The sequence below is a fragment of the Aeromonas enterica genome, assembly GCF_054052465.1.
Genome location: NZ_JBSTYL010000003.1, coordinates 110466 through 225808 on the forward strand (window position 1 = coordinate 110466; position 115343 = coordinate 225808).

Consider the following 115343-nt stretch of genomic DNA (forward strand, 5'->3'; position numbering starts at 1 on the left):
GCGGCGAGTGGTGCGCTGCACCAGCTGGGCACCCAGCTCGGTCTCAAGCTGGGCCAGCTGCTTGCTGATGTGGGACTTGGAGACGCCGAGCCGGCGCGCGGCCGCCGAGATGCCCTGTTCACGGACCAGAGCATCGAAGATCACCATTTGGGGCAGACGTTGCAGCACGGGATTACCAGATAGGAAAGCGGGCCTCCATTATTCCAGAGCCGCCCGCAGCGGGGTAGGCCTAAAGACCGAGCGCCCGTTTGACCTCTTTTTGCAGGGGATCGTCGGCCGGATTCTGGTTCGCGCCATAACTCGCGACCAGCTTGCCATCGCGTCCTATCAGATACTTGTGAAAGTTCCAGCCCGGCGCCTCGCCCGCCGCTGCGGCCAGCCCCTTGTAGAGCGGGCTGGCATCGTCACCGCGCACCGCCAGCCGGTTGAACATGGGGAAGGTCACCCCGTAGTCACGGCGACAGACGGCGGCGGTCTTGCCCTCATCCCCCGCCTCCTGCCAGAAGTCATTGGACGGAAAACCCAGCACTATCAACCCCTTCTCCTTGTAGGTTTGGTAGAGCTGCTCCAGATCCCGAAACTGGCCGCGATAGCCGCAGTAGGAGGCGGTGTTGACCACCAGCACCACCTTGCCTTCGGTCAGCTGGCAGAGGTTGTGGCGCTGGGTAGTGTTGAGCTCTCGCATCTCCACATTGAAGTAGTCGGGACAGGCGGCAGACACGGCTCCCGCACCGAGCAGCAATAACAAAGTGAACCATTTCATCGGGCAACTCCTTTTGAACAGATGAGCGTCATACGCACAGGCGGCGCAGCCGGTTCAACCCTTCCTCAGCGCAGCGGTATGCCGGTCAGCCAGCCATGACCCCAGAAGATCAGCAGCGCAGTGACCGCAAGCCCGGCCCCCACGCTGAGCCCGGTGCCAACCCAGTTCGCTGCGGGACGGGGATGACGCTGCCAGTCCCGGACCGAAATCCAGATGATGCTGACGAGCGCCCACAGACCTATGCCGCCGAACAGCACCAGGGAGCGAGCCTCGCTGTTGACCGCCAGATGGGCACCGGCCCAGAGCAGGGTGCCGAGCAGCTGGGGATGCACCAGCCAGCGCCGCAGGTGATTGGGCCCCTGGCCGGAGAAAAACAGGATCAGCGCGACCGGCATGGCGGCCATCATCAGGGTCGGCCCCCAGGTGGGCAGAAAGTAGAGCGGCATGGGGCTGGCACTGCGCCAGCCGGCAAGAATGCAGCCGATGGCGACAAATACCAGCAGCGAGAAGAGCCCCTTGTAACGATTCTCCCCCAGCCGGTCGCGCAGGCGGTCCCTGTGGGCAGCGGCGAAGCAGGGGTAGAGGTGGATAAGGGTAAACAGCAGTACCCCCAGGGTCAGCAAGATCATGGGTTGCTCCTTGTACTATGGGGGATCACTATGCCGCAAAGTACGCAACCGGAACACAGAAACCGCAGAAAAGTGGTGGGGATACAGCAGGATAATGAAAAAAGCCGATCGACAGATCGGCAAGGTGTTTCGGGCAGACCGGCAGTGGATGCCGGTCATCACCGCGACACGGGGCAGGGTTTGGCCGGTGCCAGGCACCAGCCAGAAAAGGATTAACTGCGCAGCATATAGAGCGCGGCCACGTTGCGGGCCGTGAGCTGCAGGTTGGTGGTGGCGGTGGCCAGCGCCTCCGGCAGCGACATGGCGCGGTTGACCACGGCGAACACCGCATCCAGTCCGTGTTCGTGCACCACACCGCAGTCGTCGGTGAGGCAGCCCGAAATACCGATCACCGGCTTGCCGAACTGCTTGGCGCAACGTGCGACACCGATTGGCGTCTTGCCATAAATGGTCTGGCTGTCGATGCGTCCCTCGCCGGTGATGACGAGATCCGCATCGGCCACCGCCTCGGCCAGCTTCAGCGCCGCTATGACGATCTGGATGCCGGGCTTGAGCTCGGCACCGAGCAAGCCCACCAGGGCCGCCCCCATTCCACCGGCGGCGCCGGCCCCCGGAATCGCCTTCACCTGTTTGCCGAGCGCCTGTTCGATGCAGTCGGCGTAGTGGGCCAGGTTGGCATCCAGCTTGGCCACCATCTCGGCGTTGGCCCCCTTCTGCGGGCCAAACACGGCGGAGGCACCTGTCGGGCCGCACAGCGGATTATCCACGTCACAGGCCACCTCTATGGTGGTCCTGGCCAACCGCGAATCCAGCCCGCCCAGATCTATGGTGGCAAGCTCCGCCAGCCCGGCGCCGCCCGGCGCGATGGGGGTGCCATCGCTTTTGAGCAGCTTGCCGCCGAGCGCCTGGATCATGCCGGCACCGCCATCGTTGGTGGCACTGCCGCCTATGCCGAGGATCAGGTGCTTCACCCCCATATCGAGGGCCGCCAGGATCAGCTCACCGGTACCGACGCTGGAGGTGTGCAGCGGATTGCGCAGCTCGGGGGGGACAAGGTGCAGGCCGGAGGCCGCCGCCATCTCGATGACGGCGCGTTCGCCATCCCCCAGCAGGCCGACAAAGCCCTGCACCTGGTTGCCAAGCGGCGCTGTCACATAAAACGGCAGTATGCTGCCACCGGTGGCATCCACCAGGGATTGCACTGTGCCCTCGCCGCCATCGGCCATGGGCAGCTTGATGTAGGTGGCATCTGGCAACACCTGCTTGAAACCCGCCTCGATGGCATCGGCCACCGCCATGGCGCTCAGGCTCTCCTTGAATGAATCCGGTGCGATAACAATTTTCATATCAATTCCTTAGGCGAGGCCAAACACGCCAAACATCAGGGTGGAGACGGCTGCAATGGTCAGACCGACGGCAGTTTCATAAGGGATGAGCTTGAGACGCTCCCCCACGCCCATGTGGACGCTGCCACCCGTGGCATGGAAGAAGGAGCCGTGGGGCATGTGGTCAAACACGGTGGCACCGGCATGGATCATGGCGGCCCCCGCCAGACTGCTGATGCCGAGCTCGATCAGAGTGGAGCTGAACACGTTGGAAGCCACCACAGTCCCGGCCGTGGTCGAGGCGGTCGCCAGCGACATCAGGGCACCCGAGATGGGGGCCAGCAGGTAGGAGGGCAGACCGGAGGCGGTCAGGCCACTGATCAGTACATCCTTCAGCCCGGAGTTGGCGATGATCCCGGCCAGAGTGCCGGTCCCCAGCAGCATGATGGCCACCGGCGCCATGCGGGCCAGGCCCGAGACCGCAAACTGGTTCACCTTGCTGAACTTGCCCATCATCAGGGCGCCGACCAGGCCGCCGAGGGGCAGGGCGATGAGCGGATCCACCACGATACCGGCCAGCGGGCGCAGAGCCAGCAGCAGGATGGCGACCAGCGGCGCACTGATGGCGGCGGCAAAGCCGGGCAGCTTGCTGCCACTGAAGTTCACCACCTCGTCGGCGGCGACCTTGCTGCCCTTGTTGTTCAGCCGTTTGGCCAGCCAGTAGGCCATCACCAGTCCGAACAGACCCGGGATGATGCCGGCCGCCATCACCGAGGTAAGCGGCAGGTGGAAGGCATCGGCTGCCGCGATGGCGTTCGGGTTGGGAGACATGACGTTGCCCGCCTTGCCGCCGCCGATCATGGCCAGCAGGATGGCCGCCTTGGAGAGGTCGGCACGGCGGGCGATGGCCAGCGCGATGGGGGCAACCGTGATGACGGCCACGTCCACGAACACGCCGACCGCGGTCAGGATCAGGGTGGCCAGTGCCAGCGCCAGCAGGGCGCGGGTCTCACCCAGCTTCTTGACGATAGTCTCGGCGATGGTAGTGGCGGCACCCGATTCGATCAGCACGCCCGCCAGCACGCCCGCCGCCAGGATCCGCATCACCGCCGTGGTGATCCCCTGGGCGCCGCCGATCATCAGGGCGACCGTCTGGGTCAGATCGGCGCCGCCGATCAGGCCGCCGGCCAGGGCGCCGACAATCATGCCGTAAGCGGGCGGCACCTTCTTCAGAATGAGGAAGATGGCGATGGAGAGCGCAGCGAGAGCGCCGAGCGCGGATACAGGGATCATGACGGGCACCTTTCAAATGAGTGAGTGGTGGCCATTATGGTGATCCGGGATCGGAATGCTTTGGCTGAAAAGCCAAATAAGGTCTCTTTAAAGAGAGACTTATTGTTCATTACAACAAATCAGTTGTCGAGGTTGAGCCCGAGGTAGAGCAGAAACTTGTCGTCTAACTTGTTGAAATTCAACCCGGTTATCTGCTCGATCCGGGTCAACCGATAGCGCAATGTATTGGGGTGGATGAACAGCGCTTCGGCACAGGGATGCAGATCACAATCCTGCAAGAAATATTGGCGCAGCGTCTTTTGCAGCGTTCCCTTTGTGTCCTCCTGCGCCAGCTTGAGCAAGGGGGCCCGCAGCTGATCCGCCTGCCAGGAGTCCGCCAGACTGCCGAGCAGCACCGGCAGCCGGTAATCCTCGAAGAAGTAGACCTGCTGGCGCGGTGCCTGCCGCATGCCCCGACGCAAGGTATCCCGCGCCGTCTGGTAGGAGCGTGCCAGCCCGTCTATGCCGCCGAAGTAATCACCCACCCCGATGCGCACCTTGAAGTGGGGAATACGGGCCAGCAGCTGCTTGATGCGGCTGCGCTCCTGCGCCGACTGCCAGATGCCGTCGCTGAGCTGGGCCGGCTTGAGCACCACTATCTCGTCCAGGCCGTTGATGGCCACCAGATTGTCCCGCTCCGGATTTTCCAGCAGGTGCACCAGCTCCCGCAGGCGGGCGGGATCCGCCTCCTCCAGCGCCAGCACGGCCACCACCCGAGGCTGGGCCAGATCCAGTTCGAGGAAACGGGCCGCCTGCTGCAGCTGATCGACCCGCCCCTCACCGCGAATGAGCTGCAGCACCAGCTCCTCCTTGTGGCGCTTGTCCCACTGCAACTGCTCGGTGAGCGCCGCCTGCTCCAGAATGAGCTCGGCGGTCATGCGCACCAGCTCGGCGTAAGCACGAACGATGTCCGGATCACCCGAGATGCCGATGACCCCCAGCAGTTCCCCCTGATAGGCAATGGGCAGGTTGATGCCGGGACGCACCCCCTTGAGCTGCTGGGCGGTCGCCTCGCTTATCTCCACCACCCGGTTCTCAGTCAGTGCCAGCACGGCCCCTTCGTGGCGCTGATGAAGGCGCTCGGGATTGCCGGAGGCGATGATCAAACCGTGTTCATCCATCACGTTGACCGAGAACGACAGTATCTTCATCGCCCTGCTCACTATCTGACGGGCCAGGGTATCGTTTAGCTGCATAACATCTCCGGACAACAAGCTGGCATGACGCCTGGGGGCCCACAATCGCACGGGCCGACGCGCAAAGATCCCACATCATCAAGACAAGCGCGGGGGGGATCGCTAGAATAGGCCACTTTACGCTATGTGTGCCCCACCATGGATCATGGATCTGGCGTTATGCCGCTGTGTGGCGTGGTGGCTTCATCCTTCCGATATGGACTCCGCTATGGACTATGAATTTCGCCGCGACCCGTTCGGTGGCTATCGCGCCCGGTTCTCCATGGGCCATGAGGCCATCGGTCAGTGGTTGATCGATGAAGTTGGCAAGGATGAGGAGAAGCTCGACGAGCTCTTCTCCATCATCGACCAGCTGTCCAGTCGCACTCGCACGGAATACCTGCTGCACGGCGGTGACTATTCACTGCTGCTCACCCATGAGGAGGCCGAAGTGAAGGCCAACGTCCTCAATATCGAGCTGGATGAGGATCTCGACGATCTCGCCTACTACGATGATGAACAGCTGGCCATGTGCGGACTGGAAGACTTTGCCCAGGTGCTCGGCTCCTGGCGCGCCTTTATCCGCAACGAGGATATGGGCTGAATACCCAACATTTCGGGCGAGCATGCCCCTTGCAACCCAACAGGATTGACTATGTCTATTTACGATTTTGACGGCGAACAACCAGAACAGCCGGAAGACGAGCAGGACCAAACCAAACAAGCCGTGCCTGCCAAGAAGAAAGGCAAGCAGGTGATGAACACTCAGGTCAACCTGAGCCCGCGCGATGCCAGCCGTCTGAACGGCCTGCACGTCGAAGCCATCACCACCCTGGACGACGTCAGCCTGCCGAAGAACGTCATCTTCAAGGCCGGCCTCATCGCCCTGGGCGAGCTGGAAGCCACCAAACGTGCCGACATCATAGCCCGCGTCATCGCCGAATCCGGTCGATAAATCCCGTGTCATTGCCGGGGCGGGTCGCCAACACGCCTGCCAACCGGCAATCCAGTATCAGAAAAGCCGGAGCCCAAGCTCCGGCTTTTTCATGGCTGCGCCCCGCCGCAGACTCGCCCTTGCAGGGATCCGACCACCCTATTGAGCCTTGTGTCATGATGTGACGACTTGTTAAGGTGCGGGACTTTTATCGGCCTTGGAGACTCAATGTTACCTCTACCTGACTCGCTCATCTGGGGAGCACTGGCGCTGGCCGTCTTGCTCTGTCTGGCTCGGCAGCGCCTGCCCGGTCTGATCCTGCTGGGGGTCGCCCTGCTGGCCGCCCTCTATCTCGACCGCCTCAGCCCTTTCGCCCTGCTGATCACGCTGGCGGGCCTGTTGCTTGCCTGGCGTACTCCCAGCCTGCCCCAGCCCTGGCGTGGTGTCGCCTTGACCCTGATGCTGCTGTGGGCCATAGCGCTGATGCTGCACCTCATCCCCGGCTTCAGCAATATGAAGGTGCTGGACCAGGTGCAGGCCGGTCCCGCCAGCGTGCCCTTCAACATGTACCTCAATCTGGACAAGCCGCTGGTCTTCTTCGGCCTGCTGCTGGCCTGGCCCGCCTTGCTCGGCCAGGGCGGTGCGATCCGCTGGCGAGCGCTGGCCCTGCTGCTGTTGCCGCTGGCGGCCCTGCTGATCACCGCCTGGCAGTTGGGAGCGCTCAAGCCCGAAGCGGGCCTTCCCTACTGGTGGTGGCTGTTTTCCCTCAACAATCTGCTGTTCACCTGCGTGGCGGAAGAGGCGCTGTTTCGCGGCTTCATCCAGCAAGGGGTGGCCGCTCGCAGCCGGCTCTGGCTCGGCATCCTGGTGGCCAGCCTGCTGTTCGGCGCAGCCCACCTGGCCGGCGGCCCGCTGCTGATGCTGTTTGCCGCCCTGGCGGGCGCCTGCTACGGCCTGGCGTTCCAGTTCAGTGGCCGCCTGAGCGTCGCCATCGCGATCCACTTCCTGTTCAACTTCGCCCATCTGGCCCTCTTTACCTACCCCCTGGCCAGCCACTGATCCCCGGCGCCCCGCCTGGGGCGCCCTTGTTTCCCCTCCTCTGCCAGCAGCCTGTCCGCTCGATATCGACTTTCTATTTGCACTTTTTTGCCAGGCTCGCGTGTCGATTAATTGACCCAAGCCAAGATAGCGTCATCTTCGCTCCATAAAATGGGCGGGTAACCATCACAAAAAATAAAAACAAAACTATCAGTTACTTGGCTCACTCAGGATGCTCACATGACCACAAACCAACGGGAGGGGGAGATACGCTTCCCCGACCACCTGTCATTGATCTCGACCACGGATCCCGCCAGCCACATCACCTATGCCAACCAGCACTTCTGCGAGGTGGCCGGTTACAACGCCGACGAGATGGAGGGGGTCCCCCACAATCTGGTGCGTCACCCCGACATGCCCAAGGCCGCCTTTGCCGACATGTGGCAACGACTGCGACAGGGCAAGAGCTGGATGGGGCTGGTAAAGAACCGCGCCAAGAGCGGCAAGTTTTACTGGGTCAACGCCTACGTCACCCCCATTCTCAACGAGCAGCGGCAGATCATCGAGTACCAGTCGGTGCGTACCCGCCCGAGCGAGCAGGACATCGCCTGGGCGGAGCAGCTTTACGCCCGCATCCGGGCGGGCAAGGCGCTGCCCTGGCTCAGCCGGCTCACCCTGGAGCCGGGCCAGCTCACACTGCTCCTCTCCGGCACGGCCCTGCTCTCCCTGCTGACGGCCATGATCACTGGCAGCCCCCAGTGGGGAGCGCCCGGCGCGGCGGCACTGCTGGCCCAGATGATCCACGGCGGGCGGCTGCAACAGCGGCTCAACCGGCTGGCCGTCACGGCTGGCGAGGAGATGGGCACCCCGCTCTGCCAGGTGCTCTACACCAAACGACGGGACACCCTGGCGGCCCTCGAGCTGGCCCTGTGCATGAAGCGGGCCGAGCTCAAGGCGGTGGTGGGGCGCAGCGCCGACACCAACCAGCAGATACTGCAGGCCGCCGAGGATGACAGGGGCAATATCCAGACCATAGATACCCACCTGCAACAGCAGCGGGCCCAGAGCGAGCAGCTGGCCGCCGCCATCACACAACTGAGCCACTCCATTCGCGACGTGGCGAGCAACGCCCATCAGGCCAATGCTCTGGTGGGCGAGGTGCAGCAGGTGTCGGCCGAGGGGCTGCAGGCGCTGACGACCACCCAGGCATCGGTCAACCAGCTCCATCAGGAGCTGGATGCCAACCATAGGGTACTGGCGCAGCTGACCGGCGACAGCCAGAAGATCAGCGGGATCCTGGAGGTGATCAGCCAGATCGCCGATCAGACCAACCTGCTCTCCCTCAATGCGGCCATCGAGGCGGCGCGGGCCGGTGAGCAGGGGCGCGGCTTTGCGGTGGTGGCCGACGAGATCCGGGCGCTGGCCCAGAAGACCCGCAGCTCCACCGGCGAGATCAACGAGATGATCCAGGCGCTGCAGCAGACCACCCGCCAGCTGGCCGATGGCATGACCCAGGGGGCCCAGACCTCGGATCGCTGCCAGCAGCATGTGAGCACCACAGCCGAGGTCCTCAACCAGATAAACCGCATGCTGGCTCAGGTCACCCACACCAGCGACGAGATAGCCCAGGCAGTCAGCCAGCAGGCGGATGTCACCAGCACCCTGGATCAGGGCATCCACCAGATCCACCAGCTGGCCAGCCACACAGCCGACAACAGCAGACAGGCCCTGGACGGCATCACGCTGCTGGTGGAGCGGCTGCATGCCCTCTCCCGCCTGATCAACCAGTTCCGCCACTGACCCGTCACAAGGGCGCGCATGCCGCCGGCACGCGCGCCCCTGATTGCCGAGCCTGCTCTGCTCTCCACGTGGGCAGGGCACAGATCCCTCCCCTCAATGCCCCCTCTCCCCATATGGGGCCTTTCATTTATTTGTAACAAAAATGTAAATGAAATGACCTCTGTGCCCGCCATAACAGTCACTTTCCATCGTGCCTCAACCAAAAGGACTTAATGATGCACAAGCCTCTCAGTTATGCCGCCCTGCTGTTGGCCGGCCAGTTTCCGTTGCAGGCGCTGGCCGATACCGATGTCTACCTCACCAACAACGGCCCCGAGCCCTTGCAACTGGAGATCCGCCAGAGCGGCAGCGGCCAGTTGCAGGCGGGCAGCCAGTGGATCCAGCACAGGACTGAGCTGGGCCCCTGGGAGAGCGCCATGGTGCTCAGCTTCAACCGCTACGAGGGGGTGAAGGCGGGCAAAAGCTATCTGTTCGAAACCCGGGTCACCACGGCCGGGGGCGACACCTATCGCCTCAACCAGCTGATGGAGGGCACCTGGTGGAACAGCACTCTGCAACACGGCGGCGAGACGCCGGCAGACAACTCCGGCTGGCAGAGTGACCGCGCCCTGCATCGTACCCAGGGCCCGCAGGAGCTGGCCTTCGCCGCCAAGTTCACCGGCCGTTACGACGATCTGCACTATATGCTCACTCCGCCACAACAGCGGGAGCAGCCCGAACCTGCCGAAGACAAGTTGAAGGTGGCCAGCTACAACGTCTGGGCCCTGCCGGTGATCGCCGCCAGCATAGGCGAGCGGATGACGCTGCTGCCCGACCATCTCAAGGGCTATGACGCCCTGCTGTTGCAGGAGGTGTTCGACGGCCGCCGCGAGGGTTTTCTGCAAGCGCTGGCGAAAGAGTATCCCTATCAGACCAGGGTGCTCGACAAGCCGGGGGTCAACATCCACGACGGCGGCGTGGTGATCGTCAGCCGCTACCCCATAGTGCGGGAGGCCCAGCTGGTCTATCCCCAGTGCACCGGCACCGACTGCTTCGCCGACAAAGGGGTCATGTACGCCGAGGTGATCAAGGGGGGCAAGGCCTGGCACCTGTTCGCCACCCACACCGCCAGTTTCGACACCGACGAGGCGAGACGGCTGCGCCAGATCCAGTTCGGCCAGATGCGCACCCTGGCCGCCAGCCTCAAGATCCCGGCTGGCGACACCGTTATCTACGGCGGCGACTTCAACGTCAACAAACGCAAGTTCGCCGACGACTACGCCAGCATGCTGAGCAACCTCAATGCCCATGAGCCCGCCTATGGCGGCTACACCGAGGCCACCTTCGACCCCAGGATCAATCCCTATGCCGGCGGGCCCCTCTCGGGTGGCGCCAACGTCGAGTACCTGGACTATCTGGTGGTGAGCCGGGAGTACGGCGCCGTGCGCCACAACCTCAACAGCGTCTGGATCCCGCGCAGCAGCGATGGCAGCCTCTGGCCCGCCAGCAACCTATCCGATCACTTCCCGGTCAAGGGAGAGATCAGCCGATGAAACGCCGCTACAGCTTGCTGGCCCTGGCGCTCCTCTCGCTCTTGCTGCTCAACCTCGGCTGGCAATATGAGCCACCGCAGACGCCGGCCGAGGCACAGGCCAGCCTGCGCGGAGCACATCAGCCGCAGCAGGCGCCAGCGACTCCGATGACGACCCTCATGACCCGGCTCACCCCGGCTGCCAGCGGGAGCCAGCCCACAGATCCGCACCCCAGCTGGCAGGAGATGCCGCAGGAGCTGAGCCAACAGCTCGCCAGCGAGGTAGGCGACAGCGAGCAGCCGCTCGCTGAGCGGCTCGCCAATCTGAGTGAACTGGAGTCGCAGTGGATGAGCGAGGGGGAGAGCCTGACCCGGTTGCAGGGGCGCTATGCCGAGGCGCTGGCACAGCTGGCCAGCGAGGGTGAGCAGCTGACCCTGGCGGAGCGGCTGGCCGCCCTGACCCGGCTGCAGGATGAGTGGGCGGTGGATCATCCTGATCTGGCGGCGGACCTGTTCAACCCGGACGCCCGCCTGCAGCAGGCGCGCCAGCTGTGGGGGGACGAGGAGCTGGAGACATTGGCCCGCCACTTCCTGCCCGCCGATCGGGCCGAGGCCAGCCTGGCCTTTGCCGCCACCCGCCAGCAACAGCTGGATCAGCGCGGCCACTACCAGCAGCAATTGGCCGAGCTGGAGCAGCAGCTGGCGGCCAGTCAGGGGAGCATGGATCCCGAGCGCTGGCAGCAGCACAGGGAGGAGGTGCTAGGCCAGTTTAGGCGCGATTTCTTCGCCCAGGCACAAGGCAAGCCCTGAGGGAGAAACGGCCCGGGGAGCCTGACGTTGAAAAGAAAAAGGGCCCGCCAGGGCCCTTTGCGTTTGCCAACCCCTCAGGCCAGCGGGTAGCTGGCGGCCAGCCCGTTCTCGCAATGCCAGTTGGCCCACAGCTTGTTGTCGCTGCCCATCAGCAGGGTGGCGAAGTTGCGGGTGCGCAGGTAGACGGGGGCGCCGAACGGCTTGATCAGCTCGGCGCGGATCGAGCGGTTCTCGTCGAGGTACTCGGGGTTGTCGTTGGTCATGGCGAGGATCCCCATCCACTGAAACTGGGTAGGACAGGGATGGACTATGCCGGAGGAGACCAGCTGGTGCACATTGGTGATCCCTTCACGCTTGTCCTGAATGACGCCAAGGCAGCCCACGTGCACGTCGCCGGAGAGGATCAGGGTCTTGTGCTGGCGCCGCACTCGGGCGTTGTCCAGCAGCCGCATGATGAGCCGGGCCCGCTCCCCTTGATGGGCCTTGGCCCGCCAGTGATCCTTGAGATCGTCGGTCAGCTCCTCCTCCCAAGGGGTGGCATCCAGCGCCGCCTCGGTGAAGGAGAAGTCCCGATAGACCACGGGCACCCCTGCCATCACCAGCAGGTGGCCCGTGTCGCAGCCGGCCAGCGCGCCGTTGACCTGATCCCACTGGGACTGGCTCATCACCTGGGCCTGGGTGCGGTTCGCCCGGTTGTCCAGCGCCAAGATCCGGTAGCCCCGAAAACTGAGCAGCCAGGAGTGGTGGGCCAAGTTGACCGGGTCCAGCAGGGAGGCATTGGCGCTGCTGCGCAGCTGGAACAGCCGGAAATAGCGGGACGCGGCGGCATAGATGACCCGATAGACATCGCAGCCCTGCAGATCCTCGGGATAGCTGCCCCAGCCATCGAAGATGTCGTGGTCATCCCACATCATGGCGCTTGGCACCCGGGACAGCCGGCGGGCCACCTCGGGCCGTCCCCACTGCTTGCAGTAGAGATCGCAATAGAAGCGATCGAGCTGCTCCTCCATGGTGCGGGTCGCCTTGCGCTTGACCTTTTCGGTCCTGTCCAGCTCGTTCCAGGCCTTGAGGCTGGGCACTGTGGTCCAGAGGGAGTCGGCATAGACCTGATCACCCCCCATCAGCAGCAGCGAGAAGGGATGTGCGGCGTGCTCGTCAGCAAGCCGATCCCACATGACATAGGGTTGGGGCATGGAGGTGAGCAGCTTGAAGTCGGAGAAACCGTTGCAGGAGGCATAACCTATACGCACCAGCTCCGTCAGTCCCGGCAGATGAAACTGCCAGTGGTCGTCCCCGGCCAGATCCCGGGCAGGTTCCCCGTCCAGCAGGACCTGGTACTCCACCGTAACACCCTCGGCAGCCGGGCTTGCCGTCCAGCTGGCCCGCCAGAAACCCCCTCTGGGGGTATCCGCCAGCTTGCCGGCAGGCAGCAAGGCACCGTTGATCCTGATGCTGGCGCCCTTGCAGCTGGGCCCCGCCAGAAAACAGATGCTGTATTGCGTCTCAGCTTCGAGCCCCAGCAGGGGCCCCATTACCAGACTCGCCATTGCCTATCCCTCCGTGGTTGAACCCATGGAGCATAGTGAAACCGGCGTCCTTTGGTACTGCCCAAGCGGGCAGCCCATCCTTGAATCAGGCCTTGCCCTTGAACTGCTTGACGCTGCGCTTGTTGGCGGTGCGGCGGTTCGCCTGCTTGTCGCGCGGGGGGCGCTTGCCCTCCCCGCTGGCGGGCAGATCGGTCACCGGGAAACCGGCGAGTTCCGCCAGCGGCAGCTCACGGCCGGTGAGGGTGCGGATCGCCGCCAGGGTATCGCTCTCGCCGTGGCACACCAGCGAAATGGCCAGCCCCTTGCGCCCGGCGCGGGCGGTGCGGCCGATGCGGTGCACATAGACGGGGGCGCTGGCGGGCAGGTCCAGATTGATCACCAGCGGCAGCGCCTCCACGTGGATGCCCCGCGCCATCAGGTCGGTGGCCACCAGCACTCGCACCTTGCCGGCCTTGAAATCGTCGAGCGCCTGATCCCGCACCGCCTGCTCCTTCTCGCCATGCAGGGCGGCAACCGGGATCCCCACCCTGGCCAGCTTCTTGGCCACGCCGTCGGCATCGTCCCGCGCGCTGATGAACACCAGCACCTGCGGCCAGGCCTGCTCCTTGAGCAGGCTGATCAGCGCCGGCACCTTGCTGCTCTTGTTGACCAGATAGAGCCGCTCTTCTATCTCGTTCACCAGGCTGTTGAGGGGGTTGGCCTCGATGCGGGTCGGCTCTGTCAGCAGACCGGTCGCCAACTCATCCAACTCGGCAGGCAGGGTGGCGGAGAAGAGCAGAGTCTGACGCGGCGAGGGCATCTCATTCATCAGCCACTGGATATCGGGCCAGAAACCCATCTCCAGCAGGCGATCCGCCTCATCCAGCACCAACTGTTGCAGGCCATCCAGCCCCAACACTTGCTGAGTGAGCAGATCGCGCAGTCGCCCCGGCGTCGCCACCAGCAGCTGCGGCCCCAGCGCCAGTTCGGCCTGTTGCCGCTCCTGCGCCACGCCGCCGCACAGGGTCAAAACGCGCAACCCCAGCGCCTCGGCAGCCCCTTGCAAGGCGGCGCTCACCTGGGTGGCCAGCTCGCGGGTCGGCACCAGCACCAGCCCCTGCACCAGACGGGAGGCGGGATCCAGCCGTTGCAGCAGCGGCAGCCCGAACGCCAGCGTCTTGCCGCTGCCGGTCTGGGCCAGCGCCAGCAGATCCTGCCCCGCCAATATCACGGGTATCGCCAGCTGCTGGATGCGGGTCGGGGTGTGCAGGGTGGCCGGCAGGGCCGCCAGCAGGGCGGGATTGAGGTCGAGTTCGCTAAAGGTCATGGGGCTACGCGGCAAGGAAGTGGGAGGCGAAGTCTAGCCAGCCTGACCTGATAAGTAAAAGGCCGGTGAACTCAAGCGCGAGAAGATACGAGAGTGAGATTGTCCAGCCAGTCTGACCACCTCAACAATGAGGGTCACTGCGCCAACAATAAAAACGGCCTGCTGATGCAGGCCGTCGGGCAATCAGCGCAAGACGAAACTTACAGAGCGGCCAGGGCGGCGGCGTAGTTCGGCTCGTCGGCCACTTCGGCAACCAGCTCGCTGTGCAGCACCTTGTTGTCTGCATCCAGCACAACGATGGCACGAGCGGCCAGACCTACCAGCGGACCGGAGGAGAAGGCCACACCGTAGTCCTGCAGGAAGGCAGCACCACGCAGGGTGGAGAGGGTCACTACCTTGTCCAGCCCTTCGGCGCCGCAGAAGCGGGACTGGGCAAACGGCAGATCGGCGGAGATGCAAAGCACGACTGTGTTCTCCAGCGCGCTGGCCTGCTCGTTGAACTTGCGCACGGAAGTGGCGCAGGTCGGGGTATCGACGCTCGGGAAGATGTTCAGGATCTTGCGCTGACCGGCGTAGGCCGCCAGGGTCACATCAGACAGATCCTTGGCAACCAGGGAGAAAGGCTTGGCCTGCTCGCCGGCAACGGGGAAGTGACCGGCGACGGAGACGGGGTTGCCTTGCAGCGTAACGGAATTGCTCATGTTATGTCCTTGATTATCGAGGGAGGATAGGGCTCCCCAGTATAGGCGCGCCGGGCGGTGACAAACACCCGCCAACCGCAGGGATATAAAGGCGTTTTATCCTGGCCCGGACAGATAGTCCCAGCCGGATCAGACAGCAAGAGAAAGAGGCTTGACCTTGGACTTAACACCAAGGTTTACACTCGACTCAGTTATCCAAGATCTCGCACCGGCGGGATCCATCCAAGAGGGACTCATCATGAGCAAATCCTGCTGCAGCCATCAAGCTGCCGCCGCTCCCATCAAGGCCGTCAGCAAGTCAGCTACTGGTCAAAACGAGCATCTGCACGACAGTCACTGTTGTGACAATGCCACGCCGGTCAGCAGCTGTGCCAGCAAGGCCTCCCATGATCATCAGGATCAGGGGACGAGTGAATCACTGGGGGATGAAGAGCCCCCCAGAGGAGACTGTCACGGCCAGGCGTGCTGCAGCCCGCAGCCGCCCCATGACCATCATGAACACGAGCAAACCGTCGACATCACCGAGCCGTTAATCGCGCCGGAGCAGGAAAGTCGACGCCACAGCTGGCAGGTACTGGGAATGGATTGCCCCAGCTGTGCTCGCAAGATCGAGACCGCTGTCAGCCGGGTGAGCGGCGTGCAGCAGGCCCGCGTGCTGTTTGCCACCGAGAAGCTGGTGGTGGATCTGGCCCCGGGCCTCTCCCCCGATCCCGTCACTGCCGCCGTGCTGGCAGCAGGTTTCCGACTCAAGGGGGAAGGCGGTGGCAAGCAGAAGGCCAGCCGTGAGCGCGGGCCGCTGCTGACCCTGCTTGGCAAGTACTGGCAGCCCCTGTCGCTGGCCGGCCTGATGCTGGTCGCCGCCCTCCTGCCGAGCCAGATTGGTCAGCCGCTGTTTACCCTGGCTACCCTCTGGGGCCTGTGGCCCATCTCCCGCAAGGCGTGGGCGCTGACCAAGAGCGGCTCCCCCTTCGCCATCGAGACCCTGATGACGGTCGCCGCCGTGGGCGCCCTCTTCCTTGGCGAAACCGCCGAAGCGGCCATGGTGCTGCTGCTCTTTATGCTGGGTGAACACCTGGAAGCCTACGCCGCCGGCCGTGCTCGCGCCGGGGTCACGGCCCTGATGGCGCTGGTGCCCGACAAGGCGCTGCGCATCCGCACTGTGTTACAAGGTCAGGCACAGAGTGAACTCAGGGAAGAGGTGGCGGCCGACGAGCTGCGTCCCGGCGACATCATCGAAATCGCCCCCGGTGCCCGCTTGGCCGCAGATGCTCGCCTGCTCGACGCCCTCGGCGCCTTTGACGAGAGCGCCCTGACCGGTGAATCCATTCCGGTGGAGCGCCGCCAGGGTGACAAGGTACCCGCCGGCAGTCTGGCGGCAGATAGAGTGCTGCGCCTTGAAGTGGTGTCCGAGCCCGGCAACAACGCCATCGACCGTATACTGCATCTGATCGAGGAGGCCGAGAACCAGCGCGCCCCCATCGAGCGTTTCATCGATCGTTTCAGCCGCTGGTACACCCCGGCCATGATGCTGGTCGCCCTGCTGGTGGTCATTATCCCACCGCTGGCCTTCGGCCAGAGCTGGGATGAGTGGATCTATCGCGGGCTGGCGCTGCTGCTGATCGGTTGCCCCTGCGCCCTGGTCATCTCCACTCCGGCGGCGGTCACCTCCGCACTGGCGGCAGCGACCCGGCAAGGTGCCCTCATCAAGGGCGGCGCTGCGCTGGAGCGACTGGCCCATATCGATACAGTCGCCTTTGACAAGACCGGTACCCTGACTCTGGGCAAGCCACAACTGACCGAACTTGTCAGTCTCAATGGCAGGCCGGAGGCCGAACTGCTGGCACTGGCGGCGGCCATCGAGCAGGGTTCCCACCACCCGCTGGCCCGGGCAGTGGTGGCCAGAGCCCACGAACAGGGACTCTCTTTGGCACCCAGCAGCGACCTGCGCGCTCTGCCCGGCATGGGCGTCGAGGGACGCATCGATGGCGTTCTCTGGCAATTGCTGGCGCCAAGTCGGATTGCAACCTTGAACGACGCACTCAACCAGCAGATCGCCGTACTGGAACAGCAAGGCAAGACGGTGGTGCTACTCTGCCAGACTGGCGATTCGGCCACTGTGCCGGTCGCCCTGCTGGCCCTGCGAGATCAGATCCGGCCTGATGCAGCGGCGGCCCTGAAAGAGCTCAAGGCGCTGGGGCTGCAAAGCATCATGCTGACCGGGGACAACCCGCGCGCCGCCGAAGCGATCGCCGGTGAACTCGGCATGGGCTGGCGTGCCGGCCTGCTGCCGGAGGACAAGGTGCAGGAGATCGCCACACTGGCCAGCCAGCAGAGGGTCGCCATGATAGGGGATGGTATCAACGATGCCCCCGCCATGAAGCGGGCCAGCATCGGCATCGCCATGGGTGGCGGCACCGACGTGGCGCTGGAGACGGCTGACGCCGCCCTGACCCATAACCAGCTCGGCGGCATCGCCGCCATGATCCGCCTCTCCCGCTCGGCACTGGCCAACATCCACCAGAACATCGCCCTGTCATTGGGACTGAAGGCCATCTTTCTGGTCACCAGCCTGCTCGGCATCACCGGGCTGTGGATTGCGGTGCTGGCGGATACCGGCGCCACCGCGCTGGTCACCGCCAACGCCCTGCGCCTGCTGCGCAAGCGCTGATCCAGACCACCAGCGAGAGCGCCATATGCAAAGCCGTCCCCCGACAGGGACGGCTTTTCTCTTTCCTCTTCCCCCTGCATCCTCCTGACGCCTGCAAAGAAAAAGCGCGGCTGCCGGTTGGCAGTCGCGCTTTGCTTACTCTCTCGGGGTTATCCCACCCTTGGCAAGGTGGAATTCAACCCGGGGCTGCCGAGCCAGCCCCGGACTCGATGGGTGTGCTTACTTGGCGCTGCACTCCTGAATGACGGCGGTGCCGGCCTTGGTGCTGGCCGGATCAACCTTCACCAGCACACTCCACAGCCCTTGCGGCAGCGTGATGCTGTTGTTGGCACTGCCTGGTTCGGAGAAGGCAAACGGATAACCCGTCTCGGCCTTGACCGCGCCACCACCGTTGAGCAGATACTCCTTGCTCCAGTCCTCATTGGCCACCTTGAACTCACTGCTGCCCGTGTAGTTGAACGCAGCCTGATAGATGGCGAGCTCGCCGTCCATCCCCTTGTAGCTCAACTGGTACTGGGGCTGGGCTGCCCAGCCGGACAACTCACCCTTGACGAACAGGTTGTAGCCGAGCGGATTGCCCGCCACAGTGTCCAGTACCTTGCAGCTCTGTACCGGTTCGGTGAAGCTGACGCTCAGGGTGGGTTTGTCCTTGTTCATGGCGGTAAACACGAACTTGTAGCTGCCCGCCTTGGCCAGATCGAGTCCGACGTTGCCGGTATCTCCACCCTTGCAAAGGGTCAGCGGCGTGCCGACCACCAGCTTGTCGCCGGGGTTGCAACTGCCGTAGTTGATCGGGCCCCAGCTGGCGTCAGCAATCTTCACTTCTGTCGTACCCAGCTTGTCGGTCGCCACCTCGGTGGTGAACTCGTACATGAAGTTGTTGCTGAAGGTCATCTGATTGGCCTCACCCCATTCCCCGAGGAAGCCTTTCAGATAGACGGCGGTATCACCAAACGGCGGCACCGTGCTCAGATCAATCTTCTTGCTCACCGGCAGACCCGCCCCCTGGGCACCGGCCTGCGGCTTGACGAACACGGCAGCGGACCAGGCCCCCAACGTCAGGGTGCCACCATTGACGGCAGCATCACGGGCTATGCTCTCGCCGGCGTGGTGAGCCGGGCTCAGCTGCAGGCTGGTCAAGTCGATGGGCTGATCGTTGCCGTCACGGAAGTCGCCGATGCTCTGGCTGGCATTGCTGGCATTGATCATCACCACCAGGCCGTCGATGGCCGGATCCAGATCCGCCCCGGCGCTCGCACCGTCATCCACCGTCATCACGATGAGACCAGGCAGCTGATCCGGCCCGGTATTGCGGAAATCGACCCGCTTGATCACCTCGGCCCCGCTGCCCAGACGCAGCAAACGGGAAGAGTTGCGCAGCTCCGCAAGCTCCTGATAGAAGCCCATCATGGTCGCCATGTCGGCGCCACTCGGCTTGACGTGCTGGCCGAGCACCTGCTCGATCAACGGATAGTTGTCACCATCCTTGTCCTTGCGCGGCAGCCCCTTGTCGAAGTTGTTGTCGGCCAGGGTATAGTCGACCCTGTTGTACCAGTCACCCGAGTCGTAGCTGTCCCGTTCCATGGACTTGGAGCGCAGCAGCTCGACACCGGCGTGGGTAAACGGAATGCCCTGCCCCAGCATGGCGGTGGCCAGCGATACCCCCTGCATCCGCACCAGATCCGCCCCTTCCGGCGCCTTGTAGATCAGGTTGTCGAACAGGGTCTGGTTGTCGTGCTTGTCGACATAGTTCTGGATCTCGGTCGGATCCTGGGCATAGCCCGCAGGTTGACCGTTGTAGTCGATGTCGGCGCCCTTCTTCGGCATGCCGTCCTTGTCGGTCAGCACGAAATCCTTGAGGTTGCCGGCCATGCCGAGGCGCACCAGGTCGGACTGATGCAGCGCAGTGGCCAGCTCGACGCCGTCCATCTCGTTGGCATCCACCAGGGCACCGTTGCCGAAGCCCTGGGTTTTGCGAATGGTATCGCCGCCGTCAAACGGACTGCCGCCGCGCACCGCATCCCGCAGCCGGTCGGAGAAGGAGCCGATGCCAGTACCGCCCAGGTGCTTCTGGGTCGCCTGCACGAAGCGCTTGTCATCCTGCACCTCGCCGAAGTTCCAGCCCTCGCCGTAGAAGTACATCTCGGGGTTGACCTTCTTCACTGCTGCCAGCGCCTGCACCATCTGATCTTTCGGATGGTGGCCCATCAGGTCGAAGCGGAAGGCGTCGATCTTGTAGTCGCGGGCCCAGGTGACCAGAGAGTCATCCATCAGCTTGGCGAACATGGCATGTTCCGGCGCCGTGTTGGAGCAGCAGGTGGAGTTCTCCACCGAGCCGGTCTCCGGATTGAGGCGCTGATAGTACCAGGGCACTATCTTGTCGAGCACCGACTTGGGACCCAGGCCCGCCTCGTTGGTGTGGTTGTAGACCACGTCCATCACCACGTTCATGCCGATGTTCTGCTTGATGGACTTGACCATCTCGCGAAACTCCAGGATGCGCTGGCTGCCCTCGGCGTTGGTGGCGTAGGAGCCTTCCGGCGCCGTGTAGTGGTAGGGGTCATAGCCCCAGTTGAAGGAGTCGACGCCGCGCAGATAGCCATAAAGCTCCTGCACCTGCGGGTTCTCCTTGCTGTCGGCCCCTTGCAGATCGCCGAGCACGGCTGCAATGGTCTGGCCGCCGCCACAGTAGCCGCCAAACTTGGAGTTCTGCACCTCCGGGTTGACCTGACACAGCTTGCTGAAATCGTCGCTGATATTGGCGACCTTGGCCGGATCCTCGTTGACGGTGGCGATGTCGAACACCGGCAGCAGATGCAGGTGGCTCACGCCGCTCCTGGCCAGCGCCTGCAGGTGCTTGACCGGCACCGTATCGGTATCGGTCAGGCCGAGGAACTTGCCGCGGTGCTCCGGCGGGGTGGAGTCGTCGTTGCCGGTCAGATCGCGGACATGGGCCTCATAGATGGTGATGTCGGCGGGGTTCTGCTGGCTGTGGGGTGCTTTGAGGCTATCCCACCCTTCCGGCTTGAGGGCCGGATCGTTGAGATCCACCACCTGGCTGAACTCGGAGTTCATCGCCAGGCTCAGGGAGTAGGGGTCGGTCACCTGATAAGATTCCAGCTTGCGGCTGACCGGGTGATAGACCTGAATATCGTAGCGGTAGAACTTGCCCACCAGCTCGCTGCCGCCCTGCACGCTCCAGCTGCCGCTGGCCTCGTCCAGGGTCATGGTGCGCTCGCCGAGCGGCTTGTGTTGCGCATCGAACAGCGCCAGCTTGACCGACCTGGCGGTCGGCGCCCACAGCCGGAAGGTGACATTGCCCCCCTCGACCACGGCGCCATAGGTCAGCTTGGTAGCCGCTTCACTGTAGAGGGCATCGAGGGCGCCGGCACTCTGCACCAGAGTCGCCCCCTGCAGGATGCCGTCGGCATCGGTGCCGATGGCCACCAGCTCGCCCTTGAGCAGTGGCTTGAGATCGTTGCCGGATGGCAGGGCGAAGGCGGCAGCATCCTTGAGATGCGGATACTTGGCTTGCTGCTCGGCAGTGAGACTGGTAGCCGTCAGAGTGATGTAGGGGAAGTCGAATACCCCTTCCGCATTGGCCTTGATGGTGCCGGACTCGGTGTAATAGAGGCGCACATGGGGCTTGTCCTTGCCCCCTTGCCAGATCAGGGTGTTGCCGTCGATCAGGTGGGCACTGGCCCCCGCCACGCCAAAGGCGGCGGTGAAAGCGTCGGCACGGCTGCCGAAGACCTCGCTCTTGCCCGCGACTATAGCCACGGTGCGATCCGGGTGATCACTGAAGATCACCTTCATGTCGGCGCCGGTCAGGTTGGCCAGATCTCCGTTGCGGGCGATAAAGTTGATACAGCCTTCCAGCTTGGCCAGCGGCACCACCCAGCTGGGACCGAAGCCGTCGGCCGCCGCCGGGGTATTGATCTTGTCATCCCAACCCGCGTTGAGACCGCTCTCGGCGGTGGCATTGCAGGCGTCATTGTTCCACAGGTGCAGGCTGTAGTTGGCAAAGGGGCCATCCACCCCGCGCGCCGCGCTGGTCTGGGTATCCACCAGAGCGATCACCGCCTGATCGGGCCCGGCCACCAGTTGCTCGGCAGGGGGTTGCACATTGGGCAGACGGGCGACGGGACCGTCCGTGGGGTCAGGGGTGGAGGGAGAGGAGCTGTTGTCATTGCAGCCGGACAAAAGCGCGAGCAGTGAGGCTGTTACCAGCGCCACTTTGGTCTTTTTCATATCCATTTTTTTATAATTCCCGCTGTAGTTAGTCTCGATAGTCGAGTACCCGGTCATTGCCGAGCGGTGCCATATTAATCAGCGGCAATCGTTTCAAATGTGAGCAGCAGGGCAAAAAAACCAACCATTTTCAACAAGATAACGTTTTCATAACGAAAGTTGGATCGGGCTCACAGACCCGGCCTCACTTTCGGCCCATACCAACAAACAGACTAATCCATACCGGAAAAATCAATTTCCGATCAAGTGGATAGAGAGGGAGTCACGGCATATGAAGCGAATTGAGGAACAGGCCAGACGGCTGGATCAGGAGTATCAGGAGATTGCCCAGCTGTTTGACCAATTTTGTCAGCAGGCGGGTGGGCTCGCCGAACAGTATCACTTTTTCAACTGGCCGGACTATGAGGATACCCCACCCCTCTCCCGTGCCTTCACCCTGCTGGGGGAGCCACGCGAGCTGCGGCTGCGCTGTCAGCCGGAAGAGCGTGGCGCCTTGAGCGGGCTTATCCAGGTGTGCGGCGAAGAGGGGACCGTCCACGCCAGCCTCGGCTTTCGGGCCGACGGCCACCTGCTGCTGGAGTCGGGATCCTTGCTGGACAACCCGCCCCAGCTGCTGCTCAAGCTGCTGCTGGGGGCCATCTGGCAGCACAAGCCGGACGATGATCACGGCCAGCACCACTGATATGAATCACAAGAAGGGGCCAGAGCCCCTTCTTCGTGTCTCGTGCGGCCAATCGGAAATGATCAGGGCTGGGCAATCTCTACCGTGACGTGCACCAGCTCCTCGTGGATGGCGAGTCGCTCGCGGATCTCCCGGGCAGGCATGGGGGCAGCCATCAGCAGGGAGAGCACGCAGGCATACTGCTCCTGCCCCACCCGCCAGACGTGCAGATCGCGGATCTCGGCCTGCGGCAAGTCGGCTATCACCTCGCGGATCTCCGCCACCAGTGGAGTATCCATCTCGGCATCCAGCAGCACCCGGCCCGAGTCGCGCAGCAGGCCCCAGGCCCACACGGCCACCAGCACGGCACCCGCTATGCCCATCAGGGGATCCAGCCAGTCGGCCCCCCACAACATGCCCCCCACCAGCGCCAGGATGGCCAGTACCGAGGTGGCCGCATCCGCCAGCACATGGATGTAGGCGGCGCGCAGGTTCAGATCCTGATGACCCTGGTGATCAGCATGGTCATGATGATCGTGGCCGTGATGGTGGTCATGGCTGTGACCGTGATGATGGCCGTGATCGTCCTTGAGCAGCCAGGCACAGGCCAGGTTTACCAGCAGGCCGACGATGGCGATGGCGATGGCCTGCTGATAATGGATCGGGCTGGGATCCAGCAAGCGGGCAAACGACTCGAACAGCATAAGACCCGCCACCCCCACCAGCAGCAGGGCGCTGGTGAAGCCGCCAAGCACCTCTATTTTCCAGGTACCGAAGCTGAATCTGTGATCGCGGGCGAAGTGGCGGGCGGCGCGATAGGCCAGCACGGAGAGGCCGAGCGCCAGCGCGTGGGAGCTCATGTGCCAGCCGTCGGCCAGCAGCGCCATGGAGTTGTAGAACCAGCCGCCGCTGATCTCCGCCACCATCATGATGACGGTGAGCAGCACGGCCCAGCGGGTCTTCTGTTCGGCCAGCGGATTGCCCTGGTGTACGACGGGTTGATGGCAATGGGATGAGACGAGGGATGACATGAATTTCTCCTGAGGGCGACAATGCAATATACTATACCCCAGTATAGTTTTATTGATCGAGAGGATCCTGCATGTCACACACCATTCACGGCAAAAAGAAGCTGCTGGCGCGGGTACGCCGCATCAAGGGCCAGACTGGCGCACTGGAGAACGCGCTGGAGCAGGAGAGCGACTGCGCCGCTATCTTGCAGCAGATAGCCGCCATTCGCGGCGCCGTCAACGGCCTGATGCTGGAGGTGCTGGAGGGTCACATGCGCGAGCATCTGGGCGCCGAGGAGGCCACCCCGGCCGAGCGGCTGGAGGATCTGGATCAGGTGGTGCGGGTATTGCGATCCTATCTGAAGTAGGGCCGGTGGATGGGGCCATGCGTAGCCCCGCATCATCCCGTTTACGGCTGGGCGGCGTCGGCCCCACGGCACCCGCCCCTTTCAGACTTGAGCCCTCGCCAGCTTTACGCCATGATGACCGCCGATCATTGATCGCCATACTCTGGATTCCATTTCGCAAGGACCCCCCATGTTTGAACACGTCGATGCCTATGCTGGCGACCCCATACTGACCCTGGTCGAGACCTTCCACAAAGACACCCGCGAGCAGAAGGTGAACCTGGGGATCGGCCTCTATTACGACGAGCAGGGCCGCATTCCGCTGCTGGCCTCGGTGCAGCAGGCCGAAGCCCAGCGCGCCGCCGCCCCGGCACCGCGCCCCTACCAGCCGATGGAAGGCGCCGCCAACTACCGCACTGCGGTGCAGCACCTGCTGTTTGGCGCCGACCATGAAGCGGTCAAGTCCGGTCGCATCGCCACCATCCAGACCATCGGTGGCTCGGGCGCGCTCAAGATCGGTGCCGATCTGCTCAAGCGCTACTTCCCGACCTCGGAGGTATGGGTCAGCAATCCGACCTGGGACAACCACAAGGCGATGTTCGAGGGAGCCGGCATCAAGGTGCACGACTACCCCTACTACGATGCGGCCACCGGCGGCGTGCAGTTTGACGCCATGCTCGACTGCCTGGGCAGCCTGCCGGCCAAGAGCATAGTGCTGCTGCACCCCTGCTGCCACAACCCGACCGGCGTGGATCTCTCCTCTGCCCAGTGGGACAAGGTCATTGCGCTGGTGGTCGAGAAAAGTCTCATTCCTTTCATGGATATCGCCTATCAGGGCTTCGGTGACGGGCTGGAAGAGGATGCCTACGCCATCCGCGCCATGGTGGCCGCCGGTGTCAGCTTCTTCGTCAGCAACTCGTTTTCCAAGAACCTCTCTTTCTACGGCGAACGCTGCGGCGGCCTGTCGGTCATCTGCCAGGATGCCGAAGAGGCGGGTCGGGTGCTGGGCCAGATGAAGGCGACCGTGCGTCGCAACTACTCAAGCCCCCCCACCCACGGCGGCCAGATCACTGCGGCCGTGATGAACGATGCCAACCTGCACGCCCTCTGGGTCGACGAGGTGGGCGAGATGCGCACCCGCATCAAGGCCATGCGCCAGAAGCTGTTCGAGGTGCTGAGCGCCAAGGTGCCTGGCCGCGATTTTGGCTACTTCATCAGCCAGCGCGGCATGTTCAGCTACACCGGCTTCACCCCGGCACAGGTAGACCGCCTGCGCGAAGAGTTCGCCGTCTATCTGGTGCGCTCCGGTCGCATGTGCGTGGCTGGCCTCAACAGCCGCAACGTCGACTACGTGGCCGACGCCATGGCGGCGGTGCTCAAGGGCTAATCCGCTCAAGCCCCGCCTCGGCGGGGCTTGTTGTTTGTTTCATTCGCTTGTGGAGTCTCTATGGATCTGATCGCACTTTCCCGGCTGGGAGGTCGCCATCTGGTCACCCTGCACCTGCTGCTCGACAGCCAGAGCGTTACCCGCACCGCCGAGCGCCTCTGTACCACCCCCTCCACCGTCAGCAAGACCCTCAACCAGTTGCGGGATCTGCTCGGCGATCAGCTGCTCTACCGCCAGGGCAACCAGCTGTTGCTGACCCCGTTTGCCGAGCGACTCGGCCCCACCCTGCACCGGCTGCTGAGCGAGCTGAACAGCCTCACCAGCCAGGGTGGTTTCGACCCCGCCACCTGGCAGGGACAACTGAAATTCGCCCTGCGGGAAAGCGGCATGGTCTGGCCCATGGGCCCCATTCTTGGCCAGCTGATGCGGGAGGTGCCCGGCCTGGTGCCCGATATCTGGAACAAGGATGAACAGGGGCTGGCGGCGCTGGCGGCGGGCAAGCTCGACTTCGTGATCCTGCCCCACGACCAGAGCCAGCCCCTGCCCCGCCAACCGGGTCTGGTATGGGAGACGCTGCGGGAAGACAAGCTGGTCTGCCTGTTGCGCTCGGGCCACCCGGCGCTGGACAAGCCCTGGGATCTGGATGCCTACCTGAGCTGGCGCCATATCGCCATTCGCGATCAGGAACTGGCCAACCCCTTCTTCGAACAGAGCCTGGCCCAGTTGCAGGTGCGCCGGCAGATCAGCGCCACCCTGCCGGATTTTGGCAGCGCGGCAGCCCTGCTGCGCCAGAGCGATCTCATCCTCACCGCCGTCGAAGGCTGGGCCGAGCAAGCCATGAGCCGGGATCTGGTGACCCGCCCGGTCCCGTTCGACTATGGCGCCGTCACCCACAGCCTGGTGTGGTACGGCCCGGCTGGTGAAGAGCCCGCGCGGCGCTGGTTCCGCCAGCGGATCCTGCAACTGGCCCGGGAGCTGGGTTAGCGCACCCAGGCGGCACCCATTGCAGATCCTGCGGGTGCCATTGCCGACTCGAAAAGGAGAGAGCCCCGCCAGGGGATCCCATGGCAAGGCTCGCAGAGAGGAGAAAGCCTCAGGGCTTCTTGGTATAGATGGGGCTGGGAAAAGAAGCGACGTTGTTGCCCAGATCCGTGATGCGGGCAGCCCCCTGCTTGCGTACCTGATCGACCCGCAGCATATGGTGCATGGGGATCAGGGTGCGGTTGACGTCGGCAAATTCACTCTTCAATTTCTCGTGGCTGGGATCAACGATCAGCGCCGTGTGGGTGTCCCACACAAAGTTCGCGATCTCGATAAAGCCGAACAGCTGACCCTGGCTCACTTCCCTGACATAAACTTCGTAACGCTCGTTGTGACAAATGAACTGCACTCGATATAAGGCGTTGGATTCACTCATGTTAGTCTGTTGATTGTGGGCGAATGCCCCATTCTAGCCGCCCCTTCGCAGAGCTCAAATAGACAGCAATCACAGTTACGTCATCTTGAGACTCACTGCGCCAAAAACCCGGAGCCAGGCCACAAACTTGCCACCTGCTCGCCGGATACCGACCAAGAAATCGCACCAAATACCTTTGCGATCAATTGATTAGTCTCGAGGCTTACTCAACAGATCGCCGGCAGTGACACGGGCCCCAGCCCCCTTGCGCTCAGCGCGTCAGCAAGCCGGGTCAAGGCCTCCCTGTCCGCCTCCTGCCAGCTCGTTGCCACCCCGCGCACCCCGTGCTGGCGAAAGCCGTTGAGACGGATCGGCACGGGCCCAAGCCGCAGCAAGAAAGCGGCGAGAGCCGGTTCCAGCTCACCGTGCTCGTCCAGAAAATCGCTCTTGCCCGGCACATGGAGCAGCCGCAGTTCGGTCAGTTTGCCATGGCTTGCCAGCAGTTGCAGCGAGGCCAGCACCCGCTCGCGGCCATAGCCGGTCAGCGTGTGATGCACCGAATCGCGCCACCCCTTGAGATCGAGCATGGCGCCGTCGAGCACCGGCAGCAACCGCTGCCAGCCGGTCGCGACGAGCGAGCCATTGCTGTCGAGCAGACAGCTGAGATGAGCCAGATCCGGCGCCCCCTTGATGGCGCCAAACAGCGCAACCACGAAGGGGAGCTGGGTAGTCGCCTCGCCGCCGGAGACGGTAATGCCGCTGAGCAGCGGGCCGTAGCGGCGCAGCAGGGCCAGCACCTCGGCCACCGTCATGGTGGCGGTTTTCGGATTGGCGCTGCGGGGGCAGGCATCCAGACAAGCGTCGCAGTCGGTGCAGAGCGCCGCCTGCCAGCGCACTCTGCTCTCGCCAAGGCGGCCCTCATCCAGGGTGAGTGCGCCGCTCGGGCAGACCGCGAGGCAGTCGCCGCAATCGTCGCACAGCCCGATGGTGTGAGGGTTATGGCAGCCGGGGCAGCGAAAGTTGCACCCCTGCAGAAACAGCACCAGCCGGTTGCCCGGCCCGTCGACACAGGAGAACGGCAGCACCCGGCTCACCAGGGCGCTGCGTGTTGGCAAAGCATCAGCCATCAGGACAGCACTCAATACTCGCAGATGGTCGATTCGTGGGCGACCACCCGAGGTGCCCGCTGACGGATGGCGGTCACTTCACTCGCCTCGGCGCCGAGACAGGTGGTCTGCAACCGCGACCCTTCCTCTGCGAAGCGGGCCACGTCGCTCTTGCGGATCATGTAGCCGGTCACCCGCACCAGATCGCTGTCGGCCACGTTGGCGGTGAACTCGCGCATGCCGATGGCGAGCGCCCCCTTGCAGAGCTGCAACAGCGCCTGCGGGTTCTGGCGGATGGTGGGATCCAGTGTGAGGATCTCGCTGATACCCGAGTGGTAATAACTGTGGTGCGGCGCCAGCGCCAACACATGGCTGGCCGGATCCGGCTCATGACCGTAGGGAATACGCACCCCAGGAGTCACAGCTGCATCGATGCTGAGCCCCCCCTGCGAGTGCAGCAGCGCGCGGCCACCCCAGGCGTGGGTTTGCGGGGTTGTGGTCACAAAGTCGGAGAGCTGGGCCGAGATGCGATAGCCAAGCTGGTTCGCCTCCTCGTCACGGCCATAACGATCCGGCAAATTCTCTTTATTCATCAGGATATTGACCGCTTCCGCCATGCCGTAGATGCCGAACATGGGGACGAAGCGATCCTCATCCAGCAGCCCCTCCTTGACCAGGAAGCTGTCGAAGAAGCCGGACTCCTGATGCAGGAAGGCGGCGCGCACGGCGATCAGCTGGGAGGCCAGACGGCAGTAGTGAGGCAACAGGCAACCGAGGAAATCGTCGATCCCCTGGCACTGCTCGGCGACCCGCTTGAGGGAGATGCGCACCAGAGTATTGGCACCACCCGCCTGCGGCAGGGCATTGTAGCAGCTGACGATGCCAAAACCGCGATTGTCGAAGGTGTCTCGGTGGAGCGGGTAGTTGGCGATGTGCGGCTTGCTGCACTCGGCAATGTTCTTCACCGCTTGCAACAGCAGGCTGTCCGGGGTCTGCTCGGGATCGTGGAAGAAGGTGAGGTTGGGCGCTACCTGCTTGAGTTCATTGTCGATGCGCAGGATCAGGCGGCAGAGACGGTTGTCATCCGGCCCGATGTTGACGTGCATGAAGGCGTCCGGCAGCACCCGGTCCAGATAGACCCAGAACCCCTTCAGCTTGCGATAGAGGGTCTCGTCATCCAGATCCCTGACAAACGGCAGCAACAGATGATCGAGCCTCCCCAACCAGACCGGCATGCCGGTGACGGAGGGGACATGGTGATAGAGGATGCGCAGGGCATTGAGCGCCTCGTCGAAATCCTGCGGCGCCGCCAGCTCCAGCCAGGTGGAGCCCTGACTCAGGAATTTTTCATAGTCCGGCAGCACATAGCGCGGCTTGTAGGGAGCGTGCCCTTCGAACATGTCACAGAGAAACCCCTGTACCATCGCCTCGGCGACCGCCGGGGGCAGCTCGGGGTAAGGCAGCGCGTTTTCGGCGGCCAGCGCCAGGGCATGGCTCTTCTGGGCGGCAGAGAGGTGGTGATCACGCACGATGCGCTGACAGGTTTCGGTGAAAGACATGGGGGAGCTCCTTGGCGGATGGTCCCTAAATCCTCACACTTGCGAGGTGTTTTTTGAAGTGACATTCACAACATGGCGGATATCCATAAAAGACATCCACCATGCGGGATCACGGCTCAGCCGAGCCAGGGCAGCAGCGCTGCCAGTCCCCCCTGCCAGCGCAGCAGGAAGAAGCCCCCCATGCCCACCACAACCACCAGCAGGGTCGGCAGCCGCAACAGGGTCAGCGCCGTCACCAGCAGGGTGGCGGCCAGGTAGCCCGGATCCCACGTCAGTCCATTGCCCGGCTCATAGCTGAAGACGATGGGCAGCCAGATGGCGGTCAACACCGACTGGGCCGAGAAGCTGAGGAAGGCCCCCATTTCGGCGCCCGGCTGATAGCGGGTCAGCCGCGAGAAGAAGGCGAAGCGGTTGAAGAAGGTAATCAGGGCCAGCAGGCCTATCATCAGCCAGCTCATGGTCACCTCCTCATCCGGTGCAGCACGTAGCCCACCAGCATGCCGGCCAGCGCCGATATGATGATATGGATCTCCGCCAGCAGTGGCTTGGTGAGCAGCGCAGTGCCGCCGCTCACCAGGGTCGCCGCCACCATGGGCAGGTTCTTCATGGCAGGAATGGTCATGGCGATGAAGGTGGCGGCGATGGCGAAGTCCAGCCCCATCTTGTCCAGCCCGTCTATGTACTGACCGGCGGCGATACCGAGCAGGGTCGCCAGATTCCAGAACAGGTAGAAGACGAAGCCCGCGATCAGCGCGTAGGCAGGATTGAAGCTGCCGCTGCGTTCCCGATCCTTGAGCGCCACAGCGAACATCTCGTCGGTCAGGAAAAACGCCAGGCTGGCACGCCAGCGCAGGGCGAGCGGCAGCACATCGCGGCGAAAGGTGAAGCCATAAAGCAGGTGCTGGGAGGTGATGACGAAGGTGGAACCCATGATGGGCAGCAGGGGCGTGCCCGCCCCGAACAGGGTGGTGGCCGAGAGCTGGGCGGCGCCGGCATAGACCAGCAGCGACATCAGCTGGGCCTGCAACGGGCTCAAGCCCACCTGCAGCGCCAGGGCGCCACACAGGATCCCCCAGGGAATGACGGAGATGGAGAGCGGCAGAATGTCGATGGAGGCGCGCCACCAGAGTGCGCGGGTACTCTCGGCCCCGACGGGTTGGGAGCTTGTTGCTGACGGCATGGGATCATCCTTGTTGCATCCACGGCGAGCCGGAAAAACTAGCACAGCATGGGGACAGATACCAAGAGGTGCAGCGGGCAAAGAGAGGATAAGGAGACAGAACAGGGGAAGCCGCAAAGCAGCGCGCCACCCCTATGGTGGCGCGCGAGAAACAATCAGGGCTGAATGACGATGGGGGTGCCAGGTTCGATGGCGTTCCACACTTCGTCCAGATCCTTGTTGAGCATGGCGATGCAGCCATTGGTCCAGTTGGACGGCTGCAAGCGGGTGTTGCCTATGCTGTTGCGCTGACCATGGATCATGATCATGCCACCCGGTCGCACACCCAGCTCGTTGGCCGTCTTGATGTCGTCCAGGTTCGGGTAGTTGATGTGGATGGCCTTGTAATAGTTGGAGTTGGTCTTCTTGTAGTCGAGGATGTAGCGCCCTTCCGGCGTACGCTGATCCCCTTCCCGCTGCTTGTGACCCTTGGGGGCCGGCCCCAGGGCGATCCAGTAGCGTTTGACCTCCTTGCCATCCTTCATCAGGGTCAGGCTATAGGAAGACTTCTTCACCACTATCATGTCGGCAGACAAGGTGGCAAAACTCAGTGCGGGCCACAGCCCCAGCAAACACAGTAATACGGCTCTCATTCCATCCCTCGACAAGCCTCTGGTAAGGGCTTTTCTTGTTACCAAATCATCTGAACTGCACCGCCCCGAGTGGCGGGCGAGCGCCATCATATTGGATCGCCATCAATACTCAATATATCCAGAGAAACATATCCCGCGCCATCTTTTATAGATTGTTACAATTAACCGCCAAAACAACGGGATACCCCCCCTATCTCGGGATAGTCCCCCGCAGGGGATTGGGGGAAGATAAGGCGCTTTTCACCTCTCAGGAACCTCCACGATGCGATACCGACTCTCCTTGCTGATCCTGCTGATCTGCGCCCCCCTGCAGGCCGCCGAGCCGCGCTGGTTGCGCGAGCCTGCACTCTCCCCCGATGGCAAGCAGCTTGCGTTCACCTGGCAGGGTCGCATCTACCTGAGCGCGGGGGACGGTGGCCTCGCCACGCCGCTCACCGGCAGCGACTACCTGAGCCAGCGCCCGCTCTGGTCACCGGACGGCAAGCAGATTGCCTTCGCCGCCAACCTCTATGGCAACGAAGACGTGTTCGTGGTGCCGAGCGAGGGGGGCGACATGGTGCGGCTGACCCGGGATTCGCGCCCCGATCTGCCGCAGGCCTTCAGCGCCGATGGCAAACAGCTGCTGCTGAGCAGCCAGCGCCTGACCAATCCGGAGGTGGATCACTTCGTGGCAGAAGGGCTGCAGGCCAGCGCCCTCTATTGGACCCCCATAGATGGCGGCGCCCTGACTCCGGCTCAGCCCCTGCCTGCGACCCTGGCCCGCCCCCATGGCAGCCAGCTGGCTTATCAGATGCCAGGCATGGATCAGCCGTTTCGCAAGCACCAGCGCTCGTTTGCCGTCTCCCGCCTCTGGCTGTTCGATGGCAAACAACATCGCCAGCTGACCGAAGACAGGGTCGCCGCCAGCGATCCCGTCTGGGATGACAAGGGCGAGGCGCTCTATTACCTGAGCGAGCGCAGCGGCGATTTCAACGTCTGGCAACGGGATCTGGCCAGCGGTCAGGATCGCCAGCTCACCCACTATCAGGGGCATCCGGTGCGTGGACTCAGCGCCTCCCGCCACGGCGATCTGGTCTGGTCCTGGCAGGGTGAACTCTACCGGCTCGATGCCGGCAGCGAGACGCCGCGCAAGCTGACGATCCGGCCGCTCTCGGCCCAGGCTCCCGACGAGCAGAGCGATACCCCCGTCGTCATCGACGAGGCCCTCGCCCGCCAGGATGGAGAAGAGGTGATCCTGGCGAGTCAGGGGGATCTGTTTGCGATCGATACCCGCCGTGAGCGGGTGCGCCAGCTCACCCGCCACCCCAGCGAGCAGTCATCACCGCGCTACGTGGACAAGGAACAGGGACTCATTTATCTCTCCGAGCAGGATGGTCCGGCCGCCCTCTACCACCTGAAGAAGGCGCAACCCGGCCAGCTGTTCAGCGAACCCGGCCCCCTCATCGAAGAGAAGCTGCTGGCCATGCCGGGCGTTGCCATCAGCAAGCCGACCCTCTCCCCCGACGGCAAGCTGCTCGCCTTCGTGGTTGACGGTCAGGCCGTGCACCTGCTGGATCTGGCCAGCGGCAAGCAGCGACCGCTGGTCGCCGCCGAGTTCAACCCTTCCCGCCACGAGGTGGAGCTCGCCTTCGCCCCCGACTCCCGCCATCTGGCGCTGACCATACAGCCCGACTCGGCCCAGCAGGAGATCGCCGTCATTGACACCCGTGACGCCAAGGCCAGGCCGGTCAACGTCAGCCTCAACGGCTATCTGGATGGCAGCCCGGCCTGGAGTCAGGATGGCGGCATCCTCTACTGGCAATCCGCCAAGTATGGCAAGCTCGGCGCCGACGGCGAGCCGCTGGATGGCAGCCTGCTCGGCCTCTACAGCAGCCGCGCCGCCAAGAGCGACTTCCTCGCCGAACAGGCGCCTCCCAAGGCGGGCTACGGCTTCGAGAGCGACCGGCTTGCACACAGGGAGGCGCTGCAACTGCAACCACGCGGCCCCGTCCTCGCCAGCCGCATCGTCGATGATCACCTGATCTATCTGGTGGAAGAGACGGATGCCAATGGCGAGAGCGAGATCAAGGGCTACGCCCAGGAGTTGCGCAAGGGGGAGACCAAGCTGCTGTTCGCTGAACAGCCTGGCCCGGCGCTGGCCAGCCTCAATGACGACGCCAGCCTCGCCACTTTGGTGCGGGAGGGGGAAGTGACCCTGATCGACATGGCCTCCGGCGAGGCGACCCCTCACCCCGTCGCCCTGTTGCAGAACGGGCGCTGGCAGGCTCGGATGACCGCCGCTTATGACCAGCTGGCCAGGCTCACCCGGGACGAGTTCTACCGGACCGACATGAACGGAGTGGACTGGGATGGCTATGTGGCCGCCTATCGCCGCCAGCTGCCCGGCATCAGCAATGGTCGGGACTTTGGCAACCTGCTGGCGGAGCTGGCCGGCGAGCTGAACGTCTCCCACACCTGGGGCGATGGCCCGGCGCCCTTCCCCCGGCTGCCCGATGATACCGCCAGCCTCGGCGGCTACTGGCGCGAGAGCAAGGACAGTGTCGAACTGGCGGCCCTGCTGGCCGGCGGCCCGCTGGATCAGGAGACGGATCTGGTGCCGGGTGCCCGCCTGCTGGCCATCAACGGCGCAGAGCTGCACAGCCTGAACGAGCTGGATGCCCTGCTCAATCACCAGGCCGGCCAGCGACTGGCCCTCACCCTGCTGCCCAAGGGAAGCAAGGATCCGGTGCAGCTCGATGTCACCGCCATGGACTTGCCGCAGGAGTACCGTCTGCAACTGGATGGCTGGGTCGCCAAGCGCCGCGCCCAGGTGGCACAACAGAGTCAGGGTCAGGTCGGCTACGTCTATCTGCCTGAGATGAGCAGCGCCGTCTATGAGGAGATGGTTGCCGATGCCCTCGGCCGTCAGCGCAATCGCGAGGCATTGATAGTGGACGTGCGCTTCAACAAGGGGGGCTACCTGGCCAATACCCTGGTGGAGTTTCTGACCGGCAACGGCAGCGCCAAGGGGATGGCCCGCAGCTGGCCACGGCTCGGCAAGGGGGAGACGGACGCCGCCACCCGCCAGTGGACCAAGCCCTCCGTGGTGCTGGTCAACGCGGGCAGCTACTCGGAAGGCTCGGCCTTCCCCCAGTACTACCGAACCCTCAAAGTGGGCCCCATCGTCGGCGAACCAGTGCCGGGCACGGGCACCATGGTCTATGCCCACGAATCCAGACTGATCCCGGGACTCGCCTACGGCATTCCGACCCTGGGGCTGCGCAACCCGGATGACAGCTTCTACGAAAATCAGGAGCTGATCCCGGACGTGCAGGTATCACTCACCCCGACCGACATGGTTGGCGGGCGCGACCCCCAGCTGGAGGCCGCAGTACAGGCCGCCCTCGCCCAGTTGCCGGCAAAAGCGAAATAATGTCAGCGGGGTAACGAAACAAAAAATGGGGGCCACAAGGCCCCCATTTTCATTCCCGTTTGCGCAATGCCCGCCTGTGCATCAGGCAATAGCGCAGCCGATGGTAGTGAGCCCAGGAGTGGATCAGCAGGGCCAGGAACAGCTGCCCCGCACTCTTCGCATCCAGCGATGCCGATAACGCTCTCGCCTTCCTCGCTGTCCAGATAGTTGAGCACCGGCAGCCAGCCAATCCAGGTTACCTGGCAGGAGGATTACGGCCAAGAGCGCCCCAGGCGGCCAGGGTTAACAATCAGGAAAGTGCAAACGTGCTGGCTCAATCAAACAAAACAGTTACCGGCAATCCCTCGACCTGCAAATTGGGGGGCAGCTTTTCATCCAGTGACAAGGCAACCTTGAGCGTTGCCTTTTCCCCTTCAAACGGAGCAGCCAGTTGTGCAGGCAACTTGTCAGCCAGCTCCACCGGTCTGGCCACCCTGGCCGACAGACGTTCCCCGCTTGGCAATTTAACGATGGCCTTGTGGCCGGTCGCCATTGAGGACAAATACTTGGGCAGCACATAGGCAATAACCAAGGGATCCTCACGTTTGGAAATCAAGGCAAGCGGCGTCCCTGAAAAGACCCAGTCCCCCTCTTGCACCAGAACGTCAGACACCTTTCCCCTGGCTGGGGCCAAGGGCTGTTGCTGTCTGGAGATGGCTTCCATTTCCGTCAGCTCCTGTTCCAGCTGGTGACGCGCACTGGCCAGGGGCCCCGTCAGGTGATCCTCCCGGATCTGCAACTCCTGCTGGGTCTTTTCGGCCTTGGCCTTCTGCAGCGCAATGCGGGACTGAGTCCAGCTCAGCAGGGCACTGGCATACTCGGCACTGGATACCAGCTTTTCCTTCTTGTAACCCGCATACTCCTTGTAGATGCTCTCCTGCTCACGGGTACCCCGGTCAGCGATGCCGATCTGCTCGTCCAGATTGTGCAATATCTCCTGTTCTGAGCTCCCCTTGTCCAACTCGATTGCTTTCAGGCGCGCCTTGCGCCCTTCAATATTGGCCTTGAGTGTCGGGGACTCGAACCGCATCAGGGCATCCCCTTGCGACACGGATTGCCCGGGAGACATATAGATGCTTCGAATAAAACCATCGCCGTTGGCCACTACCAGCTGGGGTTCAGTGGTGATGATGGCGGGCGCCTGAGTCAGCCACCACTCTCGCCCCAGATACCAGAGCAGAATGATGACGGGACTGAATGCCAACAGCAGGATCAGATACCAGCGCGCCCGAAACGCGATACGCTTGGCGGGAGCATACAGAACGCGGATCCCCTCATCCGAGGTGGCATCTTGTTTTTTGGGGGGATTGAATGTCACTTTCATCAGAATTTGTTTCCTCGTTTTAATACCCACCACGGCGCCATGCTGCTCTCTTCATGGCCACGCCGGAATATTTCATTAAGCAACGCCACGGCACACCATAGACGCATCAACAGGGTATAAACCGGGTACAGGATCAACCATGGAAATAGCCGCATATCCGCCCTGGGTCGCTCAGAGATTGCGAGCAGAAATACCAGAAAATTGACCAGCGTAAGAAACAGGTACACCAGATAGAGACAGAACATCAGGGCAGTTACAAACTGACCTGGATAACTGAACACCAGCCACCAGCTGTAACCCATGACCAGCAGCGGCAACACCACGTTTTGTGCCACCCCGTAGACCAGAGTGAACAGGAAAGTCTTCCATCCCAAGATGCGGGGGGTCAGCGACAACTTGTGCTTGCGCAGATAGAGAAAAAGCAGATCACCATCCCAGCGCAGGCGCTGGTTTGCCAGGGTGACCAGATCTGCCGGGGCATCCGTGTGGCCAATGGCCTTGGGGGCAAACCCTATCTTCAGCTTGGGATGACGCTTGAGGTAGTGCTTGATCCGCACGGTTAGATCCAGATCTTCAGCCGTGTGAGTATCCCACCCCCCAATCTGGCGCAGAAAGTCGCGGCGAAATGCCCCGAATGCCCCCGAGATATTGTTGATAAGATTCCACTCGCTCAGGCCCGTCTTGCCGCCCTGCATGGAAATCATGTACTCAATCCCCTGCATTCTGGTCAACAGCCCATCCCGCAAGTTACGTACCCTTAGTGCACCACCGACGGCTGGCACATCGGGATCGTCAAAACAGGCAACAATTTCGTCAATCATGTTGTTGTCAAAGGAGGTATCGCCATCGGCATTCATCACGATTTCACCGGTTGCAGCCGACAAACCCGCGTTGAGGGTTGATACCCGTCCACCACGTTGCCATTTGGGCAGCAGCACCAGCGTTCTTGTCTCGCATCCCTCAAACTCGCTAACGCAGTTCAACGCCGCCTGATAGGTATGAGCATTGGCCTTGGCACCATCAATGACTGCAATGATCTCCATATGGCCGCGATACAGTTGTTCCTTGAGAGTCAGGATGGTGGAGCGAATCGCCTCTCCTTCGCCATAACAGGTAATGATGCAGGAGACTTTGGGACAGCGTCGTGATAACGGCAGAGTGGAGGCTTGGGGCATCTGACGGGCGTACCACTTGAGAATCCCGGTCAATGTCAGCGCCATCAGCGGCACTTCCATCAGCAAAAGCATGGGCAACAGCAGCAGGATCATCCTGGGAGAAAACTGCAGGCTCCCCAGTATCTCAACCAGGATGTAATGGACCGTACTCATCCAGTCGCCCATGCTAGATACCCTCGTCCAGCCAGCGGCTCAGCCACAAGCTTGTATCATCACCCAAGGTCGTGGGCAAAGGCTGTACTTTCACATCCAGCGCCAGAGAGTCCAGCCCCTCGACATGGTTCAGTGCCTGGATCCGCCCCTGCAAAATATTCCAGTCATCCACATCCGTATATGGCAGCAGCAAGAGCAGCAGGTCATCGGCATATTGGCAAACGACATCGGTATCGCGAAACAACGCCTGCAAACGGGTGAGCAAGGCCGCCAGCCGTTGCTGGGTTTTCAGTAATCCCAGCTCGGCACGAAGCTCGGCAAGGCGTTCAACCCGAATCGCCAGCAAGGTATGACTGCCGCCATGACGTTGCAGCAGGCTGTTATTCCATTGCAGTAACCAGGGGAAGTGATCCATGGCCATCGCAGCCCCCCAGGTCAGGGGAAGATGCAATTGCTGGGTGCCCTCACGGGCAATATGGCGCGCCAGCTTGCCAATACGGTATTCATAGATGGGAGCAACCACCAGATCATCTGGCTTGTGAGAGTGACCACACTCGTGACAACGCGCCTGGACGGCCGCCTCCATAAAACGGGCATGACAGGAGAGGCAGCGATACTTCTCCAGTGGCCGGTCATAATCCACCCCGATGTGGCGCAAGGTAGTCACACATTTGGGACAGCGCAACATGCCCTGCTGCATGAAAGCGTCCTGATCGTCCACATGCCCACAGGTAAAACAGTGCACGGCCGGTTTGGCCTGAATGGCGATATGAAAACATTCCGGACATACATCCACGAAATTGAGATGGGCGGAGTGACAGCTGTTACACAGCCGTACGCGATCCACCAGTTGTTCGCTCTGTAACAGACGTTCGGAAACCAGTTGAGGCAAGGAGTCGGCAGCATCGTTGCCCAGCAAACAGTCGAGCAGCGGATAGCTGTAGCCCTGACGACAACCCGCTTGCCAGCGAGGCAACAAACGGAAGTGACTGCGAGGCCAGCTATACCAAGCCAGTTTTTCCATTTCATCTGGATGCTCGCGCGGTGTCAGCAGTGCCAGGCGCTCCAGCATGTCGGGTACCCGCTCATCAAGCTGGGACAAGAGGCCATCCGCCAGCATGGGAGAAAGAGGGCTCTTCTCCACGCAAAAAACAGGGTACAGATAACGCAATGGATCACGGCGAACCGACTGCAAAACCCGGTCTTGCTCCTCGGCGGGCAAATTGAGCAATAACACAGGTTGCTGTTCTGATTTCCACTGGGACCAATCAGCAAGCGCCAGGGTGGCACGTTCTACATTGCCTCCCAGTAGGGCGATCGGGCAAGGTGTTTCGTTGGTGCTCATCATCAGAAAATGGCCTCTTTCCACTGACTGAAAAATAGGGCTAAGCCCGATAAAAATACCGGTGTCTCAATATCAACTATGGCAGAACAGGAGACTCGTGGATGCGCATCGCCCGGCAGTAAACGATACCAACGGCATAGTCGACTCAATCCGCAGGAGTCATGGATATGGCAAGCATAAGAGAAGGACGGTCAAGAGCCGGCGCCATAGTTTCCATGTGCGGCTAGCCATCTCGGGGGAGGGAGATCTGTAGCTTTCCGAACCTGATTCGCATCGGGAGTGGCAAGGTGGCCAATGCTGCCGAAGGATATTAATTAGTCAGTCGCATCCTCGCATCCGCTGACGGAGTGACCACGGCGATGATGGCATCACCGGATAAACCCAGAAACAATAATATATTGATTAATTAGCCCTTTCTTAGCCATTGCAGCACCAATGCACGCCGAATTTTAAATGTAACCAGATATTGCTGCACCCCTGGCAATGTACAGCCAGGGGCGCGGCTCATATCAGGCTGACAGCGTCTCGACCGGCTGACGGGCCAGCGCCAGCTGATATCTGTGCTCGGCCAGCTCCAGCTCGCGGCGCGCCTCTTCTACCTTGCCTTCGGCGCCCTTCACCGCCGCCGTCAGCTGGTTGTAGCGATCCCAGCTGCCGTTGTACTCGGCTACCTCAGCGTTAAAGTGCTGGCTGATCTCGTTGTACTGGCGGACCAGTGCATTGCTCTCGTCGCGCAACTGGTTGATCCGGGTCATCAGCCCTGCCTGAATGGTGCGGATCCGCTGATACTCGGCAGGACTGTAGCTGCCGCTGTAACTGTTGTACTGCTGCACCAGCCGGTTGCTCTCCCGAATAGCCAGGTTGTTGCGTTGATTGAGGGAGGTCTGCTCGCGCCGGTAGCGATCGAAATTGGCCAGCAGCACCTGCTGCCGATCCTGCAGCGCGGTACTGGCTGTCACTTGCTGGCTATAGTGGGTCTGGGCCGCCGCCAGATCCTGACGACGCGCCTCAAGCGAGCGTTCCAGCTCCCCCAGATCCGGCATCGCCTCCGTCACCATGGTGGGATAGAAGCTGGCTATCTGGGGCGTGGTGACCCGCAACGCCCGCACCGCATCAGCCCCATTGGCCTGATCCCGATGATCCACGCCGCAGGGCTGCCCCTTGCAAACCAGAGCCGGGCTGGAGAACTTGTACTCGTGGCTGTAAACCCCGAAGCTGGAGGGATAGGCCATCACGGTGGCGAAGGAGCCCTGCACCCCGTGTCCCAGTGCATAGTGGTAGGTGCCGCCCGTACCATCCTGCAGTCGGGAGTGGTTGAGCCCCATGTTGTGGCCCAGCTCGTGCGCCAGCACCACGTCGCCGCAACCGGTGGCGGTGACATGGCTGAACATGTTGCCGGCTTCCTTGGACACATCCCCGTCGGCATACGCCTTGCGACCATCGGCATAGGTGGCTGAACCACCCACCCAGGCCAACCCGCAACTGCCGTGGTCACCGGTGTTGGGCCGCATCAGTACCACCATGTCGGCGCCATAGCGGGTACGCAGGGTCGGCACCTCCTTGAAGACCGGCACACGCTGCTTGGTCACATCCTTGAGTGCCTTGTCATCCGTGCCGCCATCCGGATAGTTCACCTGCTGACTGTGCACGGCACGCACCGTCAGATCCAGACCGCTGGCGGCATAGATCTGGTTGGTGACATTGATCATGTGCTGGATCCGGGTCTGGGCATCCCCCTGATAACGGGCAGCCAGCCCAGGGCTGTGCAGCACCATCAGATCGATGGTTTCCGCCAGCACGGGCGTGGCGCCGAGCAGGCCCGCGATCATGATCCCCAAGGTCGTTTTCTGCATGTGATTTTCCTTCTTCTGTTGTTATTGATGTGTCGGGATCAGGGCGTCACTGCCGCCATGGCCCCGATCCAGTGGCGGGTTCTTGTAAACCCAGCCCTTGCCCCCCAAGGTCTCGACGGAGTAACTGCCTTGCGGCGTGCCGATGAACCCGAAGGTGGCTTGCTTGCCGACGGTGAAATTGACCGGATAGCTGTCACCGTCGACCCGTATTTCGCCCTGCCAGTTGCGTTCCCCGCCCCGCTGCAGCGCCACCTTGGTCACCCTGGCCTCCAGCGTGCTGCCATCCGGCAGCGGCAGGGTCACCCTGTCGCCGACCTGAGCCTGTCCCAGCTCGCCGCCCTGCAGGGCGATGGGCTGGGGCTGTTCGACCCCCTCGCCGGGCTCCGCCAGCGGAAAGTCGGCATCCACCTCGACCGCCTGCCAGGGAGCATCCAGCTGCTGGCTGCCATCCTCACGCAGCCGGCCAGGCTTGGCGGCCGCCGCTACCGGCGCCGGCTTGAGATCGGGAACCGGCATCACGGCAAGCTGCGCCGGTTCTACCAGCACGGGGAAGTCCACCAACGGCTCGCCACTGTGGCCAGCCTCCAGATCCGGCGCCGCCGGCTGCGGCCACAGACACCAGCTGATCACCCCGGCCAGCAGGGCGCACAGCCCCAGCCCCACACTCCATTTCGTCACCTTCATACTGATACTCCAGTCAAAAACAATCCTTATAAAACAATGTATTAAGCTCAAAGTGAGCGGGCATGCTAGAAACTGGCGGCAAGGCTGACACCCCCCTATATGGGGCGTCTTAAAAATGGGTAGCGGCAGATCTCGCCCCCTGTGTGGGTCGATGACGCCAGTGCTGGCGGGGGCTGAGGAGGGGTTCGAATGATGCTTTTTAGTCGAAGCGGAACGATTGAAAAAACGGCAGGCATGATGCCGTTCACCCCATATGGGTTAAGCAGATTTGGCTGTACCGGGGGGCGGGCAACGGCGTACCCTGATGGCATCAATCAGGTCAAGGATGTTGAATGAAGGCTTTACAGACAAAGGCGCCAGCACTGGGCTGGCTGCTGATTTCACTGCTGGCGGCGCCGCTGGCCGCCGCCCCCCTGACCCTGCAGGGTGAGACGCAAAGTTACCTCATAGATCCCGACACCCTGGCCATTTCGATCAACAAGATCCCGGTCAGCGCCGGCCAGCCCGCCCGCCAGGTCGATCAGTTGCAACAAGGCGAGCAGCAGGCCAGCTGGCACTGGCCCGCCCAGGACGCCAGGGTGGAGGTCAAGCTGGACGGCAATGACTTGCTGCTGACACTGGTCAGCGACAGTCCACGTCAGCTGGCCTGGTACAGCCTGCCGAAAAACCAGACCCACCTGTCGCTGGCCTTTGGCGAGGGCAGCCGCTTCTCGGTACGCGATAGTGACTGGCTCGGCTATGTCGGCGACGAGCTGGCCGAGCTCAACACCCACTACGACCTCAAACTGCCGCTCTGGAGCCAGGATGCGGGCAAGCAGACCTACAGCTGGATCCTGCAGACCCCCTATGACAACCAGCTCAGTTTCACCCGCAAGGGGGGACGTCTGCAGCTGAGCGCCCGCCATGAATTCAGTAGCTTCAACCAGCAGGCCCCCATGGTGGTGCGCCTGAGCGTGGGGGATGACTGGCTGGCCGGCGCCCGCCGCTACCGGGAGTGGCTGCAGGGCGAAGGAGCCTGGCAGTCCCTGGCCGACAAGTTTGCCCGCATTCCGGCCGGTCGGCGGCTGATCGGCGCCAGCCATGTCTATCTGTGGGGCGATACCCTGCTCGATCGGCAGGATGTGACCGATTGGCCCGCTCTGCAGGCCAAACTCCGGCAAAAGCCGGAGTGGCTGCAAGACTTTCACGCCGATGAGCGGGAAGCGCTGGCCGTCAAGGCGCCCGAACCCAGGCAGCAGACGCTGATCATAGCCGGCCTCAACCGGCTGATTGCCAGTCAGTTGCCCCTGCCCGCCCAGCAGGGTCCCCTGGTCCAGAGCAAGGTGCTGGCCCTGCGCCAGCAGTGGGTCAAGAGCCAGTTCGGCGAGCAGCTGGTGGCACAGAAGCGTTGGGGCCAGGGGCTGTCGCTGCCGGTGGTCGAGGCGCTGCAACAGGCGGGGCTGCGCAAGCTCTGGCTCGGCACACCGCAATGGACGGCCGCCCTGCAGCAGGGTTATGCCCTCACCGCCGCCCAGCGTCAGGGCTATCTGGTGGGCAGCTATGACTCCTACGATACCGCCATCCCGCCCGGCAGCAACGACAGCTGGCTCACCGCCCAGCTGCCGATCGAGATCGGCAAGCGCTGCGCCATCGTCGAGGCCAATGGCAAACCCAAGCCGGGCTTCGGCGGCGAGGGGGTCTACCTCAACCCGGGCTGCACCCTGCCGTTTGCCAAGAGCCGCATGAGCGAGCTGGCCAAAGCCAGCGGCATCAACAGCCTGTTCCTCGACGTGGACGGCACCGCCATGGCCTCCAACGATTACAACCCAGCCCACCAGCAGGGCAGCCAGGCCATGATCGCCGACCGCAACGCCCGCATGAGCTGGGTAGGGGAGCGGCTCGGACTGGTGCTGGGCTCGGAGGATGGCAACGCCCTCACCAGCAAGCCGCTGCTGTTTGCCCACGGCATCCAGAGCTGGGGCTTCGGCTGGGAGGATGCCGCCATGCGCACGCAGGCCAAGTCCCCCTACTACCTCGGCAAGTGGTGGCCGGACGAGGCGCCGCAGGTCTTCTTCCAGCCCGCCCGACTCAAGCCGCGCTACCTGAAAACCGTGTTCAACCCGGCGGACAGGCTGCCCCTCTATCAGGCCGTGTTCCACGACTCCGTGCTCAACAGCCACCACTGGCTGCTGGACAACCTGAAATTCCCGGGCATCAAGGAGGAGCGCGCCCTGCTCGGCCTGCTCTACAACACGCCGCCGCTGGTCAACCTGAGCCGCAGCACGCTGGACAGTCGCCTGCCGGATCTGGTGAAGCTCAACAGCCAGTTTGCCCCGCTGCACGAAGCGCTGTGGGACAAGGCGCTGGTGGGTTTTCGCTGGCGGGACGGGGTGGGCCGGGTGCAGGAGACCCGCTTCTCCGACGGCAGCCGGCTGGTGGCGAACTTCAGCCACAGCACCATGATGATCGATGGCCACAAGCTGCCGGGCAGGCAGCTGCTGGTCGCCCTCAAGGGCAAGCCGGTGAGCCTGCTGAAGATGTGACGAAGCCACTCGTCATATGTCATATAAAAAAGAGCCCTGCCAATTGGCAGGGCTCTTTTGCAGGCGGGGTTTTCTAACCCAGGGTAGCGGGCTCGACTTCGCCATGGCGCCGGATCCAGGCCTCGAAGTCGGCCAGCATGGCCGCCTCCGACTGGCTGTTGTCGGCGACCAGCAGATCCCCGTGCACCACCCGGATGCGGGCATTGAGCGGCGTACCCTCGCCTGCCGGCGGCCGCTGCTGCGCCGCCGTCATGCAGGCTTCGGCCTGCTGCCACGCCTCGGCCACGCTCTGGTTGCATGCCCGTGCCAGCGGCGCGGCACTGAAGCCCTCGCCGGTGAGGCTCTGCAGCGTCTGGTCGTGGGTCATGCCGTTGCCCGGTCCCCAGTAGTGGGCGGCCAGATCCGGCCCGATGCGCGGGTTGTCGGTGAGGTAGCCGTCGCGCCTGAGGAAGTAGGCGCGGGTCTGCTCCACCGCCATCAGCGCCAGCAGATAGCCGTGGTAGGCGCAGGCCGATTCCTGATTCAGGAGGTGCGGAATGGCCAGCAGCGGACGCGGGCTCTCCACCCCCAGGATCTTGCGCTCCCACTGGCGGGCCAGCGCCAGCACGGCGGCCGGGGTGCGATCCCCGTCGGCCATGGCGTAGAGATCACGCTCGAAGTAGGCCACCAGCGCTATCTGACGTTCGTTGAAGGCACGAAACGGCTGGCGCGCCTCTATCATGGCCTTGATGAGCGCATCGGGGATCGCCTCCCCCGCAGCGTTTCTGGCATAGCGCTTGAGCCAGTCGGCATCGTCCAGCAGGCTGTCGCAGAACATGGACTGGGTCTCGGCATAGGCCATTGAGGTGGGCGGAAACTCCTGGGAGAAGCAGGGGGCGTTGCCGGTCACATTGGCAAAGTGGGCGGCGTGGCCCCCCTCGTGGAACAGGGTGTTGAGGCCGCTCCAGCCGCTGCCCACCTGAGCAGGATCGGCCAGGCTGGTGAAGTTGACCACGGCGGGCACCCACTGGCCCTCCTGCCAGAAGCTGGGCACTGGGCCGTGGCAGAAGCCGTTCTCGTATTTCCCCTCACGGGTCAGCAGATCCAGGGTGAGGGTCGCGTCCCGATACTGGATGCCGAGCCGGCGGAAGCTCTCGACCCAATCCTTCAGCGCCCGTGAAAACGGCACATAGGGATCGAGCTGGCGGGTCACGTCGCCGCTGACGAAGTAACGCAAGTTGTGGGGCTGCAGCGCCGCCTCCCCCTTGGCCGTCTTGAGTTCCGTAAGGCTCTGGTGCACCCGCTGTTCGGTGCGGGCGATGAAGTCATCCAGCACGGCAAACAGCTGCGCCGGGCTCATCTGCTCGTTCTTGCGCACCTTGTAATCGAAATAGTCGCGATAGCCCATGGCGCGGGCGAAGCGGTTGCGAAGCCGAACTATCTCCAGATAGCCGTTGTCGACCACCCACTGCTCCAGGGTATGGAACATGGCGAGCGCACTCTGGCGCACCGCTTCATCGGTGCTGGCGGCCAGTGCCGTACTGGCGGCGGGCAGGCTGCCGGCCACCTGGCGCCCCTGCTCGTCCAGCAGGGTCAACTTCAGCCCCCGCCGGCGGGCGAACAGCGCCGCTTCGGCCGCCACCAGCTCGTCCATCAGGGCGGCGGCGGCCGGATCCTCGATGACGTTGCACTCGAAGAAAGCGATCCAGCCCCCCAAACCCCGCTTGAGTTCTGTCTCCTCGGCCAGAGCCTGCATCTCCCGCAGTACCGGCAGGCGCGCAGGATCGGCGCAGAACGCCTTGTAGGCCTGCTCGGCGGCGGTGAAGCCTGCCTGATCGTCGCTGGTGCCCATGTAGGTGGACCAGAACAGATCCTCCTTGCGCCTGTGTACCTGCAGGTAGTCGGCATTGAGCTGGTTCAAATAATTCCTGGCAATGGAACTCATAAATTCCCTCTTGTTATGGGGCAGACCTCTGGGGTGCCCACTCCTTTTTGGTGAAATGCCAACTTATTCACATTTCCTGCAAATAGAACGGCAAATGGTGCGCCGGGATGCGCACGACCACGCTACCAAAAGCGAGGGTTTCTGTCTGCTGGCTATACTGGTTGTCAAAACGCTCAATTAGCGTTCAGTAACCTCAAACCATTGAAAGTTAATTGAAAGTTAATTAAATGTTAATAATGAAATAATCAGGGCCATCGTCATGACTGGCCGCAACCAGACCCGCACGGGAAAGAAGGAAGAGATTATGTTCAAGCTCGGTGATATCGCCGTGAGCCGCAAATTGATGTTGCTGCTCTCACTGGCGCTGGTCGGCTTCATTGCACTGCTGCTCATCTCGGCCAGTGCCCTGAATCGCAATCTGATGAGTGAGCGGGAGGCACGGCTGCAGGCGGTGCTGGATCTCGCCATGAGCCGGATCCAGGCCCTCGCCACCACCCTGCCCGCCGCCCAGGCCCAGGCCGAAGCCAAGGCCATGCTCAACAGCATGCGCTTCGATGGCGACAACTATCTGTTCGTGATCGATGAGACCCGCCACGTGGTGGTGCACCCCACCAAACCTGAACTGGTCGGCCAGCAGATGGGGGAGAGCGGCACGGCAACCGCCGGAGCCCACTGGCAACACATGGTGGACCTCGGCAAGGGGGGGCGGCATGGCCGGCTGGAATATCAATGGATTACCCCTACGGGTGAGGCGGCCCAGAAGATGTCGCTGGTGGCGGGCTACCAGCCCTGGGGCTGGATCCTGGGATCCGGGGTGCTGCTGCAGGACATCGAGGCCACCATCTGGTCCCAGTACCAGCTGATGGGGGGCGCCACCCTGCTGGTGATCCTGCTGATGGGGCTGCTGGGGTTTGCCATCAGCCGCTCCATCGTCAATCCGCTGGCCGAGATCAAGCGCGCCATGCAGCAGGTAGCGGCCGGGGATCTGGTAGTCAGCATACCGATACACGGCAAGGATGAGCTGGGGGTCGTCGCCACCTGCACCAACCAGGGACTCGACGCCATTCGTCGCGCCCTGCTGGAGGCAAGCCAGGGTGCCCGCAACGTGGCGGATGCCGCCCTGCGCATCGCCGCCTCCGCCGAGCAGACCAACCAGGCGGTCAACAGCCAGCGGGATCAGCTGGCCCAGCTCGCCACCGCCATGAACGAGATGAGCGCGACCATCTCGGATGTGGCGGGCCACGCGGAAAATACCGCCCGTGATACCCAGGATGCTACCAACGAGGCCGGGCTTGGCAACCGGGACGTGCATGCCAGCGTGCATGGCATCCAGGCGTTGGCCACCGAGGTGGAGCAGGCCACACTGCAGGTCAATCAGCTCAAGGAGGGGGTGATGCAGATAAGCGAGGTGACCGCCGTCATCAGCGCCATCTCGGAGCAGACCAATCTGCTGGCCCTCAACGCCGCCATCGAGGCGGCACGCGCCGGCGAGCAGGGACGCGGGTTTGCGGTGGTGGCCGACGAGGTGCGTCAACTGGCCAGCCGCACCCGCCAGTCCACCGAGGAGATCCAGAGCACCATAGCCCAGCTGCAGCAACGGGCGGTGACCGCCGCCAGCGCCATGGACGCCAGCCGCAAGCTGGCGGAGAGCAGCGTCAGCCAGTCGGAGAAGGCGGGGCAGGATCTCTCTCTCATCGTCAACCATATCCAGCACGTCAGCGACATGGCGACCCAGATAGCCACCGCCGCCGAGCAGCAGAGCATGGTGGCCGAGGACATGAACCGCAACGTCAGCGGCATCAACGATTCGGCGCTGGAGATGTCCCAGTCCGCCTCGCAACTGGCTCAGGAGAGCGAGTTGCTGGCCGGCCTCTCCCGCAGCCTGGACGAGCGACTGGCGGTGTTCAAACTCGGCAATGCCATCGACCAGCAACTGGAACAGCGGTTGGCACCGCTGCATCAGCAGGCACGTCAGGCCGAACGTCCCCGCGCTCGCCACTGATCCGTCCTGCCCTGTCGCAGGCAATCCCCTGCCAGTCCGGCTGACAGGGGATTTTTTCATTGATAAAAAATGCCTTACTTTTGCATCTTATCGACATAATTGTCGGCACTCCGTACAGCAAGATTATTAAATATACATTTAAAAACATTACGTTAAGTGTTTTCTCTACTCCGATGAGGCCAAGCTGCAAACATTTATACTTAATTATTCAAGAAAAAATAGTCATGATACTGTCGTCGCCAAACGCGACACCATGATCGTTTATATAGTCATTTGGCAAACTGGTTGAAAAGCCAGGACGCAAAGCTTCCGGTCTAAAGACACGTCGTCCAGGATAGCGGGGTTGCCACACGCAAGTGTGTATCGGGGAACGCCCCAGCCAACTGACTGCCCATATCTGTCGAACAGAGGAATGTATGGCAGCAAAAATCCAACTCAATCACCTCGTCGCAGCGCTGGCGCTGCTGACCAGCGGCAGCGTGCTCGCTCACGGCTACATCACCCAGCCGGCCAGCCGCAACTACCAGTGCAACACGGGCGACAATAGCCAGTGTGGTGCGGTGCAATGGGAACCCCAGAGCGTGGAAGGCCCCTCCGGCTTCCCGCAGACCGGCCCCCAGGATGGCCAGATCGCCTCGGCTGGCAGTAGCCGCTGGAGAGAGCTGAACGTCCAGACCAGCGATCGCTGGGCCCGCAAGGAAGTGCAGGCCGGCCCCTTCGCCATCAGCTGGACCTTCACCGCCAACCACGTCACTCGCAACTGGCGTTACTACCTCACCAAACAGGACTGGAATCCGAACCAGCCGCTGACCCGCACCGCCTTCGATCTCACCCCCTTCTGCGTGGTGGATGGCAACATGGTACAACCGCCCAAGCAGGTCACTCATCAGTGCACACTGCCAGAGCGCACCGGTTATCAGCTGATCCTGGGTGTGTGGGAAGTGGGTGACACCAACAACAGCTTCTACAACCTGATCGACGCCAACTTCAAGGGCGGCACCCAGCCACCGCTGAGCTGGAGCCAGGGCGGTACCATCTACCCTTCCACCGATCTGGCGGCCGGTGACAAGGCCAGAACCCTGGTATTCGACGCCAATGGCGTGCGCCCCGATCTGCAGACCGAGCTGACCATCACCACCACGGAGCAGGGTCAGAAGAACAACTGGGCCCATGCCCTGGCCAGCAAGATCAATGCAGAGCAGAGCCAGATCCGCGCCGGTCAGCAGAATGCCGACGGTCAGTTCAACCCCGTCTACGGCCAGAACCCCGTCTATCTCAAGGCAGGCAGCGCGCTGGAGCGGGTCGAAATCCAGCTCGAACAGCTGCAACCGCCGGTGGGCAACGACATCAGCGTGAGCGGTCTGGAGAGCGAGTACCTGCTCGACAACGGCAAACTGACCCTCGACTTCACCGTCACGGCGCAAGGGGATCTCACCGTCACCAACACCCTGTATGACCACGGTGGTGTGGCTAAAGGCCAATCCTCTGCCGACATCAAGGACAGCAGCCAGAGCTTCACCATGCCGCTCACCGGGCTCAGCGCCGGCCACCACCAGCTGGTGATCGAGGCCAAGCCGAAGGCCGGTGGCGAAGCCCTGCAGCAGACGCTGGATCTGATGCTCAAGGATCCGTCCGGTGGTGACTACCAGTTCACCTTCCCGGAAGGACTCAAGTCCTACACGGATGGCACCAGGGTGCTGCAACCCAAGAATGGCAAGATCTACCAGTGCAAGCCCTTCCCCTACCGCGGCTGGTGCAGCCAATGGTCGGCCAGTGCCACCCAGTATGAACCCGGGGTCGGTACCAATTGGCAAGACGCCTGGATTGCGCTGAACTGAGCCAGTTCTAAAAGTTGAAACGCCATAACTAAAACGGGGAGCCACTGGCTCCCCGTTTTAGTTGGTGTCACCAGACTCAGATCTGGAAGTCGAGGGCGGGCTCGCCACCCATGGCGCGGGCCTGAATGTCTGCCAGCGCCAGCTCGGGGTTGCAGAGCTGGATGAACTGCCAGGCGAAGTTGTGCTGGAACTGCCCCTGCTTGAGACCGATCCAGGCGGTGTGGGGCGCAAACAGCCGGCTGCCATCAAGCTGCACCAGCCCCTTGTCGCGCTGGGTGTCGAACGCCATGTCCGCCAGTATGCCGACCCCCATCTCCAGTTCAACATAGGTCTTGATGACGTCGGAATCCTGCGCGGTCAGCAGGATCTGTGGCGCGATGCCCGCCTCGGCAAACGCCTCGTCCACCCGCGCCCGCCCGGTCAGCCCGGCCTGATAGGTGATGATGGGCCAGTGGGCCAGCGCCGCCAGCGTCAGATCCCGCTCGGCGGTGAGCGGATGCTGCTCCGGTACCACAATGTTGTGATGCCAGCGGTAGTAGGGAAACGCCACCACCCCTTCACTCTTGTCGAGCTGCTCGCTGCTGATGCCGATATCCACCTCGCCGGTCTGCACCAGCCGCACTATCTCCTCCGGGCTGCCCTGACGCAGCTCCAGCTGCACCAGCGGGAACTGCTCGCGAAACGCCTTCACTACCCGTGGCAGGGCATAGCGCGCCTGGGTGTGAGTGGTCGCCACCAGCAGCCGGCCCGACTCGCGGTTGGCGAAGGTGCTGGCCAGTTTGCGGATGTTGTTGGCGTCGCTCAGGATGCGCTCGGCGATCACCAGCAGCTCCTTGCCCGGCTCGGTCATGCCAAGCAGCCGCTTGCCATAGCGGATGAACAACTCGATCCCCAGCTCCTCTTCCAACTCGCGAATATGGCGGCTGACCCCGGACTGGGAGGTAAACAGGGCATTGGCGACCTCGGTCAGGTTGTAATCCCGCCGTGCCGCTTCCCGGATAATTCGCAACTGCTGAAAATTCACGTCATCGCCTCCTGCGCTGACTGGCCGGTCGGGGTTTGTCCCGCCGCCGCTTTCTTGTTATCTGCCTGGCCGGACTCCTCATCGAGTCCGGCAACGGCCTGACACCCTTGTATCCCAGGCGGGCTCACACCGCCATCCTATCTGTCCATTTCAAGCGGCGATGGCCGTCAGATCTGGTAGTCCGGATAGAGCTGAGCCTGTTTGGCAACCAGTCGCACCCCTTGCCCCGGCATGAAGGCTTTGGCCGCCTCCTTGCTCAGTTCGGCCTCGAAGTGTGCACCGTTTGTATCCCCATTGCCACGCAGTTCCACCCGAATGCGCGGCCCCATGGGCAGCAGTCGGGTGATGGTGGCGCTGATCCCGCCGGGCGCATCCGCCGGCAGTATCTCCAGCTCGTGGGGGCGCACATAGGCGATGGCGGCGCTGCCCTGAGCCAGCTGATGGGAACTGATGGGACCGCCCAGCAGCTGCTCGCCGATGCCAAAGCCCTGCTCCGCCACCCGGCCGCGAAACAGGTTCACACTGCCGAGGAAGCTGTGCACGAAGGAGCTGGCGGGCTGATCATAGACCTCGGCCGGGGTGCCGATCTGCTCGACCCGGCCGGCGTTCATCAGCACCACCCGATCCGCCACCTCCAGCGCCTCCTCCTGATCGTGAGTCACGAACAGGCTGGTAACGTGCAACTCGTCGTGCAATTCGCGCAGCCAGCGGCGCAGCTCCTTGCGCACCTGGGCATCGAGGGCGCCGAAAGGCTCGTCCAAGAGCAGCACCTTGGGCTGCACCGCCAAGGCGCGAGCCAAGGCAACCCGCTGGCGCTGGCCACCGGAGAGCTGGGTCGGATAACGCTCGGCCACGTGGCTGAGCTGCACCAGATCAAGCAGCTCCTTGACCCGCGCGCGGATGGTCGCCTCGGCCGGACGCTCGCTGCGCGGCTTGACCCGCAGGCCAAACGCCACGTTCTCGAACACCGTCATGTGGCGAAACAGGGCGTAGTGCTGGAATACGAAGCCGACGTTGCGCTCGCGCACGTGCAGATCCGAGGCATCTTCCCCGCGGATGATGACGCTGCCGCTGTCGGCCTGCTCCAGCCCGGCGATGATCCGCAGCAAGGTGGTCTTGCCGCAGCCGGAGGGGCCGAGCAAGGCAACCAGCTCGCCATCGTGAAAGTCGAGGTTGATGTCGGCCAGGGCCGCGTACTGATTGAAATGCTTGTTGAGTTGTTGAACCTGAATGCTCATGGCTGCCTCTCTGAACCGTTAAATCGGGATGGATGGAGTCTCCCAGCTGGCCAGCCCATACGGCCGGCCATGCTCGCCATCACACCCCAATCCATATCAATGGGGTATCCGGATCGGGCTGACCGCGCAGCCAGATCCCTGTCGCAATAACATCAATGGGACTTGGTGGGCTGCCCACGCAGCCGGGCCAGCAGGGTTTCTCCCAGCAGGGTGAAGATCCCGAACAGCGCCAAGAGGCTGGCCACCGCGAAGGCGGCGCCGGTCTGGTACTCGTTGTAGAGGATCTCTATGTGCAGCGGCAGGGTATTGGTCTGGCCGCGAATATGGCCGGAGACCACGGAGACGGCACCAAACTCCCCCACGGCCCGGGCGGTACAGAGCAGCAGGCCATACATCAGGCTCCAGCGGATGCCTGGCAAGGTGACCCGCCAGAACATCTGCAAACCGCTCGCCCCCAGCATGATGGCGGCTTCTTCCTCTTCCGGGCCGCGCGCCTCCATCTGGGGCAGCAGCTCGCGCACCACGAAGGGCACGGTAATGAAGGTGGTCGCCAAAATGATGCCAGGGGTGGCGAAGATGACCTTGATGTCGTGCTCGCTCAGCCAGTCGCCAAACCAGCCGCGGCTGCCGAACATCAGCACGAACATCAGCCCGGCGATCACGGGCGAGACCGAGAACGGCAGATCTATGATGGTGATGAGCAGTTGCCGGCCGGGGAAACGGAAGCGGGCGATGGCCCAGGCCGCCGCCATCCCGAACAGCAGGTTGAGAGGAACCGCGCAGAGCGTGACCAGGGCGGTGAGTCCGAGCGCACTCAGGGCATCCGGTTCACTGATGGCGTGCCAGAAGAAGGCCAGCCCGGGTCTCAGCGCCTGAATAAAGACGGTGGCCAGCGGCAGCAGCAGCAGGGCGGCAAACCAGCCCAGTCCGACCGTGATCAGTAACCACTTGACCCACACAGGTTCACGGGTCACCGGGAGATGGCGAATCGGGGTGGTCTGTGCCACGTCGAGGGCAAGGTCCAGGCTTGAATGTGAGGCGTTCATATCCGGCTCCCTCCGATACGGGCCCAGCTCCAGGCCTGCAACTTGTTGATCAGCAATAACAGAATGAAAGAAATGAGCAGCATAACCACGGCGATGGCGGAGGCACCGGCATAGTCGTACTCCTCCAGGTGACTCATGATCATCAGCGGTGCTATCTCGGAAACCATGGGCAGGTTGCCGGCGATGAAGATGACGGAACCGTACTCCCCCACTGCGCGGGCAAACGCCAGCGCAAAGCCGGTGATCAACGCAGGGACCAGAGTCGGCCACAGCACCCGCAGGAAGGTCTGCCAGCGGTCGGCCCCCAGGCTGGCGGCGGCCTCTTCCTGCTCCGTCTCGGCTTCCCGCAGCACCGGCTGCAGGGTGCGCACCACGAAGGGCAGACCGATGAAGGTGAGGGCAATCACCACCCCGATGGGGTTGTAGGCGAGCTCTATGCCAAACGGGGCGACCCACTGCCCGATCCAGCCGTTGGGGGCAAAGATGGCGCACAGGGCGATGCCGGAGACGGCGGTGGGCATGGCGAACGGCAGATCGATCAGCGCATCCACCAGCCGGCGACCGGGGAAGGTGTAACGCACCAGCACCCAGGCCAGGATCAGGCCGAACAGACTGTTGAGCAGTGCCGCGATAAAGGCTGCCCCGAAACTCAGGCGAAAGGAGGCGAGCACCCGCGGGGAGCCGATTACCTGCCAGAACTCGGCGAGGGTGAGGTTGTTCACCGCGAACAGCACCAGCGCCGAGATCGGCAGCAGCACCAGCACACCCAGGTAGAGCAGGCTGAAACCGAGGGTCGGGCCGAAGCCCGGCAGGACGGAGTAAGAACCAAATCGCATAACGCATCCGTTTGTTATGAAAAACATTCGATATAGCGATTCTGCGCATTCCTGTTTGGGGCAACAAACACCAATAACGCCTTTGCTAAGCACTTTTTTATCTAACAGCGGCGGACAAGGCTTTTAGAGTCATAAAATGAAAAAAAGGTCTTTTATATAAATAAAAGACCTAAAAATGGAGCGTCGTGCAATGTACCAAGCCATCAAAAATCAACTGTTGTGGTGTCGGGTGTTATCTCTCTCCTTGTCAGCGTATTGAACTGGATCAGCGAAAACATCAACGGAAACTAAGGGCTGCGCGCCGCTCCCACACGGCCGGCGCAGGTTCGACTACCATCTCGGCCCGCCGATAGAGGGTGCCGAGCAGGTTGAGCCCCTGATTCCACTCCCCATGGCCGGACTGGGCATTGATATGGCCCACCTCGCCGGCATCGAACAGCGGCACCTGCCACTGGCGACTCCAGTACTCGGCCCGCTCAAAGCTCATCCAGGGATCGTTGCGGCTGGGCACCAGCTGGGCCGAGAACTTGAGCGAGCCCGCCAGCAACTCATCCACCATGCCGAAGTGAGCCGGATCCGCCGGCGCCACGATAAACAGCGAGGCCACCTTGTCAGGCTGTTGGCGCGCCGCCGTGATGGCCGCCAGCGCACCGAAGGAGTGAGCCACCAAGTGGGCCCGGCCGCGCCGGCTGCGCAGCTTGCTCGCCAGCTTGGCGCTCCAGACCGTCAAGTCCGGTTTGTCCCATGGCAGGCCCACCATCCGCTGCCAGTGGGGGAAATATTGATGCCAGCGACTCTGCCAATGATCCGGCCCACTGTTGTGCAGACCGGGAACCAGGAGGATCTTGTTCATCTTGGTGCTCCTATCAGCTGGCACAGGGGCCAGTACGGGATAAACGTGCCACAAGGAAGCGGGGGGCCTTAGCCGCCCGGCTGGTAAATCTGGTCAAACAGGCCACCCTGGGCGAAATGTTTCTTCTGGGCCTTGTCCCAATCCCCTTCCAGATCCTTGACGGTAAACAGGGTCAGTTGCGGGAACTGGGCCGCGGTCTCCTTCAGGATCGCCGGATTGCTGGGGCGGTAGTGATACTTGGCGATGATGCGCTGCCCCTCGTCGGAGTAGAGGTACTCGAGGTACGCCTTGGCAACCGCTTCTGTGCCATGCTTTTTGGCCACCTTGTCCACCACGGCCACCGGCGGCTCGGCCAGGATGGAGACCGACGGCACCACCAGCTCGAACTTGTCGCGGTTATCGGGCTGATTGAGCACCAGCAGGGCTTCGTTTTCCCACGCCAGCAGCACGTCGCCGAGGCCGCGCTCGATGAAGCTGGTGGTGGCGCCACGGGCGCCGGAGTCCAGCACCTTCACGTTCTTGTAGAGATCGCCGACAAACTGCTTGGCCCCCTCCTCACTGCCGCTCTTCTTCAGGGCGTAGCCCCAGGCCGCCAGATAGTTCCAGCGCGCCCCGCCGGAGGTCTTGGGGTTGGGAGTGACTATGGCCACGTCCTTGCGCACCAGATCCCCCCAATCCTTGATCTGCTTGGGATTGCCCTTGCGCACCAGGAAAACGATGGTTGAGGTATAGGGAGATGCGTTGTTGGCCAGCCGGCCCTGCCAGTCGGCGGCGATCAAGCCCTGCTTGGCGACGGCATTGACGTCATAAGCCAGCGCCAGCGACACCAGGTCCGCTTCCAGTCCGTCCACCACGGCGCGTGCCTGCTTGCCGGAGCCGCCATGGGATTGGCTGACCACCACGTCATCACCGGTTTTCGCCTTCCACTCCTTGGCGAAGGCGCCGTTGTACTCGTGGAACAGCTCGCGAGTCGGGTCGTAGGAGACGTTGAGCAGATGGATCTCGGCGGCATTGGCTTGGCCGAGGGCCAGCAGAGAGAGCAGGGTGAGAGCGGTCATTCGCAGTTTCATGGTGATACTCCATATCGTTGGGTTGAATGCAGCATGCCGCGGGCTTGTTATGCCGAGAACCAAGAAATAACGCTTTGCTTATCTCATTTGCTCATATCAGGAGTGGAATGGCGCCATTCGCGCACTCTGTGAGCCAAGCCGCGCTGCCCTCCTGTTGGCTGTGCCATCATGAGATCAAGGCCATGACACAGCGAAGAGGAAGTCGTTATGTGGATCACCGCAGACCCCGTCAATGGTGCCCTGGTGTCGCTGGCCATCGGCCTCATCATAGGGCTGGAGCGTGGCTGGCAGGTGCGCCAGCTGGGGGATAACCAACGCATCGCCGGCATGCGAACCTACGGCCTAATCGGCCTGCTTGGCGGTGTCTGCGCCCTGCTGCTGCCGACCCTGGGGCCCTGGCTGCCGCTGCTCGGCCTGCTGGTAGTGGTGACGGGCTGCGGCCTCTCGGTCTGGCTGGCCCAGCGCTGGCAGGGGGAGTTCGGCCTCACCAGCTCGGTGGCCATGCTGCTCACCTACCTGCTGGGGCTGATGTCGGTGCTGCTGAGCCCGAGCGAGGCGGTGGCCTGCGCCGTGCTGGCGGCCCTCTTGATGGGGCTAAAGGGCAAGATCCAGCAGGGGATGCTGTTTCTGAGCGAGACCGAATTCCACGCCACTCTGCGCTTCCTGCTCATCTCCCTGGTGCTGCTGCCGGTGCTGCCCAACGAGGAGATGGGGCCCCTCGATGCCTTCAACCCCTTCAAAATCTGGCTGATGGTGGTGGTGATCGCCGGCATCTCCTTCTCGGGCCACTTCGCGGTGCGTCTGCTCGGCACCCGCTCGGGACTGGTGCTCACCAGCATATTGGCAGGGTTCGCCTCCTCCACCGCCCTCACCCTGCAGTTTGCCCGCCTCAACAAGGAGCAGGGCGGGCTGGAGCGGCTGCTGGCCACCGGCATACTGCTGGCAGGAGCCACCATGTGGCTGCGGCTGCTGGTGCTGGTGCTGCTCATTCACAACGAGCTGGCGATGCGCCTGGCGGCGCCATTATTGCTGCTGGCGGCCACCGTCTACGGCTTCGCCTTCTGGTTCTGGCGCCAGCGCGAGGAGCTGACCGATGGCCCGGTACAACCCCAGACCAGCAACCCGCTCGATCTGGCCACCGCCATCAAGTTCGGCCTGCTGCTGGCGCTCATCGGCTTCATGGCCACCCTGCTGCAGAGCAAGGTGGGCAACTCAGGTGTCTATCTGCTGTCGTTGGTGTCGGGGATCACCGACGTGGACGCCATTACCTTGTCGCTCTCCCAGCTCTCCCACAAGGAGCTGGCGCTTGAGGTGGCGGCGCGCGGCATCCTGCTGGCGGGGTTGGTCAACTCGCTGGTGAAGGGGCTGCTGGCCCTGGGGATCGGCGGCCGCCGGCTGGGGCTGCGGGTGCTGCTGCCCTACTTCGTCTCGGCCCTGCTGATCCTGCCGCTGATCTGGCCCGGCGCCTGAGGTTGTAGCAAGTGACAGCCTGACGCCGCCGGAGTGCTCGCGTATACTGGCTCCTCTTGGCACATGAGAGGAGCTGTAGCATGGCAAGCGATTGGGACAAGGTACTGGCGGGCGGCGCCCTGGACAGTCAGAGCGAGGAGATAGCGAACGACCGGATCCGCGGCCAGGCGCTGCTGGCACAACTCAACGCCTCTCCGGCCGGTGACGAAGCCCTGCGCCAGCGCCTGTGCGGCGAGCTGTTCGGCCACTGCCCCGCCTCCTGCTGGATCAGCACTCCCTTCACCTGCGAGTTCGGCCGCAACATCCACATCGGCGAGAAGACCTTTTTCAACTTCAACATCACCATTCTCGACGTGGGCGAGGTACACATCGGCAGCCATGTGCTGCTGGCCCCCAACGTGCAGATCTACACCGCCACCCACACCATGGACTATCTGGAGCGGCGCAACTGGACCGCCTACAACAAGCCGGTGCGGATCGGCGATGACTGCTGGATCGGCGGCGGCGCCATCATCTGCCCCGGCGTCACCATAGGGCCGCGCTCCATCATAGGTGCCGGCGCCGTGGTCACCCGCGACATCCCGGCCGACTCGGTGGCGGTGGGCAACCCGGCCAAAGTGATCCGCAGCCTGAGTCCGGACGCCCCCCGTGGCTGGGAGCTGGCCCTGTGATCTGGCTCGCCCTGCTTCCCCTGCTGTGGACGGCCTGGCTCGGCCTGGCCGACGCCAACTGGTGGCCGCTGGCCATAGTCACCACCATGAGCCTGCTGACGGTGCTGGCCTACGCCCACGACAAGCGGCAGGTCATTCGCGGTGGCTGGCGCATCCCCGAATCCCGCCTCCACCTGCTGGAGTTGTGCGGCGGCTGGCCCGGGGCCTTGGTGGCCCGCCACTGGCTGCGTCACAAGACCCAGAAGGGCAGCTACCGGTTGAGGTTCTGGGCTATCGTCTGGGGCCAGCTGTTGCTGCTCGGAGGCTGGGCAAGTCGTCCCTTCTGGCTGGCCTGAACCCGACTTTTCACCAAAAGAGATGGCCCCACCAGCGGTGGGGCCATCTCTTTGTTGCGGACGCGGCAATAGCGGCAGGTCAAACTGGCTATCTCTGCCTCGATGTGGCCGAAGCGACAACCCGCTACTGGCCTGGTCGCCACTTCCATGCTGCGGCGTCTAGACCGCCAGCGCCGCCGACATCTCTGTCTTGATGTTGTCGGATCGGGTGCCGAAGATGGCCTGCAGGTTGTTACCCACCACCAGCACATCGATGGCGCCGAGGGCCTTGATGCGCGGGATATCCGCCAACTTGATGTCGTGCAGGCTGACCCGCAGCCGAGTGATGCAGGCATCCAGATGAACTATGTTCGCCGCCCCGCCCATCGCCTCGACCAGATCCAGCGCCAACTCTTCTTTCTCCTTGATGTCCACCGCCTGCAGCGGCTGGCTCTCCCGCCCCGGGGTCTTGAGGTCGAATTTGCGGATGAGGAAGCTGAACAGGCTGAAATATAGCAGCGCCCAGAGCGGCCCTATGATCAGGAACCACCAGGTATTGTGGGTCTGGGGCAGATTCAAGTAGAGGAAGAACTGCAAGGCGCCGTGGGCGAAGTCGGTGCTGTGCACTATCCCCAGATAGTTGGTCAGGGCGAAGGCCACCCCGGTCAGCAGGGTGTGGATCACATAGAGCATGGGCGCCACGAACAGGAAGGCGAACTCCACCGGCTCGGTGATCCCGGTCAGCCAGGAGGTAAAGGCCGCAGACAGCATCAGGCCCCCCACCAGCTTGCGTTTTTCCGGGCTGGCGCAGCGATAGATGGCCAGGGCCGCGGCAGGCAGGGCCCACATGGAATACATGTATCCCCCGGCCAGACCACCGGCACTGGGGTCTCCCTTGAAGAAGCGCACCAGCTCCCCGGTCACCACCTCCCCGGTCTGGGGATTGGTCCAGCTACCCAGCTCGTTGAAGAAGAAGGCGTTCCAGATATGGTGCAGGCCGGTCGGGATCAGGGCCCGTTCCACCAGGCCATAGAGGCCGAAGGTGACGGACTTGTTCAAGGTGCCCAGGTAGGCGGTGAACTCGAAGATGGCGGAGCCCACCACGGGCCAGATGAAGCCGAGCAGCACCCCGAGGAAGATGCCGCTAAAACCGGTGATGATGGGCACGAAGCGCTTGCCGGCGAAGAAGCCCAGGTACTCGGGCAACTTGAGGGTATGGAAGCGATTGAAGAAGTAAGCCGCCAGGGATCCCATCAGGATGCTGCCGAGGATCCCCATGTTGAGGGTGGGAATGCTCAGCACCTCGGTGTTGGTCTCCAGGCCGCGCAACACCACCGTCTTGCCGAGGGCGGCATTCATGGTGATGAAGCCCACCACGGCGGCCAGGGCGGCGGTGCCGTCATTGTTGCGGGCAAGGCCGATGGCGATGCCGATCAGAAACAGCAGCGGCATGTTGCCGAAGATCCAGTCCCCTGACACCATGAGCACACTCCAGAAGGAGGGCGGCAGGAAGAGGTGCCCCTGGGCACCGAAGTTGCCTATCCCCAGCATCAGACCGGCGGCAGGCAGGGTCGCCACGGGGAGCATCAGGCTGCGCCCGACCCGCTGCGCCTGGGAAAAAAATGATCCGGACATGTCTCAATTCCTCTTTGATGGTTGTCCAGAACAGGGTATAGGGTCGGCGCCGGCCATGAGTATCAATAGGCTATGGGATTGTAATCAAACACTTACAAAAGGGATGCCTCATCCCTTGCTGGAGGCGCTGCGCGCCACTGTGCCGAGGCGGCGGATCACCCCCTCCCTGTCGAGCTCGGGCTGATTGAAGAAGCGATAGAGCTCGCTCTCCACCGCCTTCTGGTAGAGGGGATGCAAGGCCATGGAGTCTGCCACGCTCGGCATCAGGTTGCCCGCGGCTTCCGCCCTGTCATAGTCGATGCGCGACAGCTGGGCGCAGGGGTTGAAGTCAGCCAGGGAGAGATCCCGGCGCACCGGGATAGAGCCCTTAGCCCGATTGAAGGCGAGCTGAAAATCCGGGCTCGCCAGGGCCCGGGCAATGGTCAGATGAGCTTTGGGCAGGTTGGCGTTGAACATCACAAAGCTGTCCATGTTGTAGACATAGAGCCCCTGGGTGCCAGGGGCTGGCAGGCATTGCACCTGCTCGGGCACGGCCACGCCACGGGCCAGCAGATCCCCCAGCACCCAGTCCCCCATCAACTGGAAGGCCGCCCTGCCCTCGGCGAGATCGGCAGTGGCCTGATCCCAGCTCTGGCCGCTCAGGGTGGGCAGCACCAGTTCGCTCAGCTCGCGAAAGCGGTCCAGGATCTGGCGACTGGTGTTGCTGCCGAGCGCCACCGGGTCCAGCTCGACGAAGGCCTTCTGGTAATACTCCTTGCCTCCCATCCCCAGCGCCAGGCTCTCGAACAGCAGGGCAACCTGCCAGGGGTCGTTGCCGAGCGCCAACGGCTTGATGCCCTTGGCTCTGAGGGCGCGCACCGCATCGAGAAAGCCGGGCCAGTCGGTGGGGGGGGCCATGTCGAGGCGGGCCAGCAGGGCGCGGTTGACCCACATCCAGTTGAGGCGATGCACGTTGACCGGGATCCCCATGTAGTGTCCCTCGATCTTGTTGACCCTGGGGGCCACTCCCAGCAGTTGCCTATCCCACTCCTGTTCACCTGCCACCTCGTCCTGAGGCTGGATGAAGCCAAGCAGGGTCCAGGAGGCGATGGCCTGCCCCTCCAGCTGGGCCAGAGCCGGGGGATTGCCCGCGATGGCCCGGGCCTGCAGCACCTCCATGGCGCTGTTGCCCCCGCCGCCGAGGATGGCGGCATTCTTGAGTTCCACTCCGGCCCCTTGTAACTGCGCCGTCACAACGGCAAACGCGGCCTGCTCCCCGGGGGAAGTCCACCAGTGCAACATCTCCACCTCGCCGGCCAGGGCGTCATGGAGCGGCAGGGCCAGCAACCAGGCCAGGGCGCGCAGGGAATTAGTCAAGGTTGAGCTCCAGTACCAGGGTCAGACCATGGGGTGATGGTTGCGAAGATGAATATCGCCGCCGTGGATGCGGGCGATGGTGAGCGGCCGGGCAGGGTGCGCAGGAAATCAGTCAAGGTTGAGCTCCAGTACCAGGGTCAGACCATGGGGTTGATGGTTGTGAAGATGAATGTCGCCGCCGTGGATGCGGGCAATGTGGCGAGCTATGGTCAGGCCGAGCCCGCTGCCGGGCAGGGCCTTGGTCGACGCGACCCTAAAGTAGGGGTCAAATACCCGCTCCATCAGCGCCGGACTGATACCCGGCCCCTGGTCGCTGAATGCGATCCTCACCTTGTCCCCCTGATGCGTCACTTGCACCCTCAGGCGCTCTCCGTACTTGATGCCGTTGTCTATGATGTTTTGCAGACAGCGCTTGATGGCCAGCGGCTTGCCGACCAGCATCAGGCTGGGGGGCCCTTGCAACGTCATCCTGGGTTCATCATGGTTATGGAGCTCGCCACAGCGGCGCAGCATCTCCATCAGATCCAGCGCCTCTATCTCCTCGTGAATGTGGGTCTCCTTCATGCACTGCAGTGCCCCCTTCACCATCAGCTCCATCTCGTCCAGGTGGGCGGCAAACTTGCTCTGCTCCTCTGGGTCCGCCAGCATCTCGGTACGCAGCTTGAGACAGGCCAGCGGGGTCTTGAGATCATGGGACATGGCGCTGAACAGCAGATCCCGCTCGTGCAGATGACTGCGAATGCGCCGCTGCATCTTGTTGAAGGCATGGATGGCGGCCCGGGTCTCGCTGCTGCCTTCCTCCTGCACCTCGGGGACCTCCCGCTTGCTGTCGAGCAGGGTCGCGGCCCGGGCCAGATTGCGGATGGGCCTTATCTCCTTTCGCACCACCCACCAGGTGGCGATCAGAATGATCAATGCCGACCCCAACATGAAACCGAGCTGGCTCGGAGTGAAGAAACGGGGATCCAGGCTCTCGTAAGGGGCGGGCAAGGCCGCCGCCAGATAGAACCAGGCGCCGGGCGCGACGGCAATCTGGATCACCAGGATCGGTGGATTGAGTTCGCCCAGGGCCAGGCTGTAGTGGGCCCAGTTCAGGGGCAGATCGTCGATGGGGATCTCTGTGTTGAATACCCGCAGATCGGCTCGGCTGGTGAAGTCGACCCTGCTGGTCACCTCGTGACCCAGCTCCTGTTGCAGCACCCGCTCCACTTCTCCCACCATCTGGGTCCGGCGGTGCGAACCCGAGATGGGGGTCACCGGCAGCGGGTGGTTGTTGAGGGAGACGAAGAAGCGGGTGCCTCCCATGTTGCGCAGTTGCTCCAGCACCAGATGACGGTAATCCTGGGGCAGCTTGCGAAAGAAGGCGATGGTGGAGGAGGCGCTCAAGGCCATGCTGCGCACCGTGCTGATCAACCCCTGCTCCTGGGCCTGGTTACTGTGGCGATACCAGAAAAAACCGGCGCACAGCTCGGCCGCCAGTATGACGCACAGCAGAAACAGGCTGGTACGACTGGCCAGGGAGCGTGGCGCCCAGCCCCGACTAGGCCTCATAGACGGTCTCGGTCGCCAGCATGTAACCCTTGTTGCGCACCGTCATGATCAGGGTGCGATCCTTGTCATCCAGGGCCTGGCGCAGCCGGGATACCTGCACGTCTATGCCTCGCTCGAAGGGGTCGCTCTCCCGTCCCCAGATCTCCTGGGAGATGAGATCCCGACTGAGCAACTCGTTGGGGTGGCGAATAAAGAGACCGAGCAGGGTGTAGTCGGCCCCCGACAGCTGGCGTGGCGCCTCCCCCGCCCGGGAGAGCTGGCGGGTCACGCTGTCCAGGGTCCAGGAGCCGAAGCTGATGCGCCTGGCGGTTGCCGCCTGCTGGGTGAGGCGACTGCGCCGCAGCAGCGCCTTGATCCGGGCCAGCAGCTCGCGGGGATTGAAACTCTTGGTGAGGTAATCATCCGCCCCTATCTCGAGCCCGGCGATGCGATCGGCATCCTCGGTCACGGCGGTCAGCATCATGATGGGCACGTTGGAGAGGCGGCGCAGCTGGGAGCAGAGGGTGAAGCCGTCATCCCCTGGCAGCATCACATCCAGGATCACCAGATCCGGCATGCCCTGGCGCACCTGCTGCCACATGGCCTCGCCATCGCAGGCAGTGCGTACCTCGAAGCCGGCGCGGCCCAGATACTCGGTGAGGGTATCGGTCAGCGCCTGGCTGTCATCGACGATGAGAATGACTTTACTGTCCATGGCATTATCAATCTGGCTACGAAGATCGGCCCTAAGTTACCAGCACAGACGCGCCAGGGTCGAGGCAATTGGCGGGCTTTTTGTAACCAGACGCTTACAAATCGCCGTCACCCCGACCGGTCACTGGGCAAGGTTCCCCCAGGGTGACAGAATGGCTGTACTAGCCCCCGACGTGGAGCAGATGACAGGGAGGCAATATGAGTCTGTGGACAGGCATAGTCCTGATCGTCTTTATCAGCATGCTGTTCGGCTATCTCAGCAAACGCGCCCGCTACCAGCTGGGGGATATCCGCATCACGGATCGCCTCGGCAAACAGGATGTGCTCATCCAGGAGCTGCGGGAGCGGATCGCCAATCTGGAAGCCATCGTCATTGAAGAGGAGAAGCGCCGCCCGTTCAAGAATCTGTGAGCCGGCAGCCACGGCGGCAAACTGGCCAGCTTCCGGGCTGCAAGGGGTTGCCGCTTTCCCCCACACTTGCCCCTCCCCCTACGACCTTCAAAACTAAATTCACAACAGGATCAGCGGCCTGCCCACGACTGCCGCATTCTTCACCAAACTGGCCCAATCCCTGCTCCATCACTGTCATCAGCCGTACCGGAGAGTGACATCATGATCAGCACCCTGCTTCCCATCGCCTCGATCGCTCTCAAGCTGGGCAGCCAGCTGCTGAGCGGCAGTGCCAAAACGCAACAGACGCAGCAGCCTGCGCAGGAAGATCGCCTGGCCCCCACAGTCCAGAGCCTGTTCCAGCGGCTCGGAGTCAAGGATGCCGACAGCGAACAGAACCGATCTGCCATCAACCACTTTATGGGGGAGCTGATGCAGACCCTGGGGCAGGAGAATAGTGACCAATCCCTCCCAGCCGCCATCGATACCGCTCGCAACCAGCTGGCCAGCGGCACCCAAAGCACCCGTCTCGACGCGCTGCAAAGCGAACTCGACACCCTCAAGGGCTCCCTTGGCAACAGCGACCTGAACCTGGATCAGCTGCTCGGCGCCTTCAAACAGACCCTGCCCAATGGCAAGGGGGAAGGCGTTGGCAAGCTGCTCAATGCCAGCGCGTGAAGGGCTTCGATCAATAAAAAACGGCAACCGAGGTTGCCGTTTTGCTTTCTTATTCAAATGACAAGCCGGTTGAATCAACCCGCCCGTTTTGCCAGCCACTGTTCGGCGGCTGTGAGGGCCGCATCCACCAGCTCGCGGGCGACGCCGCCTTTGGCGACCCGCTTGGCCAGGGTCGCTTCGAGCTCCAGGTTGGGATAGACATCCTCGCCGATGACAGGGCTGAAGCGCTGGAACTCAGCCAAAGAGAGATCTTCCAGCGGCTTCTTCACCTCAAGCGCATAGACCACCGTCTCGCCGACGATATGGTGCGCCTCGCGGAAAGGAATGCCCTTGGCCACCAGATAGTCCGCCAGCTCGGTGGCGTTGGCGTAGCCGCCCTGGGCCGCCGCCATGGTACGCTCGACGTTCACCTTCAAGTCGATCAGCACCAGCGCCGCCATGTCGAGGCAGTCGTGCCAGGTGTCGAGGGCATCGAACAACCCCTCCTTGTCTTCCTGCATGTCTTTGTTGTAGGCCAGCGGCAGCGCCTTCAGGCTCATCAGCATGCCCATCTGGGCGCCCACCACCCGGCCTGTCTTACCACGGATCAGCTCAAGCGCATCGGGGTTCTTCTTCTGCGGCATCAGGGAGGAGCCGGAAGTGACCGCATCGGACAACTCCACGAAACCCGCCTCGCCCGTGTTGTAGAAGATAAGGTCTTCGGCAAAGCGCGACAGGTGAGTCATGGAGAGGGACGCGACGTGCATCAGCTCCACCACGTGATCCCGGTCGGAGACCGAATCCAGGCTGTTGCGGGTCGCACCACCAAAACCCATATCCAGTGCCAGCGCTTCGCGGTCGATGGCATAGGCAGTGCCCGCCAGCGCGCCGCAGCCGAGCGGGCTGGTATCGAGACGCTTGAGAGCATCCTGCAGCCGGGAGTAATCCCGCTCCAGCATCTCCACATAGGCCAGCGCCCAGTGGGCGTAGGTGACCGGCTGGGCCCGCTGCAGGTGGGTGTAGCCGGGCAGCACCGCAGCCTGATTTTCGCGGGCAGAGGCCACCAGCCCCTGTTGCAAGCCTGTGATGGAGGCGAGCAGCAGCTCCCCTTGGGCCTTGCACCAGAGTTTCAGATCGGTTGCGACCTGATCGTTGCGCGAGCGGCCGGTGTGCAGCTTCTTGCCGAGGGTCCCCACGGCGTCAATAAGCTTGCCTTCAACCCAGGAGTGGATGTCTTCGGCATCCGAGCTCAGGATCTGCTGGGGATCCTGCTGCACCGAGGCAAGCAACACCTCCATCGCCTGTTGCAACTTTCCCTGCTCGTCGGCGGTCAATACGCCTACTTTCACCAGCGCCTTGGCCCAGGCCATGGAGCCCTGGATATCCTGCTCCGCCAACCGGTAATCGAACCGCAGCGAATCGTTGAACTGCTTGAACCGGCTATCGGCTCCCTGACTGAAGCGTCCACCCCAAAGTGCCATACTGCTCTCCTTGAATGCGTTGTCGGCGGCGTCTTGGCCCCCGAGCTTGAAATCGTGCCCTGTTTTTCTGCGAGCCTGTTATCTCACAGAAGCGGCCGAGGCGCTGCCGCTCTTGTCACACCCGCCAATGATGGGTCAGGGGGCCATGCCCTCTGCCTATAAAAGAGGGGGCTATGCCCCCTCACTGGAATCAACGGGTCATAGCGCTTGCTTAGCCGTGAGTGTGGTCACCGCCGATCGCCTGATGCTGCTCCTTCATGGCGCGGATCCGGCTGGCCAGGGTGTAGAGACGGATGAAGCCTTCCGCGTGGCTCTGGTCGTACACTTCATCGGCGCCGAAGGTGGCGAAGTCTTCGGAGTAGAGGCTGTTCGGTGACTTCTTCTGCACTGCGGTGACCTGACCCTTGTACATCTTCAGCACCACTTCACCGTCGAGATCCTCGGCGATGGCGTTGGCGGAGGCGACAATGGCCTTGCACAGCGGGGTGAACCAGCGACCGTCATAGACCAGGTGGGAGAACTCGGCACCCAGCTTCTCCCGCCAGGCGCGGGTCGGGCGATCCAGTACCAGCTCTTCCACGGCGCGCAGTGCGGCGACCATCACGGTACCGCCCGGGGTCTCGTAGCAGCCACGGGACTTCATACCCACCATCCGGTTTTCGGTGATGTCGATGCGGCCCACGCCGTGCTTGCCGGCACGCTCGTTCAGGGTCATCAGGATCTGGTGCGGGCTCAGCGGCTGATCGTCAACGGCGACGACTTCACCCTGGGCAACTGTCAGCTTGACGTATTCTGGCTCGTTCGGTGCCTGCTCGGCGGAGACAGTCCACTGCCAGACCGCCTCGGACGGCTCGTTCCAGGTGCTCTCCAGCTCGCCACCTTCGGTGGAGATGTGCCAGGCGTTGGCGTCGCGGCTGTAGATCTTCTTTAGGGTCGCCTTGCAGGGGATGTTGCGGGTCTCCAGATAGGCCAGCAGATCTTCCCGGGAGCGCATGTCCCACAGACGCCAGGGGGCGATCACCTTCAGTTGCGGGGCCAGGGCCGCCACGGCGCCTTCGAAACGCACCTGATCGTTACCCTTGCCGGTGCAACCGTGGGAGATGGCGTCGGCGCCTTCCGCCAGCGCAGCTTCCACCATGGCCTTGGCAATGATGGGACGCGCCATTGAGGTGCCAAGCAGGTAGGTGCCTTCGTAGACGGCGCCGGTCTTCAGAGTCGGGTAGACATACTCCTTGACGAACTCTTCGCGCAGGTCCTTGACGATGCACTTGGTGGCGCCGGAGGCGATGGCTTTTTGCTCTATCCCTTCCAGATCGTCACGTTCCTGACCCACGTCGGCGACGAAGGCGATGATCTCCGCATCGTAGTTCTCTTTCAGCCAGGGAATGATGGCCGAGGTATCCAGTCCGCCCGAGTAAGCCAATACGATCTTGTTGATTCCGCTCATTTTACTTCTCTCCATGATGATTCGATAAAAGGTTGTTATTTGGGGTCGGTTGCCGCGTTACTTGTGCCCAAGCAGGGTCAGCAGCACGGCGTTCTGGATATGCATACGGTTCTCTGCCTCGTCCATGATGAGGGAGGCTGGGCCATCCATGACCTGGGAGGTGATCTCCAGCTCCCGGTGCGCCGGCTGGCAGTGCAGCACATGCTGGATGCCGGTGCGGTTGAGCAGGGCCTGGTTGATCTGATAAGGCATAAAGATATCTTTTACCTGCTCCATTGGCGTGTTGTCACCCATGGAGACCCAGGTATCCGTGTAAACCACGTCAAACCCTTCGATATCCCCCACGTCATCGCTGATGTGAATGGTGGCGCCGGAATCGGCCGCCAGCGCCTGGGCCTGCAGGAAGATCTGGGTATCCGGGCCGTGGCCCTTGGGGCAGATCAGGGTCACATCCGTACCCAAGGTGGCCCCCAGCAGCAGCAGAGAGTGGCTGACGTTGTTGCCATCGCCCAGATACGCCAGCTTCACCTTGGACAGATCCGCGTAGTGCTCGGCAATGGTCATAAAGTCGGCCAGCCCCTGGCAGGGGTGGTAGAGATTGCACAGGCTGTTAACCACGGGCACAGTGCCATGCTCAGCCAATCCAACAAGCGTCTGGTGGTCGAACACCCGCGCGACGATGGCGTCACACCAGCGCGACAGGTTGGCGGCAAAGTCCTGCACCGATTCGCGTTTGCCGAGCGCGCCGTTCTGTTGATCCAGATAGACGCTGTGGCCGCCGAGTCTGGCGATACCGATGTCAAAGGTGACCCGGGTACGCAGGGAGGGCTTCTCGAACAGGGTAACCACGCTTTTGCCCGCCAGCGCCTGGCTGTACTTTTTCGGGTCGGCCTTGACCGCTTTGCCCAGCGCAATCAGCGCCTCGATCTGGGCTTTGTTCAGATCGCTGTCTTTCAGAAGATGTTGCATCGGATGTTCCTTGTTCCGGTGGAGATCAAATGGCTACTTGGGTGCCGACGGCGCCGCCAGCCAGCAGCTTGAGCAGCTGATCCGGGTAGCGCCAGCTGGCGACACAGACCGGCTTGCCGAGCGTCTCTGCGGCATGTAGGGCCGCTTCGACCTTGACCGCCATACCATCGCGGATCACCCCTTTCTCCATCAGATCCAGTGCGGTCGCCTTGTCGAGCTGCGGCACCAGCTTGCCCTTGCCATCCAGGATGCCGCTCACGTCCGACAGCATCACCAGATCGGCGCCGAGCGCCTCGGCAATCGCCGTGGCTGCCTGATCCGCGTTGACGTTCATCAGCTGGCCGTCGGCGGTGATGCCGATGGAGCTCACCACCGGCAGGAAGCCTTGCCCCAGGATGCCGGTCACCAGCGCCGGGTTGCCCGGTTTGCAGTCGCCGACCGCACCGAGATCCGGGTCGAGCTGGGTCACCTGACACAGGCCGCCATCGGCGAGGCAGAGCCCCACCGCCGGAATGCCGGTGGCGATGGCCTTGGCCATCATCTGCTTGTTGGCGGTCCCCGCCAGGGCGCCGGCGATGAAGGGGATCTGCTCGAACGGGGTCACCCGCAGGCCGTTCTTCTTGGTGGAAGTCAGACCCAGCCCCTTGAGCAGGTCATCCACCAGACAGCCGCCGCCGTGCACCAGCACCAGAGGTCTGTGCTGATCGTCGAGAAAGGTTTTGAGGGTGGTGAACAGGGCGGTCAGCGCCTCGTCATTCTCGATAAGGGCACCACCCAACTTGATTACCAACGTCTGTTTGTCCATGTTCGAGATCCTTCCTTAAGTCCTTAAATCAGGCCGGTGGCCGGTTCAAATCCGAATTTGATATTTATGCATTGCATAGCCTGGGAGGCGGCGCCCTTGAGCAGATTGTCGATGGCGGAAACCACCACCAGCATGTTGCCCTGCTGTTGCCAGGCAATGTCGCAGTAAGGGGTGCCCGCCACGCCACGGATGGAGGGCATCTGGCCGGTGAGGCGCACCAGCGGCTTGCCTTCGTAAGCCTTGAGGAAAGCCTGATCCACCTGAGTCGGCGTCACGCCGTCCGCCAGTTGCACATAGATGGTGGCCAGAATGCCGCGCACATAGTTGCCGAGGTGGGGCTGGAACAGCACCTCGCAGCCCAGGTGGTGGCTGATCTCCGGCTGATGCCTGTGATTGAAGGTGCCGTAGGGGTTGAGGCTCACTTCGCAGAAGCTGGTGTTGATGGCAGCCTTGCGACCGGCGCCGGAGACCCCGGAGACGGCGTTGATGATGGGCTGCCACCCCTTGGCGATGAGGCCAGCCTGCTGCAGCGGCTTGAGGGCGCACAGGGAGGCGGTCGGGTAGCAACCCGGCACCGCAATCAGCTGGGCGGCGGCAATGGCATCGCTGTTCCATTCCGCCAGGCCGTAGGCGGCCTGATCCAGCCACTGCTCGCTGTCGTGGGTGAAGCCGTAGAAGTTGTCGTAGAAGCCTTGATCCTTGACCCTGAAGGCACCGGAGAGATCGAACACCGGCAGACCCTTGGCCAGAAACTTGGGCGCAAGCTCGGCACTTACCTCGTGGGCGGTGGCCAGCAGCACCAGATCGACCTGGGTCAGGATCCGGGTCATGCCATCCTCGTCCAGCGGCAGCAGCGGCTGATCCAGCGCGCCGACCCACTGGGGATGCAGGGAAGAGAAACGCTTGTGCGCATCCTGGCTGCCGGCCGACACATAGAGGCCGAACAGCTTGAGTTGTGGATGGTTCTGGACCAGTGCGGCCAGTTCGGCTCCCGCGTAGCCACTGGCACCGACGATAACGGTGTTAAGCATTATTGAGTATTCCAAGTCAGGGTTCGAAATTCACAGCATGGTGCTGCAGAGGGTGCAAGGGGTGAGGAACCGCCCCCTTTGTCGCAACGCGTGCGGAGGGGCAATTCAGGCGGGTGTGTGTCGTCGGTTATAGATCAGGTGACAGAACATTAACTTTCCCTTACAACTAGAAGCCTTGTCGATGAGCCAGATATTCAGGCAAACTCACAGAATATTCATGCACTCACTTTGCATTTGTATTTTCTAACAGAAACATTCCGGGGACGCAAGGAGGAGCTGATGGCCAATCTGGATTTTTTTGCACTTTATAAGAATATTATTGCGATTCCCTCCATCAGCAGCACGGATCCCCGCTGGGATCAGAGCAACGAGGCGGTGATCCGGCTGCTGGCCGACTGGTTCGGCCAGCTCGGTTTTCAGTGCGAAGTGACGGCGCTGCCGGACCTGCCGGGCAAGTTCAATCTGGTGGCGACGATCGGTCAGGGCGAGGGCGGCCTGCTGCTGGCGGGCCATACCGATACTGTCCCGTTCGACGAGGGCGCCTGGAGCAAGGATCCCTTCAAGGTCACCGAAGAGGGCAACCGCCTGTACGGCCTCGGCACCATCGACATGAAGGGCTTCTTCGCCTTCATAGTGGAGGCGCTCAAAGAGATAGATCTGACCACCCTCAGCAAGCCGCTGCGCATCCTGGCCACCGCCGATGAGGAGACCACAATGGCGGGGGCCCGCGCCATCGCCGCGGCGGCCGAGCTGAAACCCGACTACGCGGTGATTGGCGAGCCCACCGGGCTGGTGCCCGTGGTGGCCCACAAGGGGCACATGTCAGAAGCCATCCGCATCACGGGCCGGAGCGGTCACAGCTCGGATCCCGCCAACGGCGTCAACGCGCTGGAGATAATGCACCAGGCCATGGGGCGGGTGCTCCGCTTGCAGCAGGATCTGAAAGATCGCTACGCCGACCACCGCTTTGCCGTGCCGCAACCGACCCTGAACCTTGGCTACATCCAGGGTGGCGACAGCCCGAACCGCATCTGCGGCTGCTGCGAGCTGCACATCGACATGCGCCCCACCCCGCAGGTGGGGCCGGACGAGCTGATGGGCATGCTGAAGGAGGCACTCACCCCCATCGAAGTCCACCAGCCGGGCTGCCTGCATCTGCAGCACCTGCACGAACCCATCCCCGCCTATGCCTGCGCGGACGACTCTGTGCTGGTGCGAGAGGCCGAGAAGGCGAGCGGCCGGGCGGCCGAATCCGTGAACTATTGCACCGAGGCACCCTTTATCCAGCAGCTGGGATGCCAGACAATCGTGCTGGGCCCGGGCCATATCACCCAGGCCCATCAGCCGGACGAATATCTCGATCTGTCGTTCGTCAAACCGACCACCAGCGTATTGCAACACCTGATACGCCGGTTTTGCCTCTGAATTGACGGGAATGTAAGTAAGTTACATAACATGCCGCCTCGGGACAGGTGAGGGAAATACATGTTCTGAATCGGCCTGTTATTTGACCTTGCGCAGACAATCTGGGTAGATTGTCACCCTAAGATGACGGAGCATATGTTGTAATCACACAACAATAAGTGAGGCTGTCTCTCACCTCGGATGGAGAGAGACACCAACCAGATAAGGATGTGGAATGAACGAAAAGTACGCCGCGCTACGCGCCAACGTAGGCATGCTGGGTCAACTGCTGGGCAAGTCCATCAAGGATCATCAGGGACAGGCCTTTCTCGACAAGATCGAAACCATTCGCCAGTTGGCCAAATCCTCCCGCAAAGGCAATGAGGCAGACCGGGAACGTCTGCTCGATACCCTGCGCACCCTGAGCGATGACGAGCTGCTGCCGGTGGCCCGCGCTTTCAGCCAATTCCTCAACCTGGCCAACGTGGCCGAACAGTTCCACACCATCTCCCGCCGCTGTGAAGAGCAGGTCTGCACCCCGGATCCGCTGGAGCAGATGTTCGCCAAGCTCAAGGCCTCCAACCTGTCACAGGAAGCCATCATCCAGGCCGTACGCGAGCTGGATATCGACCTGGTGCTGACCGCTCACCCGACCGAGGTGACCCGTCGCACCCTGATCCACAAGCACGTGCAGCTCAACGACTGCCTGGAAGCGCTGGAACTCTCCGATCTGCTGCCCCGCGAGCGGGACAAGATCCTCAATCGCATCGAGCAGCTGGTCAATCAGGCCTGGCACACCAACGAGATCCGCGAGCAACGTCCGACCCCGGTGGACGAAGCCAAGTGGGGTTTCGCCGTGGTGGAAAACAGCCTGTGGCCGGCCATTCCCGAATTCATGCGCAATCTGGACGAGCGGCTGCAACACCATCTGGGTGTGCGGCTGCCGCTGGATGCCGCGCCGGTCAAGTTCACCTCATGGATGGGCGGTGACCGTGACGGCAACCCCTTCGTCACCGCCAAGGTGACCGCCGAGGTGCTGGAGCTGGGCCGCTGGATGGCGGTCAACCTGTTCTACAAGGACATCAAGGAGCTCACCTCCGAGCTCTCCATGTCCGACTGCACAGACGCCGTGCGCGAGCGGGTGGGCGATCACCCCGAGCCTTACCGCGCCCTGGTGCGCGAGCTGCGTGAACAGCTGCGCGAGACCCAGGAATTTCTCACCGCCAAGGTGCAGGGTCAGGCGAGCGAGAGCCGGGATCTGGTCAAGACCACCGCCCAGCTGCGCGAGCCGCTGGAGCTCTGCTACCACTCGCTGCACGCCTGCGGCATGGGCAACATAGCCGACGGTATGCTGCTGGACGTGCTGCGCAAGCTGGCCTGTTTCGGCATCCATCTGGTCAAGCTGGACATCCGCCAGGATGGCGAGCGCCACGGTCAGGTCTTCTCCGAGCTGACCCGTTACCTCGGCATGGGCGACTACGCCGAGTGGAGCGAGGACGACAAGCAGGCTTTCCTGCTCAACGAGCTGAACTCCCGCCGCCCGCTGATCCCGACCGACTGGGAACCGAGCGACGAGACCCGCGAGACCATAGACACCTGTCGGGTGATCGCCGGTCACGATCCCGATGCGTTCGGCATCTACATCATCTCCATGGCCGGCGCACCGTCCGACGTGCTGGCGGTGCAGCTGCTGCTGAAGGAAGCCGGTTGCAAGTTCCGCATGCCGGTCGCTCCCCTGTTCGAGACCCAGGAAGACCTGATGGCGGGCACCGCCGTGATGGAGCGCCTGCTGTCGGTGGACTGGTATCGCGGTTACATCCAGGGTCGTCAGTACGTGATGATAGGCTACTCGGATTCCGCCAAGGATGCGGGCATGATGGCCGCCGGCTGGGCCCAGTACGCCGCCATGGAATCCCTGGTGGCACTGGCCGAGGCCAACAATCTGCGCCTGACCCTGTTCCATGGCCGTGGTGGCACCGTCGGTCGTGGCGGCGCCCCCGCCCATCAGGCGATCCTGTCACAACCGCCGGGATCCCTGCGCGGCGGCCTGCGGGTGACCGAACAGGGCGAGATGATCCGCTTCAAGTTCGGCCTGCCAAAAGTGGCCATCCACAGCCTGAATCTCTACACCAGCGCCGTGCTGGAAGGGAACCTGCTGCCACCACCCAAGCCCAAGGAGTGCTGGCGCGCCGTGATGGAGCAGTTGGCCACCGTCTCTTGTGATCACTACCGCAGTATCGTGCGCGGCCACCCGGACTTCGTGCCCTACTTCCGCGCCGCCACCCCCGAGATGGAGCTCGGCAAACTGCCGCTCGGCTCACGCCCCTCCAAGCGCAAGCCCAACGGCGGCGTCGAGAGCCTGCGCGCCATCCCCTGGATCTTCGCCTGGACCCAGAACCGGCTGATGCTGCCGGCCTGGCTCGGTGCCCACAAGGGGCTGCAACAGGCCATCGCCGACGGCCAGAAGAGCGTGCTGGAAGAGATGAGCCGCCAGTGGCCCTTCTTCCGCACCCGCCTCGAGATGCTGGAGATGGTGTTCCTCAAAGCCGACGTCTGGCTCGCCGAGTACTACGACACCCGTCTGGTACCGAAAGAGCTGTGGGGTCTGGGCAAACAGCTGCGCCAGGAGCTTGCCGACTCCATCCAGGTGGTGCTGGAGCTGCGCCCGCAGGGCGATCTGCTCGACGACCAGCCCTGGATCAAGGAGTCCATCAAGCTGCGCAACCCCTACACGGATCCCCTCAACGTGCTGCAGGTCGAGTTGCTGGGCCGCTCGCGCAACCATGCCGAGATCCTGCACCCCGAGCTGGATCAGGCACTGATGGTCACCATCGCCGGTATCGCCGCAGGTATGCGCAATACGGGTTGATGGCTGGCAGCAATACAAATAGACAAAGGGCGCCAGATTGGCGCCCTTTTCGTTATTTGTCGTGCACATGGCACTATGGGGAACTAGGTAATTCCATAGCGTTTTGCAAACAGCCTGGCACCCACCTCGTTAACCTCGATCACGCGGGAATCCGGACGGTGCCTGAACCAGCGCTGGGCCAGGGCATCGTCCAGAATCCACTGCCCCAGTGTGCCTGCGAGATGACTGCGGCGCTCGCTCCAATCGAGACAAGCCTTGCACATTGGGCGTCTACCCTGGCGTAGCAAGCAGAGATCAATCCCCAGCCCCGTGAAGAATGTCTCGCCAAGCTGGGTCAGCCTGGCGTCATCCCCTTGTATCTCCAGAAATTCCTGCTGCTGCAGAGCATCAAACAGCCGCACACCCAGCTCGCCGGCCAGGTGGTCATAGCAGACTCGGGCTTGACGCAGATGCGGATCCCTGGGACCCGTCCTGACCTTGGCGGGGGAGCTGGTCACGGACAGCGTCAGCATTCGCTCGATAACTTCAGCCACCGCAGGGTCGCTCAGTTGAAAGTACCTGTGACGGCCCTGCTTGCGCATGCTCAGCAAGCCTCCCTCTACCAGCTTGCCGAGGTGACTGCTGGCAGTCTGGGCCGTGATCTCCCCTTCCAGCGCCAGTTCAGTGGCTGTCAGCGCCTTGCCACCCATGAGTGCCGTCAGCATGCGCGAACGGGCTTTGTCACCTATCAGGCTCGCCACATAGGCAATATCGGGTTCCATACCATATTCCTTTGATAGTTCGGCCACCCTCGAAGCATGACCCTGATGACCAGGCTAAGTTGGCAACCTGTTCACCTCTGTTGAGACGCCAGGATGACAATTACCTGTTTTATTGAGTACCAGATTGACCCCCTCAAAGCAGATCTCTTTGAGCAATACGCCAACCAGTGGGCAGACATTATCCCCGCAGGCGGTGGTGACCTCATCGGCTATTTTGCTCCTCACGAAGGCACCAACTATCGGGCATTCGGCTTGATCGCCTTCGAATCCTTGGCTGACTACGAGCACTATCGCCAACGACTGCGGGAATCCGAGCTCGGGAGAGCCAACTTTGCGTTTGCCCAAGAGGGGCGCTTTATTCTGCAAGAGTCCCGATCCTTTTTGCGCCTGATCCCTGCAACAGATCGCCACCATGGGAGGTCCTTCTGATGTATGCCGTTATCTTCGAGGTCACCCCCTTTCCGCAAGGGGTTGAGGCTTATCTTGATGCCGCTGCCGTCTTGAAAGAAGAGCTGGAAAAGGTCGAGGGCTTTATCAGCGTCGAGCGCTTCCAGAATTTGAATGCCCCGCAAACCTATCTCTCCTTGTCGTACTGGGAGAGTGAAGCAGCCATTCAAGCATGGCGTACGCACCATGACCATAAGGTGGCCCAGGCTCGGGGGAAAAATGAGCTATTTCATGAGTACCGCATTCGAGTCTGTCACGTGATACGAGAATATGGTCCTGCTGCAAGCTGCAGCGATCCGCTGTCAGGCCCAACGATATGGAGGCATAGGTCATGACGCTAACGAGCTTTCTGGCCTTCCTGGCTGTTATCACCACCCTGCTGCTATCACCTGGACCATCCGTCTGGCTGGCGATCCACAATGGCCTGACTCATGGCGTTCGTGCTGCCGTTATCGGTGTCTTGGGCAATGTGGTGGCTTTTCAGGGGCTGATGGCTGTTAGTGCCCTGAGTCTGTCTGCCGCCATGCAAACTGCGACGCCCATTGTGTTGGTAATGAAATATGCGGGAGGTGCCTACTTGGGCTATCTCGGCATACGGTTACTGATCACTCCTGTCGACACGGTCACCAAGGGACCAGCAGAGCACGCCGGGCCAACGCAGGTTTGGAAACTGTTTCGCCAAGCATTTCTGGTCACGCTTTCTAACCCCAAGGCCCTGATGTTTGTGGTAGCGCTATTACCCCAGTTTGTCGACGCTGAACGTGCGCTCATGCCTCAGTGGGGTCTGATGGCACTGACCACCACCCTCATCCACCTCTGCGTTTACTGGGGATATGCAGTAGTGGGGCACAAGGCGAGCCGTTACTTGCTGGACACGCGTATTCGCCGTTTTTACAACGGTGCCAGCGGTGTCCTGTTTCTGGGGTTTGCAGCAGGCTGGATGTTGAGTTCCTGATAGCGAAGGGAGAATGTCTGACAGACTGCAACACACATAGAAAAAGGGCGCCAGATTGGCGCCCTTTTTTTGGAACGGATGGCAAAGAGCCGTCAATGACGAGAAGATTGAGATAACAGCGCGTGTGCACATTCCTTCAATATTATCTTCGACTACCTATCAGATGACTCCGATAGCTCTTCACCAAACAATAGGGACATGTCAGCATCGGAGCTCAAAAGCTGATATAGATAATTACGCCACGCCTCAAATGCTTTCAACATGGCTCTAAACGCTAGGCGGTTTTCTTCAATCTTCATGGATATATGAGCCAAGTGAATTAATGCACTCTCACAATTCTCGTCTGAATTAAGCGGAAACGTTTCAAGAAAATGGTGCACCAATTCATTACGCATCTCAAGCAGATTCTGTAAACGTAAACAATGCTCTTCAATATTACCTAATTCAAACTTAAAGTGGATATAAGGCTTATCAATTTTAGCATCCAGCTCAGGTTCATTTTTGCTTTCACCCATACGACTTACAAATTCGCCAATCAGCTGCCCCAGCATTTTTCGGCTAAGCGCCTGTGCATCCACCTTTCGATTATCTTCCAGCGTATCTATATTGCCTTCCATCTTCAGCGACGGAAGCACCCGCTTAAGCAAAAGCTCAAACTGCTGAAGATTGAGCAGACATCTCCCATAGAGCAATATCACTTGCTCTTTCTTCTCCTTATTTACATCTGTATTTGCATTACCGTCCATGGAAAAGATCCGTCCTTATGTCAGCAGATTAAGATATGGATAACGCATTATTACGGTATATATAAGAAAAAAGGCGCCACTATGGTGCCTTTTTATTCGGTTAGATAGGTGGATCACACTCCCCACCATGTGTCTTAGAGAGAGGCACAGATCTGCCAGAGATCGTACTGGATCGCCGCCGCCGTTACCTCGCGGCCTGCGCCCGGCCCCTGGATGACCAGCGGGTTGGTGCGGTAGCTGTCGCTTTCGATGGCGAAGATATTGTCGCACGGCAGCAGGTTGGCGAACGGGTGGTGGGGCTCCAGTGCCTCCAGCCCGACCCGCGCCTTGCCATCGTGCTCGAAGCGGGCGACGTAACGCAGCACCTTGCCGAGGCGCTTGGCTCCCTCGAAGGCGCTCTGGATCGGGCCGTCCAACTCTTTCAGCCTGTCCATGAACTGATCCGTACTCACCTTGCGCAGGGGCACGGGCACCAGGTTCTCCAGCTCGATGTCGGCAGAGTCGAGTTCAAAGCCTGCCTCTCGCGCCAGGATCAGCAGCTTGCGACGCACATCCTGGCCGGAGAGATCCTCGCGAGGATCCGGCTCGGTCAGGCCGTGCTGCCACGCCTCGTCCACCAGTTCGGAGAAGGGGCGGCTGCCGTCATACTGCTGGAACAGCCAGGAGAGGGTGCCGGAGAAAATGCCGGAGACCCCCTGAATGCGGTCGCCGCTCTGGCGCAGCATCTGGATGCTGGACTGGATCGGCAGCCCGGCGCCCACGGTAGCGTTGTAACGCCACTGCACCTGATGATCGCGGCAGCTCTGCTTGATGCGCTGGTAGAACTCGCTGTCGGCGGCACCGGCAAACTTGTTGGCCGCTATGATGTGGATGCCGAGCTGGGCGAAGTCCGGGTAGTAGCGGCTCACCGTCTCGCTGGCGGTCATGTCCAGCGCAATCAGGGTATCGAAACTGTGCTGCTCAAGCTGGGCCAGCAGCTCGGGCCAGATCAGCGGTTTGGGGTTGAACTTGTCCTGCACCTTGAGGGGATCCAGTCCCTCTTCGTCCAGCAGGCCCCCTTCCGAGCTGAACACCCCGTAGAGAGTCAGCGCCAGATTGAGTTCATGTTCGAGCCGCGCCTTCTCGCGGCCATAGAGGCTCAGCCAGTGGCCGCCTATGTTGCCCTTGCCGAACACCACCAGGCCGACCCGGGTCGGGCGGCTGAACAGGGCGCTGTGCAGAGCGATAAGTAGGGGCTCCAGCACCACCTGGCGCACGACGGCCACCAGACTCAGGCCATCTCTGGCCACCTGCACGAACTCCAGCGGCTGATCCGCCAGCAACTGATAGAAGCGGTGACACTGCTCGGCGTTGTCGGTCACCCCTGCACCCACCAAAGCCACCAGACTGAACCCCTCTTTCTGGATCAGGCCGGTGAAGCTGCCCTGCAGCTGGAAGTCGCGCAGCAGCTCGAACGCCCCTTCCGCCACTTCCAGGGTGTAGGCCAGACGCAGCACCCGCCGATCCGGCTGGCGCTGCAGGGTGAGCGGGTTGAGGCGGTGGCGGGCCAGATGGGCTTCGATGGCCGCCACCGTTTGCTCATAATGGGTCTGCGGCAGCACTTTCAGCTCGATCAGGGCAATCTGGTCCACCGAGGAGACGATGCGGGCGCCACCGGAGCGCGGCGCCCGGCGCAGAATATGGGTGCAGCCCTCATCCGGGTTGTAGCTGCAGCGCAGGGTAAGGCGCTGGCGGCTGTCGGCCACCGGCTGCAGGGTGCGCGAATGGAGCACCGAGGAGCCGAGGCGGGCCAGCTCGTTCGCTTCGGCCAGGCTCAGACGCTCCAGCAGGCGCGCCTCCTTGACCCGACGCGGGTCGGCGCTGTAGACCCCGGCCACGTCGCTCCAGATGGTGGTGGATTCGCCGTCCGCCAGCAGGGCCAGCAGGCTGGCGCTGTAGTCGGAGCCGTTGCGACCGAGCAGCAGGGAGCGCCCTTCCATGTCGGCGGCGATGAAACCTGTCACCACTATGCGACCGGCATGTTCGGCCAGCCGCGCCTTGAGCAGTTCGCTGGAAAGCGCAGTATCCACCTTGACCAGGGCGCCGTCCTCGGCGCGCAGGAAGCTGCGGGCATCGAGCCAGATGGCCTTGTCGCCGCGGCTGGTGAGCAGGGCCGCCAAGAGGCGCGCCGACCACACCTCGCCAAAGGCGAGCAGGCCGTTGCGGGCGAAGCGGTCAAACTGCCCCTCCAGGGTCTTGGCGATCAGTTGCATGTCGTCGGCCAGTTGCTGGCTCAAGTCGAGCTGCAGATCCCCCTCCAGCAGGCCGTCGATCAGGCTCTGCTGATAGGCGTGCAGGGCGGTGATGGCTTCACCGGCGGCCTCGTCCCCCGCCTCGGCCAGCTCCACCAGCTGGATCAACCGGTTGGTGGTCTTGCCGGCGGCAGAAACCACGATCAGTTCATCTCCGCCAACCTGCTGCTCGACGATAGCCGCGACCCGGCGATAGCAGACCGGATCCGCCAGACTGCTGCCACCAAACTTGTGCACATGGCGCCGCTTCAATCCTGCTTCTGTTGCCACCGCGATCTCTCCTTGTTGCTGCTGTTCCATTACTTCGCTACCTGCTCTGCCTGCTGCGCCTGTTCAAAAGCCTGAGCCAGATCGGCCACCAGGTCTTCACCGTGTTCAATGCCGACCGACAGCCGCAACAACTGGGCGCTGATGCCCGCCGCCTGCTGCGCCGCCGGTGTCATGGCCCTGTGGGTCATGCTGGCCGGATGGGCCACCAGACTCTCCACCCCGCCGAGGGACTCGGCCACCGAGAAGAGGGTGAGGGCCGCGAGGAAGGTGCGCAATCCGGCCTCGCTGCAATCGAGTTCAAAACTTAGCATGGCGCCGAAGCCGGACTGTTGACGGCGCGCAATATCGTGGCCCGGATGGGTCGGCAGGCTGGGGTGATAGATTTTTTTGACCAGCGGCTGTTGCTGCAGGAAGGTGAGGATGCGATCCGTGTTCTCCTGATGGGCGCGCAATCTGGGGGCCAGGGTGCGCAAGCCGCGCAGGGTGAGGTAAGAGTCGAACGCCCCGGAGGTGAGCCCCAGGCAGTTGGCCCACCACACCAGCGACTCGGCCAGCGCCTGCTCCTTGGCAATGGCCACGCCGCCCACCACGTCGGAGTGACCGTTGATGTACTTGGTGGTGGAGTGCACCACCAGGTCGGCACCGAGCGCCAGCGGCTGTTGCAACAGCGGCGAGAGGAAGGTGTTGTCCACCACCACCTGAGCCCCCACTTCATGGGAGGAGGCGGCGATGGCGGCAATGTCCACCACCCGCAACAGGGGGTTGGAGGGGGTCTCCACCCATACCAGCGCCGGCTTCTGTGCCAGCGCTTCGGCCAGCGCGGAGTCATCCCCTTGATCGACGAACTGCACCCGGTAGTGGCCCTTGGCTGCCAGATACTCGAACAGGCGCCAGGTGCCGCCGTAACAGTCGTGGGGGGCGATCAGCAGATCCCCCGTCTTGAGCAGGGCCGTCGTCACCAGATGGATGGCCCCCATGCCGGTGCCGGTCACCACGGCACCGGCCCCCCCTTCCAGCGCCGCCAGCGCGTCCGCCAGATTGGTGCGGGTCGGGTTGCCGGAACGGGCATAATCGTATTGACGGGGCTCGCCAAAGTCGGCAAAGGTGTAGTTGCTGGAGAGGTAGATGGGCGGCACCACGGCACCGTGCTGTGTGTCTGTCTCAATCCCGGTGCGTACCGCCTGGGTGGCCTTGTGGGTCATGTCACTCTCTCCTTGAACTGTCTCTGGGCGATGGCCGCTCTGCTTCTGCCACGGCTATCTTGCCATTGCTGGCCTATGGTGAACTACCTTACGCCAGCACAAAAAAGCCGTCAACACTTCCAGACGTCTAAATGGCTTTGCTGTTGGATTGCCATTAATTTCCACAAGGGTTAAAATCCGCGCTCACGGCCAAACGAGAACAGGTGGATCATGGGTACAGAGTGGAACGGCGACTACGTCAGCCCCTACGCGGAACACGGTAAGAAGAGCGAACAGGTCAAGAAGATTACCGTCTCGATCCCGCTCAAGGTGTTGAAGGTGTTGACCGATGAGCGCACCCGTCGCCAGGTGAACAACCTGCGTCATGCGACCAACAGTGAGCTGCTCTGTGAAGCCTTCCTGCACGCGTTCACCGGCCAGCCGCTGCCCTGCGACGACGATCTGCGCAAGGATCATCCAGACAGCGTCCCCGCCGAGGCGCGCGCCATCATGGAAGCGCTGGGCAAAGAGATCGAAGATTTCGACGCCGAGTAATCCTGCTGCAGATGCCAAACAGCAAACCCTTTTTGAAGATGACGCGGCCCCGGGCCGCGTCATTGCAATCCGCCGCCTCCCCCTTCAGCCTGCGTCGCTACCAGAGCGACATCCGCAGCCACAGCCACGACTTCGCCCAGCTGGTGATCCCCCTGGACGGCCCCATCGAGATCGAGGTGCAGGGTCAGGGGCGCCGCCTCGCCCCCGGTTTTGCCTGCGTGATAGCCCCCGGCGAGCGGCACGACTACGCCGCCGATCCCGCCCTCTCGTTTCTGGTGCAGGAGAGTGACTGGCTCCCCGGCGATCTGGCGGCTCGCCCCTTTATCGAGCTGGACGAGCCACAGCGCCACTACCTCGCCTTCCTGCACCACATGGTGGTAGCGGGTCGCCAGGTGGCGGGTATGGAGCAGGTGTGGCTCTCCCTGCTGGCACAAGGGCAAGGAGTGCACTCCTCTGTTCCCCCGCGTCTTGCTGCCCGTATCCTCAAGGTGCAGCGCCACATCGAGGCCCACCTCGCCGAGCCCCTCACCAATGAACGGCTCGCCGCCATCGCCTGCCTCGGTCAGAGCCAGTTCAAGCACGCCTTTCGTCAGCAGCTGGGGATGAGCGTCTCCCACTACATTCGGGGGCGGCGCATGACGCTGGCACGCACCCTGCTTGCCCACACCCAGCTACCCATAGGCGAGATCGCCAGTCGCTGCGGCTACCAGAATCAGGGAGCCTTCAGCGAGCGCTTCCTGATCGAGAGCGGGCTGCCCCCCTCCCTCTGGCGCCAGCAAAACGGCCTTTCGCCGTAACAGGGCGGCCAGTCACCGAAGACAGTCAGCACCGTTTCGAGGCATGCTGAGGCCAATGCAAGGTGTGTGAAAGGAGGAGCCAAGATGCAGACCATTAGCTGGCAGGATTTCGAGATGGTGGAACTGAGAGTGGGCACCCTGGTGCGGGTCGAGCCCTTCCCCGAGGCGCGCCGGCCCGCCTACAAGGTGTGGGCGGATTTCGGCCCCGAGCTCGGGGTGCGCAAGAGCAGCGCCCAGATAACGGATCTCTATCGCCCGGAGGATCTGGTGGGACGCCAGATAGTCGCCGTGGTCAACTTTCCCCCCAAACAGATAGGCCCAATCCAGTCGGAGTTTCTGCTGACCGGTTTCTATCGGGCCGACGGCGCCGTAGTGATGGCCATCCCGGAGCAGGCGGTGGAGAACGGCGCCAAGCTGGGCTGATGCCGTTGGCCCCATGAAATGAGAGAGGCGACCCCGGGGTCGCCTCTCTCATTTTTTGCCACAGCTCGCTGTTACTTCAACAGGCTGAAGATCAACGCCGAGACCGCCAGCGACCCGGTCAGCAGGATGAAGCCGTTGGTCCAGCCCTGGCGGAAGCGGGCCAGCGCCTCCACCTTGTAGATGGCCACCACCGGCATGATGAAGAGGATCATGGCGATGACCGGGCCAGAGAGGGTCTCCATCAGCCCCAGAATGCCCGGGTTGATGATGGCGGCGCCCCAGATAGCGAAGAACATCAGGGCGATGCCGAGCCGGTCCGCCTTGGCCAGCGACAGGCCGGTGGGCTTGGCAATCAGGCTTTTGAGGCTTTCGCGGGCACCGAGGAAGTGGCCGAGGAAGGAGGAGCTGATGGCGATGAAGGCAATAAGCGGCCCCAGCGTCACGATCACCGGGTTGTCGGTGATGTTGGCAAGATAGGAGAGCACGGAAACGTTCTGCGCCTTGGCCTCGGCCAGCTGGGCCGGGGAGAGGCTCAGCACGCAGGAGAAGACGAAGAACAGCACGAAGCCCACCAGCATGATGGTGGTATTGCGCAGGATCAGGCCGCTCTTGGCCTCCGCCTGCTCGCCATATTCCCGCCGCTGCACGTTGGCAAAGCCAGAGATGGCGGCGGCGTGGCTGAAAGCGAATACAGTGACCGGCAGCGCCAGCCAGACGGTATTGAGGAAGCTAACCCCTTCAAACGCGGTCACTTCCGGCCACTGCCACTGGGGAATGAGATAGCAGGAAAGCGCCGCCAGAATGGCCGCCAGCGGATAGACCATGAAGGCAAACGCCCGCAACATCGCCTTCTCCCCCGCCATCATCACGGCGATCATGGCGAACACCAGCAGGCCGGAGAGCATCACCCGGTTCGGGGTGGCCATGCCGAGCTGGTTGACCATGAAGCTCTCCACCGTGTTGGTCAGCCCCACCCCGTAGATGAGCAGGATCGGGAAGATGGAGAGGAAGTAGAGCGCCGAGATGAGGCGGCCGGCCATCTTGCCGAAGTGCTCCTCGGCTACCTCGGTGAAATCGGCGTGAGGGCGGGAGGAGGAGAGCACGAAGCGCGCCAACCCGCGGTGAGCCAGAAAAGTCATGGGACCGGCCAGCACGGCCACTATGACCAGGGGCCAGATCCCGCCCAGACCCAGGTTGATGGGCAGAAACAGGATGCCGGCGCCGACGGCGGTACCAAACAGGCTGATCGCCCAGTGGGTGTCATGACGCCGCCAGCGGCTGGTGCTGGCAACGGCGGGCTGGGAACCGGACAAATCCTTTACGACGTCTACAGATAAACTCATTACTAATCCACACTTTGTCAGTATTTTAATCTGAGCTTATTGTGGTTTATCAGGATTTAATTCTCAAAAAGCGGGACTGAAACATATCACTACCATAATGGGCTTCAACCAGTGAGATTGGGAATCCAATCGGGATCACATAATTGAGTAAAACTACAAAACTAAGCTTCAATGAAATATAAAACCAAATTCTTATTCATACTCATTTTTTTATTTTGCCCAGCGGATCGTTTTCAGCATTACATGAAATTCATGCCAATTACTCAGGAAGGATTGTGATCATCCACTGTCATTATCGTACTTTGCCAGCGGATATCCCTGCTCATCTGCGATAAAACCAGCGGATCACACCAAGCAAACAGGCGGCCCTGAGGCCGCCTGTTTGTGTCGTCTGGCGGCAGAGCATCAGCCAGCCTGATGGGCCAGGATCTTGCCCCAGGCGAGATCCGGATCCCCCATTACGATGAAGTCCGGGTTCTCCAGCGACTCGGTTTCGTTGTAACTGAGCGGCTGCAGCGCCAGGCTGAGGATGCGACCGCCAGCCGCCTCGACGATGCACTGGGCGGCGGCGGTATCCCACTCGCCGGTAGGACCGAGCCGCACGTAGCAGTCGGCCGCGCCTTCCGCCACCAAGCAGGACTTGAGGGAGCTGGAGCCGAGCGGGATCAGCTCGTAGTTGATGGCCGGATTGAGACGGCGGGTCAGGTTCTCCAGCTTCTGGCGACGGCTGATGGCCACCACCAGCGAATCGGGCTGATCGTGTTCGTGGTGCATGGCGCTGATGGGCAAGGTCTCGCCGTTCACCTCCTTGAAGGCGCCGTGGCCGCGCACCGCCCAGTAGAGCACGTCGGACTCGGGGGCGTAGATGACACCGAGCACGGGCACATTGTCCCGCACCAGGGCGATCAGGGTGGCGAAGTCACCGCTGCCGGCGATGAACTCACCGGTGCCGTCGAGGGGATCCACCAGCCAGTACTGCCGCCAGTTGGCTCGCAGACTGAAGGGCACATCGGCCGCCTCTTCGGTCAGCACGGGCACATGGGGGGTGAGCGCCGACAGCGCCTGTTTGAGGTAGGCATCGGCAGCAAGATCGGCACTGGTGACCGGGGTCGCATCCTCCTTCAGCTGACGCTCGAACTGACCGCCGTGATAGATTTCGTGAAGGATCCTGCCCGCTTCGCGGGCGATCTCCTTGACCCTAGGAACCCAGGCCAACAACTCCTGCATCTTGTTATCCTCTGTTTTTATTTATTGCCTTTGCCCACGCTTGGGCTAGTTTTCCTGCTCCGCCAGCCACTTCTGGGCCAGCAGCAGGGCACTGATGCTGCGCGACTCGCTGAAGTCGGGTCGTGCCAGCAATTCGTCGATACGGTTGAGGGGCCAGGGGATCACCTCGAGGGGCTCGGGCTCATCGCCGATCCGTTGCTCCGGGAAGAGATCCCGCGCCAGCAGTATGTCCATCCGGCTGGAGAAGTAACCGGGCGCCAGCGACACCTGCTTGAGGGGGATCAGGCTGTTGGCGCCGAAGCCCGCCTCCTCCATCAGCTCCCGGTTGCCCGCCTCGAAGGCGTTCTCGCCCGGATCTATCAGCCCCTTGGGGAAGCCCAGCTCGTAAGAGTGGGTGCCCGCCGCGTACTCGCGCACCAGCAGCAGGGTGTGGGCATCGAACAGCGGCACCACCATGACGGCGCCCCGGTTGCCGCCGCGCATCCGCTCGTAGACCCGCTCCTCCCCATTGCTGAATTTAAGATGCAGGGATTCCACCTTGAACAGCCGGCTCTCGGCCACTATTTCGGCCTTGAGGATCTCCGGCTTGCTCTTGTCATGCGCCATGGTGTCGACACTGAGGTATTCGGGCTTGCTATTGTGGTGGTCACTCATCGGGCGCTGGCTGCTCGTTAAAAAATCGTGCTTCAAGAGTAAACGACTCCCCGAACGAACACCACGGGGCAAAGCGGCGAAAGCAGACGGAAAAATCCGTTATAATGCCGCCCTGTTTTCCCCACCCTCATTGACCGCGAGAAGCCCCATGTCGACCCCCTTGCCCTGGCACCAGATAGATACAGTTCTGCTCGATATGGATGGCACTCTGATCGATCTCCATTTTGACAACCACCTTTGGCAGCAACTGGTGCCGAGCGTTATGCCGAGCGCCTCGGTTTGCCACTGGCGGAGGCCAAGGCGCAGATCGATCGGCACTATCACGCCGTCAGCGGCACCCTCGACTGGTACTGCGTGGATTACTGGAGCCAAACCCTGGGGCTGGACATACGCGCCCTCAAGCAGGAGCTGCTGGAGAAGATCCGGTGGCGGCCCAACGCCATCCCCTTTCTGGCCGAGCTGCGGGCAGCAGGCAAGCGGCTGGTGCTCTTCACCAACGCCCACCCCGCCAGCCTGTCGGTCAAGGATGCGCAGCTCTGTCTTGCTGATCATCTGGATCTGATGGTGAGCACCCACGAGCTGGGCTGGTCGAAGGAGAGCCAGCACTGCTGGCAGGCGCTGGCACAGCGGCTGGCGTTCGATCCGGCCCGCACCCTGTTTGTGGATGACAGCGAGCGGATCCTGCGGGCCGCCGCCGACTACGGCATCGGCTATCAGCTCGCCATCCAGAACCCTGACAGCTGCCAGCCCGAGCAGCACATCACCGCCTTCCCGGCGATCCGCGATTACGCCGAGTTATTGCCGCTGGCCGTGTAAGCCGAGGCAGGGGAGCATCTGGGCAACCAGGCACAGCCTCCCCCATCCCTTCCACGATGACGCCGGATGGCTGCCGCTGACCCAGCGGGCAGCGGATAAACAAAAGGGCTGCCCAGGCAGCCCTTGTCGATCCCGGTCGCCTCACCCCTGCCACGCCACCAGCTGGTACTGCTTCTTGCCCCGGCGCAGCAGCAGGTAGCGGCCAAACAGCCGATCCTTTGCACTCAGTTGCTCATCCTGCTTGATGACACCATTGAGGCTGATGGCTCCCGCCGCCAGCAGTTCGCGGGCGATGCGCTTGGAGTTCGCCAAACCGCAGCTGACCAGTAAAGTGACCAGATCCATCTCACCACTGACAGTGCAACTCGGCATGCCGTCTTGCGCCAGTTGGGCGAGATCGCTCTCGCCGAGGCGGGCCACCTCGCCGCAAAACAGCAGCTCGCTGATGCGCCGTACCGCCGCCAGCGCCGCCTTGCCGTGCACCAGTTCGGTCAGCTCGTCCGCCAGCACCTGCTGGGCCTGCTTGCGCCCTTGCCGCTCGGCATCTTCCGCCTCCAGGTCGGCAATCTCGCTCAGCGGCATAAAGCTGTAGTAGCGCAGGAAGCGGTAGACATCCTCGTCCGCCGTGCCGAGCCAGAACTGGTAGAAGGCATAGGGCGAGGTGAGCGCAGGATCGAGCCAGACAGCGCCACCCTCTGTTTTACCGAACTTGGTGCCATCCGCCTTGGTGATGAGCGGCAACGTCATGCCGTACACCTGGGCCTGATGGAGGCGGCGGGTGAGATCCATGCCGCTGGTGATGTTGCCCCACTGATCGTTGCCGCCGATTTGCAGGGTGCAGCCGAACCGCTGGTTGAGCACCGCAAAATCCTGGGATTGCAGCAGGGCGTAGGAGAACTCGGTAAAGGAGATGCCCTGATCCGGGCGGGCCAGCCGCTGGCGCACCGATTCTCGCGCCAGCATGGCGTTGACCGAAAAGTGTTTGCCGATGTCGCGCAGAAAATCGAGGGCCGACATCTGCCCCATCCAGTCGGCGTTGTTGACCAGCACAGGGGCCGACAGGGCGTCGGTGGCGGGCAGCAGCGCCTTGATCTGGGCCGACAGGCTGGCCACCCAACCCTGCACGGTGTCGGCGCTGTTGAGGCTGCGCTCGGTTGCCTTGAAGCTGGGATCGCCGATAAGGCCTGTGGCCCCGCCCACCAGTGCCACCGGGGTGTGGCCCGCCAGCTGGAAGCGCCGCAGCATCAAGAGCGGCACCAGATGACCGATATGCAGGCTGCCGGCGGTGGGATCGAACCCGCAGTAGAGGGTACGCGGCGTGGCGAGATGGTCGGCCAGCGCCGCCGGATCGGAATTCTGGGCCACAAGGCCGCGCTCGGTCAGCTCATCGAGCAGGTGGGGGTTGATCATGGGTGCTCCAGCAGCAGGGGAAAAGTGGCCATACTCGCCGCTCTGGCCCGTGGCGGATATGTCCCCTGGGGGACAGTTTTGTAACTCTCGTGCTAGCATTGCGGCCATCTTGGGGAGCCTGTCCCCGCAGCCCCGAGCCCAGCCGCCATGACCCAGCCCCTATCCCAGCAATGTGCCGCCGATCTGCTCACCACCACGCTGACCGAGGTCGTCGATGCCCTGCACGACAGCGCCTTTTCGGCAGCCCTGGTGCGCCTCATCCAGCAGCAGGTGGCGTTCGACTGCGCCCTGCTGCTCGGAGTGGGGCAAAGGCCCGTCTACCTCTACGACAACCTGAACCACCAGCGGGCCCTGCTGTTTGACCGCTACCTCACCAGCCACTTCAGTCAGGATCCTTTCATGCAGGCGTTGTCCGAGGGGCTGCCTGCCGGGGTCTGGACCCTGGCACAGGTGTCACAAGGGCGGCTGGATCCCGAGTATCGCCACCACTTCTATCAGGCCACCGGCTGGCAGGAGGAGGTGGGGCTTATTCTGCCGGTGCGGGACGGACTGACGCTCATGCTGTTTCTCGGACGCCTCGACAAACGCAGCTCCCTCAGCTGTGACGAGCTGGCGAGGCTGGAGCAGCTGTTTCCGCTGGTACATTCACTGTGTCGCCAACAGTGGCAGCAGAGCCAGCCGCTACTGGCCCAGAGCACTGCACTGCCAGACAGCGCCAGCCTCAGGAGTGCGGTAGAGCAGGCGATGGCGAGTGTGGGCGGGGATCGGCTCACCCGGCGCGAGCGGCAGGTGGCGGGCCTACTGTTGCAGGGGCTGGATACCGAAGCCATTGCCGCCGAGCTCGGCATTGGCAGCGGCACAGTGAAGAATCACCGCAAACACCTCTATGGCAAACTGCGGCTCGGCTCACGGGCCGAGCTATTCAGCTTCTTTCTGAACCACCTCATTACGGCACCGAGCGGCGAGACAGGGACCCCATAACGACAGGACCCCGCCGAAGCAGGGCCCTGTTCATCCTTTTTCCAGACCGGCAGACGATGTCGTCAGATGCGACCCTGATAGCGCAGCGGGAAGCGCCCCTGACCGTCGGGCTGACCGAGGAAGGGCAACCCCTGCTTCATCTGGTCCGGCAGTTCCGGGCCCGGTTTGAGGGTACCCTGGAACAGGTACTGGCGATTGGGTTGCAGCTCCAGCTTGCCCATCACCTGCACCGCCTCCGAGCCCTGCTTGAGCTCGGCCACCAGCCGGGAGTCGATGCAGGTCAACTTGAGCTCGGGATCCCCCAGCGGCAGCTTGCCGGCCGGGGTATCGGCATCGGCACCATACCAATGGAGGTTGCCGTAGAGGTTGTCACACCAGGGATTGCCCTGGGCAAACTGATCGACCTTGAGCTGCAGCTGGCCCGCCACCGTCAGCGGGAACGGCAACCGCATGGGCACCCTATCCAGCACCCAGGGTGCGGGCACGTTGAGGGTGATGTCGCGACCAAAGGCGGCGCCGTTCCAGCCGACCACGCCCTGGCCATTGAGGCCGCTGCGATCACCGAAACGCAGGGAGACCTCGGGGGCGAAGCGCAGCAGCGACCAGCCGTTGAGCTCCCAGCGCAGCTGGGTCAGCGACTCGCTGGCGTATTGCAGCCGGGCGACCTGGCCGCTCCAGAGGGTGCCGCTCACCCCTTCCAGCTGCACCAGGTTGGGCGGCAACGGCAGATGGCGCACCACCAGGGTGGCTGGCAGTTTCACCAGCAGAAAACCGAGATAGGCCACCAGAAACAGGATGGCGATCAGTACTTTTTGCTTCATAGAAAACGACTCGATTGCAAATATCTGGCCTTGGCCAGGCCCGAAATCATACCGGAGCGAGATGCCGGAAACCGGACGGCGCTCAGCACGCTTGGGGTCATTGGGGACGACTCAACTGCAAGCGTCTGACCTTGACCAGACCCGGCGCCAGGTTCTCGCGGGCCACCTCGATGACCTGCACCTGCACGCCATACCGATCGGTCAGAGTCGCCAGCCAGATCAGCAGATCATCGAACGCCACCGTGTCGATCCACACCTGCAGCTCCTGCCCCTGGGGCTGCAACCGGGCAATTTTGATCTTCTGGTTGAAGGCGGTGCGGTTCACCACCCCTTCCAGGGTGCCGCTGGTGTCGATCTGACGACCCTGGCCGCCCTGCATCGCCAGCACCTCTTCGCCCTTCTCCTTGAGCCAGGCCAGGGTCTGCTGCTGACTCAATACCTGCCGCTCGCGCTCGTCGATGCGGTTGGCAATGGGTTGCCAGACGACCCAGTAGCAGAACCCGATCAGCAGACAGCTACCGCCGACGGCCACCAGGCGCTGCTCACGGGCGCTGATGCCACGCCACCAGCCTTGTAGTTTGTCCATCATGATGATTTACCCTTCAGCACCAGTGCCCCCTCGACCTTGCCCTCGGTGCTGCGCACCTCGCCCTGCTGTACCGCGAAGCGCTTGCCTGCCAGTTCCCGAAAACGCTCTATCTCGGCAAACCCGGGCGCCGTCACCTGCAAGCGCAATTCGCCCCGGGCAGCATCGAAGCGCAGCACCTCGGGCTTGAGACCCGGTACCTCGGCAAACGTGGGCGCCAGCTCGGTCAGCAACATCAGCATGCCATCCTGCGGGGTCTGCCCCAGCTGCTTGAGGTGCTGTGCCATCTGACTGCGCACGTTGACGATCCGGTTCTCCCCCGGGAAGATCCGGGTGTAGACCTGCCGGATCTCGGCCTTGAGGGCCTTGTCCTGCTCCGCCAGCTGATAGAGGTGCACGCCACGCTGGGTGAGCGCCACCAGCAGCAAGAGCCCGGCCACCACGGCCACCTTGCGCCACTGCAACCAGTAGCGGGAGTATTCGGTCTGTGGCCGGTAGGGGCCCTGCAACAGGTTGGCCTGACAGTTCAGCGCCCCCCTGGCCAGCAGCAGCATGGGCAGCTCTGGATCGGCTGCCAGCCAGTTGGCTGCCGGGATCGCCGGCGGCGAGGTATGACTGTGAATGGTGGCAGGTTCGGCCTCTGCCGCTAGCAACATGGCCAGCAGCGACTCGTCGGCCACTATGCCCTCACAGGGGCCCTGACGCAGCAGCCACTCCTTGCCCAGTTGCAGCGCGGACCAGCCATCGGCAGCGGGCGGCAACGCCAGCACGTCCGGCAACAACTGCTGGCTCTTGAGACCAGCCTGCTGCAACCAGCCCAGCCAGCTCTGCATCTTCTCCTTGTCGACCGCCATCAGGTCCACCTTGTGCCCCTCATGACCGAGCACGACCAGATGCAACTCGTCCACATCGGAGGCGATCTGTTCCTCCAGCAGGTAGGGCAAGGCCGCCGCGGCCTGGCGACTGTATTTGCCCGGCAGGCTTACCCGCCGGAAGATAAGGTCGCAGCCCGGCACCAGGGTCACTACCGGGCGGCCACCAGCACGCTCCCGCAGCTCGCCGAGGGCATGGGCCGAGGCCAGGGTGCCGGAGGCAATGATCTCCTCCTCCTTGGCCGACCACACCAGCCACTCGACCGGTTGCTGCGCATTGGTCCCCAGACGGATGACCAGACTCTCGCTCACAAATATCTCTCCTGCCATTCCCGTCCGCATCCCAGAGGATGGGCGGGAGCGCAGCCCTCGGCTGCTGTCCAATACGGGTCAGGGCGGGTACGACCAGCGGCCGTCACCCACACCTGTTTATCATTCGGCGCCGCCGTTGAGGCGACGCAGCATCACCAGCTTGTTGTCTTTGCCACGCACGAAAACGCTCTCCAGCCTGGCCCGGGTGTCACCCACCTCGGCAATCAGCTTGGCCTCGAAATAGCTGCTCTTGACGTCCAGCGCCGCGTCCAGCCCGGAGATAGTGCTCACCGGCACCGGCATCTGATCCGTCATCGCCTTCTTCTCCTTCCACCCCTTCTGGGGGCGGCTGGTCAGCACCCTCTTGGCGTCATCGAGCCCCACCTTGTCCAGATAGAGGGCCACCAGCAGTGCCGCCTGTTCCGGCTTGATGGTGTTGACGTTCACCAGCAGCTTGTCGCTCGGCAGGGCGCACACATAGGGCGCCAGCCGGGCATACAGACTGGCACTGACCCCCCGCACTGCCCTCAGCTCGTCCGTGCTGAGCATCCACTGGTTCGCGGTCAGATAAGGGGGGGTCAACCCTTCGTAATAAGCATCCTCGGCGCCGTAGCTGGAGACCAGCGCAGTATCCTTGTCGGTCCAGTCGCGGATGGCATCGGTCAGCTGCACCGCTTCGTAATCCTCGACCTCGAGCTGCTTGAGCAGGGCACGAAACGCCTTGACCTGATAAGGCTGCTTCTCGAGATCGTCGCCGCTCTCTCCCTCTTTCAGAGGCACGCTCAGGCTGTTGAGGTTGAAGCAGGATTGCAGATCCCGCACCCGGCCGGTCAGCTTGCCGTCATCCACCGGGAAGACGGCATCCTGTCTGGCCCAGTTCTGACCCAGACTCACCACGTTGGGGTCATCCTTGAAATCCTGAGCCAGCACCTTGCTCACCAGCGCCTCCGCCGACATGGCATACCACCAGGCCTGTTTGCCGGCGGTGAGGTTGCCGGTACGGCGCAGCTCCAGTTGCAGGCGACCGCTCATGTTGCTGGCGATGATCACCATCACCGACAATATGAGCAGCACCACCAGCAGGGCCATGCCCCCCTGGCGGCGGCAAGATGGCATGTGGCCAGCGCCTGTCCGCTTAGTTCGCATTTTCTGCTCGCTGGCCACCGGCCCCGATGAGGAACTGGCGGCGAAGGGTGCCGTAATCTTCCAGCTCCAGCTCCACTGCTAGGCCATAAGGCAGTACGTTGCGCTGGGTCCACTCCTCTTGCCAGGCTCCCTTGTCGTAAAAATAGAGTCGCAGCGCCGTCACCCGATCCAGCATGGGCTGGATGCGCGGCTCTGTGCCTATCACGGGATCCGGGTAGAGGTAGCTCAGCCGCTCCAGCTTGTGATCCTTGAGGCGCCAGCCGACCCGCTGCAAACCGGAACGTGGCAGCATGCCATCCGGGTTGAGCCAGCCACCGCGAATGAAGGCCATGCCCCAGTCGTCGCTCTGCTGGCCGAAGCGGGATGCCGCCAGCAGCACCTTGTTGTTTTCGCCGTCAATGCGGCCGCTGCGGGGCACCATCTGGGTGATGTCCCGCTCCATCAGGGTGAAAGCCAACTGCAACTCGGAGAGGCGCGCCTCCTTCTTCTTGGCCACCTCATCGCTGGTGAGCACCCCCTGCAGCACCTGATAGGCACCCATGCTCAGGCTGGCGAAGATGGCGATAGCCACCAGCATCTCCAGCAGGGTGAAGCCCGCCTGACGGGTACGCGTTTGGCTAAAGCCAAGACTGTTCATCGGCTGACACCGGCTCCGGATCATGGAGACAAGCTGACTCGGGTTCATCGGCTGACATCGGCTCCGGATCATGGAGACAAGCTGACTCAGGTTCATCGGCTGATATAGGTCCGGATGAAGGCAACCGGACTCTCTGCCTTGGGCGCAGTACGCACTTCCATATCCAGCGCCTTGAAGTTGTTGTCGGCGGTGGCCACGCCGCGATAACGCCAGTACCAGGTCTGACCCGCCATCTGTTCGTCTCCCTCCACCCAGCTGTCACCGGGCCACTTGGCCTCCAGCTTCTGCTGCACCAGCTGATTCTCTACTACCCAGGTCGCCAGCGTCTTCTCTTCCAGATAATTGAGCGCGGAGAGGTGCTCGCTGGCGGTTTTCATCACGGCGAGGCCCGCGATGGCGAACACCGCCAGCGCCACCATCACTTCGAGCAGCGTCATGCCACGGGCGTTCATTCCTCCTCCTCGTCCTGCAGCAGTCGCAGGCGGCCGAATTCATCCGCCTTGACCGTGCGCAGGTAGCGCACATCCTCATCCTGTTGGGTCAGCGTCAGCACGAAAGGGGTCAGCTCGCCACCGGGGAAGATCAGCACCTGGGGCGTGCGTTCCTTCTCGTCCCGACCCCGCTCGGTTTTCTCGTCGGACTCGGTACGCCAGCTGAATCCCTCGAGCTCTATGGCCAGCAGCTGGGTGTCAGGCAGTTGCACCTGTCCCAGGATCTTGTCGCCGGTCAGTGCCTGCCACTTGCGATCCTTGGCCGCACGCTGCATGAACTGCCAGCCGTGATCCTCGATGCGAAGCCCCACCAGCCGGCCATCCATCACCGAATACTCCTGCGCCTGTTGCAGGGTCGCCATGAAGCGGCGCGCCTGCTTGTCGAGCTCGCGATCCCCCTTGGCCCCTCCCATGCTGAGAGTGACGGCGGTGGCCACCAGCCCCATCAGCATGGCGACCAGCAATACCTCCAGCAGGGTAAAGCCCGTCTGGCGATGAGGAGACGACGGGCCCCTCACGGCAACGGGATCCACAGTGCCTTGATGGCAGTGCACTCAATCACGTTATTGGAAATCCTTCAGATTCCAGTTGCCGATGTCGTCATCGGTACCGGCTTCGCCATCCAGCCCCATGGAGAAGATGTCGATCTTGCCAAACTGGCCCGGACTCAGCATCTGGTACGGGTTGCCCCAAGGGTCCTGCGGCAGGCGCTTGATGTAACCACCGTCGCGGTAGCTGCGCGGCTCGGGAGCTGCGCTCGGCTTGTTGACCAACGCATCCAGACCCTGTTCAGTACTCGGGTAGCGGTTGTTGTCCAGCTTGTACATGTCGAGGGCATTTTCCAGCGCAACTATATCGGAGACGGCTTTCTGCTGGTCAGCCTTCTCCTTGTTGCCCATCAGGTTGGGCACTACCAGGCTGGCCAGGATCCCGAGGATCACGATGACCACCATGACTTCCAGCAGGGTAAAACCGGATTGACGACGCTTTTGCATGACTTACTCCCTAACGAAATGAGATGGCGCAGGCCATCAGAGATTGACCATATTGTTGAGCTCGAGCGAGTTGACTGCAGGATCGACCGAAGTCACCTGCACGACAGCATCATAAATTCACCATATTGTTCAGCTCGAGCGAATTGACTGCAGGATCGACCGAAGTCACCGGCACGCCAGCATCATAAATTCACCATATTGTTCAGCTCGAGCGAATTGACTGCAGGATCGACCGAAGTCACCCTCACGCCAACATCATAAATTCACCATGTTGTTCAGCTCGAGCGAGTTGACTGCAGGATCGACCGAAGTCACCTGCACGCCAGCATCATAAATTCACCATATTGTTCAGCTCGAGGATCGGCTGCAGGATCGACATCACGATGAACAGCACGACCCCGGCCATGGAGACCACCAGCATGGGCTCGAACACGCCGAGGGCGATGTTCACCTGGGTTTCGAATTCCCTGTCCTGGTTGTCCGCCGCCCGCTCCAGCATGCTGTCGAGCTCGCCGCTCTGCTCGCCGGAGGCAATCATGTGCAGCATCATGGGCGGGAAAATCTTGGTTTCATCCAGCGCCTTGCGCAGGCTGGTACCCTCCCGCACCCGTTCGGTGGCCTCACCGATGCGAGTACGGGCAAAGTCATTGGAGAGCACCTCGCCGGCGATCTTCATCCCCTCCAGCAGGGGCACGGCGCTGGCGTTGAGTATGCTCAGGGTACGGGCGAAACGGGCGGTGTTGAGACCACGGCTGACCCGGCCTATGACCGGCAGGCGCAGCACCACCTGATGCCAGTGACGGCGACGCTTCTCGTCGGTCAGCCACCAGCGCCAGACAAACCCACCCATAAACAGCAGCAACAGGAACCACAGCCCGTAGTGCTGCATCAGCTCGCTGGTGCCGATGAGGAAGCGGGTGGTGGCAGGCAGCTGCTGGCCCATGTGTTCAAACTGGGCCACCACCTTGGGCACCACGGCAGTGAGCAGGATCGAGATGACCCCGACCGCCACCAGAGTGAGCACTATGGGGTAGATCATCGCCTGCAGCAGCTTGGTGCGCATATGCTGGCGCTGCTCCGTGTAGTCGGCGAGCCGGTTGAGCACCTTCTCCAGATGACCGGACTTCTCCCCCGCCGCCACCATGGAGCGAAACAGCTGATCGAACACGTGGGGAAAAGCCCCCAGCGAATCGGCCAGCGAGTAACCCTCCACTACCTTGCTGCGCACCGTCGCCACCAGGCTGCGCAGGTGGGCCTTCTCGCACTGCTCGGCCACTGCCCGCAACGCCTCTTCGATGGTCAGCCCTGCACCCACCAGGGTTGCCAGCTGACGCGTGATGAGGGCCAGTTCGGAAGTGGAGGCGCCACGGCGAAACAGCACGAAGCGATTTGCTTCCCGCTTTGCCTTCTCCGTGGTCTCGTTCACCTCGAGCGGGGTCAGCCCCTGCTCACGCAATTGCTGGCGCACCTGGCGGGCAGAATCCCCTTCCAGTACGCCGCTCTTGTTCCGTCCCTTGCTGTCGAGAGCCTTGTATTCGAATGCTGCCATCTCAATCTTCCCGAGTCACACGCAGCACCTCTTCGAGGCTGGTCTGCCCCTTGAGCACCTTGTCGATGCCGTCGCGACGGATGCTGGGGGTATGACCCCGGATCAGCCGCTCGATGGCCAGTTCGCCGCTGGCGCTGTGGATCGCCTCGCGCACCGCCTCGTCGATCACCACCAGCTCGTGAATGCCAGTCCGGCCACGATAGCCTGTGTGGTTGCACTGCTCGCAACCCACCGGGCGCCACACCTGCTGATCCGGCGCGAGCTCGATGCCCATGGCAAGGCGCTCCTGCTCGGTGATGGGGCGCGGGGTACGGCAATCCGGACAGAGAGTACGCACCAGCCGCTGGGCCAGTACCGCCAACAGCGATGAGGAGAGCAGGAAAGGCTCTATCCCCATGTCCCGCATCCGGGTGATGGCACCGATGGCGGTGTTGGTGTGCAGGGTCGACATTACCAGGTGACCGGTGAGCGACGCCTGCACCGCTATCTGGGCAGTCTCGAGGTCTCGAATTTCCCCCACCATCACCACGTCAGGATCCTGACGCAAGATGGCGCGCAGGCCGCGGGCAAAGGTCATGTCCACCTTGCTGTTGACCTGGGTCTGGCCCACCCCTTCGAGGTCATATTCGATGGGATCTTCCACCGTGAGAATATTGCGATCCCGCGAGTTGATCTCGGAGAGTGCCGCATACAGAGTGGTCGACTTGCCCGAACCGGTCGGCCCCGTCACCAGAATGATGCCGTGGGGCTTGCGAATGAGTTCGCTGATGATGTTGCGGTTGGCCAGCGTCATGCCAAGCTGCTTGAGTTCGAGCCTCACGTTGTTCTTGTCGAGCAAACGCAATACCACCCGCTCACCGTAGCTGGACGGCATGGTGGAGACCCGCACGTCCACCGCCCTGCCACCGATGCGCAGGGAGATTCGGCCATCCTGCGGCACCCGCTTCTCGGCGATGTCCATCCGCGACATGACCTTGATGCGCGACACCAGCAGGGAGGCCAGCTTTCGATGGGGGCGCAGGATCTCCCGCAGCACGCCATCGATGCGGAAGCGAATGACCAGCGCCCGTTCAAAGGTCTCGATATGGATGTCGGACGCCTCCTCTTTTATCGCCTCGCTCAACATGGCGTTGATGAGGCGGATGATGGGAGCGTCGTCGTCAGCGTCCAGCAGGTCCTCGCTCTGGGGCAGCTCTTCGGCCAGCGCAAAGAAGTCCATCTCGTTGCCGAGATCCTCCATCAGCTGGCGCGCCTCGGAAGAGTCGCGCTGATAGTGGGCCATCAGCAGCTCTTCAAACGCCTCGCCGTCCATCTGCTCCACCGTGAAGGCGCAGCCCGCCACCCGCCGCACTTCCAGCAGGGCTTGTGGCGTCACACCCTGACGGCAGAGCAGCAGGGGAGTCCCCTGCCGCTCGGTCAGGATGACACCGAAGTTGCGGGCAAAGGCGAACGGCAACTCGGGCAGGGCTGCCGGCAAATCCGTTCCGTCAAGCTGGTACGCCGCCATCACTTGCTACCCTGTACGAATGGCTGCACTCCGTCAGCCGTCGCCTGCTGGCGCGCCTTCATTTGTTCGATCTGCTTCTGCGCCTCGGGAGACACTGTGACATCCTGGCCATACTCGGGCAGCACCTGGCGTTTGGGCGAGGTGAGGTAGCCTTCCTGGGCAGATGCCTCGAGCTGCTCGGCCCGGAACAGGGTGTACTTGTTGCTGGAGATGCCGGAGTAGACGTTGGCATCCCGCAATATGGTCGGCCGGATGAAGACCATCAGGTTGCGCTTGGAGGTACTGTTGTTGGTAGAACGGAACAGGTAACCCAGTACGGGGATATCGCCTAGCAACGGCACCTTGGAGACTGTTTCACTGGTTTTTTCATCCATCAAGCCACCCAGCACCACGGTTTCGCCGCTTTTCACCAGCACGGCGTTCTTGATGGTGCGGGTATCAAAGGTCGGACCCAGTGTTGCAGTGCCCTCCGCAGCCTTGCTCGCCACACTGGAGACTTCCTGCTCGATAGTGAGCAGCACCGAGTCCCCTTCATTGATCTGCGGCGTCACCACCAGCTTGGTACCCACCGTCTTGCGCTCAATGGTATTGAACACCTGATCGCTGGTGGTCGAGCTCTGGGAGCCGCTTTGCACCGGCACTTCCTGGCCGACGTTGAAGGAGGCTTCCTTGTTGTCCATGGTAACGATACTCGGAGTGGAGAGAATATCGCTCTTGGTATTGGTGGAGAGCGCCGTCACCAACATGGCCCAGTTGCCCTTGTAGAAACCGGCAGCCATGCCATTGAAACCACTGGCCAGCGTGGAAAGCGAGTCCGTGTTGCCGTTGTCCTTGTAATCCTTGGCGGCGATGGCCACTGAACCGATGGGCAGACCGGTACTGTTAAACTGGGTGCCACCGCCATTGGTATTGGCCCACTGAACCCCGAGGTTGAGGCCGTCGCCATCATCGATCTCGACGATGATCGCCTCCACCAGCACCTGGGCGCGGCGGATGTCCAACTTGGCGACCACCTGCTCCAGTTCGGCCATCACATCGGGCTGGGCAGTAATGACCAGGGCATTGGTGGTTTCGTCAGCGGAGATGGCCAGCTTGCCACCACCGATACTGGCACCGCCACCAGTCGTGGTGGTACCGCCGCCCTTCTTGTCCGCTTCTATGCTGGAGCTGACGCCCTTGAGCACCTCAACCATGTCCTTGGCCTTGCCGTATTTGAGGTAGAAGACCCGAGTGTTGCCCTGGCTCTGCAGATCCCGATCGAGCTGACGCACCATCTGTATGATGCGGGCCCGTGCCTTGGGTTCACCACTGACCACCACAGAGTTGGTGCGCTCGTCGGCCACCACCTTGGGCGCCAGCAGCAGAGAGGTGTTGCCGCCCTGACTGTTGCCATCCTTGTTGAGGTTGGTGACCAGTCGCACCATCTCGCCGGCGGAGGCATATTTCAGCTTGATGATGTCCACCTCCTGATCGCCCGCCTTGTCGACCCGGCGAACCACTTCCACCAGCCGGTTGACCACGGCAGCACGGCCCGTGATGAGCAGCACGTTGGAGGGATCATAATGGACCACGTTGCCGCCACCGGCGTTGTCATTGAGCTGACGCAGCAGGGGCGCCAATTCGCGCACCGAGACGTTGCGCACTGGCACCACCCGGGTCACCATCTCGTCGCCTATGCCAGGGTTGGTCTCATCCACCACCGGGATGGCCGAGGTCTTGGCATCCTTGGAGCGCACCACCTTGAGCACGCCGTTGTCCATGGGCACCACGGCGAAGCCATAGACGTCGAGCACGCTCAGGAAGAACTGGTAGTACTGCTCCTCGTTGAGCAGGTCGTAACTGCGGACGTTGATCTTGCCGCGCACCGAAGGCTCTATGATGATGGTCTTGCTCAGGTTCTTGCCGACCGTGTTGATGAACTCTTCGATGTCGGCATTCTTGAAGCTGGCGGAATACTCGGTGGCCCAGGCAGACCCTGCCATCATCAGTGCCGCCGCAACCGTGGCCAGACGCCAGCCCTTCCCTTTATTTATCATTCTTGGTGCTACTCCAAATCATTATTCTGACAAGCCGACATAAACGTCGTAGAGCTGTCCTTGCCGCTCGACGGTGACGGTCATTTCCGTGGCGCCAGCCACCTGCTGCATCGCCTGCATGGCCTGAGCGTTATCCCGCAGATCCAGACCATTGATGCTGACCGCCATGTCGTTGGCGACCAGACCGAGTTGATTGAACAGTTCTGGATTGCTGCCCGGATTGAGGCGATAGCCGACCATGCGACCATCCACCCGGACCGGGGAAATATTGAGGTAATCGGTGATCTTGCCGGGGTTGCCCAGCAGTTCGCTGCGCACCGAGGAGAGTTTGTCATCCTGATTGCCCGGCTTGGGCAACGGCTTGCCATACTCTTCTCCGTCCAGCATCAGAGTCTCGTCCCGCCCGTCCCGCTCGATGATGACGCGATCGGCAAACACCTGGCGGATCTTGGCCTGGGTGCCATCAATGAAATCACCGATACCATAGGAATTCTGCACACCGTTGTGGGCGATGATGGCAATGGATTTGGCAGGGTCCGTACTGGCCAACACACCATTGAGCTGAGCATTGAGTTGGGTCTTGGGGGCATCGGCTGCGACAGCATTGGCCGCCTGGGCCTGTTGCTTTGCCTTGCCAAACAGCGCCAGCCGACTAACACCACTGAGATCGAGCTGGGATGCGCCCTGTCCCTGACTGGCGACCATGGCAGGTTGCCAGGGTTGACTGGCCCGCTGGCTGCCGAGATCCAGCAGACGCCAGGTAAGACCTGCACACTGGTGAGCCAGCAACAGCAGCAGGAGCCAGAACAGGGGCTGGCTGAAACGGGAGAGCGGCACGGTTTTGCAACGGGCCAGAAGGGAGCTCAACAAGTCATCCCTGAACGGTAGCGTCATGTTTATCAATATATTCTGGCATCCAAATCGGTTGGCTATTGTGTACGGCAATGGACCCAGAGACAACCGACCGGATGGGATGAAGCTGCGAAAATTGACATTCCGTCACACCATAAGCCCCCCTGTTTCTATCCCGAGGCCTGCCTCTGGTATAATCAGGCTCCCCTTTCAGCCATCCCGGAGTCGATTCATGCCGAATCCCGCAGAAACCACAACTCAGGTCCGTCTCGACAAATGGTTGTGGGCGGCGCGTTTCTACAAGACCCGCAGTCTGGCTCGCGACCAGATTGAAGGGGGCAAGGTGCACTACAACGGCCAGCGCAGCAAACCGGGCAAGGCCGTCGAAACCGGTGCCCTCATCCGTGTCTGGCAAGGCCAGGACGAGCGGGAGGTGCGGGTGCTGCAAGTGAGCGAACAACGCAAGTCCGCCCCGCTGGCCCAGCTGCTCTATGAAGAGACAGAAGCCAGCCTGAAAAAACGGGCCGAGAACAGCGAAGCACGCCGCTTCAACAGCCAGTTCGCCCCGAGCCCCGAGCGTCGCCCCGACAAACAGGAGCGACGCCAGCTGATCAAGGTCAAGCAATACTAACTCGCCAAGATGGCCTTTTTATGACGACAGGGGGAGGAATAAGTTCCTAACCAGTTGTTAAATAATACCTTTATCTATTTATCTCACCTAAGAACCCAGGAATGCATGATGAGTAACCAAGATCTCTTGTATCGCTATCTGTTTGAAGAGTACGAAGTCCGGGGTGAGCTGGTCCAGCTGGACCATACCTACCGCCACGTGGTGGAAGCCCAGAACTACCCGGTGCAGGTACAAAAACTCTTGGGTGAGCTGCTGGTCGCCACCAGCCTGCTGACCGCCACCCTCAAGTTCGAAGGCTCCATCACGGTGCAGCTGCAGGGTGATGGCCCGGTGCGTCTGGCCGTCATCAATGGTGACAACAACCAGCAGTTGCGCGGTGTGGCTCGCTTTGAGGGCGAACTGCCGAGCGATGGCAATCTGCAGAGCCTGATCGGCAACGGCCAACTGATCATCACCATCACCCCGGAACAGGGCGAGCGCTACCAGGGCATCATAGCGCTGGACGCCGACACCCTGGCGGGCTGCCTGGAGCACTACTTCGCCCAGTCCGAACAGCTGGCCACCAAGCTGTGGATCCGTACCGGCTACCACCAGGGTGAACCCCGTGCCGCCGGCATCCTGTTGCAGGCGCTGCCCGCCCAGAGCGAGGATCACAGCGACGATTTCGATCACCTGACTCAGCTCACCAGCACCATCAAGGATGAAGAACTGTTCGGCCTGGAAGCGGAAGAGATCCTCTACCGTCTCTACCACCAGGACAAGGTGCGGGTGTTCGATCCGCAGGCGGTCGAGTTCCGCTGCACCTGCTCCCGCGCCCGCTGCGAAGGGGCGCTGCTGCAGATAGAAAAGGAAGAAGTCATGGAGATGGTGCAGGAGCTCGGCAAGATCGACATGCATTGTGATTATTGCGGCGCCCAGTACCAATTCGACGAGATCGACGTCGAAACCCTGTTCAGCAGGGCTCCCGATAATGATGCAAACAAGTTACACTAATTGAAGGCGGGCAAAACCCGCCTTTAACTTAAATAACAAAAAAATACCCTATTTTATAAAGTTTGATGGCGATCGCTAAACTCTACCACCTAAGTGATAGGATGAACGCCAGATAGAACCCTACAAACCTCTGAACCCAGGAGAATACAATGACAATCGTGGCAGAACCCACCCTGGCCCAACAATTAGGACTGGACCAGTACGGTATCAAAAACAGCCAAGAAATCGTTCGCAACCCCTCTTACGATCAGCTTTTCGCGGAAGAGACACGTTCTGACCTGGAAGGGTTCGAGCGCGGTGTGGTGACCGAACTGGGCGCCGTCAACGTAAACACCGGTATCTTCACCGGCCGCTCCCCAAAAGATAAATATATCGTCAAAGACGCGACTACCCAGAATACTGTGTGGTGGTCTGACCAGGGTAAAAACGATAACAAAGCTATTACCCCGGAAGTGTGGTCACATCTGAAATCCCTGGTGACCAAACAGCTCTCCGGCAAGCGCCTGTTTGTGGTCGATGGCTTCTGCGGTGCCAACCCGGATACCCGTCTGGCCGTGCGCGTCATCACAGAGGTGGCCTGGCAGGCTCACTTCGTCAAGAACATGTTCATTCGCCCAAGCGATGAAGAGCTGAAAACCTTCAAACCTGACTTTGTGGTGATGAACGGTGCCAAGTGCACCAACCCGAACTGGAAGGAACAGGGTCTCAACTCCGAGAACTTCGTTGCCTTCAACCTGACCGAGAAGATCCAACTCATCGGCGGCACCTGGTACGGTGGCGAGATGAAGAAAGGCATGTTCTCCATGATGAACTACTTCCTGCCCCTGCGCGGCATTGCTTCCATGCACTGCTCCGCCAACGTGGGTCAGGATGGCGACGTGGCCATCTTCTTCGGTCTCTCCGGCACCGGCAAAACCACCCTCTCCACCGATCCCAAGCGTGCGCTTATCGGCGATGACGAGCACGGCTGGGACGACGACGGCGTGTTCAACTTCGAGGGGGGTTGCTACGCCAAGACCATCAAGCTGTCCAAGGAAGCCGAGCCGGACATCTTCAACGCTATCCGTCGCGATGCGCTGCTGGAGAACGTAACCGTTGCCACCGATGGCACCATCGACTTCGATGATGGCTCCAAGACCGAGAACACCCGGGTCTCCTACCCCATCTATCACATCGAGAACATCGTCAAGCCGGTCTCCAAGGCGGGTCATGCCAACAAGGTGATCTTCCTGACCGCCGATGCCTTCGGCGTGCTGCCTCCAGTCTCCAAGCTGACCAAGGAGCAGACCAAGTACCACTTCCTGTCCGGCTTCACCGCCAAACTGGCCGGTACCGAGCGTGGCATCACAGAACCGACCCCGACCTTCTCCTCCTGCTTCGGTGCGGCCTTCCTCAGCCTGCACCCGACCAAGTACGGTCAGGAACTGGTGAAACGGATGGAAGCGGCCGGCGCAGAAGCCTATCTGGTCAACACCGGCTGGAACGGCACCGGCAAGCGTATCTCCATCAAGGATACCCGCGCCATCATCGACGCCATTCTGGACGGTTCCATCGAGAAGGCCGAAACCAAGGTGCTGCCGATCTTCAATCTGGAAGTACCGACCGCGTTGCACGACGTGAACCCGGCGATCCTCGACCCGCGTGACACTTATGCCAATAAGGCCGAGTGGGATGCCAAGGCTCAGGATCTGGCTCAGCGCTTCATCAAGAACTTCGAGCGCTTTACCGACAAGGAAGAGGGCAAGCGCCTGGTTGCTGCTGGTCCGCAGCTGTAACACCAGCGCCCTTCTCTTGCCGACATCCATACCGGTCAGCCCTGCTGACCGGTATTTTTTTAACCAGAGGGCGGCGTTTGATCCCCGCCAAACCTTGCCTTGTGGCCGGTTGCGCGTTAGATTCAGCCCAACTTTATACAATATACAATTTTGTAACGATTCCCCTGTGACCCGACCATGAGCCTACCCTACAAGACCCGCACCCAGATGGTGATGGAAAATCTCCGTGGCCGGATCCTGCGCGGCGAATTCCCCGCCGGCGCCCCCCTGCGGCAGGATGCCATCGCCAAAGAGCTGGCGGTGAGCCGCATTCCGGTGCGGGAAGCCCTGATGCAGCTGGAGGCCCAGGGACTGGTGAAGTTCGAGGCGCACCGCGGCGCCGTGGTCACCATGCTGGACGCCTCGGCCATCGAGGAGCTCTTTTATTTGCGAGCCCTGCTGGAAGCCGATACCCTGTTTCACGCCGTCGACCTGATGACGGAGGAAACCTTCGTCAAGGCACAAGCCATCCTCGCCCAGTTTGATCAGGCGCTCGAGTCAGGCACCCAGATCGAACACTGGGCCGAATTGAACCACAGTTTTCACGCCACCCTTTATCAGGCTGCCGGCCGCCCCCAGGCGCTGGAGCTGATCGCCCAGATCAATCTGAGCTGTGACCGCTATGTGCGCTTCGAGCTGCTGTTTGCCAGCGACGGCGTGGACAAGGCCGAGCGTGAACACGCCCAATTGCTGGAACTGTGCCGCGCCCGTCGCAAACACGAGGCCGTGGTGCTGCTCAAGCAACATATCGAGGCGGCTGGCCAGTCGATCAAGCGGATCCTGGACAGCGGCCACCACAGCTGAACACTCACATCACAACAATCTGGCATTAACGACATGAATCATTTCGAGATTATTGAAACCCGCGTCGCCCAGGTCAGGGCCACACTGGCCACACAAGAGCTGGACGCCTTCATAGTCCCCCACGATGACGAGCACCTGGGCGAGTACATTCCCGCCTACGCCGAGCATCTGGACTGGATCACGGGTTTCAACGGCTCCGCCGGGCTCGCCATCATCATGGCGCAGCGGGCGGCCCTGTTCATCGACGGTCGTTACACGGTGCAGGCCCGTATGCAGGCACCGGCCGAGCTGTTTGAGTTTCTCCATCTGAACGAAGATCCCCACGTCCAGTGGCTGGCAGATCAGCTGCCGTCCGGCTCCCGGGTCGGTTTCGACGCCCGCCTGCACAGCCTGGCCTGGTATCAAAATGCCAAGGCGGTGCTGACCGAGCGCGGCATCGAGCTGGTGCGCGTGGCGCAGAACCCCATAGACCTGCACTGGAGCGATCGCCCCGCCCCGACCAAGACCCCCGCCATCCTCTACAGCGAGGAACTGGCAGGCCAGTCGAGCCAGGCCAAGCGTGAACTGCTGGCGGCGGATCTGCGTAAACGCGGGCTGGATGCTGTACTGCTGACCCAGGCCGAGCCCATCAACTGGCTGCTCAACCTGCGTGGTCGCGACGTGGAGCGGCTGCCCGTGGTATTGGGCTTTGCCGTGCTCTACGCCAACACCAGCATGGATTTCTTCGTCGACACCGACAAGATCGACTGCATCGCCTTCTCCCGCCACGTGGGGCAGGATGTCTCCGTCTACCCCGTCGACAAGCTGGGTGACGTGCTGCAACGCATCGGTGAAGACCAGCAAAAAGTGCTGGCCGATCCCAACACGGCCAACGCCTGGACCCAGCTCATCATGGAAGAGGCTGGCGCCACCCTGGTGGCTGGCCAGGATCCGACCATGCTGCCGAAGGCGTGCAAAAACGCCGTTGAGCTGGCCGGCATGCGTGCCGCCCATCTGCGCGACGGCGTCGCCGTCACCCGCTTTCTGGCCTGGCTGGATCGGCTGATCGCCGCCGGCGAGTATCAAGGGGTGGACGAGGGCACACTGGCAGACCAGCTGGAAGCCTTCCGCCACGAGCAGGAGCACTACGTCGAGCCGAGCTTCGATACCATCTCGGCATTGGGCCCCAACGCCGCCATGTGCCACTACCATCACACCAATGGCATACCACGCACCTTCGGTCAGGACAGCATCTATCTGGTGGACTCCGGCGCCCAGTATCTGGACGGCACTACCGACATCACCCGCACCATCAAGGTGGGAGAGGTCACCGACGAGCACAAGGCGATGTTCACCCGGGTGCTGCAAGGTCACATCGCGCTGGATCAGGCCCGCTTCCCGCGCGGCACCGCCGGCATCCAGCTCGACGTGCTGGCCCGCATGCCGCTGTGGCAGGCCGGTTACAACTATGACCACGGCACCAGTCACGGGGTCGGCCACTTCCTCAGCGTGCACGAAGGCCCGCAGCGCATCGCCCCCAAGGGCAGCCTGGTGGCCCTGCAGCCGGGCATGGTGCTCTCCAACGAGCCTGGTTACTACCGGGAAGATGCGTTCGGTATCCGCTGCGAGAATCTGGTGGTGGTGACCGAACAGGAGCAGATCGGCGAGCTGCCCATGCTGGGCTTCGAACGGTTGACCTATGTGCCGTTCGATACACGCCTCATCGATCGCAGCCTGCTGAGCCCGGCCGAGTTCCGCTGGATCAACGAATACCATGTCGAGGTGTTCCGCCGCCTGAGCCCGCTGCTCGAGGGCGAGGATCTCGCTTGGCTGGAACAGGCAACCAGCCTCATCTAATCGCAGACAATCGAGGTTGTCTGATGAGACAGGGCCCTTGGGCCCTGTTTTTTTGCCCCCCGGCTTGACCTGTATCAAGACCCCGCCGGGGCAGGTCAGGACAATGACCCCCATGAAAACCCATCACCCCGATCCCGTGCGCCAGGCCCGTGCCCACAAGGCACCCGAGCACCCCAGGCTCAAGCGGGAGCAGCAGACGGTCAGCGCCATGATCCGCCTCTACTGCAACCACCATCATCAGGATCCCGCCTGCCACCACTGCCAGCAGCTGCAAGCCTTCGCCCACCAGCGCCTGCGGCGCTGCCGCTATGGTCACGGCCACAAACCCACCTGTGCCAACTGCAATATCCACTGCTATGCACCGGCCATGCGCAAACAGATACAGCTGATCATGAAGTGGAGCGGCCCGCGCATGCTGTGGCATCACCCCTGGCTCGCCCTGTGCCACCTGTTGGACAGCCATCGCAAGGCCCCCAGATTGCCCAGCAACCGGCCTCTGCCGCGCTGAATCGGGCAAGCGGCAACACCCGGCCCATCACCAGACCCGCTTGCATCAGCCCGGATGGCCCACTAACCTGTGACTCCTTTTTTGACTGCCGCACGGCAGCACGTACGCAATAACAGGAGCCCGGATGCATCAGCCCCCCGTTTTGAGAGTGGCCCGCCACGCCGACATGCATGCCATCTGGCAGATAGACGTCGATGTCTTCGGGGAGGATGTCTACCCCGCCTTCTTCTTCCGTCAGGCCATGGATCTCTGGCCCGAGCTGCTGCTGGTGGCCGAGCTGGATGGCCGGCTGCTGGGCTATGCCCTCGGCGGACTGGGACAGGAGCGGTCGCAAGGTTGGCTGCTCTCCCTGGCGGTGTTGCCCGAGGCGCGTGGCTTCGGCCTGGCCGAGCGCATGATGCTGCAAGTTGAGCGGACACTGGTCAAACTGGGGACAGATCGGGTCAGACTGACGGTGGATCCCGCCAATCCTGCCCAGCGCCTCTACTTTCGACTCGGTTATCAGCAATTGGCCGAAGAGCGCGACTATTTTGGCCCGGGTGAAGATCGCCTGCTGCTGGAAAAGCGGCTTGGCTGACAGCGTCGCTGACGGCGCCCTCACCCCTGAGTCTCATAATTGGTTACACTTTGCTGGTTTCATGCTCAATCCGGTTGGCGTAAAGTTGAACTCACTGACCGAATTAACCAGATCAGATGCCAGCCCAGGAGGCCCATCATGTTGAAACGTATCACCCTTATCGCCTTGTTGGCCGCTACCACAGCCACCACCCTCAGCGGTTGTGCCAATAGCGACGTCTACTCCGGCGATGTCTATACCAAGGATCGCGCCAAGCAGGTGCAGACCGTCAGCTACGGCACCATACTCTCCACCCGTCCGGTCAAGATCCAGGCCGATGAGAACTCTCTGGTCGGCACCATAGGCGGCGCGGTGGTCGGTGGCCTGCTCGGCAGCACCATAGGGGGTGGTCGCGGCAGCGATATCGCCGCCGCGGGTGGCGCCATCGCTGGGGCCGCCGCCGGCAAAGCCGCCGGAGACAAGTTCAATCAGGTCGATGGCGTCGAGCTCGAGATCAAGAAAGAGAGCGGCGAATCCATCGTGGTGGTGCAAAAAGCCAGCCCTACCTTCGTGCCGGGCGCCCGAGTGCGCATGACCCAGGGCAACGGCACCATCAACGTGGCCGTGGTGAACTAAGCACACGCAACCAGGCCTCCCACGAAAAAGCCCTCGCAGTGCGAGGGCTTTTTTTATCACCGGTTTCAGTCAGGCATTACTGACGGATCAGGCGGAAGATGGCGTAGCCGGGGTGCTTGGGATCGTCCATCGGCAAAGTGGACTTGTACTCCAGGTCCGCACCGGCCAGTTGTTTGGCCTCTTCGCGAGGAGAGGAGTAGAGGCGTACGTCCACGTTGGCCGGCAAGGCCTTCATGTGCCAGTTGTTGTTGGCCGCCGGGCTGAAGCCGGCCGGGTTGTCGGCAGACTGGGTCTTCAAGTACTGGGCGATGATCTCCCGCGTCTCGGAGGGATCTTCATGCACTATGTTGCTGCCGTCGATGCCCGGGAAATGGCCGCCACCGCTGGCGCGGTAGTTGTTGGTCACCACGTAGAACTTCTGGGCCGGATCCATGGGCTGACCGTTGAAGGTGAGGCCGCTGATCCGCTGGCCATCGCTGACCTTGGCACCATCCTTGTTGTAACGGGCCGGCTGGGTGATATCCACCTCGTAGTTCACCCCGTCGATCACGTCGAAGTTGTAAGTGGGGAAGGTCTCGTTCACCAGCCACTGCACCTCTGTCTTGCTGGTGTCGATCTGATTGAACTGACCGGCGCTCATCTCCAGCCACTCCTTGACGGTGGCACCGTTCACCTCGACCACCTGCAAAGTGTTCGGATAGATATAAAGGTCGGAGACGTTGCGCAGGGAGATGTCGCCTGCGGCCACATAGGTGAAGTCATTGATGCCGTTGCGACCACCACGGAAGGGGGCCGCCACCGACAGGATCGGGTAGGACTCCTTGAGCAGACCATCTTGTTGCAGTTGCTCGGCGTAGCGGCGCTGGGCATCGCTCACCAGTTGAACGGAAGGATCGTCCTGCACCAGGGCGAAGAAGCTGTGAATGGGTGAGGTGATCTTGCCAAGCGGCTCATCCAGCCACTGGTTGGTCGCATCGTGATCCGCCTGTACCAGGTCCACCACCCGCTGATCCACCGCGCTGCCCTCGCTGGAGTCGATCTTGCGCAGGCTGGCCTGGCTCTGTTTCACCTGCCACTTGCCGTCCACCTGTTCCAGCTTGAGATCGATGATGCCGAGGTGGTTGCCCCAGTAGCCGGGCATCACGGTCGGCACACCGCTCAGGGTACCGGCCTGGTTGTCCACCTCCGGCAGATCCGGGAAGTCGCCCGGGAAGTTCTTGTGGGCATGACCCAGCATCAGGGCGTCCACTCCCTTCACCTTGGCCAGATGCCAGGCGGAGTTCTCCATCATGGCCTCGTAGCTGCTGGCATTGATACCGGTGTGGGCCACCACCACCACTATGTCGGCGCCCTTGGCGCGCAGCTCGGGCACATAGTGATTGGCGGTCTCGACCATGTCGGCCACCACCACCTTGCCTTCCAGATGACGCTTGTCCCACTGCAGCACTTGCGGTGGAGTCAGCCCCAGTATGCCCACCTTGACGGTTTGCAGCTGACCCTTGTCATCCTTGACCTGGCGCTCAAGCAACAGGTAGGGCGTGAACTTGTTGCCGCTCCAGTCTATTTGCCCCTTGGCGTCGCGCTTGAAGGCGCCCGCCTCGAACACGTTGGCGTTCACATAGGGGAACTTGGCACCCTGCAGTGTCTTGGTGAGGTAATCCAGCCCGTAGTTGAACTCGTGGTTGCCCAGGTTGCCGGCGTCATAGCCAAGCTCGTTCATGGCCTTGAACACCGGGTGGGCCTGCTTGTCGAGGTAGCCGGCACCAGATTGCTCGAAGATATAATCCGCCAGCGGCGTGCCCTGGATCAGGTCACCGTTGTCGAGCAGCAGGTTGTTGGGGTTTTCGGCGCGGGCCGCGCGGATCAGCAGCGCGGTGCGGGAGAGGCCAAACTTGCGATCCTCCTTGTTCTGGTAGTAGTCGTATCCCAGCACGTTGGAATGGATATCGGAGGTTTGGATCAGACGCAGGGCAACCGCTCCCGGTTGCGCCTTGCTGTCATTTTCGTTGCTACAGGCAGACAACAGCACTATGGCTGCAATAGCACCCAGCTTCATGGTTTTATTCACTGTCTTGTCCCTTTTATTATGAGTGTTGCTTTACCAGCAACGGGAATTTAACAGACGAATATGTCAGTGCATGAAGCTGCGATTAATTTTTATGAGGTGCGGCACAAAAATAGCCTTATGAGGCCAGCAGAGCCCCGAACGCCAGTTGCAATGCCAATCCCAGCATGATGAAACCAACAATAGTATCAATAGCTTGCTGAACCCGGCCGCGGGCAAGCCAGGGGGAAAGCGCCGCTGCGCCAAACGCCAGGCTGTAGAACCAGACCAGAGAGGCCAGCATGGCCCCGGCCGCAAAAGCTGGTCGCAACTCCTCGGCAAACTGACTGCCGAAGGAGCCGAGCAGCATCAGGGTATCCAGATAGACGTGTGGATTGAGCAGCGTCACCCCAAGGGTCATGGCCAGCACGCTCTTGAGCCCCATCAACCGGGGCGAGTCCGCCAGCTTGGCCCCCTGCCCGCGCCAGGCACTGCGCAGGGAACGAATGCCGAACCAGCCGAGGAACAACACGCCACCCCAGGTCAGCAGTGCCAGACCCAGGGGACTGGCCGCCAGCAGATTGGCCCCGCCGAAGACTCCGATCCCGATCAGGATGAGATCGCACAGACAGCAGAGCGTCGCCGCCAGCAGATGGTGGTTGCGGTGTATGCCCCGACTCAGCACGAAGGCGTTCTGGGCACCGATGGGAATGATCATGGCAAGACCGAGGGTGAAGCCTTGCAGGGTAGTTGCGAACATGGATTGAACGTCCAGAAGAGGGATTGGACGGCACTATAGAGGGCACAGGGTGTTCAGAGAAATTCATAAATCTGCTGATGAATTCATTTTCCTAATAAACCGGGATTCTGAGGGCAGGGATGAATTCCATCCGGCACCAACTGTCAATTGCATGATCTGACAATTGTGAGCCTGTCGCTCTGCCCCGAGAATCATTGGGTTTTATTGCATCAGCTTGGGGAAGTTGGTGACCACGACCTGCTCCAGATTGGGCAGCAAGATGCCACTGCTCACCCCCTTGGCGATGGCCTGGTAGCGATTCATCGACCCCGTTTTACGGGTGACCTGATTGAGGTGGTAGTTCACGGTCCGCTCCGTGATCCCCAGGATGCAGGCAATTTCACCCGACGTTTTCCCTTCACTGGCCCAGAACAGGCATTCGGTCTCCCGGTCAGTCAGGGCCTCCTGAGGGTCATCTTCCCGCAGACTGACCCGCACAATCCGGATCGCCGCCTCGAAGATGTAGTTGGACATCCAGGAGAGGATAGGCGAGGACTCCAGCAGCAGATCGCTCGACGCCCGCTCGGCGGTGATGAACGACAGTATGCCGTTTTCTCCCGCCGCACCGTGCAGCGGAAACGAGATGCCGTTGCGCAGCCCGAACTCCGCCGCCAGTCCCATCACATCCAGACTGCCCTCTTGCAGAAAACGCGCCCGTCCTTCCAGCCGGTTCCAGTAAATGGGCAAGGTCTGCTTGCGGGCCAGCTGAATGATGGGATCACAGGCCAGCATATGGTTGGCCGTATAGGCCTGCACCCAGGAGTCGGGGCACTGATTGAACAGCACCACCTTGGGCCTTTGCATCGACATGGGAATGATCAGCGCGAACCGGTAGTAGTCATAGCCCATACCGAGCGTGAACCGACCGATCAACTCGGCCAAACGATCCCCGTCCGTTACCGAAGTGAAATGTTCGAGGTACTCAAGCAGTTGGTCTTGTTTCATATGCTAGCCCCCCTGGCCAGGGCCTCGATTATAGCGCCGAACACTGAAATGGAGACATCTGAATGCTTGTTTTCAAAGGAAAATTAAAGGAACACCCCAGATGGGAGGTAGAAAACGAGCTTTATCGCTTCCGTAATCGCGTCTTCTCCGATCGCCTCGGCTGGGATGTGGAGTCCCACCGCGGTCTGGAGCAGGACAGCTTCGATACCCCGGACACCCATTGGGTGCTGATCGAGGATGAAGAGGGGCTGTGCGGCTGCATCCGGCTGCTCAGTTGCGCCCAGGATTACATGCTGCCCAGCATCTTCCCCACCGCCCTCGCCGGTGAGGCACCACCGCGCAGCAACGACGTGTGGGAGCTGACTCGCCTCGCCATTGACGCCAACCGGGCGCCGCGCATGGGCAACGGGGTGAGCGAGCTGACCTGCATCATCTTCCGCGAGGTCTATGCCTTCGCCAGGGCTAAGGGGATCCGGGAGCTGGTCGCCGTGGTCAGCCTGCCGGTAGAGCGCATCTTCCGCCGTCTCGGCCTGCCCATCGAGCGACTCGGTCACCGTCAGGCGGTGGATCTGGGCGCCGTGCGCGGGGTCGGTATCCGCTTCCATCTGGATGAGCGCTTCGCCCGTGCCGTCGGCCAGCCCATGCAGGGCGAGTATTATGCCGATGCCCGCGAGCTGGTCACGGAGTGAGAGTCATCATAAAAAAATCCCGGGATAAGACCCGGGATTAAAAGTTCTCGCTATGGCCCGTTTCCACCCCATGCAAAAACGGACGCAAAAGAGTATCTCCTGAATATCTTTTGACCACCACTGTCACATCTCACAGTGACAAACCCACTTTCCCCCCGCACACCACGCGAGCCGGGCCTGTCGCCGATCCGGCCAGTGCAGCATTGTCCTGCGGTCGTCACTCCAGTAGCATCCCTTCTCAATACCTGTACGGATAAGGAATGCTGATGAAGGCGTTGGACTACAAGCTGCTGCTGGCGCTGGATGCCGTGATGCAGGAGCAGAACTTCGAGCGGGCAGCCCAGCGCCTGCACATCACCCAGTCCGCCATCTCCCAGCGCATCAAGCAGCTGGAGCAGCAGTTTGCCGAGCCGCTGATCATCCGCAGCCAGCCCCTGCAGGCCACGGCTCTCGGGCAGAAGCTGCTGGCCCACTACCGCCAGGTGCGTCAGCTGGAGCTGGAGCTGGCGGGGGAACTCTCCCCCAGTGAGCCCCAGGCCCCGATCCGGGTCAGCATAGCGGTCAACGCCGACAGCCTGGCCACCTGGTTCCTGCCCGCCCTGGCGCCGCTGCTGGAGCAACACCCCATCGAGCTGAACCTGCTGGTGGATGACGAGTGCCGCACCCTGGACCGGGTGCGCGAGGGGCAGGCCTTCGGCGCCGTCAGTCTGCACGGCCAGCCACTGGCGGGCTGCTGCGTCGACGAGCTCGGTGAGATGCACTACCTGCTCACCGCCAGTCCCGCCTTCGTCGCCCGCCATTTTCCAAATGGCATGACCCGGGCCGCGCTGGCCAAGGCGCCGGCGGTGGCCTTCGATCAGCGCGATGACATGCACGTCAGCTTCATGGCGCGCCACTTCGAGCTGGAGCCCGGCGGCTACCCCTGTCACACGGTGCGCTCGTCGGAGGCCTTCGTCGCCATGGCCGAGCAGGGGCTCGCCTACTGCCTCATCCCCGAACTGCAGATCCGCCAGCAACTGGCCCAGGGAAGCCTGCTCGATCTCAACCCGCAGCATCACCTCGTCGAGCGCCTCTACTGGCATCGCTGGGTGCTGGAGCGCGGGCTGCACAAACAGATCTCCCAGCGCCTGATCGATCAGGGGCGCCACGCACTGCACAGGGGTTGACGGGGCCATTCACCTTGGCTTTGGAGGGGTAAAAACGTATAGTGCTGGGCGATCCTTCATCAGGTCTCCACCCAGGTTTTCCACTTCAGGTTCCTCACTTATGTTCCAAGACAATCCGCTGCTGGCCCAGCTCAAGCAACAAATCCGCGAAAACATCCCCAAGAAAGAGGGTGTGATCCGCGCCTCGGACCGGGGCTTCGGCTTTCTGGAAGTCGATGAGAAGACCAGCTATTTCGTGCCGCCTCCCTACATGAAGAAGGTGATGCACGGTGACCGGGTAAGCGCCCTGATCCGTACCGAAAAAGAGAAGGAAGTGGCCGAGCCGGATGCCCTGCTGGAGCAGGCCGTGACCCGCTTCGTCGGTCGCGTGAAGATGTTCCGCGATCGCCTCAACGTGGTGCCGGACCATCCGCTGATCAAGGACGCCATCAAGGCCCGCGCCAAGAAGGGTCTGGATGAGAAGTCCTTCAAGGAAGGGGACTGGGTGGTTGCGACCCTCAAGCGCCACGCCCTGAGTGATGGCAACTTCTCCGCCGAGATCAGCCACAAGATCGCCGATCAGGAAGACCACAACGTGCCCTGGTGGGTGGTGCTGGCGCGCCACAACCTGGCCCAGATTGAACCGGCCGACCTGCCCGAGTGGAACGTCATCGAAGAAGAAGAGTTGCCGCGCACCGACCTGACCGCCGTCCCCTTCTTCACCATAGATGGCGCCAAAACCAAGGACATGGATGACGCCCTCTCCATCCGCAAGCTGGACAACGGCTGGGAACTGCTGGTCGCCATCGCCGATCCGACCGCCTATGTGGCCGAAGGCAGCGAGCTGGACAAGGAAGCCGCCCAGCGCGCCTTCACCGTCTACATGCCGGGCCGCAACGTGCCCATGATCCCGCGCACCCTCTCGGACGAGCTCTGCTCCCTGAAAGAGGGCGAGGAGCGCAACACCCTGTGCGCCCGCCTGCTGATCGCCGAAGATGGCCTGCTGTTGGAAGAGACCGAATTCTTCGCCGCCCGCATCTGCTCCCACGCCCGCCTCAACTATGACGAGGTCTCCGACTGGGCCGAGCACGGCAAGGAACTGGGCATAGACGCAGGCGTCATGGCCCAGCTGCC

103 protein-coding genes, 1 pseudogene and 1 riboswitch (2 of these 105 cut by a window edge) are annotated in these 115343 nt (G+C 62.2%); of the genes and pseudogenes, 42 read left to right on the plus strand and 62 right to left on the minus strand.

Annotated features, from left to right (window positions below; genetic code table 11):
- The 6 genes from ACW5XD_RS04615 to ACW5XD_RS04640 all read right to left on the minus strand — a co-directional run.
- A protein-coding gene (locus tag ACW5XD_RS04615) for a LysR family transcriptional regulator (protein ID WP_456494065.1) crosses the window boundary here: on the minus strand, positions 1-147 show its 5' portion. 789 nt of this gene lie to the left of the window's left edge; only the first 147 of its 936 coding nucleotides appear in the window; the start codon lies at positions 145-147; its stop codon lies off the left edge, out of view.
- A gap of 82 nt (positions 148-229) precedes the next feature.
- On the minus strand, positions 230-763 hold the full coding sequence (locus ACW5XD_RS04620) for a glutathione peroxidase (protein ID WP_456493837.1): 534 nt from the start codon (positions 761-763) through the stop codon (positions 230-232).
- A gap of 65 nt (positions 764-828) precedes the next feature.
- Entirely contained in the window at positions 829-1392 is a 564-nt protein-coding gene (locus tag ACW5XD_RS04625; protein WP_456493838.1) for an NnrU family protein, read from the minus strand.
- A gap of 212 nt (positions 1393-1604) precedes the next feature.
- Positions 1605-2738, minus strand: coding sequence for a glycerate kinase (locus ACW5XD_RS04630; protein ID WP_456493839.1), 1134 nt, complete (start codon positions 2736-2738; stop codon positions 1605-1607).
- A 9-nt stretch (positions 2739-2747) separates the two neighbouring features.
- Complete coding sequence (locus ACW5XD_RS04635; RefSeq protein WP_288032219.1) at positions 2748-4010, minus strand: GntP family permease; 1263 nt, start codon at positions 4008-4010, stop codon at positions 2748-2750.
- Positions 4011-4129: 119 nt separating this feature from the next.
- Positions 4130-5245 (minus strand): sugar diacid recognition domain-containing protein, encoded by a 1116-nt coding sequence (locus ACW5XD_RS04640; protein ID WP_456493840.1) that lies wholly within the window; start codon positions 5243-5245, stop codon positions 4130-4132.
- Positions 5246-5453: 208 nt separating this feature from the next.
- On the opposite strand from ACW5XD_RS04640, the gene ACW5XD_RS04645 reads away from it, so the two are divergent.
- The 6 genes from ACW5XD_RS04645 to ACW5XD_RS04670 all read left to right on the plus strand — a co-directional run bounded on the left by ACW5XD_RS04645 (position 5454) and on the right by ACW5XD_RS04670 (position 11316).
- The gene (locus tag ACW5XD_RS04645; RefSeq protein WP_456493841.1) at positions 5454-5828 is read left to right on the plus strand and encodes a YacL family protein; all 375 of its coding nucleotides are present in this window, start codon (positions 5454-5456) and stop codon (positions 5826-5828) included.
- 51 nt (positions 5829-5879) lie between these two features.
- Positions 5880-6179, plus strand: a complete 300-nt coding sequence (locus ACW5XD_RS04650) for a hypothetical protein (protein ID WP_005313598.1) — start codon at positions 5880-5882, stop codon at positions 6177-6179.
- Positions 6180-6386: 207 nt separating this feature from the next.
- Positions 6387-7217 (plus strand): CPBP family intramembrane glutamic endopeptidase, encoded by an 831-nt coding sequence (locus tag ACW5XD_RS04655; protein WP_456493842.1) that lies wholly within the window; start codon positions 6387-6389, stop codon positions 7215-7217.
- A gap of 219 nt (positions 7218-7436) precedes the next feature.
- On the plus strand, positions 7437-8996 hold the full coding sequence (locus ACW5XD_RS04660; protein ID WP_456493843.1) for a methyl-accepting chemotaxis protein: 1560 nt from the start codon (positions 7437-7439) through the stop codon (positions 8994-8996).
- A 215-nt stretch (positions 8997-9211) separates the two neighbouring features.
- The gene (locus ACW5XD_RS04665; RefSeq protein WP_456493844.1) at positions 9212-10528 is read left to right on the plus strand and encodes a sphingomyelin phosphodiesterase; all 1317 of its coding nucleotides are present in this window, start codon (positions 9212-9214) and stop codon (positions 10526-10528) included.
- Positions 10525-11316: a hypothetical protein gene (locus ACW5XD_RS04670; RefSeq protein ID WP_456493845.1), complete on the plus strand. Its 792-nt coding sequence runs from the start codon at positions 10525-10527 to the stop codon at positions 11314-11316. Before ACW5XD_RS04665 ends, ACW5XD_RS04670 begins: the two co-directional genes overlap by 4 nt.
- Before the next feature lie 74 nt (positions 11317-11390).
- On the opposite strand, the gene ACW5XD_RS04675 is transcribed toward ACW5XD_RS04670, so the two are convergent.
- From ACW5XD_RS04675 to tpx, 3 genes are all read right to left on the minus strand, one after another.
- A complete protein-coding gene (locus ACW5XD_RS04675) occupies positions 11391-12863 on the minus strand; it encodes an alkaline phosphatase D family protein (RefSeq protein WP_456493846.1) in 1473 nt (490 codons plus the stop codon).
- Between the two features lie 85 nt (positions 12864-12948).
- A complete protein-coding gene (locus ACW5XD_RS04680; RefSeq protein WP_456493847.1) occupies positions 12949-14169 on the minus strand; it encodes a DEAD/DEAH box helicase in 1221 nt (406 codons plus the stop codon).
- Positions 14170-14369: 200 nt separating this feature from the next.
- On the minus strand, positions 14370-14870 hold the full coding sequence (tpx, locus tag ACW5XD_RS04685; protein WP_456493848.1) for a thiol peroxidase: 501 nt from the start codon (positions 14868-14870) through the stop codon (positions 14370-14372).
- Positions 14871-15108: 238 nt separating this feature from the next.
- Between tpx and ACW5XD_RS04690 the strand changes: the two genes are divergently transcribed.
- Positions 15109-17538, plus strand: coding sequence for a zinc/cadmium/mercury/lead-transporting ATPase (locus tag ACW5XD_RS04690; RefSeq protein WP_456493849.1), 2430 nt, complete (start codon positions 15109-15111; stop codon positions 17536-17538).
- Positions 17539-17757: 219 nt separating this feature from the next.
- Here the strand turns inward: ACW5XD_RS04690 and pulA are convergent, their stop codons facing one another.
- Positions 17758-21795, minus strand: a complete 4038-nt coding sequence (gene pulA / locus ACW5XD_RS04695) for a pullulanase-type alpha-1,6-glucosidase (protein ID WP_456493850.1) — start codon at positions 21793-21795, stop codon at positions 17758-17760.
- 265 nt (positions 21796-22060) lie between these two features.
- On the opposite strand from pulA, the gene ACW5XD_RS04700 reads away from it, so the two are divergent.
- Positions 22061-22471: a hypothetical protein gene (locus ACW5XD_RS04700; protein WP_456493851.1), complete on the plus strand. Its 411-nt coding sequence runs from the start codon at positions 22061-22063 to the stop codon at positions 22469-22471.
- A gap of 62 nt (positions 22472-22533) precedes the next feature.
- Here the strand turns inward: ACW5XD_RS04700 and dmeF are convergent, their stop codons facing one another.
- Positions 22534-23481 (minus strand): CDF family Co(II)/Ni(II) efflux transporter DmeF, encoded by a 948-nt coding sequence (gene dmeF, locus ACW5XD_RS04705; RefSeq protein WP_456493852.1) that lies wholly within the window; start codon positions 23479-23481, stop codon positions 22534-22536.
- A gap of 71 nt (positions 23482-23552) precedes the next feature.
- Between dmeF and ACW5XD_RS04710 the strand changes: the two genes are divergently transcribed.
- The 3 genes from ACW5XD_RS04710 to ACW5XD_RS04720 all read left to right on the plus strand — a co-directional run bounded on the left by ACW5XD_RS04710 (position 23553) and on the right by ACW5XD_RS04720 (position 26178).
- A complete protein-coding gene (locus ACW5XD_RS04710; RefSeq protein ID WP_456493853.1) occupies positions 23553-23828 on the plus strand; it encodes a metal/formaldehyde-sensitive transcriptional repressor in 276 nt (91 codons plus the stop codon).
- 169 nt (positions 23829-23997) lie between these two features.
- Positions 23998-25194, plus strand: a complete 1197-nt coding sequence (locus ACW5XD_RS04715; protein WP_456493854.1) for an amino acid aminotransferase — start codon at positions 23998-24000, stop codon at positions 25192-25194.
- Between the two features lie 60 nt (positions 25195-25254).
- Positions 25255-26178, plus strand: a complete 924-nt coding sequence (locus ACW5XD_RS04720) for a LysR family transcriptional regulator (RefSeq protein ID WP_456493855.1) — start codon at positions 25255-25257, stop codon at positions 26176-26178.
- Between the two features lie 109 nt (positions 26179-26287).
- Here ACW5XD_RS04720 and ACW5XD_RS04725 read toward each other — a convergent pair whose 3' ends face one another.
- The 6 genes from ACW5XD_RS04725 to ACW5XD_RS04750 form a co-directional block, all read right to left on the minus strand.
- Complete coding sequence (locus tag ACW5XD_RS04725) at positions 26288-26611, minus strand: DUF1820 family protein (RefSeq protein ID WP_456493856.1); 324 nt, start codon at positions 26609-26611, stop codon at positions 26288-26290.
- Positions 26612-26817: 206 nt separating this feature from the next.
- The gene (locus tag ACW5XD_RS04730) at positions 26818-27717 is read right to left on the minus strand and encodes a YjjW family glycine radical enzyme activase (protein ID WP_456493857.1); all 900 of its coding nucleotides are present in this window, start codon (positions 27715-27717) and stop codon (positions 26818-26820) included.
- Between the two features lie 11 nt (positions 27718-27728).
- On the minus strand, positions 27729-29255 hold the full coding sequence (locus tag ACW5XD_RS04735; protein ID WP_456493858.1) for a YjjI family glycine radical enzyme: 1527 nt from the start codon (positions 29253-29255) through the stop codon (positions 27729-27731).
- A 116-nt stretch (positions 29256-29371) separates the two neighbouring features.
- Positions 29372-29713, minus strand: coding sequence for an AzlD domain-containing protein (locus tag ACW5XD_RS04740; protein WP_456493859.1), 342 nt, complete (start codon positions 29711-29713; stop codon positions 29372-29374).
- A 2-nt stretch (positions 29714-29715) separates the two neighbouring features.
- Complete coding sequence (locus ACW5XD_RS04745; protein WP_456493860.1) at positions 29716-30435, minus strand: AzlC family ABC transporter permease; 720 nt, start codon at positions 30433-30435, stop codon at positions 29716-29718.
- Positions 30436-30590: 155 nt separating this feature from the next.
- The gene (locus ACW5XD_RS04750; protein ID WP_042869032.1) at positions 30591-31067 is read right to left on the minus strand and encodes a L,D-transpeptidase family protein; all 477 of its coding nucleotides are present in this window, start codon (positions 31065-31067) and stop codon (positions 30591-30593) included.
- 262 nt (positions 31068-31329) lie between these two features.
- Here ACW5XD_RS04750 and ACW5XD_RS04755 point away from each other — a divergent pair, with 262 nt between their 5' ends.
- Positions 31330-34479, plus strand: a complete 3150-nt coding sequence (locus tag ACW5XD_RS04755) for a S41 family peptidase (protein WP_456493861.1) — start codon at positions 31330-31332, stop codon at positions 34477-34479.
- A gap of 313 nt (positions 34480-34792) precedes the next feature.
- Here the strand turns inward: ACW5XD_RS04755 and ACW5XD_RS04760 are convergent, their stop codons facing one another.
- From ACW5XD_RS04760 to ACW5XD_RS04780, 5 genes are all read right to left on the minus strand, one after another.
- A complete protein-coding gene (locus tag ACW5XD_RS04760) occupies positions 34793-35842 on the minus strand; it encodes an HlyD family secretion protein (RefSeq protein ID WP_456493862.1) in 1050 nt (349 codons plus the stop codon).
- Positions 35842-37182, minus strand: a complete 1341-nt coding sequence (locus tag ACW5XD_RS04765; RefSeq protein ID WP_456493863.1) for a glycosyltransferase family 2 protein — start codon at positions 37180-37182, stop codon at positions 35842-35844. The genes ACW5XD_RS04760 and ACW5XD_RS04765 overlap by 1 nt, the downstream gene beginning before the upstream one ends.
- 1 nt (position 37183) lies before the next feature.
- Entirely contained in the window at positions 37184-38518 is a 1335-nt protein-coding gene (locus ACW5XD_RS04770) for a TackOD1 domain-containing metal-binding protein (protein WP_456493864.1), read from the minus strand.
- Between the two features lie 506 nt (positions 38519-39024).
- A complete protein-coding gene (locus ACW5XD_RS04775; protein ID WP_456493865.1) occupies positions 39025-40368 on the minus strand; it encodes a M12 family metallo-peptidase in 1344 nt (447 codons plus the stop codon).
- A gap of 21 nt (positions 40369-40389) precedes the next feature.
- Positions 40390-41052, minus strand: a complete 663-nt coding sequence (locus ACW5XD_RS04780) for a hypothetical protein (RefSeq protein ID WP_456493866.1) — start codon at positions 41050-41052, stop codon at positions 40390-40392.
- 189 nt (positions 41053-41241) lie between these two features.
- Between ACW5XD_RS04780 and ACW5XD_RS04785 the strand changes: the two genes are divergently transcribed.
- Together ACW5XD_RS04785 and ACW5XD_RS04790 are read left to right on the plus strand one after the other, a co-directional pair.
- Positions 41242-41388: a hypothetical protein gene (locus ACW5XD_RS04785; RefSeq protein WP_456493867.1), complete on the plus strand. Its 147-nt coding sequence runs from the start codon at positions 41242-41244 to the stop codon at positions 41386-41388.
- Positions 41385-43574: a glycoside hydrolase gene (locus ACW5XD_RS04790; protein WP_456493868.1), complete on the plus strand. Its 2190-nt coding sequence runs from the start codon at positions 41385-41387 to the stop codon at positions 43572-43574. The genes ACW5XD_RS04785 and ACW5XD_RS04790 overlap by 4 nt, the downstream gene beginning before the upstream one ends.
- Positions 43575-43647: 73 nt before the next feature.
- Here the strand turns inward: ACW5XD_RS04790 and ACW5XD_RS04795 are convergent, their stop codons facing one another.
- Entirely contained in the window at positions 43648-45498 is a 1851-nt protein-coding gene (locus tag ACW5XD_RS04795; protein WP_456493869.1) for a M3 family metallopeptidase, read from the minus strand.
- A 304-nt stretch (positions 45499-45802) separates the two neighbouring features.
- On the opposite strand from ACW5XD_RS04795, the gene ACW5XD_RS04800 reads away from it, so the two are divergent.
- On the plus strand, positions 45803-47500 hold the full coding sequence (locus tag ACW5XD_RS04800; RefSeq protein ID WP_456493870.1) for a methyl-accepting chemotaxis protein: 1698 nt from the start codon (positions 45803-45805) through the stop codon (positions 47498-47500).
- Between the two features lie 265 nt (positions 47501-47765).
- A riboswitch (cyclic di-GMP riboswitch) is annotated at positions 47766-47851 on the plus strand.
- A 65-nt stretch (positions 47852-47916) separates the two neighbouring features.
- Positions 47917-49338: an N-acetylglucosamine-binding protein GbpA gene (gene gbpA, locus ACW5XD_RS04805; RefSeq protein ID WP_456493871.1), complete on the plus strand. Its 1422-nt coding sequence runs from the start codon at positions 47917-47919 to the stop codon at positions 49336-49338.
- 76 nt (positions 49339-49414) lie between these two features.
- Here the strand turns inward: gbpA and cbl are convergent, their stop codons facing one another.
- The 7 genes from cbl to ACW5XD_RS04840 all read right to left on the minus strand — a co-directional run bounded on the left by cbl (position 49415) and on the right by ACW5XD_RS04840 (position 55405).
- Complete coding sequence (gene cbl / locus ACW5XD_RS04810; RefSeq protein ID WP_456493872.1) at positions 49415-50362, minus strand: HTH-type transcriptional regulator Cbl; 948 nt, start codon at positions 50360-50362, stop codon at positions 49415-49417.
- Entirely contained in the window at positions 50359-50490 is a 132-nt protein-coding gene (locus ACW5XD_RS04815; protein WP_456493873.1) for a hypothetical protein, read from the minus strand. Before ACW5XD_RS04815 ends, cbl begins: the two co-directional genes overlap by 4 nt.
- A 39-nt stretch (positions 50491-50529) precedes the next feature.
- A complete protein-coding gene (locus tag ACW5XD_RS04820) occupies positions 50530-51600 on the minus strand; it encodes a sulfate/molybdate ABC transporter ATP-binding protein (protein WP_456493874.1) in 1071 nt (356 codons plus the stop codon).
- 152 nt (positions 51601-51752) lie between these two features.
- Positions 51753-52646, minus strand: coding sequence for a sulfate ABC transporter permease subunit CysW (gene cysW / locus ACW5XD_RS04825; RefSeq protein WP_456493875.1), 894 nt, complete (start codon positions 52644-52646; stop codon positions 51753-51755).
- On the minus strand, positions 52643-53482 hold the full coding sequence (gene cysT / locus ACW5XD_RS04830; protein WP_172955206.1) for a sulfate ABC transporter permease subunit CysT: 840 nt from the start codon (positions 53480-53482) through the stop codon (positions 52643-52645). Before cysT ends, cysW begins: the two co-directional genes overlap by 4 nt.
- A 277-nt stretch (positions 53483-53759) precedes the next feature.
- Complete coding sequence (locus ACW5XD_RS04835; protein WP_456493876.1) at positions 53760-54335, minus strand: RBBP9/YdeN family alpha/beta hydrolase; 576 nt, start codon at positions 54333-54335, stop codon at positions 53760-53762.
- A 68-nt stretch (positions 54336-54403) separates the two neighbouring features.
- A complete protein-coding gene (locus ACW5XD_RS04840) occupies positions 54404-55405 on the minus strand; it encodes a sulfate ABC transporter substrate-binding protein (RefSeq protein ID WP_456493877.1) in 1002 nt (333 codons plus the stop codon).
- 207 nt (positions 55406-55612) lie between these two features.
- On the opposite strand from ACW5XD_RS04840, the gene ACW5XD_RS04845 reads away from it, so the two are divergent.
- The 3 genes from ACW5XD_RS04845 (at position 55613) to ACW5XD_RS04855 (ending at position 57881) form a co-directional block, all read left to right on the plus strand.
- Complete coding sequence (locus ACW5XD_RS04845; protein WP_456493878.1) at positions 55613-56875, plus strand: MgtC/SapB family protein; 1263 nt, start codon at positions 55613-55615, stop codon at positions 56873-56875.
- 80 nt (positions 56876-56955) lie between these two features.
- On the plus strand, positions 56956-57546 hold the full coding sequence (locus ACW5XD_RS04850) for a sugar O-acetyltransferase (RefSeq protein WP_456493879.1): 591 nt from the start codon (positions 56956-56958) through the stop codon (positions 57544-57546).
- The gene (locus tag ACW5XD_RS04855; RefSeq protein WP_456493880.1) at positions 57543-57881 is read left to right on the plus strand and encodes a DUF1294 domain-containing protein; all 339 of its coding nucleotides are present in this window, start codon (positions 57543-57545) and stop codon (positions 57879-57881) included. Before ACW5XD_RS04850 ends, ACW5XD_RS04855 begins: the two co-directional genes overlap by 4 nt.
- Before the next feature lie 159 nt (positions 57882-58040).
- Here the strand turns inward: ACW5XD_RS04855 and ptsG are convergent, their stop codons facing one another.
- The 4 genes from ptsG to ACW5XD_RS04875 form a co-directional block, all read right to left on the minus strand.
- The gene (gene ptsG, locus ACW5XD_RS04860; RefSeq protein WP_456493881.1) at positions 58041-59495 is read right to left on the minus strand and encodes a glucose-specific PTS transporter subunit IIBC; all 1455 of its coding nucleotides are present in this window, start codon (positions 59493-59495) and stop codon (positions 58041-58043) included.
- A 108-nt stretch (positions 59496-59603) separates the two neighbouring features.
- A complete protein-coding gene (locus ACW5XD_RS04865) occupies positions 59604-60851 on the minus strand; it encodes an ABC transporter substrate-binding protein (protein WP_456493882.1) in 1248 nt (415 codons plus the stop codon).
- A 108-nt stretch (positions 60852-60959) separates the two neighbouring features.
- Positions 60960-62402, minus strand: a complete 1443-nt coding sequence (locus ACW5XD_RS04870; protein WP_456493883.1) for a HAMP domain-containing sensor histidine kinase — start codon at positions 62400-62402, stop codon at positions 60960-60962.
- Entirely contained in the window at positions 62392-63096 is a 705-nt protein-coding gene (locus tag ACW5XD_RS04875; RefSeq protein WP_427229499.1) for a response regulator transcription factor, read from the minus strand. Before ACW5XD_RS04875 ends, ACW5XD_RS04870 begins: the two co-directional genes overlap by 11 nt.
- 197 nt (positions 63097-63293) lie before the next feature.
- Here ACW5XD_RS04875 and ACW5XD_RS04880 point away from each other — a divergent pair, with 197 nt between their 5' ends.
- Both ACW5XD_RS04880 and ACW5XD_RS04885 read left to right on the plus strand, forming a co-directional pair.
- Positions 63294-63506: a hypothetical protein gene (locus ACW5XD_RS04880; protein ID WP_456493884.1), complete on the plus strand. Its 213-nt coding sequence runs from the start codon at positions 63294-63296 to the stop codon at positions 63504-63506.
- A 201-nt stretch (positions 63507-63707) separates the two neighbouring features.
- Entirely contained in the window at positions 63708-64163 is a 456-nt protein-coding gene (locus ACW5XD_RS04885; RefSeq protein ID WP_456493885.1) for a hypothetical protein, read from the plus strand.
- A gap of 74 nt (positions 64164-64237) precedes the next feature.
- Here ACW5XD_RS04885 and argH read toward each other — a convergent pair whose 3' ends face one another.
- The 5 genes from argH to argC all read right to left on the minus strand — a co-directional run bounded on the left by argH (position 64238) and on the right by argC (position 69875).
- Positions 64238-65623 carry an argininosuccinate lyase gene (gene argH, locus ACW5XD_RS04890; protein WP_456493886.1) on the minus strand — a complete coding sequence of 462 codons (1386 nt, stop codon included), beginning with the start codon at positions 65621-65623 and terminating at the stop codon, positions 64238-64240.
- Positions 65624-65834: 211 nt separating this feature from the next.
- Positions 65835-67070: an argininosuccinate synthase gene (locus ACW5XD_RS04895; RefSeq protein WP_456493887.1), complete on the minus strand. Its 1236-nt coding sequence runs from the start codon at positions 67068-67070 to the stop codon at positions 65835-65837.
- A gap of 57 nt (positions 67071-67127) precedes the next feature.
- On the minus strand, positions 67128-68039 hold the full coding sequence (locus ACW5XD_RS04900) for an ornithine carbamoyltransferase (RefSeq protein ID WP_456493888.1): 912 nt from the start codon (positions 68037-68039) through the stop codon (positions 67128-67130).
- Positions 68040-68064: 25 nt separating this feature from the next.
- On the minus strand, positions 68065-68844 hold the full coding sequence (gene argB, locus ACW5XD_RS04905) for an acetylglutamate kinase (RefSeq protein ID WP_456493889.1): 780 nt from the start codon (positions 68842-68844) through the stop codon (positions 68065-68067).
- 23 nt (positions 68845-68867) lie between these two features.
- Positions 68868-69875 carry an N-acetyl-gamma-glutamyl-phosphate reductase gene (gene argC, locus ACW5XD_RS04910; protein ID WP_456493890.1) on the minus strand — a complete coding sequence of 336 codons (1008 nt, stop codon included), beginning with the start codon at positions 69873-69875 and terminating at the stop codon, positions 68868-68870.
- A 279-nt stretch (positions 69876-70154) separates the two neighbouring features.
- Here argC and argE point away from each other — a divergent pair, with 279 nt between their 5' ends.
- The gene (gene argE / locus ACW5XD_RS04915) at positions 70155-71300 is read left to right on the plus strand and encodes an acetylornithine deacetylase (protein ID WP_456493891.1); all 1146 of its coding nucleotides are present in this window, start codon (positions 70155-70157) and stop codon (positions 71298-71300) included.
- 214 nt (positions 71301-71514) lie between these two features.
- Positions 71515-74148 (plus strand): phosphoenolpyruvate carboxylase, encoded by a 2634-nt coding sequence (ppc, locus tag ACW5XD_RS04920; RefSeq protein ID WP_456493892.1) that lies wholly within the window; start codon positions 71515-71517, stop codon positions 74146-74148.
- 83 nt (positions 74149-74231) lie between these two features.
- On the opposite strand, the gene ACW5XD_RS04925 is transcribed toward ppc, so the two are convergent.
- Positions 74232-74909 carry an ArsR/SmtB family transcription factor gene (locus ACW5XD_RS04925; protein WP_456493893.1) on the minus strand — a complete coding sequence of 226 codons (678 nt, stop codon included), beginning with the start codon at positions 74907-74909 and terminating at the stop codon, positions 74232-74234.
- Positions 74910-75002: 93 nt separating this feature from the next.
- Between ACW5XD_RS04925 and ACW5XD_RS04930 the strand changes: the two genes are divergently transcribed.
- Genes ACW5XD_RS04930 through ACW5XD_RS04940 form a run of 3 tightly spaced genes read left to right on the plus strand, consistent with a single transcriptional unit; the run spans position 75003 to position 76311 of the window.
- Positions 75003-75338, plus strand: a complete 336-nt coding sequence (locus ACW5XD_RS04930; protein ID WP_456493894.1) for an NIPSNAP family protein — start codon at positions 75003-75005, stop codon at positions 75336-75338.
- A complete protein-coding gene (locus tag ACW5XD_RS04935; RefSeq protein ID WP_456493895.1) occupies positions 75338-75691 on the plus strand; it encodes an antibiotic biosynthesis monooxygenase family protein in 354 nt (117 codons plus the stop codon). The genes ACW5XD_RS04930 and ACW5XD_RS04935 overlap by 1 nt, the downstream gene beginning before the upstream one ends.
- Complete coding sequence (locus ACW5XD_RS04940; RefSeq protein ID WP_456493896.1) at positions 75688-76311, plus strand: LysE family translocator; 624 nt, start codon at positions 75688-75690, stop codon at positions 76309-76311. Before ACW5XD_RS04935 ends, ACW5XD_RS04940 begins: the two co-directional genes overlap by 4 nt.
- 152 nt (positions 76312-76463) lie before the next feature.
- Here the strand turns inward: ACW5XD_RS04940 and ACW5XD_RS04945 are convergent, their stop codons facing one another.
- The 3 genes from ACW5XD_RS04945 to metB all read right to left on the minus strand — a co-directional run bounded on the left by ACW5XD_RS04945 (position 76464) and on the right by metB (position 80820).
- Positions 76464-77057, minus strand: a complete 594-nt coding sequence (locus ACW5XD_RS04945; protein ID WP_456493897.1) for a hypothetical protein — start codon at positions 77055-77057, stop codon at positions 76464-76466.
- Between the two features lie 134 nt (positions 77058-77191).
- On the minus strand, positions 77192-79648 hold the full coding sequence (locus tag ACW5XD_RS04950; RefSeq protein WP_456493898.1) for a bifunctional aspartate kinase/homoserine dehydrogenase II: 2457 nt from the start codon (positions 79646-79648) through the stop codon (positions 77192-77194).
- The gene (metB, locus tag ACW5XD_RS04955; protein ID WP_456493899.1) at positions 79648-80820 is read right to left on the minus strand and encodes a cystathionine gamma-synthase; all 1173 of its coding nucleotides are present in this window, start codon (positions 80818-80820) and stop codon (positions 79648-79650) included. The genes ACW5XD_RS04950 and metB overlap by 1 nt, the downstream gene beginning before the upstream one ends.
- Before the next feature lie 210 nt (positions 80821-81030).
- On the opposite strand from metB, the gene metJ reads away from it, so the two are divergent.
- From metJ to ACW5XD_RS04970, 3 genes are all read left to right on the plus strand, one after another.
- Positions 81031-81354, plus strand: a complete 324-nt coding sequence (gene metJ, locus ACW5XD_RS04960; protein WP_005327165.1) for a met regulon transcriptional regulator MetJ — start codon at positions 81031-81033, stop codon at positions 81352-81354.
- A gap of 38 nt (positions 81355-81392) precedes the next feature.
- Entirely contained in the window at positions 81393-82151 is a 759-nt protein-coding gene (locus ACW5XD_RS04965; protein WP_456494066.1) for a helix-turn-helix domain-containing protein, read from the plus strand.
- Between the two features lie 84 nt (positions 82152-82235).
- On the plus strand, positions 82236-82574 hold the full coding sequence (locus ACW5XD_RS04970) for a tRNA-binding protein (protein ID WP_043140821.1): 339 nt from the start codon (positions 82236-82238) through the stop codon (positions 82572-82574).
- A gap of 71 nt (positions 82575-82645) precedes the next feature.
- On the opposite strand, the gene ACW5XD_RS04975 is transcribed toward ACW5XD_RS04970, so the two are convergent.
- The 3 genes from ACW5XD_RS04975 to nudE all read right to left on the minus strand — a co-directional run bounded on the left by ACW5XD_RS04975 (position 82646) and on the right by nudE (position 85798).
- Positions 82646-83917, minus strand: coding sequence for an aromatic amino acid transport family protein (locus tag ACW5XD_RS04975; RefSeq protein WP_456493900.1), 1272 nt, complete (start codon positions 83915-83917; stop codon positions 82646-82648).
- Positions 83918-84322: 405 nt separating this feature from the next.
- Positions 84323-85144 (minus strand): 3'(2'),5'-bisphosphate nucleotidase CysQ, encoded by an 822-nt coding sequence (cysQ, locus tag ACW5XD_RS04980; protein WP_456493901.1) that lies wholly within the window; start codon positions 85142-85144, stop codon positions 84323-84325.
- 45 nt (positions 85145-85189) lie between these two features.
- Positions 85190-85798, minus strand: a complete 609-nt coding sequence (gene nudE / locus ACW5XD_RS04985) for an ADP compounds hydrolase NudE (RefSeq protein WP_456493902.1) — start codon at positions 85796-85798, stop codon at positions 85190-85192.
- A 148-nt stretch (positions 85799-85946) separates the two neighbouring features.
- Here nudE and yrfG point away from each other — a divergent pair.
- Positions 85947-86614: pseudogene (yrfG, locus tag ACW5XD_RS04990) on the plus strand (GMP/IMP nucleotidase).
- A 141-nt stretch (positions 86615-86755) separates the two neighbouring features.
- On the opposite strand, the gene tyrS reads toward yrfG, so the two are convergent.
- Positions 86756-88024 carry a tyrosine--tRNA ligase gene (tyrS, locus tag ACW5XD_RS04995; protein ID WP_456493903.1) on the minus strand — a complete coding sequence of 423 codons (1269 nt, stop codon included), beginning with the start codon at positions 88022-88024 and terminating at the stop codon, positions 86756-86758.
- A 147-nt stretch (positions 88025-88171) separates the two neighbouring features.
- Between tyrS and ACW5XD_RS05000 the strand changes: the two genes are divergently transcribed.
- Complete coding sequence (locus ACW5XD_RS05000; protein ID WP_456493904.1) at positions 88172-89005, plus strand: helix-turn-helix domain-containing protein; 834 nt, start codon at positions 88172-88174, stop codon at positions 89003-89005.
- A 62-nt stretch (positions 89006-89067) separates the two neighbouring features.
- Here ACW5XD_RS05000 and exeN read toward each other — a convergent pair whose 3' ends face one another.
- From exeN to exeC, 12 genes are all read right to left on the minus strand, one after another.
- A complete protein-coding gene (gene exeN / locus ACW5XD_RS05005; protein WP_456493905.1) occupies positions 89068-89826 on the minus strand; it encodes a GspN family type II secretion system protein ExeN in 759 nt (252 codons plus the stop codon).
- Positions 89827-89923: 97 nt separating this feature from the next.
- Positions 89924-90415 carry a GspM family type II secretion system protein ExeM gene (exeM, locus tag ACW5XD_RS05010; protein ID WP_456493906.1) on the minus strand — a complete coding sequence of 164 codons (492 nt, stop codon included), beginning with the start codon at positions 90413-90415 and terminating at the stop codon, positions 89924-89926.
- A complete protein-coding gene (gene exeL, locus ACW5XD_RS05015; RefSeq protein ID WP_456493907.1) occupies positions 90412-91596 on the minus strand; it encodes a GspL family type II secretion system protein ExeL in 1185 nt (394 codons plus the stop codon). The genes exeM and exeL overlap by 4 nt, the downstream gene beginning before the upstream one ends.
- Positions 91597-91716: 120 nt before the next feature.
- On the minus strand, positions 91717-92712 hold the full coding sequence (gene exeK, locus ACW5XD_RS05020) for a GspK family T2SS minor pseudopilin variant ExeK (RefSeq protein ID WP_456493908.1): 996 nt from the start codon (positions 92710-92712) through the stop codon (positions 91717-91719).
- A gap of 19 nt (positions 92713-92731) precedes the next feature.
- Positions 92732-93379 (minus strand): GspJ family T2SS minor pseudopilin variant ExeJ, encoded by a 648-nt coding sequence (gene exeJ, locus ACW5XD_RS05025; protein WP_456493909.1) that lies wholly within the window; start codon positions 93377-93379, stop codon positions 92732-92734.
- Between the two features lie 92 nt (positions 93380-93471).
- Complete coding sequence (exeI, locus tag ACW5XD_RS05030; protein WP_043140785.1) at positions 93472-93831, minus strand: GspI family T2SS minor pseudopilin variant ExeI; 360 nt, start codon at positions 93829-93831, stop codon at positions 93472-93474.
- Positions 93828-94388, minus strand: coding sequence for a GspH family T2SS minor pseudopilin variant ExeH (gene exeH / locus ACW5XD_RS05035; RefSeq protein WP_456494067.1), 561 nt, complete (start codon positions 94386-94388; stop codon positions 93828-93830). Before exeH ends, exeI begins: the two co-directional genes overlap by 4 nt.
- Before the next feature lie 45 nt (positions 94389-94433).
- A complete protein-coding gene (exeG, locus tag ACW5XD_RS05040; RefSeq protein WP_456493910.1) occupies positions 94434-94865 on the minus strand; it encodes a GspG family T2SS major pseudopilin variant ExeG in 432 nt (143 codons plus the stop codon).
- A gap of 328 nt (positions 94866-95193) precedes the next feature.
- Positions 95194-96414, minus strand: a complete 1221-nt coding sequence (gene exeF / locus ACW5XD_RS05045; RefSeq protein WP_456493911.1) for a GspF family T2SS innner membrane protein variant ExeF — start codon at positions 96412-96414, stop codon at positions 95194-95196.
- 1 nt (position 96415) lies between these two features.
- On the minus strand, positions 96416-97921 hold the full coding sequence (exeE, locus tag ACW5XD_RS05050; RefSeq protein WP_456493912.1) for a GspE family T2SS ATPase variant ExeE: 1506 nt from the start codon (positions 97919-97921) through the stop codon (positions 96416-96418).
- Positions 97921-99957 (minus strand): GspD family T2SS secretin variant ExeD, encoded by a 2037-nt coding sequence (gene exeD / locus ACW5XD_RS05055; RefSeq protein WP_456493913.1) that lies wholly within the window; start codon positions 99955-99957, stop codon positions 97921-97923. Before exeD ends, exeE begins: the two co-directional genes overlap by 1 nt.
- Positions 99958-99978: 21 nt before the next feature.
- Positions 99979-100827: a GspC family type II secretion system variant ExeC gene (gene exeC / locus ACW5XD_RS05060; protein ID WP_456493914.1), complete on the minus strand. Its 849-nt coding sequence runs from the start codon at positions 100825-100827 to the stop codon at positions 99979-99981.
- Positions 100828-101041: 214 nt separating this feature from the next.
- Between exeC and hslR the strand changes: the two genes are divergently transcribed.
- The 8 genes from hslR to ACW5XD_RS05100 all read left to right on the plus strand — a co-directional run bounded on the left by hslR (position 101042) and on the right by ACW5XD_RS05100 (position 108587).
- On the plus strand, positions 101042-101440 hold the full coding sequence (gene hslR / locus ACW5XD_RS05065) for a ribosome-associated heat shock protein Hsp15 (protein WP_169047324.1): 399 nt from the start codon (positions 101042-101044) through the stop codon (positions 101438-101440).
- Positions 101441-101548: 108 nt separating this feature from the next.
- Positions 101549-102433 carry an Hsp33 family molecular chaperone HslO gene (gene hslO, locus ACW5XD_RS05070; RefSeq protein WP_456493915.1) on the plus strand — a complete coding sequence of 295 codons (885 nt, stop codon included), beginning with the start codon at positions 101549-101551 and terminating at the stop codon, positions 102431-102433.
- A 149-nt stretch (positions 102434-102582) separates the two neighbouring features.
- Complete coding sequence (gene pckA, locus ACW5XD_RS05075) at positions 102583-104208, plus strand: phosphoenolpyruvate carboxykinase (ATP) (protein WP_456493916.1); 1626 nt, start codon at positions 102583-102585, stop codon at positions 104206-104208.
- 177 nt (positions 104209-104385) lie between these two features.
- The gene (locus ACW5XD_RS05080; RefSeq protein ID WP_456493917.1) at positions 104386-105051 is read left to right on the plus strand and encodes a GntR family transcriptional regulator; all 666 of its coding nucleotides are present in this window, start codon (positions 104386-104388) and stop codon (positions 105049-105051) included.
- 33 nt (positions 105052-105084) lie between these two features.
- A complete protein-coding gene (locus ACW5XD_RS05085; protein ID WP_456493918.1) occupies positions 105085-106887 on the plus strand; it encodes an aminopeptidase P family protein in 1803 nt (600 codons plus the stop codon).
- A gap of 112 nt (positions 106888-106999) precedes the next feature.
- Positions 107000-107395: a nitrous oxide-stimulated promoter family protein gene (locus ACW5XD_RS05090; RefSeq protein WP_456493919.1), complete on the plus strand. Its 396-nt coding sequence runs from the start codon at positions 107000-107002 to the stop codon at positions 107393-107395.
- Positions 107396-107519: 124 nt separating this feature from the next.
- On the plus strand, positions 107520-107972 hold the full coding sequence (locus tag ACW5XD_RS05095; protein WP_456493920.1) for a GNAT family N-acetyltransferase: 453 nt from the start codon (positions 107520-107522) through the stop codon (positions 107970-107972).
- Positions 107973-108110: 138 nt separating this feature from the next.
- On the plus strand, positions 108111-108587 hold the full coding sequence (locus tag ACW5XD_RS05100; protein WP_456493921.1) for a glycine zipper 2TM domain-containing protein: 477 nt from the start codon (positions 108111-108113) through the stop codon (positions 108585-108587).
- A 76-nt stretch (positions 108588-108663) separates the two neighbouring features.
- Here the strand turns inward: ACW5XD_RS05100 and ACW5XD_RS05105 are convergent, their stop codons facing one another.
- The 3 genes from ACW5XD_RS05105 to ACW5XD_RS05115 form a co-directional block, all read right to left on the minus strand.
- On the minus strand, positions 108664-110643 hold the full coding sequence (locus ACW5XD_RS05105; RefSeq protein WP_456494068.1) for a bifunctional 2',3'-cyclic-nucleotide 2'-phosphodiesterase/3'-nucleotidase: 1980 nt from the start codon (positions 110641-110643) through the stop codon (positions 108664-108666).
- Between the two features lie 127 nt (positions 110644-110770).
- The gene (gene lysE, locus ACW5XD_RS05110; protein WP_456493922.1) at positions 110771-111391 is read right to left on the minus strand and encodes an L-lysine exporter; all 621 of its coding nucleotides are present in this window, start codon (positions 111389-111391) and stop codon (positions 110771-110773) included.
- A 201-nt stretch (positions 111392-111592) separates the two neighbouring features.
- Positions 111593-112375: a LuxR family transcriptional regulator gene (locus tag ACW5XD_RS05115; RefSeq protein ID WP_042868909.1), complete on the minus strand. Its 783-nt coding sequence runs from the start codon at positions 112373-112375 to the stop codon at positions 111593-111595.
- Between the two features lie 62 nt (positions 112376-112437).
- On the opposite strand from ACW5XD_RS05115, the gene ACW5XD_RS05120 reads away from it, so the two are divergent.
- From ACW5XD_RS05120 to ACW5XD_RS05130, 3 genes are all read left to right on the plus strand, one after another.
- The gene (locus ACW5XD_RS05120; RefSeq protein WP_456493923.1) at positions 112438-113064 is read left to right on the plus strand and encodes an acyl-homoserine-lactone synthase; all 627 of its coding nucleotides are present in this window, start codon (positions 112438-112440) and stop codon (positions 113062-113064) included.
- A 266-nt stretch (positions 113065-113330) separates the two neighbouring features.
- A complete protein-coding gene (locus ACW5XD_RS05125) occupies positions 113331-114230 on the plus strand; it encodes a LysR family transcriptional regulator ArgP (protein WP_456493924.1) in 900 nt (299 codons plus the stop codon).
- 100 nt (positions 114231-114330) lie between these two features.
- Positions 114331-115343, plus strand: the start of a protein-coding gene (locus ACW5XD_RS05130) for an exoribonuclease II (RefSeq protein WP_456493925.1). Its footprint extends 1024 nt past the window's final position; the window shows 1013 of its 2037 coding nt (coding positions 1-1013); the start codon lies at positions 114331-114333; the stop codon falls past the right edge of the window.

Coding starts and splice junctions, on each gene's coding strand:
- ACW5XD_RS04620 (WP_456493837.1), bottom strand. CDS start 763: ATGAAATGGTTCACTTTGTTATTGCTGCTCGGTGCGGGAGCCGTGTCT.
- ACW5XD_RS04625 (WP_456493838.1), bottom strand. CDS start 1,392: ATGATCTTGCTGACCCTGGGGGTACTGCTGTTTACCCTTATCCACCTC.
- ACW5XD_RS04630 (WP_456493839.1), bottom strand. CDS start 2,738: ATGAAAATTGTTATCGCACCGGATTCATTCAAGGAGAGCCTGAGCGCC.
- ACW5XD_RS04635 (WP_288032219.1), bottom strand. CDS start 4,010: ATGATCCCTGTATCCGCGCTCGGCGCTCTCGCTGCGCTCTCCATCGCC.
- ACW5XD_RS04640 (WP_456493840.1), bottom strand. CDS start 5,245: ATGCAGCTAAACGATACCCTGGCCCGTCAGATAGTGAGCAGGGCGATG.
- ACW5XD_RS04645 (WP_456493841.1), top strand. CDS start 5,454: ATGGACTATGAATTTCGCCGCGACCCGTTCGGTGGCTATCGCGCCCGG.
- ACW5XD_RS04650 (WP_005313598.1), top strand. CDS start 5,880: ATGTCTATTTACGATTTTGACGGCGAACAACCAGAACAGCCGGAAGAC.
- ACW5XD_RS04655 (WP_456493842.1), top strand. CDS start 6,387: ATGTTACCTCTACCTGACTCGCTCATCTGGGGAGCACTGGCGCTGGCC.
- ACW5XD_RS04660 (WP_456493843.1), top strand. CDS start 7,437: ATGACCACAAACCAACGGGAGGGGGAGATACGCTTCCCCGACCACCTG.
- ACW5XD_RS04665 (WP_456493844.1), top strand. CDS start 9,212: ATGCACAAGCCTCTCAGTTATGCCGCCCTGCTGTTGGCCGGCCAGTTT.
- ACW5XD_RS04670 (WP_456493845.1), top strand. CDS start 10,525: ATGAAACGCCGCTACAGCTTGCTGGCCCTGGCGCTCCTCTCGCTCTTG.
- ACW5XD_RS04675 (WP_456493846.1), bottom strand. CDS start 12,863: ATGGCGAGTCTGGTAATGGGGCCCCTGCTGGGGCTCGAAGCTGAGACG.
- ACW5XD_RS04680 (WP_456493847.1), bottom strand. CDS start 14,169: ATGACCTTTAGCGAACTCGACCTCAATCCCGCCCTGCTGGCGGCCCTG.
- tpx (WP_456493848.1), bottom strand. CDS start 14,870: ATGAGCAATTCCGTTACGCTGCAAGGCAACCCCGTCTCCGTCGCCGGT.
- ACW5XD_RS04690 (WP_456493849.1), top strand. CDS start 15,109: ATGAGCAAATCCTGCTGCAGCCATCAAGCTGCCGCCGCTCCCATCAAG.
- pulA (WP_456493850.1), bottom strand. CDS start 21,795: ATGGATATGAAAAAGACCAAAGTGGCGCTGGTAACAGCCTCACTGCTC.
- ACW5XD_RS04700 (WP_456493851.1), top strand. CDS start 22,061: ATGAAGCGAATTGAGGAACAGGCCAGACGGCTGGATCAGGAGTATCAG.
- dmeF (WP_456493852.1), bottom strand. CDS start 23,481: ATGTCATCCCTCGTCTCATCCCATTGCCATCAACCCGTCGTACACCAG.
- ACW5XD_RS04710 (WP_456493853.1), top strand. CDS start 23,553: ATGTCACACACCATTCACGGCAAAAAGAAGCTGCTGGCGCGGGTACGC.
- ACW5XD_RS04715 (WP_456493854.1), top strand. CDS start 23,998: ATGTTTGAACACGTCGATGCCTATGCTGGCGACCCCATACTGACCCTG.
- ACW5XD_RS04720 (WP_456493855.1), top strand. CDS start 25,255: ATGGATCTGATCGCACTTTCCCGGCTGGGAGGTCGCCATCTGGTCACC.
- ACW5XD_RS04725 (WP_456493856.1), bottom strand. CDS start 26,611: ATGAGTGAATCCAACGCCTTATATCGAGTGCAGTTCATTTGTCACAAC.
- ACW5XD_RS04730 (WP_456493857.1), bottom strand. CDS start 27,717: ATGGCTGATGCTTTGCCAACACGCAGCGCCCTGGTGAGCCGGGTGCTG.
- ACW5XD_RS04735 (WP_456493858.1), bottom strand. CDS start 29,255: ATGTCTTTCACCGAAACCTGTCAGCGCATCGTGCGTGATCACCACCTC.
- ACW5XD_RS04740 (WP_456493859.1), bottom strand. CDS start 29,713: ATGAGCTGGCTGATGATAGGCCTGCTGGCCCTGATTACCTTCTTCAAC.
- ACW5XD_RS04745 (WP_456493860.1), bottom strand. CDS start 30,435: ATGCCGTCAGCAACAAGCTCCCAACCCGTCGGGGCCGAGAGTACCCGC.
- ACW5XD_RS04750 (WP_042869032.1), bottom strand. CDS start 31,067: ATGAGAGCCGTATTACTGTGTTTGCTGGGGCTGTGGCCCGCACTGAGT.
- ACW5XD_RS04755 (WP_456493861.1), top strand. CDS start 31,330: ATGCGATACCGACTCTCCTTGCTGATCCTGCTGATCTGCGCCCCCCTG.
- ACW5XD_RS04760 (WP_456493862.1), bottom strand. CDS start 35,842: ATGAAAGTGACATTCAATCCCCCCAAAAAACAAGATGCCACCTCGGAT.
- ACW5XD_RS04765 (WP_456493863.1), bottom strand. CDS start 37,182: ATGGGCGACTGGATGAGTACGGTCCATTACATCCTGGTTGAGATACTG.
- ACW5XD_RS04770 (WP_456493864.1), bottom strand. CDS start 38,518: ATGATGAGCACCAACGAAACACCTTGCCCGATCGCCCTACTGGGAGGC.
- ACW5XD_RS04775 (WP_456493865.1), bottom strand. CDS start 40,368: ATGCAGAAAACGACCTTGGGGATCATGATCGCGGGCCTGCTCGGCGCC.
- ACW5XD_RS04780 (WP_456493866.1), bottom strand. CDS start 41,052: ATGAAGGTGACGAAATGGAGTGTGGGGCTGGGGCTGTGCGCCCTGCTG.
- ACW5XD_RS04785 (WP_456493867.1), top strand. CDS start 41,242: ATGATGCTTTTTAGTCGAAGCGGAACGATTGAAAAAACGGCAGGCATG.
- ACW5XD_RS04790 (WP_456493868.1), top strand. CDS start 41,385: ATGAAGGCTTTACAGACAAAGGCGCCAGCACTGGGCTGGCTGCTGATT.
- ACW5XD_RS04795 (WP_456493869.1), bottom strand. CDS start 45,498: ATGAGTTCCATTGCCAGGAATTATTTGAACCAGCTCAATGCCGACTAC.
- ACW5XD_RS04800 (WP_456493870.1), top strand. CDS start 45,803: ATGTTCAAGCTCGGTGATATCGCCGTGAGCCGCAAATTGATGTTGCTG.
- gbpA (WP_456493871.1), top strand. CDS start 47,917: ATGGCAGCAAAAATCCAACTCAATCACCTCGTCGCAGCGCTGGCGCTG.
- ACW5XD_RS04820 (WP_456493874.1), bottom strand. CDS start 51,600: ATGAGCATTCAGGTTCAACAACTCAACAAGCATTTCAATCAGTACGCG.
- cysW (WP_456493875.1), bottom strand. CDS start 52,646: ATGAACGCCTCACATTCAAGCCTGGACCTTGCCCTCGACGTGGCACAG.
- cysT (WP_172955206.1), bottom strand. CDS start 53,482: ATGCGATTTGGTTCTTACTCCGTCCTGCCGGGCTTCGGCCCGACCCTC.
- ACW5XD_RS04835 (WP_456493876.1), bottom strand. CDS start 54,335: ATGAACAAGATCCTCCTGGTTCCCGGTCTGCACAACAGTGGGCCGGAT.
- ACW5XD_RS04840 (WP_456493877.1), bottom strand. CDS start 55,405: ATGAAACTGCGAATGACCGCTCTCACCCTGCTCTCTCTGCTGGCCCTC.
- ACW5XD_RS04845 (WP_456493878.1), top strand. CDS start 55,613: ATGTGGATCACCGCAGACCCCGTCAATGGTGCCCTGGTGTCGCTGGCC.
- ACW5XD_RS04850 (WP_456493879.1), top strand. CDS start 56,956: ATGGCAAGCGATTGGGACAAGGTACTGGCGGGCGGCGCCCTGGACAGT.
- ptsG (WP_456493881.1), bottom strand. CDS start 59,495: ATGTCCGGATCATTTTTTTCCCAGGCGCAGCGGGTCGGGCGCAGCCTG.
- ACW5XD_RS04870 (WP_456493883.1), bottom strand. CDS start 62,402: ATGAGGCCTAGTCGGGGCTGGGCGCCACGCTCCCTGGCCAGTCGTACC.
- ACW5XD_RS04875 (WP_427229499.1), bottom strand. CDS start 63,096: ATGGACAGTAAAGTCATTCTCATCGTCGATGACAGCCAGGCGCTGACC.
- ACW5XD_RS04880 (WP_456493884.1), top strand. CDS start 63,294: ATGAGTCTGTGGACAGGCATAGTCCTGATCGTCTTTATCAGCATGCTG.
- ACW5XD_RS04885 (WP_456493885.1), top strand. CDS start 63,708: ATGATCAGCACCCTGCTTCCCATCGCCTCGATCGCTCTCAAGCTGGGC.
- argH (WP_456493886.1), bottom strand. CDS start 65,623: ATGGCACTTTGGGGTGGACGCTTCAGTCAGGGAGCCGATAGCCGGTTC.
- ACW5XD_RS04895 (WP_456493887.1), bottom strand. CDS start 67,070: ATGAGCGGAATCAACAAGATCGTATTGGCTTACTCGGGCGGACTGGAT.
- ACW5XD_RS04900 (WP_456493888.1), bottom strand. CDS start 68,039: ATGCAACATCTTCTGAAAGACAGCGATCTGAACAAAGCCCAGATCGAG.
- argB (WP_456493889.1), bottom strand. CDS start 68,844: ATGGACAAACAGACGTTGGTAATCAAGTTGGGTGGTGCCCTTATCGAG.
- argC (WP_456493890.1), bottom strand. CDS start 69,875: ATGCTTAACACCGTTATCGTCGGTGCCAGTGGCTACGCGGGAGCCGAA.
- argE (WP_456493891.1), top strand. CDS start 70,155: ATGGCCAATCTGGATTTTTTTGCACTTTATAAGAATATTATTGCGATT.
- ppc (WP_456493892.1), top strand. CDS start 71,515: ATGAACGAAAAGTACGCCGCGCTACGCGCCAACGTAGGCATGCTGGGT.
- ACW5XD_RS04925 (WP_456493893.1), bottom strand. CDS start 74,909: ATGGAACCCGATATTGCCTATGTGGCGAGCCTGATAGGTGACAAAGCC.
- ACW5XD_RS04930 (WP_456493894.1), top strand. CDS start 75,003: ATGACAATTACCTGTTTTATTGAGTACCAGATTGACCCCCTCAAAGCA.
- ACW5XD_RS04935 (WP_456493895.1), top strand. CDS start 75,338: ATGTATGCCGTTATCTTCGAGGTCACCCCCTTTCCGCAAGGGGTTGAG.
- ACW5XD_RS04940 (WP_456493896.1), top strand. CDS start 75,688: ATGACGCTAACGAGCTTTCTGGCCTTCCTGGCTGTTATCACCACCCTG.
- ACW5XD_RS04945 (WP_456493897.1), bottom strand. CDS start 77,057: ATGGACGGTAATGCAAATACAGATGTAAATAAGGAGAAGAAAGAGCAA.
- ACW5XD_RS04950 (WP_456493898.1), bottom strand. CDS start 79,648: ATGGAACAGCAGCAACAAGGAGAGATCGCGGTGGCAACAGAAGCAGGA.
- metB (WP_456493899.1), bottom strand. CDS start 80,820: ATGACCCACAAGGCCACCCAGGCGGTACGCACCGGGATTGAGACAGAC.
- metJ (WP_005327165.1), top strand. CDS start 81,031: ATGGGTACAGAGTGGAACGGCGACTACGTCAGCCCCTACGCGGAACAC.
- ACW5XD_RS04965 (WP_456494066.1), top strand. CDS start 81,393: ATGACGCGGCCCCGGGCCGCGTCATTGCAATCCGCCGCCTCCCCCTTC.
- ACW5XD_RS04970 (WP_043140821.1), top strand. CDS start 82,236: ATGCAGACCATTAGCTGGCAGGATTTCGAGATGGTGGAACTGAGAGTG.
- ACW5XD_RS04975 (WP_456493900.1), bottom strand. CDS start 83,917: ATGAGTTTATCTGTAGACGTCGTAAAGGATTTGTCCGGTTCCCAGCCC.
- cysQ (WP_456493901.1), bottom strand. CDS start 85,144: ATGCAGGAGTTGTTGGCCTGGGTTCCTAGGGTCAAGGAGATCGCCCGC.
- nudE (WP_456493902.1), bottom strand. CDS start 85,798: ATGAGTGACCACCACAATAGCAAGCCCGAATACCTCAGTGTCGACACC.
- tyrS (WP_456493903.1), bottom strand. CDS start 88,024: ATGATCAACCCCCACCTGCTCGATGAGCTGACCGAGCGCGGCCTTGTG.
- ACW5XD_RS05000 (WP_456493904.1), top strand. CDS start 88,172: ATGACCCAGCCCCTATCCCAGCAATGTGCCGCCGATCTGCTCACCACC.
- exeN (WP_456493905.1), bottom strand. CDS start 89,826: ATGAAGCAAAAAGTACTGATCGCCATCCTGTTTCTGGTGGCCTATCTC.
- exeM (WP_456493906.1), bottom strand. CDS start 90,415: ATGATGGACAAACTACAAGGCTGGTGGCGTGGCATCAGCGCCCGTGAG.
- exeK (WP_456493908.1), bottom strand. CDS start 92,712: ATGCCATCTTGCCGCCGCCAGGGGGGCATGGCCCTGCTGGTGGTGCTG.
- exeJ (WP_456493909.1), bottom strand. CDS start 93,379: ATGAACAGTCTTGGCTTTAGCCAAACGCGTACCCGTCAGGCGGGCTTC.
- exeI (WP_043140785.1), bottom strand. CDS start 93,831: ATGAACGCCCGTGGCATGACGCTGCTCGAAGTGATGGTGGCGCTGGCG.
- exeG (WP_456493910.1), bottom strand. CDS start 94,865: ATGCAAAAGCGTCGTCAATCCGGTTTTACCCTGCTGGAAGTCATGGTG.
- exeF (WP_456493911.1), bottom strand. CDS start 96,414: ATGGCAGCATTCGAATACAAGGCTCTCGACAGCAAGGGACGGAACAAG.
- exeE (WP_456493912.1), bottom strand. CDS start 97,921: ATGGCGGCGTACCAGCTTGACGGAACGGATTTGCCGGCAGCCCTGCCC.
- exeD (WP_456493913.1), bottom strand. CDS start 99,957: ATGATAAATAAAGGGAAGGGCTGGCGTCTGGCCACGGTTGCGGCGGCA.
- hslR (WP_169047324.1), top strand. CDS start 101,042: ATGCCGAATCCCGCAGAAACCACAACTCAGGTCCGTCTCGACAAATGG.
- hslO (WP_456493915.1), top strand. CDS start 101,549: ATGAGTAACCAAGATCTCTTGTATCGCTATCTGTTTGAAGAGTACGAA.
- pckA (WP_456493916.1), top strand. CDS start 102,583: ATGACAATCGTGGCAGAACCCACCCTGGCCCAACAATTAGGACTGGAC.
- ACW5XD_RS05080 (WP_456493917.1), top strand. CDS start 104,386: ATGAGCCTACCCTACAAGACCCGCACCCAGATGGTGATGGAAAATCTC.
- ACW5XD_RS05085 (WP_456493918.1), top strand. CDS start 105,085: ATGAATCATTTCGAGATTATTGAAACCCGCGTCGCCCAGGTCAGGGCC.
- ACW5XD_RS05090 (WP_456493919.1), top strand. CDS start 107,000: ATGAAAACCCATCACCCCGATCCCGTGCGCCAGGCCCGTGCCCACAAG.
- ACW5XD_RS05095 (WP_456493920.1), top strand. CDS start 107,520: ATGCATCAGCCCCCCGTTTTGAGAGTGGCCCGCCACGCCGACATGCAT.
- ACW5XD_RS05100 (WP_456493921.1), top strand. CDS start 108,111: ATGTTGAAACGTATCACCCTTATCGCCTTGTTGGCCGCTACCACAGCC.
- ACW5XD_RS05105 (WP_456494068.1), bottom strand. CDS start 110,643: ATGAAGCTGGGTGCTATTGCAGCCATAGTGCTGTTGTCTGCCTGTAGC.
- lysE (WP_456493922.1), bottom strand. CDS start 111,391: ATGTTCGCAACTACCCTGCAAGGCTTCACCCTCGGTCTTGCCATGATC.
- ACW5XD_RS05115 (WP_042868909.1), bottom strand. CDS start 112,375: ATGAAACAAGACCAACTGCTTGAGTACCTCGAACATTTCACTTCGGTA.
- ACW5XD_RS05120 (WP_456493923.1), top strand. CDS start 112,438: ATGCTTGTTTTCAAAGGAAAATTAAAGGAACACCCCAGATGGGAGGTA.
- ACW5XD_RS05125 (WP_456493924.1), top strand. CDS start 113,331: ATGAAGGCGTTGGACTACAAGCTGCTGCTGGCGCTGGATGCCGTGATG.